At 48.3% G+C, this 109,447-nt stretch carries 147 protein-coding genes (2 of these 147 running past the window's edge); 60 read left to right on the top strand and 87 right to left on the bottom strand.

Annotated elements, in window-relative coordinates; all coding sequences use genetic code 11:
• The 22 genes from P3L40_RS23485 to P3L40_RS23380 all read right to left on the bottom strand — a co-directional run.
• Nucleotides 1-212, bottom strand: the 5' portion of a protein-coding gene (locus P3L40_RS23485; RefSeq protein ID WP_131680412.1) for a hypothetical protein. It extends 112 nt beyond the left edge of the window; 212 of the gene's 324 nt are visible here — the first part of the coding sequence; it begins with the start codon at nt 210-212; the stop codon falls past the left edge of the window.
• Nucleotides 199-630, bottom strand: coding sequence for a hypothetical protein (locus tag P3L40_RS23480; RefSeq protein ID WP_131680411.1), 432 nt, complete (start codon nt 628-630; stop codon nt 199-201). The genes P3L40_RS23485 and P3L40_RS23480 overlap by 14 nt, the downstream gene beginning before the upstream one ends.
• A gap of 6 nt (nt 631-636) precedes the next feature.
• Nucleotides 637-891, bottom strand: coding sequence for a hypothetical protein (locus tag P3L40_RS23475; RefSeq protein WP_131680410.1), 255 nt, complete (start codon nt 889-891; stop codon nt 637-639).
• Nucleotides 888-1,445, bottom strand: a complete 558-nt coding sequence (locus tag P3L40_RS23470; RefSeq protein ID WP_131680409.1) for a morphogenetic protein — start codon at nt 1,443-1,445, stop codon at nt 888-890. The genes P3L40_RS23475 and P3L40_RS23470 overlap by 4 nt, the downstream gene beginning before the upstream one ends.
• A complete protein-coding gene (locus P3L40_RS23465) occupies nt 1,442-1,906 on the bottom strand; it encodes an ASCH domain-containing protein (RefSeq protein ID WP_131680408.1) in 465 nt (154 codons plus the stop codon). Before P3L40_RS23465 ends, P3L40_RS23470 begins: the two co-directional genes overlap by 4 nt.
• A complete protein-coding gene (locus tag P3L40_RS23460; protein WP_131680407.1) occupies nt 1,903-2,205 on the bottom strand; it encodes a hypothetical protein in 303 nt (100 codons plus the stop codon). Before P3L40_RS23460 ends, P3L40_RS23465 begins: the two co-directional genes overlap by 4 nt.
• Nucleotides 2,206-2,358: 153 nt before the next feature.
• Nucleotides 2,359-3,054, bottom strand: a complete 696-nt coding sequence (locus P3L40_RS23455) for a hypothetical protein (RefSeq protein WP_131680406.1) — start codon at nt 3,052-3,054, stop codon at nt 2,359-2,361.
• Nucleotides 3,055-3,278: 224 nt separating this feature from the next.
• Nucleotides 3,279-4,718: an IS1182 family transposase gene (locus P3L40_RS23450; protein WP_136135612.1), complete on the bottom strand. Its 1,440-nt coding sequence runs from the start codon at nt 4,716-4,718 to the stop codon at nt 3,279-3,281.
• 121 nt (nt 4,719-4,839) lie between these two features.
• The gene (locus tag P3L40_RS23445; protein WP_131680405.1) at nt 4,840-5,169 is read right to left on the bottom strand and encodes a hypothetical protein; all 330 of its coding nucleotides are present in this window, start codon (nt 5,167-5,169) and stop codon (nt 4,840-4,842) included.
• Complete coding sequence (locus P3L40_RS23440) at nt 5,166-5,939, bottom strand: hypothetical protein (protein WP_136135401.1); 774 nt, start codon at nt 5,937-5,939, stop codon at nt 5,166-5,168. Before P3L40_RS23440 ends, P3L40_RS23445 begins: the two co-directional genes overlap by 4 nt.
• Nucleotides 5,926-6,504, bottom strand: coding sequence for a hypothetical protein (locus P3L40_RS23435; RefSeq protein ID WP_094962618.1), 579 nt, complete (start codon nt 6,502-6,504; stop codon nt 5,926-5,928). Before P3L40_RS23435 ends, P3L40_RS23440 begins: the two co-directional genes overlap by 14 nt.
• A 117-nt stretch (nt 6,505-6,621) precedes the next feature.
• Nucleotides 6,622-7,149 carry a hypothetical protein gene (locus P3L40_RS23430; protein ID WP_094962617.1) on the bottom strand — a complete coding sequence of 176 codons (528 nt, stop codon included), beginning with the start codon at nt 7,147-7,149 and terminating at the stop codon, nt 6,622-6,624.
• Entirely contained in the window at nt 7,146-7,523 is a 378-nt protein-coding gene (locus P3L40_RS23425) for a hypothetical protein (protein ID WP_136135402.1), read from the bottom strand. The genes P3L40_RS23430 and P3L40_RS23425 overlap by 4 nt, the downstream gene beginning before the upstream one ends.
• A 14-nt stretch (nt 7,524-7,537) precedes the next feature.
• Nucleotides 7,538-8,443, bottom strand: coding sequence for a DNA cytosine methyltransferase (locus tag P3L40_RS23420; RefSeq protein WP_131680401.1), 906 nt, complete (start codon nt 8,441-8,443; stop codon nt 7,538-7,540).
• Nucleotides 8,444-8,485: 42 nt separating this feature from the next.
• Nucleotides 8,486-8,704, bottom strand: a complete 219-nt coding sequence (locus P3L40_RS23415; RefSeq protein WP_131680400.1) for a hypothetical protein — start codon at nt 8,702-8,704, stop codon at nt 8,486-8,488.
• Between the two features lie 10 nt (nt 8,705-8,714).
• Nucleotides 8,715-9,119, bottom strand: coding sequence for a hypothetical protein (locus P3L40_RS23410; RefSeq protein ID WP_094962613.1), 405 nt, complete (start codon nt 9,117-9,119; stop codon nt 8,715-8,717).
• 13 nt (nt 9,120-9,132) lie between these two features.
• Nucleotides 9,133-9,462 carry a glutaredoxin domain-containing protein gene (locus tag P3L40_RS23405; RefSeq protein WP_136135404.1) on the bottom strand — a complete coding sequence of 110 codons (330 nt, stop codon included), beginning with the start codon at nt 9,460-9,462 and terminating at the stop codon, nt 9,133-9,135.
• Between the two features lie 296 nt (nt 9,463-9,758).
• Nucleotides 9,759-10,070, bottom strand: coding sequence for a hypothetical protein (locus tag P3L40_RS23400; RefSeq protein WP_094962611.1), 312 nt, complete (start codon nt 10,068-10,070; stop codon nt 9,759-9,761).
• 59 nt (nt 10,071-10,129) lie between these two features.
• Nucleotides 10,130-10,570, bottom strand: a complete 441-nt coding sequence (locus P3L40_RS23395; protein WP_131680399.1) for a hypothetical protein — start codon at nt 10,568-10,570, stop codon at nt 10,130-10,132.
• A 13-nt stretch (nt 10,571-10,583) separates the two neighbouring features.
• A complete protein-coding gene (locus P3L40_RS23390) occupies nt 10,584-11,264 on the bottom strand; it encodes a hypothetical protein (RefSeq protein ID WP_131680398.1) in 681 nt (226 codons plus the stop codon).
• A gap of 41 nt (nt 11,265-11,305) precedes the next feature.
• Nucleotides 11,306-13,366, bottom strand: coding sequence for an ATP-dependent DNA helicase DinG (gene dinG, locus P3L40_RS23385; RefSeq protein ID WP_131680397.1), 2,061 nt, complete (start codon nt 13,364-13,366; stop codon nt 11,306-11,308).
• Between the two features lie 106 nt (nt 13,367-13,472).
• Nucleotides 13,473-13,781 carry a hypothetical protein gene (locus P3L40_RS23380; protein WP_131680396.1) on the bottom strand — a complete coding sequence of 103 codons (309 nt, stop codon included), beginning with the start codon at nt 13,779-13,781 and terminating at the stop codon, nt 13,473-13,475.
• A gap of 146 nt (nt 13,782-13,927) precedes the next feature.
• On the opposite strand from P3L40_RS23380, the gene P3L40_RS23375 reads away from it, so the two are divergent.
• A complete protein-coding gene (locus P3L40_RS23375) occupies nt 13,928-14,107 on the top strand; it encodes a hypothetical protein (protein WP_136135405.1) in 180 nt (59 codons plus the stop codon).
• 318 nt (nt 14,108-14,425) lie between these two features.
• Here the strand turns inward: P3L40_RS23375 and P3L40_RS23370 are convergent, their stop codons facing one another.
• The 23 genes from P3L40_RS23370 to mobI form a co-directional block, all read right to left on the bottom strand.
• Complete coding sequence (locus P3L40_RS23370; RefSeq protein WP_131680394.1) at nt 14,426-14,710, bottom strand: hypothetical protein; 285 nt, start codon at nt 14,708-14,710, stop codon at nt 14,426-14,428.
• Between the two features lie 56 nt (nt 14,711-14,766).
• Complete coding sequence (locus tag P3L40_RS23365; RefSeq protein WP_131680393.1) at nt 14,767-15,111, bottom strand: hypothetical protein; 345 nt, start codon at nt 15,109-15,111, stop codon at nt 14,767-14,769.
• A gap of 104 nt (nt 15,112-15,215) precedes the next feature.
• Nucleotides 15,216-15,476: a hypothetical protein gene (locus P3L40_RS23360; RefSeq protein WP_131680392.1), complete on the bottom strand. Its 261-nt coding sequence runs from the start codon at nt 15,474-15,476 to the stop codon at nt 15,216-15,218.
• A 46-nt stretch (nt 15,477-15,522) separates the two neighbouring features.
• A complete protein-coding gene (locus P3L40_RS23355) occupies nt 15,523-15,759 on the bottom strand; it encodes a hypothetical protein (protein ID WP_131680391.1) in 237 nt (78 codons plus the stop codon).
• Complete coding sequence (locus P3L40_RS23350) at nt 15,756-16,025, bottom strand: hypothetical protein (protein ID WP_131680390.1); 270 nt, start codon at nt 16,023-16,025, stop codon at nt 15,756-15,758. Before P3L40_RS23350 ends, P3L40_RS23355 begins: the two co-directional genes overlap by 4 nt.
• Nucleotides 16,026-16,076: 51 nt before the next feature.
• The gene (locus P3L40_RS23345) at nt 16,077-16,280 is read right to left on the bottom strand and encodes a hypothetical protein (protein WP_131680389.1); all 204 of its coding nucleotides are present in this window, start codon (nt 16,278-16,280) and stop codon (nt 16,077-16,079) included.
• A 65-nt stretch (nt 16,281-16,345) separates the two neighbouring features.
• The gene (locus tag P3L40_RS23340; RefSeq protein WP_131680388.1) at nt 16,346-16,786 is read right to left on the bottom strand and encodes a hypothetical protein; all 441 of its coding nucleotides are present in this window, start codon (nt 16,784-16,786) and stop codon (nt 16,346-16,348) included.
• A gap of 198 nt (nt 16,787-16,984) precedes the next feature.
• Nucleotides 16,985-17,188, bottom strand: a complete 204-nt coding sequence (locus P3L40_RS23335; RefSeq protein ID WP_131680387.1) for a hypothetical protein — start codon at nt 17,186-17,188, stop codon at nt 16,985-16,987.
• A gap of 9 nt (nt 17,189-17,197) precedes the next feature.
• Nucleotides 17,198-17,536, bottom strand: coding sequence for a hypothetical protein (locus P3L40_RS23330; protein ID WP_131680386.1), 339 nt, complete (start codon nt 17,534-17,536; stop codon nt 17,198-17,200).
• A gap of 43 nt (nt 17,537-17,579) precedes the next feature.
• Nucleotides 17,580-17,807 carry a hypothetical protein gene (locus tag P3L40_RS23325; protein WP_042847181.1) on the bottom strand — a complete coding sequence of 76 codons (228 nt, stop codon included), beginning with the start codon at nt 17,805-17,807 and terminating at the stop codon, nt 17,580-17,582.
• A 23-nt stretch (nt 17,808-17,830) separates the two neighbouring features.
• Nucleotides 17,831-18,064, bottom strand: coding sequence for a hypothetical protein (locus P3L40_RS23320; protein ID WP_136135406.1), 234 nt, complete (start codon nt 18,062-18,064; stop codon nt 17,831-17,833).
• 165 nt (nt 18,065-18,229) lie between these two features.
• The gene (locus tag P3L40_RS23315; RefSeq protein ID WP_131680384.1) at nt 18,230-18,748 is read right to left on the bottom strand and encodes a hypothetical protein; all 519 of its coding nucleotides are present in this window, start codon (nt 18,746-18,748) and stop codon (nt 18,230-18,232) included.
• A 164-nt stretch (nt 18,749-18,912) separates the two neighbouring features.
• Nucleotides 18,913-19,218 (bottom strand): hypothetical protein, encoded by a 306-nt coding sequence (locus P3L40_RS23310; protein ID WP_131680383.1) that lies wholly within the window; start codon nt 19,216-19,218, stop codon nt 18,913-18,915.
• A 75-nt stretch (nt 19,219-19,293) separates the two neighbouring features.
• Nucleotides 19,294-19,959 carry an HD family hydrolase gene (locus tag P3L40_RS23305; protein WP_410482072.1) on the bottom strand — a complete coding sequence of 222 codons (666 nt, stop codon included), beginning with the start codon at nt 19,957-19,959 and terminating at the stop codon, nt 19,294-19,296.
• A complete protein-coding gene (locus tag P3L40_RS23300; protein WP_136135407.1) occupies nt 19,937-20,482 on the bottom strand; it encodes a hypothetical protein in 546 nt (181 codons plus the stop codon). Before P3L40_RS23300 ends, P3L40_RS23305 begins: the two co-directional genes overlap by 23 nt.
• Before the next feature lie 10 nt (nt 20,483-20,492).
• The gene (locus P3L40_RS23295) at nt 20,493-20,819 is read right to left on the bottom strand and encodes a hypothetical protein (protein ID WP_131680381.1); all 327 of its coding nucleotides are present in this window, start codon (nt 20,817-20,819) and stop codon (nt 20,493-20,495) included.
• Nucleotides 20,816-21,178 carry a hypothetical protein gene (locus P3L40_RS23290; RefSeq protein WP_136135408.1) on the bottom strand — a complete coding sequence of 121 codons (363 nt, stop codon included), beginning with the start codon at nt 21,176-21,178 and terminating at the stop codon, nt 20,816-20,818. The genes P3L40_RS23295 and P3L40_RS23290 overlap by 4 nt, the downstream gene beginning before the upstream one ends.
• Nucleotides 21,175-21,543, bottom strand: a complete 369-nt coding sequence (locus P3L40_RS23285; protein WP_131680379.1) for a hypothetical protein — start codon at nt 21,541-21,543, stop codon at nt 21,175-21,177. Before P3L40_RS23285 ends, P3L40_RS23290 begins: the two co-directional genes overlap by 4 nt.
• 280 nt (nt 21,544-21,823) lie before the next feature.
• A complete protein-coding gene (gene yfaE, locus P3L40_RS23280; RefSeq protein ID WP_131680378.1) occupies nt 21,824-22,081 on the bottom strand; it encodes a class I ribonucleotide reductase maintenance protein YfaE in 258 nt (85 codons plus the stop codon).
• A gap of 185 nt (nt 22,082-22,266) precedes the next feature.
• Nucleotides 22,267-22,560: a hypothetical protein gene (locus tag P3L40_RS23275; RefSeq protein ID WP_094962587.1), complete on the bottom strand. Its 294-nt coding sequence runs from the start codon at nt 22,558-22,560 to the stop codon at nt 22,267-22,269.
• Nucleotides 22,561-22,761: 201 nt separating this feature from the next.
• Nucleotides 22,762-23,181 carry a hypothetical protein gene (locus P3L40_RS23270; protein WP_131680377.1) on the bottom strand — a complete coding sequence of 140 codons (420 nt, stop codon included), beginning with the start codon at nt 23,179-23,181 and terminating at the stop codon, nt 22,762-22,764.
• Between the two features lie 998 nt (nt 23,182-24,179).
• Entirely contained in the window at nt 24,180-24,668 is a 489-nt protein-coding gene (locus tag P3L40_RS23265; protein WP_094962584.1) for a hypothetical protein, read from the bottom strand.
• 68 nt (nt 24,669-24,736) lie between these two features.
• Nucleotides 24,737-25,168 carry a conjugative transfer protein MobI(A/C) gene (gene mobI / locus P3L40_RS23260; protein WP_094962583.1) on the bottom strand — a complete coding sequence of 144 codons (432 nt, stop codon included), beginning with the start codon at nt 25,166-25,168 and terminating at the stop codon, nt 24,737-24,739.
• A gap of 1,012 nt (nt 25,169-26,180) precedes the next feature.
• Here mobI and P3L40_RS23255 point away from each other — a divergent pair.
• The 7 genes from P3L40_RS23255 (at nt 26,181) to P3L40_RS23225 (ending at nt 30,695) form a co-directional block, all read left to right on the top strand.
• Complete coding sequence (locus tag P3L40_RS23255; RefSeq protein WP_136135409.1) at nt 26,181-27,206, top strand: ParM/StbA family protein; 1,026 nt, start codon at nt 26,181-26,183, stop codon at nt 27,204-27,206.
• Nucleotides 27,207-27,222: 16 nt separating this feature from the next.
• Nucleotides 27,223-27,753: a hypothetical protein gene (locus tag P3L40_RS23250; protein ID WP_131680375.1), complete on the top strand. Its 531-nt coding sequence runs from the start codon at nt 27,223-27,225 to the stop codon at nt 27,751-27,753.
• A 29-nt stretch (nt 27,754-27,782) separates the two neighbouring features.
• Nucleotides 27,783-28,346, top strand: a complete 564-nt coding sequence (locus P3L40_RS23245) for a transglycosylase SLT domain-containing protein (RefSeq protein WP_131680374.1) — start codon at nt 27,783-27,785, stop codon at nt 28,344-28,346.
• Entirely contained in the window at nt 28,339-28,872 is a 534-nt protein-coding gene (locus P3L40_RS23240; RefSeq protein WP_131680373.1) for a hypothetical protein, read from the top strand. The genes P3L40_RS23245 and P3L40_RS23240 overlap by 8 nt, the downstream gene beginning before the upstream one ends.
• Nucleotides 28,869-29,384 (top strand): FlhC family transcriptional regulator, encoded by a 516-nt coding sequence (locus tag P3L40_RS23235; RefSeq protein WP_094962578.1) that lies wholly within the window; start codon nt 28,869-28,871, stop codon nt 29,382-29,384. Before P3L40_RS23240 ends, P3L40_RS23235 begins: the two co-directional genes overlap by 4 nt.
• A complete protein-coding gene (locus P3L40_RS23230) occupies nt 29,384-29,803 on the top strand; it encodes a hypothetical protein (RefSeq protein WP_094962577.1) in 420 nt (139 codons plus the stop codon). The genes P3L40_RS23235 and P3L40_RS23230 overlap by 1 nt, the downstream gene beginning before the upstream one ends.
• 145 nt (nt 29,804-29,948) lie before the next feature.
• Nucleotides 29,949-30,695 carry a hypothetical protein gene (locus P3L40_RS23225; protein WP_131680371.1) on the top strand — a complete coding sequence of 249 codons (747 nt, stop codon included), beginning with the start codon at nt 29,949-29,951 and terminating at the stop codon, nt 30,693-30,695.
• Nucleotides 30,696-30,766: 71 nt separating this feature from the next.
• On the opposite strand, the gene traN is transcribed toward P3L40_RS23225, so the two are convergent.
• Nucleotides 30,767-33,466: a conjugal transfer mating pair stabilization protein TraN gene (traN, locus tag P3L40_RS23220; RefSeq protein ID WP_136135411.1), complete on the bottom strand. Its 2,700-nt coding sequence runs from the start codon at nt 33,464-33,466 to the stop codon at nt 30,767-30,769.
• A gap of 193 nt (nt 33,467-33,659) precedes the next feature.
• On the opposite strand from traN, the gene P3L40_RS23215 reads away from it, so the two are divergent.
• The gene (locus tag P3L40_RS23215; RefSeq protein WP_163768397.1) at nt 33,660-33,836 is read left to right on the top strand and encodes a hypothetical protein; all 177 of its coding nucleotides are present in this window, start codon (nt 33,660-33,662) and stop codon (nt 33,834-33,836) included.
• Nucleotides 33,837-33,894: 58 nt separating this feature from the next.
• On the opposite strand, the gene P3L40_RS23210 is transcribed toward P3L40_RS23215, so the two are convergent.
• From P3L40_RS23210 to P3L40_RS23125, 18 genes are all read right to left on the bottom strand, one after another.
• Entirely contained in the window at nt 33,895-37,050 is a 3,156-nt protein-coding gene (locus P3L40_RS23210) for a conjugal transfer protein TraG N-terminal domain-containing protein (RefSeq protein ID WP_140172836.1), read from the bottom strand.
• A gap of 14 nt (nt 37,051-37,064) precedes the next feature.
• Nucleotides 37,065-38,501: a conjugal transfer protein TraH gene (locus P3L40_RS23205; RefSeq protein WP_131680368.1), complete on the bottom strand. Its 1,437-nt coding sequence runs from the start codon at nt 38,499-38,501 to the stop codon at nt 37,065-37,067.
• Between the two features lie 3 nt (nt 38,502-38,504).
• Nucleotides 38,505-39,581 (bottom strand): conjugal transfer protein TraF, encoded by a 1,077-nt coding sequence (gene traF / locus P3L40_RS23200; protein ID WP_094962572.1) that lies wholly within the window; start codon nt 39,579-39,581, stop codon nt 38,505-38,507.
• On the bottom strand, nt 39,559-39,897 hold the full coding sequence (locus tag P3L40_RS23195; RefSeq protein WP_165568268.1) for a hypothetical protein: 339 nt from the start codon (nt 39,895-39,897) through the stop codon (nt 39,559-39,561). Before P3L40_RS23195 ends, traF begins: the two co-directional genes overlap by 23 nt.
• A gap of 491 nt (nt 39,898-40,388) precedes the next feature.
• Nucleotides 40,389-40,601: a hypothetical protein gene (locus tag P3L40_RS23190; RefSeq protein ID WP_094962185.1), complete on the bottom strand. Its 213-nt coding sequence runs from the start codon at nt 40,599-40,601 to the stop codon at nt 40,389-40,391.
• Between the two features lie 39 nt (nt 40,602-40,640).
• Complete coding sequence (locus tag P3L40_RS23185; RefSeq protein ID WP_094962186.1) at nt 40,641-41,150, bottom strand: hypothetical protein; 510 nt, start codon at nt 41,148-41,150, stop codon at nt 40,641-40,643.
• Nucleotides 41,151-41,186: 36 nt separating this feature from the next.
• Nucleotides 41,187-41,576 (bottom strand): hypothetical protein, encoded by a 390-nt coding sequence (locus P3L40_RS23180; RefSeq protein WP_094962187.1) that lies wholly within the window; start codon nt 41,574-41,576, stop codon nt 41,187-41,189.
• A gap of 35 nt (nt 41,577-41,611) precedes the next feature.
• Entirely contained in the window at nt 41,612-41,872 is a 261-nt protein-coding gene (locus P3L40_RS23175; protein ID WP_094962188.1) for a hypothetical protein, read from the bottom strand.
• Nucleotides 41,873-41,915: 43 nt separating this feature from the next.
• Complete coding sequence (locus P3L40_RS23170; RefSeq protein ID WP_094962189.1) at nt 41,916-42,143, bottom strand: hypothetical protein; 228 nt, start codon at nt 42,141-42,143, stop codon at nt 41,916-41,918.
• A 3-nt stretch (nt 42,144-42,146) separates the two neighbouring features.
• Nucleotides 42,147-42,461 carry a hypothetical protein gene (locus P3L40_RS23165; RefSeq protein WP_094962190.1) on the bottom strand — a complete coding sequence of 105 codons (315 nt, stop codon included), beginning with the start codon at nt 42,459-42,461 and terminating at the stop codon, nt 42,147-42,149.
• Nucleotides 42,462-42,521: 60 nt separating this feature from the next.
• Nucleotides 42,522-43,007: a hypothetical protein gene (locus tag P3L40_RS23160; protein WP_094962191.1), complete on the bottom strand. Its 486-nt coding sequence runs from the start codon at nt 43,005-43,007 to the stop codon at nt 42,522-42,524.
• A 98-nt stretch (nt 43,008-43,105) separates the two neighbouring features.
• Nucleotides 43,106-44,734: a VWA domain-containing protein gene (locus P3L40_RS23155; protein ID WP_239509708.1), complete on the bottom strand. Its 1,629-nt coding sequence runs from the start codon at nt 44,732-44,734 to the stop codon at nt 43,106-43,108.
• Nucleotides 44,735-44,976: 242 nt separating this feature from the next.
• Entirely contained in the window at nt 44,977-46,248 is a 1,272-nt protein-coding gene (locus P3L40_RS23150; protein WP_094962193.1) for a DUF3150 domain-containing protein, read from the bottom strand.
• 94 nt (nt 46,249-46,342) lie between these two features.
• The gene (locus P3L40_RS23145) at nt 46,343-47,404 is read right to left on the bottom strand and encodes an AAA family ATPase (protein ID WP_136135148.1); all 1,062 of its coding nucleotides are present in this window, start codon (nt 47,402-47,404) and stop codon (nt 46,343-46,345) included.
• 69 nt (nt 47,405-47,473) lie between these two features.
• The gene (locus tag P3L40_RS23140; RefSeq protein ID WP_094962195.1) at nt 47,474-47,848 is read right to left on the bottom strand and encodes a hypothetical protein; all 375 of its coding nucleotides are present in this window, start codon (nt 47,846-47,848) and stop codon (nt 47,474-47,476) included.
• Between the two features lie 367 nt (nt 47,849-48,215).
• On the bottom strand, nt 48,216-49,331 hold the full coding sequence (locus P3L40_RS23135; RefSeq protein ID WP_136135147.1) for a lambda-exonuclease family protein: 1,116 nt from the start codon (nt 49,329-49,331) through the stop codon (nt 48,216-48,218).
• Between the two features lie 58 nt (nt 49,332-49,389).
• Nucleotides 49,390-50,913, bottom strand: a complete 1,524-nt coding sequence (locus tag P3L40_RS23130) for a recombinase RecT (protein WP_094962197.1) — start codon at nt 50,911-50,913, stop codon at nt 49,390-49,392.
• A 66-nt stretch (nt 50,914-50,979) separates the two neighbouring features.
• The gene (locus tag P3L40_RS23125) at nt 50,980-51,666 is read right to left on the bottom strand and encodes a single-stranded DNA-binding protein (RefSeq protein ID WP_094962198.1); all 687 of its coding nucleotides are present in this window, start codon (nt 51,664-51,666) and stop codon (nt 50,980-50,982) included.
• Nucleotides 51,667-51,809: 143 nt separating this feature from the next.
• Here P3L40_RS23125 and P3L40_RS23120 point away from each other — a divergent pair, with 143 nt between their 5' ends.
• Nucleotides 51,810-51,971, top strand: a complete 162-nt coding sequence (locus tag P3L40_RS23120; protein ID WP_165568267.1) for a hypothetical protein — start codon at nt 51,810-51,812, stop codon at nt 51,969-51,971.
• Nucleotides 51,972-52,359: 388 nt separating this feature from the next.
• On the opposite strand, the gene P3L40_RS23115 is transcribed toward P3L40_RS23120, so the two are convergent.
• Entirely contained in the window at nt 52,360-52,566 is a 207-nt protein-coding gene (locus P3L40_RS23115) for a hypothetical protein (RefSeq protein ID WP_136135146.1), read from the bottom strand.
• Nucleotides 52,567-52,669: 103 nt separating this feature from the next.
• Complete coding sequence (locus tag P3L40_RS23110) at nt 52,670-53,266, bottom strand: hypothetical protein (RefSeq protein WP_094962200.1); 597 nt, start codon at nt 53,264-53,266, stop codon at nt 52,670-52,672.
• Nucleotides 53,267-53,787: 521 nt separating this feature from the next.
• Between P3L40_RS23110 and P3L40_RS23105 the strand changes: the two genes are divergently transcribed.
• Nucleotides 53,788-54,534 carry an AcaB family transcriptional regulator gene (locus tag P3L40_RS23105; protein ID WP_131680365.1) on the top strand — a complete coding sequence of 249 codons (747 nt, stop codon included), beginning with the start codon at nt 53,788-53,790 and terminating at the stop codon, nt 54,532-54,534.
• 141 nt (nt 54,535-54,675) lie between these two features.
• On the top strand, nt 54,676-55,209 hold the full coding sequence (locus P3L40_RS23100) for a tetratricopeptide repeat protein (protein ID WP_094962202.1): 534 nt from the start codon (nt 54,676-54,678) through the stop codon (nt 55,207-55,209).
• 49 nt (nt 55,210-55,258) lie between these two features.
• Here P3L40_RS23100 and P3L40_RS23095 read toward each other — a convergent pair whose 3' ends face one another.
• The 17 genes from P3L40_RS23095 to mobH all read right to left on the bottom strand — a co-directional run bounded on the left by P3L40_RS23095 (nt 55,259) and on the right by mobH (nt 73,106).
• A complete protein-coding gene (locus tag P3L40_RS23095; RefSeq protein WP_131680436.1) occupies nt 55,259-56,299 on the bottom strand; it encodes a TraU family protein in 1,041 nt (346 codons plus the stop codon).
• Between the two features lie 41 nt (nt 56,300-56,340).
• Nucleotides 56,341-57,477 carry a TrbC family F-type conjugative pilus assembly protein gene (locus P3L40_RS23090; RefSeq protein ID WP_272690825.1) on the bottom strand — a complete coding sequence of 379 codons (1,137 nt, stop codon included), beginning with the start codon at nt 57,475-57,477 and terminating at the stop codon, nt 56,341-56,343.
• Nucleotides 57,478-57,632: 155 nt separating this feature from the next.
• Nucleotides 57,633-58,085: a signal peptidase I gene (gene lepB / locus P3L40_RS23085; RefSeq protein ID WP_131680434.1), complete on the bottom strand. Its 453-nt coding sequence runs from the start codon at nt 58,083-58,085 to the stop codon at nt 57,633-57,635.
• An 89-nt stretch (nt 58,086-58,174) separates the two neighbouring features.
• Nucleotides 58,175-58,450: a hypothetical protein gene (locus P3L40_RS23080; protein WP_094962204.1), complete on the bottom strand. Its 276-nt coding sequence runs from the start codon at nt 58,448-58,450 to the stop codon at nt 58,175-58,177.
• Entirely contained in the window at nt 58,447-60,936 is a 2,490-nt protein-coding gene (traC, locus tag P3L40_RS23075) for a type IV secretion system protein TraC (RefSeq protein ID WP_094962205.1), read from the bottom strand. The genes P3L40_RS23080 and traC overlap by 4 nt, the downstream gene beginning before the upstream one ends.
• A gap of 23 nt (nt 60,937-60,959) precedes the next feature.
• On the bottom strand, nt 60,960-61,703 hold the full coding sequence (locus P3L40_RS23070) for a DsbC family protein (RefSeq protein WP_094962206.1): 744 nt from the start codon (nt 61,701-61,703) through the stop codon (nt 60,960-60,962).
• 411 nt (nt 61,704-62,114) lie between these two features.
• On the bottom strand, nt 62,115-62,651 hold the full coding sequence (traV, locus tag P3L40_RS23065; RefSeq protein WP_239509712.1) for a type IV conjugative transfer system lipoprotein TraV: 537 nt from the start codon (nt 62,649-62,651) through the stop codon (nt 62,115-62,117).
• A gap of 2 nt (nt 62,652-62,653) precedes the next feature.
• On the bottom strand, nt 62,654-64,033 hold the full coding sequence (locus P3L40_RS23060) for a TrbI/VirB10 family protein (protein WP_316928048.1): 1,380 nt from the start codon (nt 64,031-64,033) through the stop codon (nt 62,654-62,656).
• Between the two features lie 16 nt (nt 64,034-64,049).
• Nucleotides 64,050-65,138, bottom strand: a complete 1,089-nt coding sequence (locus P3L40_RS23055) for a type-F conjugative transfer system secretin TraK (protein ID WP_094962210.1) — start codon at nt 65,136-65,138, stop codon at nt 64,050-64,052.
• A 168-nt stretch (nt 65,139-65,306) separates the two neighbouring features.
• On the bottom strand, nt 65,307-65,897 hold the full coding sequence (locus tag P3L40_RS23050) for a TraE/TraK family type IV conjugative transfer system protein (RefSeq protein ID WP_094962211.1): 591 nt from the start codon (nt 65,895-65,897) through the stop codon (nt 65,307-65,309).
• A complete protein-coding gene (gene traL / locus P3L40_RS23045) occupies nt 65,894-66,181 on the bottom strand; it encodes a type IV conjugative transfer system protein TraL (protein WP_042847251.1) in 288 nt (95 codons plus the stop codon). The genes P3L40_RS23050 and traL overlap by 4 nt, the downstream gene beginning before the upstream one ends.
• Before the next feature lie 69 nt (nt 66,182-66,250).
• Complete coding sequence (locus P3L40_RS23040) at nt 66,251-67,078, bottom strand: DsbA family protein (RefSeq protein WP_094962212.1); 828 nt, start codon at nt 67,076-67,078, stop codon at nt 66,251-66,253.
• Complete coding sequence (locus P3L40_RS23035; protein ID WP_131680361.1) at nt 67,078-67,368, bottom strand: hypothetical protein; 291 nt, start codon at nt 67,366-67,368, stop codon at nt 67,078-67,080. Before P3L40_RS23035 ends, P3L40_RS23040 begins: the two co-directional genes overlap by 1 nt.
• Before the next feature lie 88 nt (nt 67,369-67,456).
• On the bottom strand, nt 67,457-68,107 hold the full coding sequence (locus P3L40_RS23030; protein ID WP_094962214.1) for a DUF4400 domain-containing protein: 651 nt from the start codon (nt 68,105-68,107) through the stop codon (nt 67,457-67,459).
• Entirely contained in the window at nt 68,100-68,477 is a 378-nt protein-coding gene (locus P3L40_RS23025) for a hypothetical protein (protein ID WP_094962215.1), read from the bottom strand. The genes P3L40_RS23030 and P3L40_RS23025 overlap by 8 nt, the downstream gene beginning before the upstream one ends.
• Nucleotides 68,474-70,447: a conjugative transfer system coupling protein TraD gene (gene traD, locus P3L40_RS23020; RefSeq protein WP_131680360.1), complete on the bottom strand. Its 1,974-nt coding sequence runs from the start codon at nt 70,445-70,447 to the stop codon at nt 68,474-68,476. Before traD ends, P3L40_RS23025 begins: the two co-directional genes overlap by 4 nt.
• Entirely contained in the window at nt 70,440-73,106 is a 2,667-nt protein-coding gene (gene mobH / locus P3L40_RS23015; protein WP_131680359.1) for a MobH family relaxase, read from the bottom strand. The genes traD and mobH overlap by 8 nt, the downstream gene beginning before the upstream one ends.
• A 147-nt stretch (nt 73,107-73,253) precedes the next feature.
• Here mobH and P3L40_RS23010 point away from each other — a divergent pair, with 147 nt between their 5' ends.
• Both P3L40_RS23010 and P3L40_RS23005 read left to right on the top strand, forming a co-directional pair.
• Nucleotides 73,254-73,829, top strand: coding sequence for a hypothetical protein (locus P3L40_RS23010; RefSeq protein ID WP_094962218.1), 576 nt, complete (start codon nt 73,254-73,256; stop codon nt 73,827-73,829).
• A gap of 35 nt (nt 73,830-73,864) precedes the next feature.
• A complete protein-coding gene (locus tag P3L40_RS23005; protein ID WP_272693288.1) occupies nt 73,865-74,791 on the top strand; it encodes a DsbA family protein in 927 nt (308 codons plus the stop codon).
• A 190-nt stretch (nt 74,792-74,981) separates the two neighbouring features.
• Here P3L40_RS23005 and P3L40_RS23000 read toward each other — a convergent pair whose 3' ends face one another.
• Nucleotides 74,982-75,809, bottom strand: coding sequence for a hypothetical protein (locus P3L40_RS23000; RefSeq protein ID WP_140172837.1), 828 nt, complete (start codon nt 75,807-75,809; stop codon nt 74,982-74,984).
• Nucleotides 75,810-75,889: 80 nt separating this feature from the next.
• Nucleotides 75,890-77,365, bottom strand: a complete 1,476-nt coding sequence (locus P3L40_RS22995; protein ID WP_131680357.1) for a 3'-5' exonuclease — start codon at nt 77,363-77,365, stop codon at nt 75,890-75,892.
• A 208-nt stretch (nt 77,366-77,573) separates the two neighbouring features.
• Here P3L40_RS22995 and P3L40_RS22990 point away from each other — a divergent pair, with 208 nt between their 5' ends.
• The 3 genes from P3L40_RS22990 (at nt 77,574) to P3L40_RS22980 (ending at nt 79,282) form a co-directional block, all read left to right on the top strand.
• Nucleotides 77,574-77,954 carry a hypothetical protein gene (locus P3L40_RS22990; protein WP_131680356.1) on the top strand — a complete coding sequence of 127 codons (381 nt, stop codon included), beginning with the start codon at nt 77,574-77,576 and terminating at the stop codon, nt 77,952-77,954.
• The gene (locus P3L40_RS22985; protein WP_094962223.1) at nt 77,954-78,241 is read left to right on the top strand and encodes a DUF1294 domain-containing protein; all 288 of its coding nucleotides are present in this window, start codon (nt 77,954-77,956) and stop codon (nt 78,239-78,241) included. Before P3L40_RS22990 ends, P3L40_RS22985 begins: the two co-directional genes overlap by 1 nt.
• Before the next feature lie 123 nt (nt 78,242-78,364).
• Nucleotides 78,365-79,282, top strand: coding sequence for a LysR family transcriptional regulator (locus P3L40_RS22980; RefSeq protein WP_094962224.1), 918 nt, complete (start codon nt 78,365-78,367; stop codon nt 79,280-79,282).
• Between the two features lie 66 nt (nt 79,283-79,348).
• Here P3L40_RS22980 and traA read toward each other — a convergent pair whose 3' ends face one another.
• Nucleotides 79,349-79,684 (bottom strand): TraA family conjugative transfer protein, encoded by a 336-nt coding sequence (traA, locus tag P3L40_RS22975; RefSeq protein WP_094962225.1) that lies wholly within the window; start codon nt 79,682-79,684, stop codon nt 79,349-79,351.
• Between the two features lie 328 nt (nt 79,685-80,012).
• Here traA and P3L40_RS22970 point away from each other — a divergent pair, with 328 nt between their 5' ends.
• From P3L40_RS22970 to P3L40_RS22885, 18 genes are all read left to right on the top strand, one after another.
• Nucleotides 80,013-80,648, top strand: coding sequence for a phospholipase D family protein (locus P3L40_RS22970; RefSeq protein ID WP_094962226.1), 636 nt, complete (start codon nt 80,013-80,015; stop codon nt 80,646-80,648).
• A 129-nt stretch (nt 80,649-80,777) separates the two neighbouring features.
• Nucleotides 80,778-82,217: an IS1182 family transposase gene (locus tag P3L40_RS22965; protein WP_136135612.1), complete on the top strand. Its 1,440-nt coding sequence runs from the start codon at nt 80,778-80,780 to the stop codon at nt 82,215-82,217.
• A 197-nt stretch (nt 82,218-82,414) separates the two neighbouring features.
• Complete coding sequence (locus P3L40_RS22960; RefSeq protein WP_136135303.1) at nt 82,415-82,966, top strand: hypothetical protein; 552 nt, start codon at nt 82,415-82,417, stop codon at nt 82,964-82,966.
• 161 nt (nt 82,967-83,127) lie between these two features.
• Nucleotides 83,128-83,718: a hypothetical protein gene (locus P3L40_RS22955; RefSeq protein ID WP_131680306.1), complete on the top strand. Its 591-nt coding sequence runs from the start codon at nt 83,128-83,130 to the stop codon at nt 83,716-83,718.
• Nucleotides 83,715-84,353 carry a hypothetical protein gene (locus P3L40_RS22950; RefSeq protein WP_136135302.1) on the top strand — a complete coding sequence of 213 codons (639 nt, stop codon included), beginning with the start codon at nt 83,715-83,717 and terminating at the stop codon, nt 84,351-84,353. The genes P3L40_RS22955 and P3L40_RS22950 overlap by 4 nt, the downstream gene beginning before the upstream one ends.
• Before the next feature lies 1 nt (nt 84,354).
• Nucleotides 84,355-84,882, top strand: coding sequence for a hypothetical protein (locus P3L40_RS22945; RefSeq protein ID WP_094962283.1), 528 nt, complete (start codon nt 84,355-84,357; stop codon nt 84,880-84,882).
• Complete coding sequence (locus P3L40_RS22940; protein WP_131680308.1) at nt 84,879-85,784, top strand: hypothetical protein; 906 nt, start codon at nt 84,879-84,881, stop codon at nt 85,782-85,784. The genes P3L40_RS22945 and P3L40_RS22940 overlap by 4 nt, the downstream gene beginning before the upstream one ends.
• Nucleotides 85,785-85,835: 51 nt before the next feature.
• The gene (locus P3L40_RS22935) at nt 85,836-85,997 is read left to right on the top strand and encodes a hypothetical protein (protein WP_163768278.1); all 162 of its coding nucleotides are present in this window, start codon (nt 85,836-85,838) and stop codon (nt 85,995-85,997) included.
• Nucleotides 85,998-86,278: 281 nt separating this feature from the next.
• On the top strand, nt 86,279-86,713 hold the full coding sequence (locus P3L40_RS22930; protein ID WP_094962281.1) for an NfeD family protein: 435 nt from the start codon (nt 86,279-86,281) through the stop codon (nt 86,711-86,713).
• 23 nt (nt 86,714-86,736) lie between these two features.
• Complete coding sequence (locus tag P3L40_RS22925; protein WP_131680309.1) at nt 86,737-87,657, top strand: SPFH domain-containing protein; 921 nt, start codon at nt 86,737-86,739, stop codon at nt 87,655-87,657.
• Nucleotides 87,658-87,767: 110 nt separating this feature from the next.
• Nucleotides 87,768-88,052 (top strand): hypothetical protein, encoded by a 285-nt coding sequence (locus tag P3L40_RS22920; RefSeq protein WP_136135301.1) that lies wholly within the window; start codon nt 87,768-87,770, stop codon nt 88,050-88,052.
• A 9-nt stretch (nt 88,053-88,061) separates the two neighbouring features.
• Nucleotides 88,062-88,493, top strand: coding sequence for a hypothetical protein (locus tag P3L40_RS22915; RefSeq protein WP_131680311.1), 432 nt, complete (start codon nt 88,062-88,064; stop codon nt 88,491-88,493).
• Between the two features lie 251 nt (nt 88,494-88,744).
• Nucleotides 88,745-89,254, top strand: a complete 510-nt coding sequence (gene ssb / locus P3L40_RS22910; protein WP_131680312.1) for a single-stranded DNA-binding protein — start codon at nt 88,745-88,747, stop codon at nt 89,252-89,254.
• 67 nt (nt 89,255-89,321) lie between these two features.
• Complete coding sequence (locus P3L40_RS22905) at nt 89,322-89,672, top strand: hypothetical protein (protein ID WP_094962276.1); 351 nt, start codon at nt 89,322-89,324, stop codon at nt 89,670-89,672.
• Between the two features lie 110 nt (nt 89,673-89,782).
• Complete coding sequence (locus tag P3L40_RS22900) at nt 89,783-89,944, top strand: hypothetical protein (RefSeq protein ID WP_163768281.1); 162 nt, start codon at nt 89,783-89,785, stop codon at nt 89,942-89,944.
• Complete coding sequence (locus tag P3L40_RS22895; protein ID WP_163768283.1) at nt 89,937-90,626, top strand: hypothetical protein; 690 nt, start codon at nt 89,937-89,939, stop codon at nt 90,624-90,626. The genes P3L40_RS22900 and P3L40_RS22895 overlap by 8 nt, the downstream gene beginning before the upstream one ends.
• Before the next feature lie 30 nt (nt 90,627-90,656).
• Nucleotides 90,657-90,983, top strand: a complete 327-nt coding sequence (locus P3L40_RS22890; protein WP_131680315.1) for a hypothetical protein — start codon at nt 90,657-90,659, stop codon at nt 90,981-90,983.
• A 240-nt stretch (nt 90,984-91,223) separates the two neighbouring features.
• Nucleotides 91,224-91,967: a DUF4145 domain-containing protein gene (locus P3L40_RS22885; RefSeq protein WP_131680316.1), complete on the top strand. Its 744-nt coding sequence runs from the start codon at nt 91,224-91,226 to the stop codon at nt 91,965-91,967.
• A 159-nt stretch (nt 91,968-92,126) separates the two neighbouring features.
• On the opposite strand, the gene P3L40_RS22880 is transcribed toward P3L40_RS22885, so the two are convergent.
• Nucleotides 92,127-92,426, bottom strand: coding sequence for a chromosome segregation protein ParM (locus tag P3L40_RS22880; RefSeq protein WP_131680317.1), 300 nt, complete (start codon nt 92,424-92,426; stop codon nt 92,127-92,129).
• A 159-nt stretch (nt 92,427-92,585) separates the two neighbouring features.
• Between P3L40_RS22880 and P3L40_RS22875 the strand changes: the two genes are divergently transcribed.
• From P3L40_RS22875 to P3L40_RS22755, 25 genes are all read left to right on the top strand, one after another.
• Nucleotides 92,586-93,011 carry a hypothetical protein gene (locus P3L40_RS22875; protein ID WP_131680318.1) on the top strand — a complete coding sequence of 142 codons (426 nt, stop codon included), beginning with the start codon at nt 92,586-92,588 and terminating at the stop codon, nt 93,009-93,011.
• Between the two features lie 106 nt (nt 93,012-93,117).
• Nucleotides 93,118-93,636 (top strand): hypothetical protein, encoded by a 519-nt coding sequence (locus P3L40_RS22870; protein ID WP_131680319.1) that lies wholly within the window; start codon nt 93,118-93,120, stop codon nt 93,634-93,636.
• Nucleotides 93,637-93,691: 55 nt separating this feature from the next.
• Nucleotides 93,692-94,153, top strand: coding sequence for a hypothetical protein (locus P3L40_RS22865; protein ID WP_131680320.1), 462 nt, complete (start codon nt 93,692-93,694; stop codon nt 94,151-94,153).
• Nucleotides 94,150-94,482: a hypothetical protein gene (locus P3L40_RS22860; RefSeq protein ID WP_131680321.1), complete on the top strand. Its 333-nt coding sequence runs from the start codon at nt 94,150-94,152 to the stop codon at nt 94,480-94,482. Before P3L40_RS22865 ends, P3L40_RS22860 begins: the two co-directional genes overlap by 4 nt.
• 146 nt (nt 94,483-94,628) lie before the next feature.
• Complete coding sequence (locus tag P3L40_RS22855) at nt 94,629-95,897, top strand: DNA polymerase III subunit beta (RefSeq protein WP_239509701.1); 1,269 nt, start codon at nt 94,629-94,631, stop codon at nt 95,895-95,897.
• A gap of 224 nt (nt 95,898-96,121) precedes the next feature.
• A complete protein-coding gene (locus tag P3L40_RS22850; protein ID WP_094962267.1) occupies nt 96,122-96,763 on the top strand; it encodes a nucleoside triphosphate pyrophosphohydrolase family protein in 642 nt (213 codons plus the stop codon).
• Between the two features lie 54 nt (nt 96,764-96,817).
• A complete protein-coding gene (locus tag P3L40_RS22845; protein ID WP_094962266.1) occupies nt 96,818-97,639 on the top strand; it encodes a DNA adenine methylase in 822 nt (273 codons plus the stop codon).
• A 239-nt stretch (nt 97,640-97,878) separates the two neighbouring features.
• Nucleotides 97,879-98,853 carry a recombination-associated protein RdgC gene (rdgC, locus tag P3L40_RS22840; RefSeq protein ID WP_136135304.1) on the top strand — a complete coding sequence of 325 codons (975 nt, stop codon included), beginning with the start codon at nt 97,879-97,881 and terminating at the stop codon, nt 98,851-98,853.
• Nucleotides 98,854-99,095: 242 nt separating this feature from the next.
• On the top strand, nt 99,096-99,416 hold the full coding sequence (locus P3L40_RS22835) for a DUF1064 domain-containing protein (protein ID WP_131680431.1): 321 nt from the start codon (nt 99,096-99,098) through the stop codon (nt 99,414-99,416).
• Nucleotides 99,413-99,781 (top strand): hypothetical protein, encoded by a 369-nt coding sequence (locus P3L40_RS22830; RefSeq protein WP_094962265.1) that lies wholly within the window; start codon nt 99,413-99,415, stop codon nt 99,779-99,781. Before P3L40_RS22835 ends, P3L40_RS22830 begins: the two co-directional genes overlap by 4 nt.
• 37 nt (nt 99,782-99,818) lie before the next feature.
• Entirely contained in the window at nt 99,819-100,466 is a 648-nt protein-coding gene (locus P3L40_RS22825; protein WP_131680322.1) for a DUF2726 domain-containing protein, read from the top strand.
• An 87-nt stretch (nt 100,467-100,553) separates the two neighbouring features.
• Nucleotides 100,554-101,021 (top strand): hypothetical protein, encoded by a 468-nt coding sequence (locus tag P3L40_RS22820; RefSeq protein WP_094962263.1) that lies wholly within the window; start codon nt 100,554-100,556, stop codon nt 101,019-101,021.
• A 141-nt stretch (nt 101,022-101,162) separates the two neighbouring features.
• On the top strand, nt 101,163-101,486 hold the full coding sequence (locus P3L40_RS22815) for a hypothetical protein (protein WP_163768288.1): 324 nt from the start codon (nt 101,163-101,165) through the stop codon (nt 101,484-101,486).
• A gap of 71 nt (nt 101,487-101,557) precedes the next feature.
• The gene (locus tag P3L40_RS22810) at nt 101,558-102,166 is read left to right on the top strand and encodes a hypothetical protein (protein ID WP_131680324.1); all 609 of its coding nucleotides are present in this window, start codon (nt 101,558-101,560) and stop codon (nt 102,164-102,166) included.
• Between the two features lie 242 nt (nt 102,167-102,408).
• Nucleotides 102,409-104,007: a class I SAM-dependent methyltransferase gene (locus tag P3L40_RS22805; protein ID WP_163768291.1), complete on the top strand. Its 1,599-nt coding sequence runs from the start codon at nt 102,409-102,411 to the stop codon at nt 104,005-104,007.
• Between the two features lie 49 nt (nt 104,008-104,056).
• The gene (locus P3L40_RS22800) at nt 104,057-104,938 is read left to right on the top strand and encodes an AbaSI family restriction endonuclease (protein ID WP_131680326.1); all 882 of its coding nucleotides are present in this window, start codon (nt 104,057-104,059) and stop codon (nt 104,936-104,938) included.
• A gap of 143 nt (nt 104,939-105,081) precedes the next feature.
• Complete coding sequence (locus P3L40_RS22795) at nt 105,082-105,429, top strand: hypothetical protein (RefSeq protein WP_131680327.1); 348 nt, start codon at nt 105,082-105,084, stop codon at nt 105,427-105,429.
• A gap of 122 nt (nt 105,430-105,551) precedes the next feature.
• Nucleotides 105,552-105,914, top strand: coding sequence for a hypothetical protein (locus P3L40_RS22790; protein WP_131680328.1), 363 nt, complete (start codon nt 105,552-105,554; stop codon nt 105,912-105,914).
• A gap of 25 nt (nt 105,915-105,939) precedes the next feature.
• Complete coding sequence (locus P3L40_RS22785; protein WP_140172919.1) at nt 105,940-106,710, top strand: hypothetical protein; 771 nt, start codon at nt 105,940-105,942, stop codon at nt 106,708-106,710.
• Between the two features lie 8 nt (nt 106,711-106,718).
• Nucleotides 106,719-107,138, top strand: a complete 420-nt coding sequence (locus tag P3L40_RS22780; RefSeq protein ID WP_131680330.1) for a hypothetical protein — start codon at nt 106,719-106,721, stop codon at nt 107,136-107,138.
• On the top strand, nt 107,138-107,653 hold the full coding sequence (locus P3L40_RS22775; RefSeq protein ID WP_131680331.1) for a hypothetical protein: 516 nt from the start codon (nt 107,138-107,140) through the stop codon (nt 107,651-107,653). Before P3L40_RS22780 ends, P3L40_RS22775 begins: the two co-directional genes overlap by 1 nt.
• Entirely contained in the window at nt 107,650-108,213 is a 564-nt protein-coding gene (locus P3L40_RS22770; RefSeq protein ID WP_131680332.1) for a hypothetical protein, read from the top strand. The genes P3L40_RS22775 and P3L40_RS22770 overlap by 4 nt, the downstream gene beginning before the upstream one ends.
• Nucleotides 108,213-108,539 (top strand): hypothetical protein, encoded by a 327-nt coding sequence (locus P3L40_RS22765; protein ID WP_131680333.1) that lies wholly within the window; start codon nt 108,213-108,215, stop codon nt 108,537-108,539. The genes P3L40_RS22770 and P3L40_RS22765 overlap by 1 nt, the downstream gene beginning before the upstream one ends.
• The gene (locus tag P3L40_RS22760; protein WP_165568265.1) at nt 108,536-108,889 is read left to right on the top strand and encodes a hypothetical protein; all 354 of its coding nucleotides are present in this window, start codon (nt 108,536-108,538) and stop codon (nt 108,887-108,889) included. Before P3L40_RS22765 ends, P3L40_RS22760 begins: the two co-directional genes overlap by 4 nt.
• A 198-nt stretch (nt 108,890-109,087) precedes the next feature.
• Nucleotides 109,088-109,447, top strand: partial view of a GNAT family N-acetyltransferase gene (locus P3L40_RS22755; protein ID WP_163768294.1) — the 5' end (the start) only. 489 nt of this gene lie beyond the right edge of the window; only the first 360 of its 849 coding nucleotides appear in the window; its start codon is at nt 109,088-109,090; the stop codon falls past the right edge of the window.

Genomic DNA, 109,447 nt, shown 5'->3' with positions numbered 1-109,447 from the left:
CACATACTGCGATCGGACGAGCAATAGCGGTATTGATACTCCGCAACCGGCATAGGTGCAGTTGCCCGGTACAGCTGAGCCTCTACTGCGGCCTTTTCACGGCGTGCAGTGTCCAGGTCTGCCTGAAGCTGTAGAACCCAGCGCGCGAGCTCACCTTTTTCATCCCGAAGGAGGCTCAGTTCCTGAAGCAAGAATTTGTCAATTTTGTCCATCAGCGGCAAACCCTTTCTTAGTAAAGAAGGCCAACCCTTCGGTATACATCTGCTTCAGCTCGACCGAATCAGGCTCTGCGGCGCACTCAGGCGACCATTTCGCCATGTCGGACAGTCCAACCACCAGCTTTTTAACGATCACGCGCTGGATGTATTCGCGGCGCTCTTCCAGCAGCCAGGCTGAGGCCTCAGTCATGTAAAAATGCAGAGTCTTGGCGAAACCCACCAACTCAGTCGTTTCTGCGCGGCCAGCCAGGTAGTCGCATCGCGCGATCGCAATGCTCAGACCATCTTCAGTCAGCGCATAGGAACTATCACCCTCTGAGTGGGTTACGCCGGACTTCATCACGCTGTAAGCGCCTTTATCGCGTAACACCCAGAACTTGCCGTTCTCGTGAACAATGTCTTTTTCCCGCATCGGGTATTACTCCTGTTTTACAGCCGGATCGAAGTCGGTTGACCGGAACGAACGGCAGGTGTTGAATATTGCCCAGCATTTGGGGCAGTTAACTTTTGAGCCACGAGGTGCGGGTTTGGTTTCCATCGCAGTGTCACTCAGGCCACCATCAAGCCCGCACAACGTTGTATATCCACCACCAGCGCCCACGTCACCCGTAGGCAGGTGAACATGCTCCTCTCCGGCGTCTTCCAGTAAAGTCACAACAACCAGACGGCTCATCGGGCATCGTCCACGATTTTAAAGTCGATCACCCAAACCATCGGATTGGCTTTCCAGCTATCAACACCGTGGATTACTGACCACTTGCGCCCGAAAACATCGGCCAGGCAGTCCCCGCTACGTGTATCCCGGATAGAACAGCCTTCTCTCAAGGCGTCTGCATCGCTGATATCACGGAGGCGTTCAATACGCACCTCTGTAATCTCCAGAGTGATACGCGACTCAAACTGTGTCATTTGCTGTGCCGGGAACCAGCGCTTAACTTTATTGGCCGCGCCATCTTCCAGATCTGCCCGATAAACCAGGCGCACACCGCAGTCGCCATAGGTTTCGCGAATCCACAGCCGATCGCCTACATGTCCAAAACGGCAGAAAAACGTCGGCCCAAACTTGGGTGGCAAAACCTTATCCACCAGCGCACGCTGGCGTTTAGTCAGGGATTCCGGGAACGTGTCGAGGCAGATTTCTTTGATCAGTTGGCGGGTTTGAACCTTTTGACCGCTGCGGATAGCCCGGACTTGCTCATCGGTGAAATTGATAGGGAAGAGTTTCATTCTTTTTTATCCTGCGAACATGCTGCTTTGATTTCGGTATCATCCGTGTGGTCATTAGGCACAAGCAGGCTGAAGACCGCATGTGGACGAAGGCCTGTCTCGAAAAAGCTCAGGCGGCCACGGATAGAGACTGGCTTCAGCGTTTTGGCATCCGCCAGCGTGAAGCCTTTCGGCCCGAAGAACCACGGAGATTCGCTTTCTTCGACACAGCCAGTGATAGTCGCTACGCCGATAATCGCGCCGTAAGAAAAATACTTTCTTTCAGGCAACATCAGGGAGTGACCGAATTTGGCGCGTAGGATTTCCTTCGCCTTTTCCATATCGGTCTTGGATGCCAGCTGCGCGCTGGCGTGAATGAGAATCGGCCCGCGCTGGTGGGTGTTCCAGCTGCGGTTTTCGATGTCCTTGTGACCGTGAGTGATCAGCCACGCCCACGGTTGGCGGATGGATAAGGCCTTCATGCTTTGGCATCCTTGGCTTCAGAACGTTCAGCGGCACTCAGAATGGCTTCCACCACGGATTGTGCAATAACTGAGCTACCCAGACCGCCGACATATTTCACGATCTGTTCACGAAACGCTACCGCACCCAGAGCGGTGACCGTTTGGCTTATTTCAGCACGCTGCGCTGCGTCAATCACTTCATCAGCCCAATCGCGGTCGAACCCAGGCATTGCAGGCAGAGATGCCACAACATCAGACGGCAGCGCGTCGATGTAGTCGCGCATTGCGATGACAACTTCCAAAAGTTCGTTTTTCATGTCTGATCCTTATCGCGCTGGTGGCGCATGAATTATTGACGGATTGAGTGGCGGTGCTGCTTGCTGTATAACCAGTATCACCCTAACCCAGAAGCTGACAAAATTTTAGACAAAAAAAAGAGGCTTACGCCTCTGTGGTTTTTATCAGTAAGATCACAAAATATTAAAAGTTTTTAATAACTTATATACAGAATGTGATTCTATTTCTTTTAGTTTATTTTGTAGGAATTCCTTTTGTCTGACCTCTATTTCATATTTCTTCATTATTGATTTAAGATAATCAGGAAAAGCATCTATTCTTTCTATGTTTCCGTCATGCTCTTTTAAAAAATTTTTATTGTCAACAAGACCACTAACAAGCATTTTCTTGGAAAACCCACTTATTTTATTGTCGTCCCTATATTCAAATTCAATTCCAAATTGTTCATAGAAACGGTTTCGCCTATTTTTATTTTCGGACATTCCATTCGTAGCATCGACATCTGATAATCTTATCTTCTTCACAGCAGCTTCTGGCCACTGACGAACCCATTCTATAACACAGCTCATAAGCAAAGACCCTATACGCATCCCTTTAACAGCTTCTAGGTGTACATTTCCATTTGTCAGGCTAACTTCATTTTCGTGTTTGTTATAATGAGCTTCAAATATTCCATCTTTTTTTTCTCCATTAATATTCAAGTATGTATATGACAAATTGAATATTAAAATTCCTTGAGCATGATCTTGTTTAGTGGAGCTTTCAATAAGTAGCCAGCCATTTAACTCTTTTTTCTTATGTGAATTATAAACTTCATATGTTCGAACGTATTGCTCTTGTAGATTAGCTGGCTCTACAAAGGTTTTCATTAGAACTACATCCTGCATGTTAAACACCTATTTAATTAAATTAGCTAATGTTAGTTGGAGTAATTTAAAAACATATTATATTTATCATAACTAAACGCCCACTTTCACAAAGCAATAAATATATAAAAAGGGACCTTAGTCCCTTTCAGATTGATGACGAACCCCATGTTTTTAGCATGGGGTTTATTGTGTTAGCGACCGAAGGTCGCGATCGCGATATTTTTCTAAAATCCCATCATCAATAACTTTCTCAAGCTATATTCCGTTCTATATGCCTTTAATTGGCTTTGTATTAACTTAAAAAAGTAAAAAAGAAGCGCCAGTAGCGCCATCTTCTTCATATTTTGTGCAACAGCTGCTAATAAGCACTGCATTTGCACTTTATTTAACCCACGGAACCGCGCATAACGGTGACCATGATGTTGTTTGGCATCGGCAAAACTTCTTTCTACCGTCTCTTTTCGTCTTGCGTAGATTTTTTTACCCCACTTGCTTAGCCGTAACGTATTTGACCACTCTTTCGCTTCTTCCCATACATGTCGAGTGATTGTTTTTTGTCCTTTTTTGTTTTGAGTACACGATTGTCGATGTTCGCATAATTGGCATTGAGCCATATTGGATTTGTAATGTTTATAACCATTACGGTCAGTTGTACTGTAGGTTAAAAGCGCTTCGGTTGGACACACATACACATCGCGCTGTGCATCATAGTAAAAATGTTTTTTTTGATACGCATTTTGCCCTTTATTGGGACGTCGATAACCAGGAACAAGAGCGATACTCATTTCTTTCGCGAGATGACAAACGGGGGCGGTGAAGTAACCGGCATCCACGCCTGCGGCAATGGGGTTAAGATTAAAACGTTCAATTTGACGCTGTAATCGGCCAATGTAAGGCTGGCTATCGTGCACATTTCCTGCGGTGACATGGGTGTCCATAATGATACCGTGCTTTCCATCAACCGTACGATGGTCAAGATAAAAGAAGCCTTTGGGTTTATTGTCCCGATGCATAAAACCACTTTCAGGGTCAGTGGTACTTACTTTAGTGTTTTTGACGGCGCTGTTTTCGTTGGATTTTTTTGCGTCGGGTAACGGCTTTTTTGCGTGATTTTTCCGGTCTCTTTCGACAGCGACATTGAGTTGTTCAATATATTCACTTGGGGCGATGGGACGCTCTTCATTAATGGCTTTGTGCGGGTTCGCGTTGGCTTTCAAGTGGGTACTGTCAGTATAAAGAACGCGTCCATTCGCCATGCCTCCACTGATGGCTTGTTCAACGACATGGTCAAATATCTGCTGGAAAATATCACTGTCATTAAATCGGCGAATACGATTTTGGCTCAATGTTGAAGCATCGGGCACTTTCTCCGTTAACCCCATGCGTAAAAACCAACGATAAGCCATATTGACTTGGATTTCTTTAACCAGTTTTCGCTCTGATGGGATACCAAACAGATAGCCTAACAGCATCATTTTAATAAGACGAACAGGGTCAATCGCAGGTCGCCCGTTATTGGGACAATAAAGGTGAGCAACGGCATCACGAATAAATTCAAAGTCCATAATCGCATCGACTTTACGAACAAGATGGTCTTCAGGCACCAACTCATCGAGTGTGATAGTTTCGAATTGATATTGCTGAGGAGAAGGTTCTTTTAACATATCGGTTAGCTCATTATTTGTACTAACCTTATTAGATCAAAGTCCTCACTAAAAAGCGAGGACTTTGTCAGCAGTCTGAAAGGGACCTTAGTCCCTTTTTTGATTTCAGTCAGCTATTTGATTATTGCTGAGCACCTTCGGCTTTCAGTTCGGTGATCACCTGCTCCGCCAATACTGCCGCAGAGCGCGCCTGGTTAATCAGTGAGGTACTCATGCCGTCATCCACCAGCTGATTCGCCCGTTGGAACATGCGCGCAACAAACTTCTCCAGCGCGGCGATTTCAGCCCCTGCCAGCAAAGGCGCAACGCCGTCAGCCAGCTGGTTAAGCGCATCGTGCATACCGGCCACAAAGCCTTCGCAGTAGTCGTCGCTTTTGCCGGTACGGTCGCGCACGCAGTCCATGTCATCGCCGTCTAATAATTTGCGCAGCTTTGCCTTAAGGTCGCTCATTGGCCGCTCCCTACACGTTCCGCCAGCACCAGGAGGCGACGACCAACAGCTTTGACCACTTCCTGACTGCTTTCACGCGTCATTTCCTGCGCGATTTCACCAGCATGGTTTGCGGCAGCGACGGTGGCATCCTTTTTGATTTTCCGCAGGCCGCGTTCAATCGCCGGGTAGTCAGTATTGTGCAGAGCGTCGTTGGCGATCATGGCCGCAGTACCGGCCGCGCCTTTATCCGTCACGTCGATGTGCTCAAGGATGGCTGCATGAGCGTCTTTCAGCATTTTGCCTTCCGCAACCAGGTGCTCAACTTCAGACGCAGGGACGTAGCCTTTCGTCGGGCTGTTTTCGAGCGAAGGCATCAGAGCGTAATCACAGACCTGCTTGATGTGACTACCGACGCTATCGTCCGGCCCCACTTCGCGCAGATCGGTCTGAGTGGCACGTTGCACGACGATACCCCAGACTACCTGGTCAGTTTCATCAGACCAGCCGTCACAGGCCTCGCCCCGGTAGTATTCGATGTGCTCTTCAGCGGCTTGCCGGGCTTTGTCGGCGCTGTCGTGCTCATCGTAACCGCCGTCGGTGCTGTACGAGAAGAACTCCAGACCGTCGGTCACGCGTTTGAGCTCTTCCACCAGCTGGATATTCTCAGTACGCAGGCGCTCGCCTTCAGCCAGTTTACGCGCGAGGTAATTGACCAGCGTTTCGTTTACCCGCATGTCGCGCGGGATGCACTTGCCGTCAAGCAGGCCTTGGATTTCAATTGCTGTCATCTTTCTTCTCCTGATATACCAGTTTGCCAGACAAAATGGCGTCGCGGATGGTGTTGAACTCCTTCGCCCAATACTGCGAATCGACGAAGATCTCCAACTTGGTGTAGTCGTGCTTTTTGCGTTGGATGAAGGCATCCGCTGCTTCGCGGGTGAAGTGTGCGTTGACGTACTCCCACTCCCAGACGTACCCGGTTACCGTGTGGTCAGGCAACGCGCCGAGCACATCCCATTGCTGATCGACGCGGATAGCCAGAAAATCAGCCCGGTACTCGGTCTGGCATTTTTGGTTGAGCTCTTCTCGTTCTTCAGAATCCAGGTCATCCCAGTATTCCTGCGGGCTAAACCATTTGGCGTCATCCACTGCCACCAGCCAGTCTTCGATATAATCCATATCCAGACCGGTGATCAGGCGTTTCTTCTGCACGACGAATAGCGGGTCAGCGGTGCAGTGCTCATCAACACCTTTACCAACGCAGTGATATTTAAGGCGGGACACGAAGTCCGCCCAGGTTTCAGCGTTCAGTGGCGCGCCAGTGGCGAGCGATGGTTTCTGTTCAGTTGTCATGGCTTGGTTTTCCGTTAAGGAGTGGTCCGTTTCACTTCATAGCCAGTATCGCCCTACCCTCTCCGCCGACGAAGAGATGACAGATACAAAAAAAGGGGCTTTCGCCCCCAGTTATTTTCAACATGGCCCGAAGTGCCGGGCGTGCTCCCCCGGCAATGTATATTGCTTCAGTGGCGCGATGAACTCAGCCAGTAGCGGCTCTCTCCCCCAAACGCTGAACAGCGTTGTCAACGAGAGCGTTGCATATTTAAAGAACAAACCTTCTGCCAGATCGAGAGCTCGGGCACGGGCTTCAGGAGGTAGCGCTTGCCCCGCTAGCTTTTCCAGATAACCCACCAGGTCTGAAGGGATCAGCTTCAGCGACGATGTAGGTGGCTCATTCAACAGATGGGTGATGATTTTGAGCCAATCATCATTGTTAGTGATCACGATGCTAATATTGCCGGGACGATGATATTCAACGGATACCGCCCCGCCGTCATAGGCTTTAACCATCGCGCAGTCGGACATGACTGGCCGGTTTTTGCCTGTCACGTAATACCCCAGGTGATCGCTGTGCGTGCAGGTGTGAATTATCCGCAGTCCGGCCCCCAGTATCTGCTCGCTAACCGATGTTGCACTGGATTGTTTGTCTGAATGGCTCATTGCTTCACTTCCTTTTTGGCCTGCCGACGATGTAACGCCGTTACGATGAACACAATCAGCGCGGTCATAATGAGTGGGTTTTTAAACGGTGGCTCAAAGGGCCCAAAGCCGATCACAATCGGACCGCCAATAGCACAGGCCACCAGCGAGACCCAGTAGATGGCTTCAGGGAAATTCTCTCGGACAGAAGGCCTGGAAAAAATGAGAACATGAGAAACCAGCGCAATCGCGACTCCCATCCACAGCGAGTTGACATCCAACGCCCCCATAAGGCCCGCGACGCCTGCGCCAAACAGGGCGTATGCCAAGGCGGCGTACTGAACCAGCATGACCAATTCTCGGCGGTCGGCCTTCTGCTCTTCCGTTAATTTCATCTTTTTCTCCAGGGTTAATGAGTGAGGGAAAACTTATCGCTAACCTGCGCCATGTAGCGGATCATCTCAGTGCCCACCCATTCACCGACGTAGGTGCTCACGCCGTTACCGATCTGCTTATACGCTGAGGTTTCGCATACTGGGAACTCAAACCAGTCGGGCACGCCTTGCAAGCGAGCATACTCACGCACCGAATAAGGGCGCGCACCCAGCGGGAAACGCTTATCGACCACGAGTCGCGTTGAACGGTCCTTTGCGTAATGAGCGACACACGTTGGTGCGATATCACCCTTGGCAGGGTCGCTAATGATGGGTAAATCGCGATAGCCGCCCCGTAGCCGCGTTTCTACTGATTTAGGGATACGAACGGACGGGTTATCCTCCAAAATCGCACTGAGAGGGATTGGGCGCGTATTTTCCGGCGGGCGAACATCAAACGGGCGACGCGTGCCGATTATGATTAGACGATGCCGACGTTGCGGTACCCACAGCTCCGATTTCACCGGGCAGAATACCTGAATGAAATACCCGGCCAGTTTGGTCATTGTTTCCATGACAATTGGGAACGCCAACATGCCCGGCACGTTCTCGATAACGTAGAACTCAGGCTGGGCAACCGCCAGGTGACGCAGTGCGTGCAGGAAAAGCTCATCGCCGGTTCGAGTACCGTGGATATCGCCGATCGTGGAATACTTCGTGCAGGGATAGGTGAAAGACATGCCGTGGCAGCTATCCTGTTCCAACACCATTTCCTGCGTGATGTCGCAGTGTTTGATATGGTTCCCCAGATTGTGGCGATAGGTCTTAACGGCGTCTTTGTCCAGCTCGAAAGACTGGGCGATCTGAATACCGGCATTCTTCAGGCCGATATCCATCAGCCCGGCACCGCAAAAATAACTGTTCATTAGAACGGGAGACATTCGACATTCCTTAAAGATGGTCGATGAATTTTATGGCTTTGCTCAACCAGAGAAATATTCAGCGAAGTTAATCCAAACAATGCTCGCCGCTGTGCTAATCAGCACGATACCCGTGACCACGTCGAGGCCGATTGAATCCGCCTGGCTACCACGCGGCAGAATACATAAGACGAGCGAACACACGATCAGGAAAACGGTCAGCATCATGCTAAACAACGACGCCCCACCCTCAGTTGAAAACAAAAGCTCGTAAACAGTCATGGTTTTTCTCTCAGTGATTGTTCTTGCGTTCAGCGGCATACAGACGAGCCAGAATGCCATTCAGCGCGCCATCCAGGACCTTGTAATACGACTCGGTGCCCCCCATGTCGTCACGCATATCCAGCAGCGCCTCCAGCTCGGCATCGTCGATCGGCTGCACCTCATTGGTGGTGGCCGACAACACTTCACCAGCATCAACCGAGATCCCAGCTTTAAACAGCGCGTCGATAGCGTCCTGCCTGTACATCACCGCGCGGCCAGAAGGTGGTGTCCAAGCGATCGGTTCCAGTTTCACGGCAACGTTTATTTCAGCGGCCATCAAGGCTTCAGTCAGTTGCGCCAACAAAATAACGTCTGCACCGCTCGGTGGTTGCAGCCCTAAGGCTGGTGGAATAGCGACGGTTTGATAGCTCACGGCATTCACCTTCTTACTTCGCTTCGCCTGGAGCCGAAAATAGTTCAGGCTCACGCATTTCGATAGAGACACGCATCCGGGCATAACCAGTAATGCCATAACCGTCTGGCTTACCTTCGATCAGTGCCTTGATAAATTCAGGCCGATACCCAGACCAGGAAAGCGCCATCCCTGTATCAGGCTCCACCAGCACGACAGGGGCCGATTTGAAACCCAGGTTGCGGAACAGCTCACGATGCTTTTCGATACTGCCTTCCACGAACTCAATCCCATTTGCGGCAAAACGCTCTTTGGTCATGCGGCAAGGCTGGCAATCCGGCAGACAGAAGACGATGACTTTCATGGTGACCTCTGTTATTGGTTTGTTTGTTTACCTGCAACCAGTATCCGCTGACACCAACAGCTGACGAAGCATTTGACGTAAAAAAAGCACCTCGAAAGATGCTTTTTATTTGGGATTTTGAAACGCCTATTCAGCATGACGTTTTGGCGACTAACAGCAGTGATATCTGTCCGCTAATAGCCTCGTTTAGCTTTTCTTGCATAGAATAGTGCTGCGATAGCGGCGAACCCTTCGGTACGCAATTCCAGATACACAGCCAGATCGTAACTCTTCATCCCTTGGACTCCGCTGTAGGCTTACTGGTAGTTTGACAAAGGCTGGCCGATCATCCCAGTTACCTTCAACAGCTCACCAGCGGTAACCGTCCGCAGCATTTCCGAACGCCCAAACTTAACATAGTCCTCACGAGGCATCGTTTTAAAGTCCGGATGCGGGCGGTCATTGCACAGTTGCCAATCCTGATCTGCGCTATCACGGCGCAAGACGAAGACATCAACAGACATATGCAGGCCAGTGCCGAACATCGCGGTAGCAACGATTTTTGCCTGTGACCCATCTTTACGTTGGATCAACTGTTCTGCTTTGGTGACCAGTTCTTGTTCTTGCATAGTTCGTTCCTCAGCTGGTGGGTTACCAGAGGCAGGGAGATAACCCCCTGCTCTATCGGTTATGGGCGGTCTTCCAACGCCTGGATTTGGTTGTCGATTGCCTGAAGTTGTACAGCGAAACGCTTTTCGATTTCGTTACGCAGAGCTTGATAGGCAAGCAGTTTGGTTGAATACAGAGGTAAGCCACCGTAGAACTCGGTCGGGTTACCAGCTGCACCGTGAGACTTTGGTTTCGACCACGCAGGATAAATTGCGATGGTTTCACCTTTGAACGACCCGATTTTCGACGCGTCGTAAGTAAAGCCGGTGGTTTTACCTGAAGTCGGGATAGCGATATCCGGCTGAACCTGAGCAGTAGAACGCAGAGCAGAAATAAGAGTGTTCATGATGATTCCTTTGTGTTGTTTGTTTTGTTTACCTGCAATCAGTATCACCCCACTCGCACCGCTGACGAAGAGTACAAACAAAAAAAAGCACCCGGAAAGGTGCTTTTTAAACATGATGGGATTTGCCTCACATCGACAGTTCGTTAATCCGCCCCTCAGGCCTCTTACCCAGGGTTGTCATTTCACCGAACTCAAAGAGTCCGCAAATCTCTTCTCCGATCTGCGCCACCAGCACGCGCCATCGACCGGTACCATTCTCACCCCAACACGCCACTCCGGCTGCATCCAGCTCTTCTTCAGTAGCGAAGAATTTTGCGCCCTCCAGTTTATCGACAGAGATCAGCAACTGGTTATCTACTGTGAAGCAAATGCCGTGCTGGTTCATGAAGAACAAACGACGCTGCGCATCACGGGTTGAGATAATGGTTTCCCCGTTGGGTAACGGAGTTGCAGACGTAGTTTTCACATTAATCAAGCGCCCTGCTCTCTCCAGGCAACCGATCATAATGCCAACAGCATTGGTCAGATCGCTGTAGGGTGGCAAGCCGACCAGCTTTTGAAATGCCATGCGTTCATCGTGGGTTTTCAACTCCGCAGTTCGGGTGTGAATTTTATTATTATCAAGGTCAGCAGCGCCCTGCTCTGCCAGAATTTTTTGCAGCATCAGGTTGCCCGCAGTGCCTGGGTCATTCCATAACTTCTCACCCTTCAGCAAGTTTTCGGCAAACAGATTGCTGGTGGAGAAAGGTGCTGGTACTTTGCCAACGAACTGAAATACCACTGTGATGACGCTTTCGTATTTTCCCATAACACACCCATGCATTCGTTTTGTTTACCGAAATGATATCACTATCTGATCACGCGACGGAACGGAGGAAGCGAGTCCAGAATACTTTGGCCGTAGCGCGTATTCTTGATGCGCGAATCCAGTATGGTCACCGCCCCGGTATCGGACTCGGTTCGGATAAGCCGCCCAACCGCCTGGATAAGCTTGATGCATGCCTGCGGCACCGTGATTTCTTCAAAAGTGTTCCGCCCCGCCTTCTCCATCCACTCTGTGAGCGTTTGACTGACCGGGTCGCTCGGTACGCTAAACGGCAGCTTGGCAATAATCACGTTGTCGCAGTAATCTCCAGGCAAGTCTACGCCCTCACTGAAGGAAGCCATCCCGAAGATAATGCTCGCCTCACCACGATCGATACGCAACTTATGGCGGGACACGATTTCCGTTTTAGGCATCGTCGTCTGCATCAGGATGTGTTCCTTCACGTTGTCCGGCATACCGGCACAGACTTCGGTCATCTGCTTACGAGATGAGAAGAGCACCAGGCACCCTTTACGGCGGAGCACCAATTTAGGTAATAGCTCAATCAGCTCGTTAGTGTGCGCCTCGGCATTCTTCGGCGTGCTACGCATCTTTGGCACAAACAGAACACCGTTGTTCTCGTAGTCGAAAGGGCTTTTCGCCAGCAGCGTCGGCGTATCCTTTTTTAAACCCGCTTCATTCAGGTAGGCATCGAAGTTGCCCATCGTCCTCAGTGTTGCTGAGGTGATGATCACCCCATGCGCTTCCTGCCACAGCTCCCTATCCAACTGCTCGCCCGCATGCACCGGGCTGCTATGGATAATGACTTCGCTTTTATTGTCTCGCTTGACGTTTACCCAGCGCGCCACTGGAACAGCAAGCTCACCTTTCTTCGTCGATGCAGTAAATCGACTCATCGCTTCCAGCAAGTTTTCTACACGGTTCTTCAAATCGCCGATCGCCATTTTGTGGCGGGCATTATCCTCCGCGACGATTTTGTCACCGGCCTCATCAATGATGATGGTCATTTTCTCAATCAAAGTCTGCATCTGGTTTGCCAGGTACAGACCGTTTTTAAACAGGGCACGGACATCATTGGGTACGTCACCCTCAGGGAAACGATAGACGTCAATGTTACCGTGATCGTTACGGAAGTTCAGGGAAGATAAAAGGGTGGCGCGAACTGACATCAGCTCGGTTGCCGTGTCCGAAGCCAGCGCCACAAGCTTGTAAACGTGGTCATTCATCTTCTCGCCATAAGGGGTCTGCATGTCCATGACCATGTCACTGACCTCACCCAGCCAGCGCGCCGTATTATCCAACGAGGCATTTGCAGCAAAGTGCTCAATGGCTTTACTGGTCAGGTGATGACCTTCGTCGAAAACATAGATGGTTTCTTTCGGCGGTGGCAGGATGACACCACCTCCCAAAGACAGATCGCTCAAAACGATATCGTGGTTAGCTATCACCACATCGACTTCTTCCAGTCGGCTACGCGCGGCAAAGAAGGGGCAGTTTTTGTAATGAGGGCACTTAATCTTAGGGCACTGGCTGGCGACCGCGTTAACTTTGTTCCAGGACTTGTCAGCCAGCTCCAGCGGGTAGGTATCTCGTTCTCCGTTCCATTCACCGCTGGCGAATTCGTTACCCAGACTTGTCATGTCGTCGCGAACATAGCCATACGCATTATGCTCTGCATCAACGTGCGCATCGTAACGCAGTCGGCAGAAGTAACGGCCACGGCCTTTCGCCATCGCGTAGGTAAATTTAAGTCCGCCCTGGCTTTGGATTTCCGGCAGATCTTTCACGACTACCTGCTCCTGAAGCGCTACGGTTGCTGTAGACAGAATGAGGGTCTTGCCCTTCTCTATCGCCAACGGGATCAGCGGCAGGCAGTACCCCAGCGTTTTACCGGTACCGGTACCCGCTTCCACCACACCAACGACAGGCTTGTCGTTATCCTCTGGGATATCGTTAATCAGCGAAGAGCAAAAGCGGATCATGTCCTGCTGACCGGTACGCGGCTTCAATCCCTTCGACGTCAGGAAGTTGCTGTATGCAATTGCCGTTTGTTGCTCGGCGGTCAGCTTGATATTGTTGCTCATGACGAGATCCCATAGAATTATTATTTACTCATTAAATTTTACCGCACCACCAGCGCTGACAAAGTGACATCCAAAAATAAACCGCCATGTAGGCGGTTCAGTTCGTTCACCCCTCAAACCAGAGAGAGGCAAGATATGCGCACCCGGCAATTTTGCGCTCATGTTTGGGGTCGAAGCTTTTGAGGATGACCATGATATGCGCCAGCGCCCATTTCAATTCAACACCTTCCTTGGCTGCTGGTGGACATTCAAGCCCGTGGTAAAACCAACGCTCAATGAAGGCAACCCAGGAATTCTTTCCCTGTTTGAATTCGTCTGGAATGAGATCCCATTTCGGCAGGAATTTTTCAATGTCCTGAGGCCCAAAGGCGAGCATAACCTGAGTGATGTTTTCGTTCGGCGTCCACGTCTTCATGATTTTCTTTTCCAGAGTCAGGATTTGGTTTTGATTGCATCGGCAATCTTGACGAGTACCGCACGCAGCTCTTTATCATCAGCGATGTTAGTCGGTAGGGTATTCAGGCATTTCTGGGGCAAGTAGATATTACCGAAGAATACCAGTTGCTCTTATACTGGCTGGAAGCTACAGATCCATTCCCAGTCATTATTGGCTTCCCAGATGCAAAGCAGCTCAGTGCCGTCATTGTTCACAGTGGTCAGTTCCAGACCGCGTTGCTTAGCAAAGTTGTGGGTCGTCTTAGTGATCTGCATGATGGTTTCCGCGTTGTTGTTTTTGATTAATGACATTGTCCACCATAACTGACCGCTGACAAAGAGTGGAAGGGTGATTTTCAGTAATTTGTCCCGCAAGAAAAACAGGCTTGTAAGCCGCATTTTGACAGGGTTTCTTTGAAAATTTTCAGCCTGAAAATCCCACGTTTTCAGAGGCAGATGAGAAGGGATAGATAGATATTTCCCTCAGGCAAATACATATGTTAAAAAGGGCGGTTTTCAGTGGTTTGTCCCGCAAGAAAAACAGGCTTGCAAGCCGCATTCTGACAGGGTTTCTTTGAAAATTTCCAGCCTGAAAATCCCACATTTTCATGCACAAGAACAGGGTTATTTCCCCTGTTTTTTCAGTTCGGCAATTTCGGCCTTTGTCGCGAGACGTTGACTACCAAACAGCCCTTTAATCAGAACGGGCTTCTCTTTTTTCCATCCCTTGATGGAGTTCAAACCAAACTGTTTCGGCTTGTTGTGATTCCAGCTTGCTACAACACTGGTCTCATTGACTTCAACGATCTGGACAGGGTGAACGGAAACGGTAGGGATATTAGTGCTTCCCAGTTTATGCCGAGTGATAGACCAAACGGTATCACCGACCTTCAGTTTGCTAATGACCATTGCTCAGTTCTCAGTGAGTGAAGAAGAGCCGCCCGCAGGCGGCTGGTGGAGGGAGGTTATGAGTTGACCCAGCTGGTGGTTTGCTCCAGAGCAAATTTAACGATGTCACACTGGTAAACGTGCCCCTCGTTAGCATCGTTTGCGATCTTGGCCCCTATAACCTCAGCGACTTCGTAATACCAGATGCCCGGCCCTTCTTTGCTGGTGAAGACCTCATCGCATTCCTCAACGATGTCGATAGCCAGTTCACGGATCCAATCCGCACACTCGATTTCACCGCCACCAGCTACGTTGAAGTCGATGCGCTCCTGCGCAGTGTCGTCCTTTACGATGAGCGGGACACGGGTTTCGTTGAAGCTGCTGAAGATGAACATTGCGACCAGAGTTGGGTTCAGAGACATCATATATCCTCGTTTGCGTTATCAGTTGTTGGACTTCCAGTATCCACCAGCCCTGACCGTTGACGAAGGCAAAAGGGCGAAAAAAACATTTTATTTCCCATCTGTCACTTGAGAGTTGCAGCCGTTCCGATATACAGCATACCGCCATTCAGGAGTGGAGAGACCTTAACACCGTAAACCGCATTTGCCTCACCATTTGACGCCTCGGATGCAGCCGCGCTTAATTCCTCCAATGCGATGCGGGCTTGCCTTGACGGTATCACTCCCCGCCTATTGGCATCGAAAGTAGCAATAACTTGAACCATCCCGTAAATCTTTTCTACTGCATAGATATCAGGAATGAGATCGGTCGTTAGAATCAACATAATCCACCCTAAAAGTTATGTGCGGGTTCGATACTGACATCACACCCTATTCCGCTGGTGGAATCTCTTTAACGACCAAGATCTCAACCTCGGCCCCCTGTTCCTGCTGCGTTAACTCGACACAGCGCAGCGCCGCAGATTTTGCAGAACACCACGAATGCGCAAACCAGTCGCGGGATTCAGTTCGGCAAGCAACCGCATGGGTCGCTTTCCATGTCAGCTCAGCTTCTTGCACTTTGCCATTGGGCAGCGTGCAGTAAAACGTACGCAGCCCCTTCTTCATTTGGCACCTACCTGCTGAGGTATCCCCAGCGCTGCGATCTGTTTGCGAACATGGTCAAAGCCAGCCCCAGTATTCACATCATAGTCTTCGACTACCGCAGACAGCACCTGTACCCGCTCGGTCGGCGTAAGGGCGCGTTCCAGGGAAAGGTCAGAAGCAATATCGGAGACGTTATCGAGTGTCAATGTGTCGAGTGCGATCATCTGACCTTCAGAGAAGTTGCTCATCAGGTAATTAATCAGGTATTCACGAGTACCGAAATTCATCATTGTTCCTCAGGGTGGGAAAATCAGCCCCCGTCTCCGGAGGCGAAAGAGTTAGTCTCGACGGCAACGTTGCTGCCGGATTTTAAAAGCTTCTTCAGCAAGGGAAAAGGCAACGTGTGCCACATCACCTTGGGTTGGCCCATTGGAACGGTTTTTATCCCAGAGTGTTGAAGCAACACCTGTCAGCGCACTCGCCAACAGTGAATCAAAAACCGCTTGCTCCTCATCAGAGGTAATTTTCAAATCAGAACTCATTGTCATCTCACTATATCAACAGGGGAGGAATTACCCAGACCACGACAGTGGCCTGAGTTGAATGTTTACGGTGCCAGGAATGTCACTTCAAACGAGCTGAGTTTGTCATCCCGATGCATGCCTTCAGTCAGCGCGGTAATTTCCTGCCACAGCGCTTTAGTCTTTTCGGTAGCGCCTTCAGCCATACCATCAACCTTCAGGTAACGTTCGGGATGGGTGACATTCAATCGGCGCTTCACAGGATCCCAGTCACTGTAATGGCTGATTTGAATACTGATGTCTGCCAGCTTCTCCGGCGCGGTGCGCTTCAGGTTCAAGATAGCTTCAAAGGTGAACACGATACGATCATTGTGGTCTTCGGTATCGAACCAAACACAATAACGAGGGAAGTGACGAACAGCGCGGCCGCTGCGACCCCAATTCACGGTGTGCTCACGAATAGACAGCAGAGTCTTCTTGTGAGTGGTAACGCCAGCATGACGGAGCAGATCGGATAAAGTGTGCATCGTATTTCCTCGTGTTATTTATTTTGTTTACTGAGTAAATTCTCGCACGAGGCCGACCGCCGACGAAACGTATACAGGGGGATAATGCCAGTTATTTTGAAATCCTGACTATCGTTCGCAAAAACCTATCCACCAGCAACAAAGCCCCGCTCGACAAAATTCGAGCAGGGTAGAAGGCAAGATGAAAGGGAGAGGCGATTAACCGAAGGTGTTAACCAATGCCCCACTTTTGCGAGCATGAATCAGCAGCGCATTATGTCGCGCCTGCACATCCTGGAGATCGGCAACTTCACCGTTCGTGATCAACCAGCCGTTAGTGCCAGGGGTACTGTATTGCACCATGCGCTTTCCACCCGCCTGAGTGTAACGGTGCGCTCGTACTTCTATGCCCTGAGGAAACATGCCTACCCCCTAACACCGCTCGAGAAGAAATTTGGACGCCTCATCGTTACTGCTCAGCTTAACGATGTTGTGCTCCACCCACTTGAAGGCACCGTTACTGCATTGGACAGGATCCCTGACGAGCAAGGAGCCATCGGCACCAACCGTATATTCGAAACCGGCCTCGGCAATTGCCAAGCGGTAGGTGGATGCCACCAGCATTAACAGTGCATCAAAGACACCAGAGGCAAGCGCTTTCTTGGCCGCGTTAATTCGTGCGGCAGTTCCGGCATTGGGTTCGATTTGCTGAATACGCTTGGCATCTTCAAGCAGCATTGCGATCAGTTGCTTCAGTTCGTTCTCGCTCATTGCGGTATATCCCAGTAAGGGCACCTCAGTCGGTGCCAGTCAGTTATTCAGGTTTGAAGTCCGAAGGGACGACAACACGGAAGAAGTCGAAGTCCTGCACAGTCGCTTTGCGCATATCATCCGATGGTGTGATCAGCTGCGGCTCCATAGACAGGCAAGCGCCCAATTGCGGTTTGCTTGCCAGAACACCCAAGATGTTTGGTTGCTCAGGGAAGGTATAACCAAAGGTGTGCCCGTTCTTGACCCAATACGTTCCGTTGATAGCGCTCATGGCTTTATCCTTTCGCTGGTGGGTTAGTGAGTCAGATAATGGTTGATGGCACGCTCAACGAACGAGACTGGAAGACCGCAGCCTTGAGCCAGGCGCTGGGTATTAGAACGAACCAGCTCACGCTCATACCCGAAGCTGCTGCTGTAGTGATACCACAGCGTGCGACCTTTTTTGAAAAGGTCAGATTCGTTTGCGATACGCATGAATTGGGCCGGAGCCTGATTCGGACGTTTTGTGATTTGATTAGTGGTGCTCATGGCATTGGCCTCGATTAATATTATTCGTTTTGTTTACCGCTCTTGAAAACAGTATCACCCACGGTTAACCGCTGACGAAGCGAATCGAAGAAAAAAAGATATTTTTTTGAGAGGGGAGGGCGGAACAGAATGGGGGAGTTCCCCCCCCGCAGTTAAGAAGTCATATTACCGTTCGGAAATGCTGGTGGCATTTTGCATGCCGGAGAGTTTCACCCAGGCCATAACCTGATCTTTGTCCAGTTGACCGTTTAAGGTGATATAGGCCGGAGCTGAAACTACCAGCGTATTACCGATCGAGAAATGGACATTCACTTCAACGCTGGACGCCCAAGGCAGTGCAAACCAGAATACAGCATCGAATGGGGAATGGATAGTGATGCCATGAATCAGTTTCACTTCCCAACGAACGCCATAGTTGTCACGGATACCGCGATAGAGATTGCCGCGATCGCAAGCCCAATCATCGCCGTTCTCGTCACGCCAGATTATCAGTTTGTCATCTGCGGCCTTAACGTTGGCCCCATACCGGGATAGCAGATTCAGGACAGCAGCCGGATCGGTGGCGACGATACTCTCGACCACATCGCGTGAATCACCATTCACACGCGTTACCGTCACAGTGTCACTTTCACCAAACCAGACTTGATGACCACTTTCCGCCAGGCGGGCAATGAGATTTAGCATTATTACTCCATGTGTTAATTATTTTTGTATGAATAGTTAACCATGACCTCAACAGCTGACGAAGCCAAAAGGGCGACAAAAATTAGAGTGACATTTTGAATGCGAAATATTGACGGCAAACCTCATCATGTTGAGGTCTGCCGATAATGATGATGTGGCGGGTTTCAGTTCTTGCAGTCGAGTTTTTTGACGAGCCAGCGCTGAGTCGGAAAGGCATCTAATTCCATCTCAATGGTACAGCGCTGGTCTGCAATGATAGCTTCATAGGTTAACGTGTCTTTAGACACCGTACCCTGGGAAATGAAAATCTTTGCGTTCGCAAGATAATCAAATGCAACCTTGCGAGCGATCTGCTCATTCTCTTTGTTCAGGTGCATCTTTGGGAATTCCCCTTCGGTCGCTGGCAACTCAACCTGAGCCAGCGCAGGTAACGCAAAGGCCAGAGACAATAAAACAAGTGATTTTTTCATTGGATATTAACCTCTTGGGATTTTAATAGGCCGAAGTATATCATTTCGGTATACTACGGCTCTATATTTTGGAGGTTATTCTCCAGGGTAAAGCAATTCGAATCGCTGAAGGAAAGCAGCGCGGGCTTCCTCCGCCGGAAGAAGTCGTAACCCCATAATATCCGCTGGTGGATACTTATCGGGATCTGGAACCGCCTGAGCATTATGACGGCCAAACATCCCCATCTCGCTGGCGAGCATCCGCAGATCGGCGACCTTGACTTCCGGCGTCTCCACCAGCGGTAATCCGTACTTTGCTCGGATAGCGCGATCGACACGGCCTTCGATTTCTCGATAATCCGGTAACCGCGCCTTAAGTGGGCTGCTAACGTCACCGCAATACGCTTCGCTGGCATCATGCATCAATGCTTCGAACGCAAGATGCGGTTCAACCAAATGGCTAATGAGCACGCAGTGTTGCGCCACACTGTAATGCTGATCCAGATGACCCGTGAAACGGCAGATATTGGACAGCGCCGTGGCAATGTCCTCAATGTCGATTGTCTCCGGGTCGATATCCTGGAAGGAAAATCGCTTACCGCTATGAGTCAGGATCCAATCAGGAACGAGGCCTTGCTTTACGGGTACGCGCATCGTTGCCAATAGCTGCGCCACCAGCGATCGCTCCAACACGGTCAGATTACCGGACGTGTCAGCCTGAAGGGCTTTGAGTTGCTCTTTAGTGTAATGCGGCAGTGTCATCTTCTCTCCGATTTTGCTTGCGCTTATCGCGCGCTGATTTTAATGCCAGCTTGTAACTGGCCTTGGCCGCTTTCTGGGTAGGGCACCAATCGCCTTCCACATCACGACCCAGATACGAGTAGTATTCGCAATACTTTTCACGGTACATCCGATATTGGTAACTATCGCCGTGGGTTCGACGCTCAACCAGGGGAGCGCGACGACCCAGCAGGAACTCACTGAAGGTGTCACCACAATCCGCATTCAGGTACTGAAGGTAGTGATTATTGCGCTTCACCTTTCTGGGTTTCGGTAACATAGCCAAGGCGATCGCTTTACCTGCCTCAGTTACCGTGAACAAGGTACCGCCACCCATCCATTTCGGTGCAGGTTGGCTGGTAGCGAAACCTGCGCCCACCAGCACAGACCAAATTTCTTCATCGCTACCACTGGCGAGAAAATAGTTCCGGCTGCTAACGCTGTTGTTCACATGGATACCCAGCGCGTGCTGCATAAGTTCGGCCTGCTGTTGCGTTACTTGCATTTCAAATCCCTCACAGATCATCCCAGAACAAATACACCATCCCACAGAACGGTAGCGAGATGATCCCGACCTGCGAACTCCCCGACCAGCTATAAGGCGTAACCAGATAGGCAAGTAACGACTCGGCCACAAGACAGAGCGCTGGAGCCAGTACGAAGGATAGTCCTCGCTTCACCTTCATCACCATGACCGCAATTGCTGGTGGCGCGATCAGCACGAAGGAACCGAACAGCGAACCCACCCAAGGTAATTTTGAACCGATCAGCGCAATGGCGAAGACAACCACCAGTAACAACACGTCACGCCAATCTTCACGAAACGCGTTTAGAAACATCACTGAGAGCCTCCACAGGATTTCCCAGCAAACTTATCGTCCTGGTTTTGGGGTGTCATCACGACGTAGGCCACGATGAGTAAAGCTCCAATCCCCAGCGAGTCCGTCCAGCCCTGCGAGGTAAAACACCACACAATACCTGCGGTAGAAACTTGCACCACACACGGCATAAGCAAAAAGAGCCCTGGCCCCATCCGTGACGGAACCAATACTGAGGCGTTCACCGCTGGCATGGCAGTCAACATGAAAACAGCTGGACGGTTCACCACCTCAAAAGTTGTCGCGCCGATCAGGGTAGCGATGATGAGGGAGACGCTGGCGAGGAATGCCTTATGGTTTTCCAATCTTTTCAGGAAAGTCATAGGGTCACCTTTTGGTTATCCTGCCAATCGGCAATCTCTTTGCGGGTAACGGCATCCATCTTTTTCGCGTTCAACGTGATGAGCTCCGCCGGTACGGATGAGAGATAGTCCCGGTAATTAGCCCGCCGTTTAACCCGTAGTATGTGAAGGGCATAAACCAGAACTCCACTACTGATGAGAGAGAAGGCCAATGCCGGGAAGGACGTTACCGAAAGGTGATCGCTGCCATCATGGATCCAAACCACCAGCGCCAGTTCAATCAACACAACTGCCATCATGATGTATGGACGCAATGCGCCCCGAACGGTACTGAAACAGTCATCGCTAAATGCCAGCAAGACCTGATGAGGTTGATAAAGTGCCATACCGGTAACTCCGTGATTGATTAACATGACCCCAAACTATCACGGGGTATTTGGCTGACGAATAGCAAATGGACACAAAAAAGGTCTTTTTGGGCGAAGGGATAACGGGAAATTCGCATGCAAAATGTCAGAAACAAAAACACCACCGTTGCTGGTGGCGCTTAATCATACCGGATATGAATAGACTGAATTGACAGACCTAATAACCTAATCATACCCAGTATGAATAGCTGATAATGCAGAGTGTCGAATCGGCCCGTCGAGCATAAAACGAAGCCGATCAGATATCCAGCGTCACATCACCCATCGGGCGACAACAGCAAGGCAACACTTCGCCTGGATTAACGAACGCCAAAGGCTTAGCCAGATACTCAACTTCACCAGCCAGTAGCCTAATCCGACACGATCCGCAGTAACCTTCCCGGCACTGATACTCAACTGCGATACCCACCGATTCCAATCGCTCCAGCATTGTGCCCTTAGCGCTGGTGGACTCTATCCTCTTCCCGCTCTGTACTGCATGAATACAACCAGGCATTTCACCACCCTCAGATCCAACCGATACTTCGAATCGCTAAAAACGCCTCAGAAGGCCTCAGAGACGTTTTATTGATTCCCATGTAATCCTACTCCGATTTGAACGTAAAAATCGCCCTGAGAGGCTCAGAGAGACAATGAGAGGGGATCCGGATCCTTTTCCGATCCTGTTAACAACATCAATCCCTATGCTACCGAACGGCCTACCGCATCAATAAATCGCCGCTCACCCACGTTGAACAGGAACGCGTCCAGCGCTTTACGTCCTGCTGACTCGGCCCCCTCCAATGCCGTTGCCAGGAAGTCAATCGGGCAAACCATCCGCCCCGAAGCCTTATGAGTTACAACCAGGTGCTGGTCTTCCATTGACCGGGTTACCAAAAACTCAACCAGCTCACCGTGAACCACACGATTGAAAGCCGCCTCTACCGATGCACTCGCATAACCACTCGCCGTTTTGACTTTACCTACTAATTCCATTCGCTTCTCCAATGTTGAATTTCAACCTGTGGACAATCCTACCACCAGCATTTCCCCGACAAAGAGGGATCGGTTGAACTTGCCAGCGATTCTCTCGGCCAACCCCTCACTGGATAACAACAAGTTCTTTTCCAGTTCACGGTTCCCAAAATAAAAAACCGCCCATTCGAAGGCGGTTTCAATTCCTGAATAGCGTTCGCGTTATTCAGCGGCCGGAGGTGTCAGCGAAAACCGCCCGATCCGCATATAGCGACCCAAGTAAAAACCAACGAACGAACTCAACACAACGCACATCGTTCCAGTAAACCCAATTGGCTCATGCAACACATGTTGCTGGATGTTCATGAACGCCCACATGAAACCTGAGTAAAACAAGAAACCAGGTACGGATACCAACCGGCGCTCTCCGTTCGCCAATGGCTGGAGCCAACCATAAACAGCACAACCAAACAAAGCGAAACAAATAAACAGGCTCGGAAAAGCTCCGTCAGCCAGAGCATTCATACCCGCCACAACCAAAAACAGCAACGAGACGTTAAACCAGTACAGTGACCCAGGGGCCGGGATTGAACTTCCAAACATGCCCGACTCGATCGGTGCCTTCGTCGTTTCGATACTCACACTTACCCCCTTGTTTTGAAATTGCGACCAGCAGATCCGATCGCACCACGCCTAAGCCATCCCCCACGGATAACAAAAGCGATTATCTTGATGACAAACTACACAGGCGATGCATTCACAACAAAAGACTGGATGCCGTTTTATCCAACCTCAGCAGATCACCCAACTGTCGGTTACCTTCCCCCCCTGGTAGCGCTACGTGAAATCTGGGGAGTCAACAGCATGATAGACTCCCGAGAGGTGCGGAGAACCTTCATCCTGTACCCACCCTGAGAGACCTCCCAACCAAAGCTGGCGGATTACACAACGCAAACAGGTGCCGGGAAATTCAAAATGCAGAATATGGCAGCGGAAATATTCAGGCAAAGGTTTTCCACCTCGTTTTGCGCCCGTTTTGGGACGGTCTCAAAACCACATCGCTAAACACCCCCAGAGGGAAAAAACGCAAAAACCGCCAACACCCCCAGAGGAAAAAACCGCCAAAAACACCAACACCCCCAGCGGAAAAACAAAATCCACAAAAACCCCCGGAGGAAATTCCTTCGAGACATCCCGCTCATCTCAACATCATACTGAACCCACCATCCGCGACCCGCGAAGTGTTTGACTCAAGCCCTGTAATCTTTCCCACCCAATCTATCGACCTCAATATCCACACACAAAACAACAAAAACAAAACAACAAATCATGACCGCATTCTCCCTTTGTTTACCCATCACACCCACCATCCGTGATACAAAACCAAAACAAATACGTGCCTTCTCGTTTCGTTTACCTTCCCACCTATCCCGATCGCTAACACTCCCCGCAAAAAACAAACCCTGTTATCCCGAAATCCTTCCTGATACCAAAGTGCCCACTGAAAGCCCGAGGGTCGCCTAAAGGCTCACTAACTGATCGCCTGAAGGCTCACTTAACAGAAGGTGACGTGGTTATATTTGGGTGCAAAAAAACCGGGACGTTGCCCGGTTTCAGATTGACTAAGGCGATGTGTTAAATCAGCTCAGGGAAGCAAGCTCGTGAATTGGCGCACTCATATTGAGAGACCAGCGCGAGACGTTGTACTCAGCATCAACCTGATAACTGACCAGGAACATGTAGATCCCGAAGCACAAGCGTGAAGGCTCAGAGAAACCCAGCATGCATTTCGACTGACGCGCCCCGAATAGTGCCATCACCTTCAAGAGCACATCCTGATCCCAATCATCAGCATGAGGGATATATACCAGAGTGTTGCGCTGTAACCCCTTCGCAAAGACTTCCAGTGCAGCCAGATCGTTATCTGCCTGAGCAAGAACTTTCACTGCCGCGACTTTCTTGTGACCCGCGATAGCATTAACGGTTTCCACAGTACCGGTTAGAATGTCACGAGACGCCTTAACCCCCCAAAGCAACTCTTCGTGCTTAGTGCCCAGGTTACGGGTGAAATTTGCACAGACCTCACCGATTGCTGTTGTTGCATTCTTGTTAACGTTTTCGTGAGACATTCTCAATAGCCCTCTAAAGTTAAATTAAACCATACCGGTCGTTTTGTTTACACAACTAAAGCCCCACGCTAAAGCTGCTTCCTGCTCTCCGTTATCCGTCGAGATAACAGCTGCCTAATTGCTCGGTTCTTTTTCATCTCAGAACGGATCAAACTAAGCTGCGGTTCGTAGGTCACAATGAGGGTCAATTCACGGGGTGTTGCATCCGTGAAAACTTTCGCAGGATAACTTTCCCCCTTGTTCACCTTCAAATATTTCGGAACCACCCTTGCAACTTCCCCACCTGCTTTTCGCAATGGAGTCATCCTTGCCCAGCGGATCCGAACAGATGGCCCCTGCTTAACAACGTTGAATGAGTAATGCGCTTTTTCACCACCAGCGGTCGCCAGCTTCCAAAAATCTTCTCTCAGCGTTGTAGCTTCGGCAGTCAAAACATCCGCCGATCTGTCCAGGGCTTTGACGCTTTCCTCCAGATGCTTGATGTAGCTTTCCACATCCATCGAGTTACCCTCACATTAAAAATTCAAAAAGGTTCAAAAAAACGGAACCCCTATTATTACCCCACATGAGATCTCTTCCGGCTAAAGCAAAAACACCCAAAATCGACTCAAAAAGTCAGTTTTACCAAAAAAGCAGTAATATTATTACGCCGCCTTAGTGATCTCATGGACTCTTTCTCTTTTTTTGCACTCTCATGGCGAAAAGAAAGGCATCAGAGTTGTCGAGTTGACGCATGAAAATACCTTTTTGCAAATAGACGTCATTTCGGGCTCTGAAGAGACCTGTTCACTGCCTTTGAGTCAACCCCGTATATAATATGGCATCAGAGTTATCTTGTGGCATTTCCCGTGATTAGCACTCTCATGGCGAAAAGAAAGGCATCAGAGTTTAAAAGTCGTTCCGTTTTCTAATCACCAGGCACACTAAGCACCAAAACAACACTTCCCATCAAGTTTTTTTGTCCTCAAAATGGGGTGCTTTTCTGATTTGCAACCAAATTAATCCCACCCAGCCCATCCTCTAAATGGTCAGAAAATCGACATAAAAGAGGTGGGATAGTCAGAGTTGGCTGTTAAAAATATTTTGGTCTAATTGGTGAAATTATGACCTTTATTTGGGTTAGGTAATTTCGTCAGCGGAGATGCTCATGATAAAACCAAAGGGTAATGTGCATTAAAAACAAGGTTTCATCATGAATCGACAGCCCTGATTTACGGCTATATCTAGCCACAAATCAGGGACAAATCAGGCCTTAAATGAGGGCTAAATCTAGCCATTAATCACGGCCAAAAATAGCCGTGAATTATGGCCTTTTTTGTCCCCGTTTTGTCGATAAAAAAGGGTGTTTTGTATTTTTTGAATGGCTATGATGTGCTCCGATTGTCTCGGGGCGAACGAATTTTTCGGGGTGACATCACAACTGTTTCACCTTGCCTACAGAATGAAAGGGCAAGGATGAGGGGGGACAGAAGGGTGTCGCAAATTGTTGTTATGTTAATAAAAGGTTAACAAATGAGTAAGAAAAACGCGGTCGTATGTGGTGTGGATATTGGTTACAGCAACGTCAAAATTGCGACTGGCGATGCTTTTGCTTCTGTGCCAGACGTCTCAATTTTCCCGGCATATGCCACCACGGAGGAAGAGGAAGACGTGAATTTGGTGAAGCGCAACCGTGATCATGAAGTCACCGTCTACCCGAACGGGAACATGTGGCGTGCATTCACAGATCGTCCGGACGGGCGTGAACTGCATGACAGTTATCACACCACGGAAATGTACTTGGCGCTGTACTTTGGCGCGCTGGCGAAAATTGCCGAACAAGTTGGGAATACCATTGACCTGTTGGTAACCGGTTTGCCAGTAAGGCTCGCCAGTGATGATAACGAACGCTCCAAGTTGGTCGCCAGATTAACGGGAACGTTCGCGATTAATCCGACCACGAAAGTAACCGTCAAGCAAGTGATGGTGATCCCACAAGGCGTTGGTGTTATTAACGATGTTGCTAATCGCGAAGGCTTTATCAGTGAGGATGAACTGTCTGAGTCCAATATTTTGGTCATCGACCCTGGTTTTTTCTCTATGGATTATGTGGCTTTCAGCAACGGTAGCCGTGTGATGAGCTCCAGTGGTTCTTCACTGAAAGCGACCAGTACGATCATTGAAGGGATTGTGCGCACGCTCAATGAAGAAAACCCGCATGAGCGTCGGGATGACCTGCCGGAAATGGTCGAAATCGCACTGCGTAAAGATGCGCCAACATTCTTTAATGGGGCGCGCCACATTGAAATCAAGCCACTGCTAAGCAAAGTTATTCCGCAGATCGCGGGTGGCGTGGTGAAAGAGCTACGCAAAAATGTCCGCTCGTTGGGCGCAATTCACATCATTGTCACAGCCGGGGGTGGCGCTCCTTATTATGAATTGGCTGTGCGGGAAGCCTTCCAGAATGCCCGCGTTGTTACAAGCCCCAATCCGGTAGCCAGCAACGCAATTGGCTTCTGGAACTACGGCGTTGACACTGTCATTTACGGTGACGAATAAAGGATAAGGATGCGCCATGCAGTTACGGGTGACGATTAATGACATTCTTTGTCCTGAGCTCGCTGCGTACCTTGACTCCTGTCCGCCGGGCAAAAGAAGTAGCGCACTGGTAGCCCTGGCGAACAGGGCTTATCTTGAAGGGTTAGGGCGCGAAGCTGCGCCCAAAATCTACAAGAAAGGAAAGGTTAGCGAGAAGCCGCGCTCACAAAAATTGGAAAAAGGAGAAGAAAAAGGGCAGAATATTTCGTCGCCGGTGGGGACCGGTCTACAATCGTCTTATTCTGAAAACCAACCTGAGTTAGCAAAACAGCAAGTAGCTCAGCCGTTGGTATCACAAGCAGTAAAAGCAGTATCCAATATACCAGGAAGCATTATTGAGTCTTCGGAGCCGTGTGGGGCGGTGCTGATGAAGAGCGAGGCAGGAAGCGAAAATACATTGTCGGTATCAGTGGGCGCTCAATCCACTGTGAGGGATACCGATGTAAACGCTGAAAAATCGATCCAAACAGAGCCCGCGTTACCGCGTAAACGGTTCCGCTTAGGCTAAGCCACTCTGTTGGGTTAGGGGTAAACAAAATGGGTAAATTACTGTTAAGCGCCAGTGTGGCAGCAGTAATCCTCTCATCTCAAATACTTCCAGCACAAGCTGGTGTGGTTGATTTGCGAGGAACGGCATGGGAAAAACATGCCAAGAAAGAATGCGGTCTTGATCCACATCTCTTATACGCCGTTGCTTTATGGGAAAGCAAACAGCGTGCCGGTGGCGGCGGTTATGTCGCCCCAAGTCCGTGGGCACTGAATAATGCAGTTTACGGTGCCTACTATCCAAAAAACTACGAAGATGCGAAACGTGCGCTTAAGCGCTATATGGCCGCATCTAAAGTAACCGATATCGGTATCGCCCAGGTCAACTATCGCTGGAACGGGAAGTACGTCAGCAATCCAGAAGAACTTCTGGATGTAGACACTAACATTCGGGTTGGTGCGAAAGTGTTATGCAACGCTATCAAAAACTCCCCAGATGACATCGTTTTAGCAATAGGTAGTTATCACACTCCGAACCCGGCACTGCGTGAAAAAGCGCGTTGGTACGGTACGAATGTGCTCAGGATCTGGAAGAGGCTGATTGAAAATGGTTAATGAAAATATCTCTTTATTAAGCTGTGCCGCTTCACTGGAAACACGCGCGCAATCTTTTTTCCGCAGTCCGTTTGTCCTGTCTGAAGATGACCGCTCCGTGTTAAAAGACAAAGACCTTTTAGCTCAGCTGACAAAATCTGTTAAATCTTACAACGTACCTGTATTCATCGTTGACTACATGCCTGGTCGTAAACTCACTGAAGTGGATAACTTCGTCCGGCATGACTCCTATATTCTCCGGCTCGCACTTCTCGTGTTCAGCATCCGGGTGAAAATTCTAAACGGCACGCTGGCCGAGTCATTTTATTGGTTAGGCTCCGATGAAGCGTTGAACTTCATTGAGCGGCTCGATGACAGTCAAACAATTGACGCCATCATAAAAGGTGAGCTGTATATCAAACCAGTTCGTTCGCTGCGTGAGCTCGCTTCTGGAGAGTGGAGCTCAGTCTTTGGCAGTGATAACCCGCACATGACTTTGCCAGCCTATTTACAATTACGTTATGAACATTGGAGCACAGATCTATGAAAGCCGCACTCGTAAAAGATGAAGACATTTTTGCTTTGGCACAGCGGATGGTCAAACTGGGATTCCGACGTCGCATCATCACCACGTCGTTGAATGCCAGTGACCGACTCATTGACCATTTGAAAAAACAGTTCGGTCAGGAAGAAGTGGCAATTGGACGCTTGAAACTCTCGGAAACTTTCTTGGCTTCACAGCCTAAAAAATTGGAAGCTACCAACTTTATGAGCATCTATCTTCGTCGCGCCAAAGACCCTAGCAATCAGGATGATATCAGTGAAGTCGTCGATTCATTTGAAGTCTATCGCGAACTGAATATGCGCTTCAGACCGACAATTGCGGCAGATGTTATGCTTCATCCAAATGAGGCCTGGACACTGGCGCGTGACTTCCGTTCTGATGAGATCCGAATGGTGAAATGCGTACATTGCAAAATGTCCTTCATCACTCCTTTTGACGGTGATCGTTCGAATAAAAAGCAGAAGTGCCCGTTCTGCGAAGATAAGGCTCATTAATGCAAATGCGTATTTTAGTTGGGGTATTGGCAGTATTAGCTTTGCAGGGATGTGCTTTTAAAACGTTGCCGGGTAGCCAGTTGGTCGCACCTGGTTATATGCGCGTGAATCTGTGCCAGAAACTGGACTCACCTGAGCTTTGCAAGTCAAAGTTTGGCGAGTTTAAGAAACGGCTGATCGTGAAAGACATTTCCTCCACGGCGGGGTACATCATTCCAGATTCTGTTGGCTGGGGATGGGGGGTAAACAAAGTGTATGCACCTTTTGTTTTCTACGACCCAGAACTGAAGACAGAGATTTACCCTCAATCAGGGGATTTTATTCCGGGCAATTTCGAACCCGCCATTAAAGTACCTTGCACGAAAGATGCGTCATGCAGCCATCAGCAAGTGCTAACCGCTTGGAAAGATTCAATTTAAATCAAATTCATAGCGATAGATCCCTTATTTAAAAATAGGGGATTTTTTTTGCTCAGATTTCTTCGTCAGCGGTTAAGGCGGGGTTACTATGATCTCAACACGAAAAACTACTTACCTGCAATCCTACAAACCAAAGGTACTCGACATGAAAAAGATTTTGACCGCATCACTGATCACCCTGGCGATGGTAATGACCGGTTGCGCATCCAAACCTGAACCGATGCCGGTTGATGTGAATCCGTCTGAAGCATTGCAGTTCGCGCGCTCTATGGAAATGCGTTTGATTAACGATGCTGGTGATAATTACGTTATTTATAATAAGCTGGTTGATGGCGGTAACATTCTCCCTCTCGAAACCCCTGTACGAGCTGGTGAGGTAGCTAAGATCCAACGCTCTGGTGCGGGTACAGCTGAGCTCGTTGGGGGGCTTGCTATTAAGGACCCGTTCATTGCATTAACTGGTTTTTTAACTGCTAAACGACCTCAGCCTTATGTTGATGGGGTTGTTTTATTCGGCTCCTGGGCTGGGGGCGATCGAGAAATTGATCAGGCCGAAATGCATAAAGTCTTTAAATCTTTTGCTCCAAAGATGGAAGGTTTCGAAGATTACGAACTTTGTGGTAAGGATAAAAGCTGGAAATGGTTCTCATTGAGCAAAGCTAAAGACACCGGGTATTTACCCAAACCACCGACGGTAGTGAATCCTAGCGAGTATCGTTCCGGATATGCGTCGTCTTGCTTCTTCTATCTTGCTGCTAAAAAAGAGAACCTGGCGTTAATGAAGGAGATTTCCGTAGCTCTAGGTGCTAAGCGTGCATTGTTTGTGCCGGGCTCGCAAGAGCACGCGCCATACGTATTCCATAATGGCCGGGCATTAGAATTTAAAAAATAAGTTCGTTTCCGCCAAAAAAAGAAACCCCGCGAGGAAAATTCCAGCGGGGTTTTTTATTACCTACAGAGTCCCTACCTTACTTGAATAGAGTCACCTGCTTTCTCCTTCAGATCGTAAACGTCGATACTATCAACACCACTCTGGAATCGTTCGAGACTGTTCTTACGCGTTCCATCAACGTTCAGAATGCTACCTTTTCCCGTAATGCTGTCAAGGTTTACAGACTCTGGAGTGGGGAGCAAATCAGCGGAGTAGAGGGAACCAATCCACTCAGAGAGATCTACTTTGGAGAAGTCGATACGGCCAAACTCTTCTAGGGTCAAACCGCGACAATCAGGATTTTTGTTATCCCCCCATCCGATCCCCAATTGAGCTCGCCCCTGCTCTTGGAAGATGCGGCCAATCTGTGAGTTGAAGGTGCAGTAACTGGACCGTTTTTCAATACATTGACCAAGGAGCTTACTCTGGCACCAACTGTCTATGAAGGTGGCGAGTTTGGTTTCCTTTTTCACTGCCAGTTTGAATTCATCAGCCGTGCATGCCCAGATAATGTTCACGAGGATATTTGCTATCTGGTAAGCCATGTATGCATATCCCACCACTGAAATAGCAGAAGTAATGGTAGATGAAAGTTCAACGGAAGAAGCCAAAACACCATCCGATACAGCGGTTCCACCAGCAGTGCCCCCAGCCTGGAATATAGCATTGGTAACACTTGCCCCAAAAGTATCAAGGGTCCATTGGGCCACTTGCTTAGTCAGTGTGCCTATAGCCTGATCCATTACCTGACCGATACCAAGGTCAGCAACTTTATCTGCAACTGCCGAGCCAGCATTACCAGTTAAGCTATCCAATGCTGACATTGCTGGTTTAGTGATTGCGTCAATTGCACTATTAGCCAATTCAGATCCCATGTCGAACAAGCCTTTACCTTGCTCAAACATACCGGCTTTAACTGCAAGGGCATCGGAAACCTTGAGGGTGTAGTAGGTTAGCTGAAGGTATTCAATCCAGCTAACATCAACCGGTTGATTACAGCAATCGACCCAACCACCTAACGCTGATTTACATGTGGCCGCTTCGCCTTTAAACAACGAACAGGCACGGTCAACGTTGATGGTTTCGTCACCGCAGGTCATTTCGTTCACTGCATAAGTCGCTGCCTGAAGCATTGCCACAGCCGTTTGGAAGTCACCGCTAGGTTCTGATTCAGGCGTTAAGCAGGTGCCGTTAATGCACTGCACTGCGCCTGCACATTGGTACGTCTCGGTTTGTGTAGTGCTTGGCACTGTGACATCTTGGCCGCAGTCCCAAGTTTCTGTGGCTTGCCAGCAGCCACTTTGCCCACCAGCCGCCCCTGTGATACAGGTGGATTTGATGAAGTTACAGGCATTGTTGCTATCAAAATCTTTACAGGAGTTGTTAACCCCGGCGTCGGTACCACAGTTCGAGACAACAGTTGCGCTACGGCAGAACGGCGAAAGCCCTCCGATAGGGGGCGTCTTGAGGTCTTTTTCACAGACGGTAACCCCATTGATATACGCGCAGCCGTTGGCATCCGGCGTGACTGTTTCGTTACAGGTCACCGAGTAGTTTTGGCAATAACCTTGATTTACGGCATCCAAAAAGGTATTAAAACCGTCCTGATTATCAGCAATCCATTCATCTTTGCTGACAGCCTTGGAAGGGTCATAACGTACTTCCAGTTTTGCGTAACCCTCACCATTGCCATACACTGAAACACGGGTTTTGAAGATCAACTCGTCGCCATTTTGGACTTCTTGGAAGTTTTGAGTTACATCTGCTTGCGGATCTACACGCCAACTTGTGTCCAACTCACAAGGTCCATCGGTTTCCGGCGGGAATAGCTCCCCTTTTTTATAGTTCCAAGGACGATATTTTCCATCAGTCCCAGCGTCTTTCATGCCAGCAACGGGTCCAGCAAATACCTTTTTATCACCCAGGTAGATTTGCATGTAGTCATCCCAAGTTGCGTAGGTCAGTTTTGCACTTGAAATAGCTTGCGGGTTATATACTCGAACCCCAGTGTACTCTTCATATATTTTGCAGCGACCATCCCAGTAGTTGTCACCGACACGACCTACCCAGAGAGTGACGCAGGCCTCACCGCAGCCTTCGATGTTTGCAGAGCCTGAGCTATGACTCAGGAACCCTGCGACGTAAGGATGCGTTAGGCGATACGTCCCGCTTACGCTGGTGGTGCGGGTGCATTCTTTCATGTCAGGAATGTGCTGCTTGACACCATCGGTATTGAGCTCAGAGGTCATCGAGCAGTCATCAAGATCCTGCATGTACTTATCTTGGTTCGCCAGAAAGTCCTTGTGCTTGTCGAAGATGGAGTCTGTGATCTTGATTTTAGCCGTGGTCTTCGTTGAGCCTGCAACCGCACGATAGGCTTCACCACGAAGAGATGATTCTGACGCCAGTGCTGAGCCAGTATCAAAACCAAGCTTCTGAGTCTCCCCATCATTCCCGTAAACAGATTTGAGTTGATCGAGTGAGGTGGATGAACCTTCACTGGGATAAACACTATTTAAATTAACAGCTTCGCCGTTTCCGTATTGAACGGTGCCGTTGCTATTCGCAGAAAGGCCCGGTAGAGACTTATAGAATTCAACTGCGGACTGAGCACTGGAAGTTGAGTTCGACGAGTAAGCATAGGGGGCATACATTGCGACACCCAAGTGGCTCATCGTGAACAGCGTGCAGACCGCTTTTGAAAACCAATTTTTCCTAAAAAGGGTTATCATTCGTAATCACCTTGTAGAGATGGCAGGCATTGGTAGTAGGCGCTTCACTGAAAATTTCGTCGCTGGAAAGAAGTGTGAGAGAATCAACACATAGAGACGCCATTGAGCAAGCATAAATCAATGGTGTATACGGGCAAGAAAGAAGGGCAGCAAAACGAGGTGCTTTTCTTTAACTGATATTTTGGAGTTGAAAATGAGTACATTCGGCGCGCACGGCGTAGATTATCTACCTCCCATTGTGATCGATAACACACCAGTAAGAACGAAAAAATCACCACCAAAACCGCCCGGTGTTCAACGAGACATTGCACTTTGTATGTTCTGGCTGGTGCTGAGTATCCCAGCCGCCTACATGTTGATTACCGGCTAACGTGATTCAGACAAAAAAAGCCTCCATTTGGAGGCTTTTGTGTATTGACCTGCTAGCTTTATTTCTTAGTGTGATCTGACATGATTGACTCGACAGATTCTTTAACAACATGAGCATCAGTGCGATGCATGTTGCTTTTCGTGGATTCTACCTTGCCAATAATCGCCATCGCCAACTGCTGGTCGCCGCCTTCAAGTCTGCCGTTCACGTATTCACCACCTGTTGCGAGGGTGACTGCGTGGAAGGCTTGAATGCGAGCGTATTCCATTTGCTCCGGTGTATTGTCTTTGTCTTTGACTGTCCCATACAAGTGAGAAATGGCATTTTTAGCGTTTTCGCCTCTTTCACCGCTAACACCAGTCACTTGAGAGGCCATTTCTTGCGCCTGACCGTAACCTTCCTGATAAGAGAAACCACCCGGCTTAATACCATTTGAGACCTTGTCTAAGGCGCTCTGAACCTTAGGCATTGCATCCCCGGTCATCCCATAGTTTGATTTGTTCACCAACTCGTAACGCGCCGCGTTGCCTCTCATGGTGTTCATCTCTTGAGTTGAACGAGCTTCATGGTTATCCACCATTTTTCTGTTATCGAAGTGTTTATCAATGACGCGCCCTTGAGCCGTACCAGGGGCAGATTCTGCGTAGTTACCGGCGATACCAGCAGCTGCCTGACCTTGGGTCGAACTTGAGCTACCATCAACACCGCCTGCAATGTTGTTAATATGACCTTCTGCTTGCTCGGCCTTACTCGCAATCCCCTGATTTGCCCTGGCTGCTTCTGCACTCACCTCTGGTTGTTGTGAACCTCCACTCACGAAGCCTGATAACTTAGCAACCTCGCCAGCTTGGCCGATTGATGCTGCCGCACTGAACTGGGCGAATGTATGCGCATCTTCCTGCGTCATCCCTAATGAAGAGAGGCGTGCAGTATCCTCATTAATCCGCTGAGATAAGTCTTCGCGACCTGCCAACACTTGAGTCAATGCAGCTTGAGCCTCGTAGTTTCCACCGATAGCTTGAGCTATCTGTGCAGAGTTCATACTCTGGCCCAGTGAGCTACTCATCGAATACTGCTGCGCTTCAGAATAGGATTTTTGAGCCGATTCCTGCTTTTTATAAGCTTCAGCGTATTGTTGTGTTGCCGCAGTGCTTTGCCCAGCCGCTTGCATGCTGCTGTAATAGGCCATTGAAGACTGAGACCTGATTTGGCTAAGTTGAGAACTCATTGCGTCACTGCTTGAGGCGTTATCGCTGCTTGAATAACTGGCGTCGGCAGTGTGGGTTTTACCTTTCGTGGCCGACTCATTACGCTGTAAGGAAGCAGAACCAGAAACGGATGCGCCTGATCCTGCAAACTCCAGACCCGCTTTAGCTTGAGCAGTCCCTTGCACTGAGCCCATATTTAAGGCTGTTAAAGCCTCAGCTTCGGATGTCCCGTTACGCGAAGCAACGTCTTGAACAAATGAACGTTGGGATGAGGTTAGTGAACCTAATGCTGCCTGCATCGCATCTTGACTTTGCTGAGATTGGGTGCCGTTTCTCATACTTGATGCAACTTCTTGGAACATTCTCCCTTCAGATGCTGACCGTTCTACAGAGGCTGATTCAACGTTCTGCTTAGCGCTGGCAAGGTTGGTTGAGGCAGATTGCTTCATGTCAAACTTAGGCAATGCAGAAGATGCCCCACCCATGACAGTACCGCTGGAGCGGTCATAGTTCACATCGGCGCTTCGGTTGCTGATGGCTGGCGCATTTGAAATGTCCGGAGCCATCTGTTTGGTATCTGCCGCATGCGGTGCGGCCGCAGAATTTGCTAATGAGTTAAAGGCCACAGAGCTACCCCAGACGATGAACCCCCCTAAAGCAGGGATCATTGCATAGAGGTTACCTGCCAGACCGATACTCTTTTGCGTTTCATAGAGCATGATATAAAGCTTATCAAACGACACTTGCCCAGGATCTCTGAAGATAACTGACAAGTTAGTCTGGGTATGCACCAGTATGTACATATTGACGATTGCAGCAAGTGGCATCCATGTCTGAGTCCAAATAATCACAAGGAAGTATTTCATGACCAATCGAACTCCCATAATCCCTAACCCGAATAAGAAAGCCATGAAAGGGGTGAGCGCGTAGATTAATCCTTGGAATATAGGCATAAATGCAGCCATCCAGGAGAGGAAAGACGCTCCTGAAGAAGCCCACTGGAAAGCCTGTTGGGTTTGGGTTTGAGCGCGAGTGACCGCTGCCGCACCACGGAAGGCGGCTTCATAGCCGTATTTAGGCACGTCACGAAGGTACGGGTACATGATCATGGTCATTTGGAAATCACGCATGGTTGTACCACTGATGTTATAAAAGTTCATAACCTCTTGTACTTTTGAGTTCTGGGTACAGGCATGACCTGGTTGGCAATCGCGTCCTAATGCGTTGTATGAACGTTGGAAAGCCGCGGAAAGCATTTTACTAGAAGTAGAATGCATCATATTCAACTTGTCATAGGCTTCAGCGCAGGTGTACTGGGACGAAGTGTCTTTGATATCGGGGGTATTAGGGTCCCAACCTACCATCTGCCCATCAAACAAAACAACCCGTTGAAATGCATCATTAGACCGAAGCCCTTGAACGCCCTCCGCGCTACGATAGAGTGTTGAATAGGTCTTTGCCCCGCGCGCAATGTCATTCATAACACAGGTTTTCATGTAGTTCTGAACACTACGCGCAAAATCCACACGCGGTTTTTCGTTTGCCATAAACCAACGCATTGGGTTCTTCATAGAATCATAGTAAGTGGATAAAGCTACCAGAGGATCAAGCGCACCGTACTCCGTCATGGATGGCGTTGAAAATGCCTGTTCCATTTTCTCCGTGATGGAATAACCCACTGTTGAAATAATCGAAGCCGAAGCAGCTAGTCCAGCAGGAACATTATCGACTGCCCGGAAACGACCCGAGGTCACATCCTCAATATTGACGCGGGCAGAGACCTGGAAAAACACCATATACATGACGATACAAACTGCCATGTTCTGGAATGAAATTGTTTTCCCCGCTGAAATAGCTGAGGAAATAACAATTCCGATCACGCCCAACAACGCTGCGATACGGAACAAATCAGAAAACATGCCGCTGTTCATGAGCATAGCGATGGCATTGAATACATTATGCATGAATTCGATATCACCGACGGTATAGACGTTCCACTCAGTCATTTGTTCCTATCCCCTTAGAGAGCGCCATCAACCGAACCTTCACTCTGGAACTCAGTGAGCGGCAGCGATTGCATGTAATGTTGGAAGTATTCTTGGATCTTCACTTCACCACCATACCGTGAGGCCATCGTGGAATATGACATGTCCAGATTTTTGCGTGCGTCCTCAATCATTTTCAAAACATCTTCATAATATGCCGAAGCTGAATTGTCATTTGACTGAGCATAACGAGCGCCCGTCGCTGCTGCGGTTAGCAAATCATTAAGGTATTGATACGCAGCTGAATATGAAAGTACCGGGGCAATATCACGTACATACGAATAACTTGCGTTCAGATCACGGCGCGCAAGGGTAGTCGCCTTGTTTGCAGCCCCTCCCACGTTATAGTAAACCGCTTGGCGAAGACGCTCTTCGCTGACCGCCCCCCCTTCATTTGCCGATAACAGATACCCACCGTAAACGAAGAAATTATTGATCGTATTTGCCACGCCATTCAGGCCAATAGTCTGTTGGACAGGACCCTCACAGGTTTCAGTTTGACCTACACAACTCCACATTTGGAATTCAGGATCACCATTAATCACTGAATTGAGTACGGTTGAGGTAGCTAGAGGGGCCAGTCGAATAACAGATTTAGTCGCAGAACCATCTTTATCTCTGCCCAGACCTTGACCTATGATGATAGTACCGGTCAGCGACATCACGAGTTCTTTTTGCTGTTGCTCTGAGCCCTCAAACTGAGATGAAAATTGTCCATTTTGAAGTAGACACCACATCAAATTACCATAGTCCCCGCAAGGCTTGCGCTTTCCAGCGTCATCCTGCGTTCTTTCTGGAGCTTCGCCACCACCAGCGCTACCCCACATGGCTTTGAACTGGTCTGTGATACCGTCTGAAGACAATTGCGAAGAAACGGACATTTTCGCGCTTTCACCAAACGCTGAAGCAGTATCAACCAATAATCCTTTAGCGAGCTGACAAGAGTTAACAGTCAGATCATTCATCTGTTGGATTACCGCCTGCATTTTTGAAATAGCGTTATCCAGAACGGCGTCCATCGCGTTCAGTGCCAGTTGGAAAGCCAGCCCCGCCGCGTTAGCAGCGATGTTACGCAGCATCTGAACAAACTGCTCGGCGTTAATAAATGAAAAAGAACCACCGAAAAGGTCGATACCACCACAACCACCTGAAGCAGAAGGAAGATCAATCGCTACAGGCGTAAGTGTTCGCAGTTTGTTGCGTAGCACAAATCCCCCCCCTGTATAGCCATCGCGCGTGATGCTGTGATAGTCACCAGCACTGGTTGTGTTTGACATAGAGCCAAACATACTGTCCAGCTGAGAGCTAATATCCGCAGCGTTTGCTGATGATGCGAACAGCCCTGAAAGTGCCACCGAAACGGCCAGAATAGTGCGTTTAAATCCCGTAGCTTTCGCTTTCGTTGTACCCATAATTTACTTACCCCCGCTACCGTTGTTCGGCTTGGTTGACACTGCGTACCCAGATTTTTTCTGAATGTATTTGATGAAGTCGTCCGAGTTTTCCAGGTACTCTTCCGGCATGTCTTTAAGGATGTTTGAGTCGATATACCCATTGTCGTTGTACGGAAGCGTGCTTTTGTACTGCTCGTCGGTGATAAGCCCCGAGTCATGCGCAATCATAATAGTGCGGGATATCAACTGATCGGCACTGAGAGGGCCGAATGAAAGAATGCGTGTCGCTTCTGGTGGAATAGCCAGTGCAAGAGCGGGTGTATTGGTGATCTGCAACTTAGCAGCTTGACCAGTATCCGCACGCCAGTTTTCCATGATGTTTCCAGGCATTGGCTTGCCATCAATCGAGATAGGAATGACTTTCATGCCTGTCATGTAAGTGAACGTATTCATGACCGCTGCTTGTTTCACACAGATGGAGCAATCATCGCCTCGGAAGAAGAAGAAAACACCCGCACGGGTGGCAATGTCCTTGATGACCAGCCGCGAGTTTTTCTCAGCCTCAGCAGACTGATCCATAGCGCCGAAGGTTGACGTGGAGCGACGACTGCTTTCATCAATCAGCGGGTCTGTAGACGTCACTAAGCGCGCCATATCAGTAAACCTGCTAGCCTTGTCCAACATGATGCGCTGAGCAAGATAATAGGCGCGAACATTTTCCTGAGTTGGGTCGTCGATCGCGCGGTCACGCAGTTTTTGTACATTTTCCCGGTACCAGGCCACGGTGAAGGCTTCCGGTCCCTCTTCAGCAGCAACCGTAACGGAAGGTTCGGGAACAGGCATTTGCTTGTCCTGATCTTCGGCTTTGTCCGTTTTAGCAACCGTAGGCTCTGGTTCCATTTCTTCCGGCGGTTCAGGAGGCGTCTTTTTCCAGAACCAACCTTCCTCTTTCCCATCCAGAAACGAGGTGCCACCAGCAGTTACCTGTCCGCTGGTGGCCTTTTGTTTATCTTTGCCACTTTCTGCTACCGCATGAGCAGAGAGCACCCCAAATACCAGGGTAGCGATGACTGTTTTACTGAAACTTTGGAATTTCATCTTCATTACCTTTGGTAAGAATTGCCGCTATCCTGTCAGTCCAGAAAAAAGAGTTTTTCCCCTTGAAAACCCTGGCTTTTTCCAGCTGTTGGCACAGTTGATAGTGTCGATACCTTTGTTGCCCGATCTTTTTAATGATGCTTTCGGGCTTAATGCCAATTTCTCTACAAGCCTCATCGAGTGTCATGCGTCCACCGTACTTTCGTTCAAGTTCACGTTGCAAGCTGAGTCGATTGGAATCAGTGCAAAGTAGGGCTGGCAGCTTAAAAACAGGCATGAGCATCGAGCGGCTGTGAGCACATACGAGAAGTTTCATCAAATCCCTCATCTGATGAATCAATGAGCGGTCATTTTGTCATAGACAGATAAGGAAAACGGCAAAAAAGGGCAGCAAAACGAGGCCAAAAACGGCATGGGTACTGGGTTTGATTGAAATTGACTGATATGTTCGTTTTGTTTACTTAGCTTGCATTGTCCATTAATGCAACACAGGTTATAGAGGGTAAAAAAAAGCAAAAAAAAACCCTGTCCGAAGACAGGGTTTTAGGGTAGTTACCCTAGGCTGAGATTACGTTTTGCTCTTGTCGCGTGTAAACGCGATAGGCATCGAGACAATCAGAAGAACTTTGATAACAAAGTCCTCTGTTATCTTGAGTCCAAAATGTCCACCGAAGACAATCACAATAACGGCAATTGCAACAGTGAAAACAAGAGAGAAGAAGCGAAGGGTATTAAGTTTCATTTTAAGGCTCACTGAGGGAAGTTAAGCACAGCCAGGAGACTGCGCGGAGGGGAAGTTAAATAAAGTTATACAGCCTGACGCTGTTTCATGATTTTACCGTAAACATCTTGAAGGATGAGAACGATGAAATATACGGCCAGAGCAACACAACCAGCAGCAATGACAGACAAGGTGACAAGAACAACCACCATTGTCATAACATCAAAACCGAAAAACACAGTTGCAGCAGCAATGATAAACGCAGGAATCAGCGGAAGGAATTTAAGTAAATTTTTCATACATCACCAAGAAGGGAGTTTGAGGGCATAAAAAAGCAATCACTGAAACAGGCGTGCTTTTAATCCATTACTGAAACGAGAGTAGACACCACCAAAGAGCGTGTCTTTGAAAACGTTCTGCTCTTCATCATCAGATAAAACAGCTTCAGCCATCTCCACAATACTCACCAACATCTGTGCGCAGAATATGTTTTTCTTAAACAATTCCAGGTACAGGCTAGTATGTATGACACCGTTCAAATCCAACGCCAGGTTAATCAATAATGCTTGATTAATACTCAGAGACGGACAGTCAGGGTCATTGTAAGATTGCGTACCCACACCAATTCGGTTCATCGCAAGCAACGTCCGAACTTCGCCTTCTAAATCAGCAAAGCGATGATTGATGTCGATATAGGTTTCTTCATTAATAACCACTCCTTGATAATCGCGCAAATCAGAACCGCGCGAATAATCTTCTTCATCAACGGGCACAATTTCCAGCAGGATGTTGCGAACAGCGATTGGGAAGGTAGTGGTGTAGCGATTATCAGAGGTAACGTAACGCATGAGTAATACTCCTGTAGATAAAAATGATAGTTATGATCACCAAACACTTTGTTCTTTCATGAACTCGGGCTCATGTGCCACGAAACGAATAGCCTCAGCCATCGTTGAGTCGAAGAACTTGGAACACAATTCTCGGCCAAGCATGACTATCTCTTTTTTGAGAAGGTCAAGGCTTTGGTCGGAGAAACGGCCACATGCACAACAATACGCAAAACGCGTCGCCAGCTTTAACACCTGGGATTCGTTTTGGTTAACACCAAACGCAGTATTGGCAATGCCAAGTCCACGATCATTAAGCAGCTTCACAGTCAGCATATCGGAATGAATTAACGCCAAATCAGCTTGTTCTTGAACATCAGAAGTAGGCCAAAGGGGCATATTCTCAGATACGAAACCGTAAATGCTCAATTCAACAGAATGAGACATACGTACCTCTTTAATAGATTTATGAATTTAGGAAGTTAAAAAATACCGGGTTTGCAACGGGCCAAAGCGGCCAAGATGCGTTCGCGAGCAGGGGAAGGGCTAACAGTTGCCTGAATACCTTCAATCCAATCCTCAACCGGTATGCGGGTGAATTTGTCGTCTGTATTGCGGATACGAAATGCAATCACAGCCCAACGTGATAAAGCATATTTAACACAAGCCTCATCACCGGGAACGACAACGCCACGCAGTTTTGCGGAGGCGTTATTGTATTCAATCAATGCACAAGCACTCATACAGTTCACCAAAACGAAAGACCCACGAAGGGGCCTTTGCTTTTCAGAAGTTAATATTATCGTTTACTGCGACGGGAATAGGTTCCTCATGTGCAGCGATATCTATGAAGTTAAAACGTTTAATGTCGGTGGCGCGAAGCACTTTGCCAGTAGAGAGCACAAATGTCTCAACGTCAGCGTGGCGACTATCAGGCCAGGACTGAGCTATTGAGGTTTCACGGATTAAAAATGACCGTTTGTTTGACGTGAAAGACACGTAAGGTATCAGCATGGCTTAACCCTCGGAGTCCATCAAACTATAGCCGTAATTTGTTAACGTATTTACTAAACACAGTGCGTCAACGGTCATGTACGGCCACCAATTACCCGCTTCATCACGGAAAAAGTGTATTTCCAATGAATCTGGGGCCATTGGATGGTACGTATTGATCACGAAAGACTCTTCAAAAACAGGCAGGGTTTCAAACAGACTAACACTACGCCTTGGTGAATTGTCATGCACGTAACCAATGAGGTCATCAATCATTTTAACGGTAAAGCCGTTTTGTGGCTCCACGACAGAAGTATCAAAATTAATATATTTAGCCATGATGAATATCTCCAAGAGAAAGTAAAACGCTGACAAATGTCAGCGTTATTCTTTAAGCAGTTATGCACACTTCCGAGCAGCTTCAGCAGGGTAGTAGTGATAGAACGCTTTCTTGTATTTTTCGAAACCGCGACGCTGTGAATCAACGAAATCCATATTGGATGGCGCATCGTAATGGTTGGACTGAATCAAACGATCTTGTTCAGCCAAATCATGCTTCCAGCGGTGCAGAACACTCATACGAGTCTCATAGGGATCCAGTTTGGCAAAGAAACAGCAGCTTGTGAAAGAGCAAAGGTCTGACTGATTTTTATCAGAAAAGAACCAGAGAATTTCATCAATACGCTGTTCGATGTTACTTCTGGGAGCAGTCATTATGTACAGAGAATCACGGATAATTTCGTAAGCCATCTGTTGCGAATAACGCAGTTGATAACTGTCATCTTTGGCAGCGCAAATAGCTTCATAAGTCCGGTCGTCAGCTTCAAACAGGTCGTTGAAGGACAACTGATTTTCATGAGCAATTGCTTTTTTGGACATAGTCATTTCGATCACCTTTAATAGATTTAAAATAAATTTAGGAATTAAAAACCCGGCCCCATGCAAGGCAGGAGGCTTAGGGTTGGTTTAGGAAAGTTATAAAATTAACGAGTTAAAGCTTTGCGGGAGACCTCAAGAAGTTTTCCGCGAAGGGCAGAGACAGAACCAACAGCAACACCAGTGTCATCGAATAGAGAAGTCATAACGTTTTCATTGGCACCGCCGAAGCCAATACCAATTACAATCACACCTTCTTTTTTCGCGTCCTTGACCATCTGAACAACAGGTCCCGAGTTATCGGGCTTGCCATCAGTGACCACAACCATGACATGGCGATCAGCACGCGCGTTTAGCAAATCACTGAACGCAGGCCATAAAGCTTGTTCCAGTGGCGTGCAACCATTTGCGCTAATACCGAATTGTTTTGCGTTAACCGCAGCCCGGAAGCTTTGTTCACGCGCTTTTAGCAAGCCAACATTGTTTGTGGTTGCATGCGGGAAATGATAGGCCGAAGTCGAAACACCTTTGATGCCATCCAATGCAAAGAGCAAGGAGACAACAGCAGCTTCCGCTTCAACCATGTCAGAACCCAAGGAACTACTTGAATCAAGCAGAACAGTAAAGGCAGAGTTGAACTCAACAGCTTTGGATTTATGACGGAATAACTTGTTTTCTCCTAGAAGAGCCGAAGTCAGCCGACGCGTATCCAAAACACGACCAGTTTCTTTATGTGTACGACGAATTTGCTGCATACCCTGAAGAAGCCCATGCATTGACTGACGAAGGCCAGACGCAGCCTGAACACCTCGGAGAACCGAAGCTTCAGACGTTGCATGACGCTTAGCAGGAGCAATGCCGAACGGGGTGGCGGCAGGAGTGCGCTCACTTGGAGGAACAGTATCTTCAACACAGTCATTCAAACGCTCACCAGCACCTTTAATAACCACTTGGAGGTCATCGTCAGTGATATTGGCAAAAGGGTCTGAGTTGGCTGTTTTAGAAGATGAAGAGCTGGTTGAATCACCTGAGGAATCATCTCCGCCAGAAGCCGAGTTGTCATCATTATCAGGTTCATCACCAGGCTGATCAGCTGATCCTTGAGACGATTGGTCGCCTGAAGAATTACCGTCAGCATCAGCTTCGGAATCTGGACTCCCATTGTCATCGCCAGGCTGTGAGTTATCACTGCTTGGTTCAGACGAAGAGTCGTCATCAGTTCCAGAAGGCTGATCTTGTTGGTCTTGTTGATTTTCGTTAAAAGCATCTACTGCGAGATCGTACAGACGACAGGAAATATCCAGACAGTCAGCAATTGATGGCGCGTTAATCGCCAAACCGAGAAGGTCCATCGCGGTGTCAAACATGTTTTGTCCGAACAAGCGAATGAAGTCTGCTTGGGCTTGCTCAACAGGAATGTTCAGCGCGTGATAACGTTTGAAACCACATAGCAGCAAACCGTTGAGAAACGCTACAGCAGGATCATCAGTTGGTTGCGCATCTTCATTAAAAACAAAGTGATTTAACGCTTTGAGATATGAAGGTACACCAGGGAAACGACGTCCAATCGCACGTTCAATACGAAGGTCTTCGGTTATGTTTACCAGCTGATGAAGCACACTTGGGTTGTAGCCTTGTTTGGCGCGAGCAGGAATGCCTTCTACCAGAATAGGAAACTCTGTGTATTTGACATGAGCTGCTTCGTGAACCAAATAACCCAGAAGGACGTCAGACAACTCTTCAGCATCTTTATAAAAAGGAATGTTGATAGTGAATGAAGTACCTTGCTGAGAGGCATAAGCCGTAGAACCACCAACCGTAACTTTTACACCAAACTGATCACTCAGGGCGCGTGCAACGATAGGCAGCGAGTTATAAATACCCATACTTACCTCACAATAGATTTAATAGATTTAAAGGGACTAGAAACTGTCCAGAATTAAGGAATTAAAAAAGGCCCTCGAAGGGGCCTTAGAATTTAGAACAACATAATACCGTCATCATCTGAATCGACATCAGCAAACACCACAGTATCGAGTGTTTCGGAAGCCGGAGCGTTCAGATTTACAGGCTCAGCAGTTGGGTCGATAAACGAGCCAAGCATCGCGCTGTCATCAACAACTTCGATTGACTCAGCAGCCGGGGCAACTTCAACAGAAGCCGGTGTATTAGCCTCTGAAACAATAGGATCAGCAACAGGGCCAGCCGGTGGCAGGTCAGTTGGCAGATCAGCCAGGAAGTTATCATCAATCGTTTCAGCGACTGCAAATGCGTTAGTGTGTGTAACCACTTCAGCAGGAGCAGGGGCTTGTTCCAAAACCGTTTGCGCTGGTGGAGAAACCAAATCGGTAGATGGCAATTCAAAAGAATCGACAGCAACCAATGAGGCATCCAAACCAGAAGCAGCTTGCGGATTTGAAAACAACGAAACGAAGGACTTAGCAGCATGCGGGTCACGCAGGTTATTAAGAAGAGACAATGCATCGTTGTAGTCTTTACCGGTAATTTTACCTGTCAAAGGTAAGTTATCGAGGACTTGAGACATGTACTCACACAAACCTTCAACACTGGAGTCTATAAAGGATAACGTGCGAAACTTTCCTACAGCAACACGAAGAGGATTCAACGTGTGTTGCGAAATTGCATTGGGATTCAAATTCTTCAAATACCCTTCTGCAATAGACGAAACTTCTTCGTAGATTTCGTCCGCTAAACTTTTCACTTGGCCTGCAAAACCATCTTCAATGATGGCATTGCCGTAAGGGGTGATATGAATCGCAGTAAACCCAAATTGAATTTGAGCTTCCATATAGCCGATATCAATCGCCGCATCACGCAATAAGATTGCACGATACTTTTCCTCGAAAGAGTTGATCCAGCCATTAAAATCGGCTTTCAAAAACTCTTTTTTGTAGGCATAAAACTCTTGCTTAACGTCATTCAAACTACTGATAAGTTCATTAACCTTGTCGGTAGGGATAGCATAGCCACCCATAAAGCGAATCCCGACACCCTGACATAAGCTATGAGCTTTAGTCTTTAAACGTTCAAACGGGTTAATGAGTTTCGGGTCAATGACTTTTTTGGAACCGAGAGACACCATAACATCCGGTGGCAAATCGGCACCAACACCAAAATCTTCTTTCTTCAGTTTCTTACGACCGCTAATACCCGAAATATCAGAAAGAGAGACCAGGATCAGTTGTTCAAGGACTTGGTTGTTAGCTTGAGTTGGAGTGTTGATAGACATAATAATTACCTTATTTAATAGATTTAAGAAATTAAAAAGGCCCGAAGATGGGCCGATATTTAGAGAGTTATATTCAGAGAGGCTTTAGCGAGGCTTAACCGAAAATGGCTTTGAGGATGGCGTGCAGAGCACGTTTATCATCAGCACCAGCGCGGTTACCGATTTGCAGGTCGAAAGAAAATTGCAGAGCATTAGGCATTTTAGCCTGCTGCATCAGCGAGAAACGTTCAACCCAAGCAATCAGAGAGCGTGTAGAGCAAGTAACAGACAAACGCGTGTCTGGCGAAACAGTGGGGACGTTGATAGCAGAGCCATCAGCGGGCTGGTTAAAATCACCAGCGATATCACTGCCGACAAACAACTTACGAATGGTGTTAGCCACGTCAACTAACTTAGCGGCAAGAACCTTTTCAGAAATAAACTTTTGAATTAACGAGGTTTCAACGTCTTTCGGCATGTAGTTGGCGTTGATGAACATGTAGCGATCAAGGTTCGCTACGTTCAATACCTTTACACCACCGTAGACACCCGTTAAGTCACCCTGGCCGATAGAGTTGGCAGTAGCGACAAATCGGAAGTTAGGATGCTTTTTGATCACTTCATTGGTTTCAGGAATAACAAGATTCCCACCCTCCAAAATAGCGTTAAAAGCGTTAGCACAGCTTGGGTCTAGTTGGTCATATTCGTCTAAAAGAAAAATAAGGCCAAACTTGTAAGCCAGTGCCAGAGGACCATAAAGGAAGTCTGTACGGGTATCACCGGTCATTTTGTCACAAACGAGACGAAGACCACCGACAAGACTATTAATGTCCAAATCCTGTGAAGCCGTTGTTTTCATCAAAGGCCAGTTCAGTCGTGCAGCAACTTGCTCGACAATACTGGTTTTACCGCAACCTGTTGGACCAGAAATCCAAAGCGACTGACCTTGGGGGTAGTTAATCCACATCAAGACAGAAGCACGCAGGGAGGGCTCAAACACGTAGTTATTGTTTCGGGTAGGAATGGCCGCACTGAATGCGTTATCCGGAGCGAAACCTGCATACGGTTTAACTTTTACTGTCGAATCCTTTGGAATGACAACGCCGAATAGCTCCGGAGAGATAGCAACGTTACGAACCAGGGCATCAGCAGATAAAGTAGTGTTAAAAGTAGTCATGAAAGTAACCTCATTAATTTAGATAGATTTAAAAAATTTAGGGAGTTTAAAAAGTGAAGAGTCGTTGTATTAAGCGGCAGGAGAACAGCAAACCAGATTGGAATGCGTGTACCGGCTACTCATTTGTCCTTGTTCACAGACAATCGACTTAGGTGCATAGGTGGCATACGCCTTGATTCCACGCTCAGAAAGCGAAGAGATCAGGGTAGGCATAAAGTAGGTTTTGGCATAAACCAAAACACCTTCAGCTTGGTGACGAGAACAAAGCAGCAAAGCGATATCCGCAAGGTCGTCGGCACGTTGTTGCATTAACGAAACAGTAGGGCAGTCATTGAACGAGAGCTTTTCACGAATAACTTGTGAAATGTTACGTTCAACATCAATCACACCCATTTCGCGTTGTGCGTCGGATGCTTTATATGCAGTCAGATTAACGATAAACATGGAGAGACTCCTGAAATTAATAGATTTAAAAGGTTTAAGGCCTCAGGAAAGAGGCGAGATTTAATGTATTGCAAAGTTCCAGTAGAGTGACTGGAGGCACTTGTAGTTCTCAGCATGAGAACGAAACACCGTTTTCGACGCATAAAAAAACCCGCAGCTTAAAAAGCAACGGGCTATCGAATTTGGTACAGATATGCGTGTGCCGTGTGAATGAGATTAAACGCATTCAGAAGGGCGATATGGCCGAAATTAGGTGTTTAGGGGCGAGATGCCAGAAGTTAGGCGGTGTGTACCGCACCGCTACAATAATCAATTGCGCGCACAAGGTCAACAAGAAAAAACCCGACCGAAGTCGGGTGTGTATGAGTTAAAACAACAACAAGGCGGTATCAGCAACATCAGGCAGTGCATCACCTTCAGCAACAATAGGTTTGAAGGCTTCAGGTGGAACATAAACGCTATCCTCAGGGGAGGCGTCATATTCATACACTGACAAAGTGGAGCGTAACGATTCCTGGGTGACACAATCAGGATACTGTTCAGCAGTAGCATTAAGACGCTCTGAGATCATTTTCCAGTTTGTACGACCTTTGACTTTACTTTCCAGATAGCGAAAACCAAATCCGTCAATGCGAATAGGGTCATTACTATTAAACCCAAGACCTATTGCCAGACCTTGAATAGACGCCTTAAGCGTTTCTTCGAGATCAGACAGCTGGGCTTTTACGGCCTCAAACTCAACTTCTTTGGCGCGGACATTCGCAACTTGACGGCGGATATCAGCAATACGAGCAGAGAGGTCATCGGGAGCAGTAAATTCACTGGTCTGAGCCAAAATTTCAGCATCAGAAATCAGCAGGATGTCTTGCTGTTTATCAAAAGCCGGAGCGACCTTTTCCTCTAAACGTTCCCAAAATTCTTTGCATGCAGCAAATAAGCGGTTGAAAGCAGTTTGGTTTGGTTTGATGAGGAAAATCTTCGGCTGATCTTTAGCGGACCAAAAAACGAGATAAGCTTGTGGGGCACCTGTTACGAATAGTTGGTGCTGAACCTGCCAGAAGTAATATTTAAATTCCGGCGAAGCTGAACCTTGTTCAAGGATGGCTAAATGTTTTTTCTCAGAGAGATTCTTGATTTCCAGTACGGAACGGTCATCGAGCTGTCCATCAAGCGAAGCTATCATGAACGGATACTTGGCATGTCGAACGCAAAAAGGTGAAGCAATTTGCCCCAACTCATTTTCACAGTATGACCGCGCAAGCGCTTCGAGTTTGTTACCGGCATCTACCTGCTTGATAGCAGATAAATCTTCAGATGCAAGCAAGCCTGCATACTGAAGGTACAACTGATAGGGCGTTTTCATTGCACCAGGCGCACCCATAAGAATAGGGGAGCATGTTGCGGTAACACCGGTTCTACGCCATTTGTGCCACTCAGGAGTTCCTTGTTCAATATCGACAATTTCACAGATTGAATCAGACATACGATCACCATAAAAATTTATAAAATTAAAAAAACCGGCAAAAAATGCCGGTTATGTTTTATGCCGCTTTAGCCGTAGAAATCAGTTCGCACAGCATCTCTTTGAGACCCTTGTGTTTGACTGAATTTAAGGCTGACTCAAGTTCGTCGAATTGACCGGACTGAAGAGCTTGGGAGTAAAGCACTTGCATTGAGTTAGTTTCGACCTCAACAGAAGAAACCCACTGTGTTGCACTGGCTTTAAACTCACCGTCAGCGAGACGATTAACAAAGTCATTTGCGATCCCAAAATCACACTGGTGAATGGACTCAGAAACTTTTGCACTGAGCAGATCACGGCGCGATTGTTCCAGTTGACGTTTTGCGTAAACCAATTCGCTGTCATTGAAGGAAAAAGCATCTTTCAGTTCTGCGATCATGGTTTCGTAAGCCAGCGTTTTTTCAGCGCGAGTCACGAGTTTTGCAATACGTTTGAAACTGCTTTGACGAACACCAGGAATATCAGACATCGGAACTTGAAGTTCTTCTGGCTGAGAATCACCAGCAGTTGATTCCGTTTGAACATCAACGGAAGCAGACTGAGGTTCCTGCATAACAGGCTGTGACTCCTGTTCAGGAGTAGTGACGTCATTATGAGCAACAACTTCACCCTCAATAACACTGTCATCGGCAGCATTAGCCTGAGATGAAGCAACGTCATTGTTAGCAGCCTGAGCAGCTTGACGTTGAGCCATTTCAGCAGCAGCAGCTTCAACAGGGACATGAGCGGAAGATTTGAACCCTTCTTCACCGTAGGTATTGAGATAATCAATCACTGCGCTGATCCGAGTTCGATTGCCTGGGATTAAATGAACGGTTTGTTTAAGGGCGGATTTAAGAACCATTTTCCACGGGAAGGTTGTCCACGGGGAAGACGCTCTTTTATCCACTTTTTTCCAGGATTCAGACACTGCACGAGCAGCAGCTAAATCTTCTACAGTTACGAAGTAAACGAGGTTGCGGCCATCACGCATGAGAAAATCCACATAGACACCACGGAAGTTACCACGAGCGCCTAAGGTGCCTTTATCCGTTACCGTCAGAATTAAATCTCCTTTGCTAGCAAAGGGGTCAAACTCATGAATCGGACTTTGACGACGACCTTGTGGTTTAAATACTGCATCTTTCTCAAACACCAATTCAGCAACAATATCCTGGCAGAGCCCTTCATCTGTAGCCATTTTAATGAGGCCGAGATAAGAAACATCCAAGATCACTCGATTATTTCGCGGAACCAGATAAGCCAGTTTCTGCGAAGGGTCGAGCGTCAAACCGGAACTCGCTAACTGTAAAAACGCGGTCTCGAAAGAACGCGGGTTAGTCAACGCAATTCCAGTGAGGTAGTCACTGTTGTTAATGATGTGCTTAGCAAACACACACTCTCTCTGGAAGGAGATATTTGGGTGCATTGCAGCCTTTTCAAACTGACTACCTAGAGTCATCATGTGACGGGTCACAGTATCAACCCTGACAGTGATGTCAGTGTTGGCTCTTTTCGCGTTATTGTTGTCATAAACGCGACGGCTGTTGTTCGAATAAGACATGGTAATACCTCTTTAATAGATTTAAATAGAATGTTTTCCGTAAGGCAGATATGAAAATGCCACCGATTAACCACGCATATCGGTATAGCTACCATTTACGACCGCAGCTCTTGCAGCAAGAATGTGATGCGTAGGACTTGCAGGAGAGACAAACGAACGTGGTTTAGGTGCAGTAGTCGTTTCTTTCGAAACGGTAGCTGCAACATCCACAGGTCGGCTATTTACGGCTCTTTTAGCATTGGCTGATGCAATTGCAGCTTGATAGACTTCGCGGAATTTATTACCAACAGATTTAACCTCTTCATCGGTCATTTTCTGCCAAATCAACTCAGCTTCTTCACGTTTCTTCATTTCTGGAGAACGAGTCGGTTGCTGAGGCTGCGTTGCGGGTGTTACTGGCTCAATGTAGGACTGAGGTTTAGCTTCATTGACACGAGTATCGACAACCAAATTAGTGGCAATATCGTGGACATAGAAAACATGAAACTCAGTACGGTGAGTATCAACGCCATCTTTTACAAAGCGAACAGAGCGAGCAATGGCTTCGATAGAGATCTCAGAGTCTTTCTTGATGGTATTGTTGAGGAAGTCCGCAACGTTACCGAAAGCCTTCATAGAGTAGAACTCAGTAACTTTCTGTTTATTGATCGTCATTTCACAGCCTAAGCGGAAAAAGATAACTGAATCTTTACCGTTACGGGCAGGAGTGTAACGAGGGTCAATAGCAACAGTACCTTTAGCTTTAGAGAACATAATTAATACCTCATTAATAGATTTAAAATATTTAAAAAATTAAGAATATTTTTGGCAAAAAAATGCCAACCACCTTGATTGGAAAACCAATAGGCAGGTAGAAGTTAGAAAGTTTGAGATACAAGGAAGTTAAGGGTAAAGCATTGACCAGTAGGATGACTGGCCGCATTGATATTCCTCAGCGTGAGGAAAAACACCGGTTCGACGCACAGCAAAAAGCCCGAAGCCAAAGGGCACCGGGCCGTCGAATTCTGTTTTGTAGGCAAGGGAAAGCCGTGAGAATGAATACAGGATCCATTCGTTGAGGCGCTGGTGGCCGAAATTAGGTGTTTTGGTTAAGGGCTATTGCCGGAAGTTATGCGAGTAAATCGCCAGAACAGAGTAAGCGATAGTAGCCACTGGGTCAATCAATAGGCAAAAAAAAACCCAGCATAGGCTGGGTTTCTTGGGAAGTTAAGATGATAAATGGCGAAAGGCCGCACGAAAATCAATGATAAGCAGCAGCTAACTGCATGTATCGACGATAAATGAAATCCAGAGAGGCTCGGTACGTAAAACCTTTGCAATAGCTCGTACCATCGAGGTGGACACAGACCATAAACGCGTCTTCAAGACGGTTTCGGTCTTTTTTCCTCAATCGGTTCTTATCAATGTTGCATGCAACGGAAGACAGCATTTGTTTAACTTTAGCCATCAACTTGAAGGCCTCAGCCCTGTTTTTAACACCGTATTCGCGAAGCGCAATGTCATCGTTTTGACTGATGCAAAGCGGACAATCATCAGCACCTTCATGGTTGCAGCAATGCCAACCACAATCTCTGCAATTGAGGGTATAGGTACAGCGGGAAGCATCAAAACCTTCCAACTGACAACGACTGCCGCAACGAATACAGGTTTCAAACGTAGAAGCTTTAACGATATTCATAAATCACCTTGAAATTAATAGATTTAAAAGAGTTAAAAGCCCAGAGAACTGGGCTTGTTTAGGAGAGATAAGTGAATATTAGCTAACAACTTCCATGATCCAGAGCCCACGACGCTTGTCTGTTTCAAGGTCGCGATAACCAGTCACATTACCTTTACGATCAAGAACCTGAGCTTTATTGGTACGCACTTCGGAGTCTTTCCAGAAAACAACCGTGTCACCAATTTTAGCACCAGAATTCTCAACGGCTTTTTTAAGCCCAATAGCCCAAACTTTATTTTGCCCTTCAAGTTCAACATAGAAGGACATATCGTTTGAGCGGTCATTTTTCCAATGAGCCATACCAAAAGAAACCAACTTACCCTCGTGCTCTGTGATAACAGTACGAGAAGGGCGTTTGGCGTTTGAAGCAGAGGAATCATCAGAATCGTCAGACTCATCAAGTTCGTCATCTTTAGAAGAGAAACGAGACATGATTTGAACAGCCAGAACAACAGCTGACAGAGTCAGACAGCCACAGGCAATGATTAAAGGAATAGTGGATTGCACAAATCCGGTTGTGTAAATATAAAAAGCAATACCAGCTGGCACTACGAACGATGCGTTTTTAGGACGCCAGAACAACGAGAGGAACATGCTAATATAAACAAAACCTTGCAATTCGAAAGAAGTCATAATATTCACCATAAATTTATATGCGAAGTCCGGCCACAGAGAAACACCCTGAAACGTGAAGATTCAATAGATGTAAACAAAGCGGAAGACGTCGTTAAAAACGACGTCTGAGCACAGACAAAACGCGGGATTTAAAAAAAGAGGAAGTTAACAATTTTTTTGGTTTGGATTGAGATCCAAAAATACCCTTTGGTAGGGCGGCAAGGTGACATGTTTTGTTCGAAGAACAAGAACACGTCAGAGATGCTCTGGCCTGATTGAGGCGTGCGAAACCCGTGAGGAAAGCCTTTTCGGCTACCAGGAGGTGGCGGTGTCTTCGCGCCAAAGTTACGGGTTCACGTTGGAAGTTATGCTGAGAAGGAGTTAGCCATCAGCTAGGCTGTTACAAAAGCCTACTTCAGATAATCGCCCAAATCAAGAACTGTTTTTCTTCCGCGAAACGCTGGCCTTTTCCCATGACTTGGCCGTTTTCATATGACTAAATAGCCAGGCTTAAATGCGACTAAATGTGAGGACAAATCATGGCAACGACAGAGAAGGCTAAAGTGACTGATAACGTTAAGCAGGATCAAAACAAACGTAACAACCGTGGCAACCGCCCCCGTAACACCGAGACCGGACAGAGCAAAGGGCAAGGGGCTGCGCGCGAACGCCGCGAATACTCCAACCCAGAGATCACGGTACCGTTCCAGCTGCAAACGCAAGAAGGCATTCGCATGCAGCAACGCCACTACAATCCAATGTCAAAGGCGCTGTTTAACCTGACCATCAACAGCACCAGCCTGGAGCGTCTAGGCGTAAAAGGCGCGATTGAACGCACCAAAAAGGCCGTAGGCGAAGTGTTGGCGGGACCTGAGAAAGAGATTAGCTCTGGCATTGCGGCGCTTAACAAAGTGCTAGACCAAGCCAAATCTTCAGGTAAGTCCCGTATCGAAGAAGTTTCCTATACAGCCCCGCGCGACTATAACATCCGCGTGCGCACGCCGGACGCCATGCGTGTCGTCCGAATGTTCCGTGGTTTTGACGAGCTGATCACTTTGCTCGACCGCCTGTGGCTGAACAACCTGTTCAACCAGGATGAAGTGGACGACTACAAAACCCGTCTGCGCGACAGTATTCGCGATATGGTTAACCTCCTTGACCGACACGCATCGGCCACTGTTAAAGAGCTGAACGACAACAATGGCAAAAATGCAGTAGCGGAGGACGGTGCAACTAGCGAACAAGCCGAAGTCATCGAACAAAAAGACGATAGTCCGACCCAGTAGTAACTCCCTCTCTGTTCGACCCCCTCACAAAGGCAGGCCACCCACCTGCCTTTTTCAATGGCTAATTGCAATTTGATAAAAATTTGTTAACGTTTAACCTATTCGTTGTTTGATTTTATTAAAAATAATAAATAGGTTTCTATGAAGAAGATAGCCATTGCTTATCTTACTGTCTCTCTGTGCCTTCCAGCCTTTGGGGCAAATACACAGCAAAAAAACACAAATCATCCGGCCTCTAATCAACTCATTAACGACCCGGAATATCTGTTTAAGGCAGGTTGGCGGTATTCTAATGAGGGGAAATTCGACCTTGCAGAGCAATCGTTTCTTAAAGCAGCCAAGCAAAACCATCTTAAATCCCAAGAGTCTCTAGCGTTACACTATTACTTCGGTAAAAGTGGTAAGGTCAATTACCGCTTAGCGGGGTATTGGTTTCACCAGGCTGCAAGTCAGGGATCCGCCCGCGCGGAATTCACATTAGGGGCTATGTATATAGACGGTGATGGATTTCCAAAAGATGTCGATTTCGGTATTTATCTGATTAATAAAGCTAGGATTAAAGGGTATAAACCGGCAGAAGAATACATAATAGCTTTTGAAAAACTGAAAGAATCATGCAGGCAGAGTCATTCTAAAGCATGTGAAAGGACGGAATCCCCTCTAATAACATGGTAATAAAAAACCCTTGTAGTGATACAAGGGTCTGATTCAATAAAACAATGTGTTAAATCGTCCGACAGCAATCCATCCATTGGAAGATCATGTACGTCGAATCCTGACCTTTCCCCGTTGGGTACCTGTACATGCCACCTTGCCACTGATAGGGGGATTCACCGACTTCGTGGCCTTCTTTGGTTTCCGGTGTCGGGCTGAACATATTCAGTTTGTATTGTTGCTTCGGTAGAGTTGGGTAGATCTTCGAGCGGCAAACAGTGTCATTCCCCATCGTTCGATACGCCAAACCACGACGATGCTCAACTGCAAGTTCGCGAATACCAGCCAGGCTGGTTGTCCGTGGCGTGTCCATGCTTCGTACCGATCCCGTTAATGGATATTGTCCACCCCAAGAGCCCGCACACCACCACAACGAATCCATTGGCTGCTTACCTGCAAATTGAGCCGCAGCCTCAAGGGCGCAAGCTTGCTGTGCGACAACGTTAGCCACCGCAGCCGATTCTGGATTCTGGAAGAAGGCTAAGGCTGTATTGTTCCAGGTTGGGTCTATCTCGGAGAAACTGACCACGTCAAAGTCACTGTATGGGTCGGCAGTACATTGCCCTGGCAAATACAGGTCAAGCATGCGCAGAAGTGGCAGGGCATACATGTGTGCGTTATAGAAACTGATCGAAAATTTATTACGGCGTTCTTCATCAGCGCCATCGGTTTGGATCCCGTACTGAAGGTTGTTTCCGAGGTTTAAGTTAACCCCACCCAACGATGACATGCAGCCCGGCGTGCGCGTCAGTTCGATGACTTTTCGGGGTTCCCACATTGCTGTCAGCACACCGGGGTGATATACCCCAAGCCCGTCTTGGCAGGCACAGGCCATGCCACCAGCCGCATTATCCGGCACTTTACCAGAGGGGCCCATTGTAATTCCGGCCACCTTGATTGGGAAGATACACCCCCAGCATACGTCGGTAAAAAGCTTGAAAGAAAGAAGCTGGTTATCACGACAAACTTCGTTGACCGCAGGTGCTGTCTCCGCCGTTTTGTCAGCCAGTGCATTGCCCGCAAAACATAAGGAAACTGCGGTGGCCGCCATCAGGTGCAAGCTGAATAATTTCAATTTCGTGTGTAGGGATTTCATTTTGCCACCTTTTGTGCGTAGTTGGCTTCAGGGTATTCGTTGATAATGAAGACCTTTCTGTCAGCAGTTACGACACTGGGCACCGCTTCAATCCCAAAGCGTTCAGACATACCAGGCTGGATCATGTAAAGGCGGGCTTTTTTACCATAATGTTGTGCAGCATCTTTGAAGGTATCCCAGCCATCACCGTAAACGTTGGTTGTGATCAGTATAGGGTTGATGCCCGGCTCCGTGTTTTCATATTCCTGGCGAGCAAAGTCACGTTGCCACGGCACGCTGGCATCAAACACAATCAGCTTTTGGCCGAAAGGTATCACATCCAATGGGTTGACCTTCCCTTTTTTCGCGACGACAACCCCTTCCGGCGTGACAATGTCCTGCGGAATGATCACCGTCGGGTCAATCGTGTGGGTCGCACGCCTCATAACGGTTGGGAAAGCTTCAAGCTCTTGGCGTTGGCGAGGCCAATAATTATTTAAAGCATCTTTTTTCATCTGATCAAAATCGAGGTTTTTCACGCCTTCCTCAATCATATCCAGTAGACTGCGCTCTACGACCTCTTTGGTTGGACCTGCGGTACCCAGCTTACCGGTTTTACCCTTTAGGAAGTCGATATTCGAGATACCGGAAACACTGGCAACAAATTCGCCGTCTTTCTCATGGATGATGGTCGGCACCGCCGTAACGGCATTATCTTTGAAAATGACCGGATCCAGATTAACTGTTACTTCTGCCCCTGAGTCGAGCACCAGTTGTTGCCAGCGAGTAAGCTCGTCCATTAATTTTGCTTTATCTGTAACGCCACGAATGACCAATGCAATATCTCTGCGGCCATTGTAGTCGGTCATCATGTCTTTAATTTCTTTATCAGACAGAGAGGCAGAAACCAACACATAGTAAAAATCGCCCGCCATTTTATTTTGTTTACCATCAGCGATATCCGCATCAGCAATCGCACCTGTGACAGCGTCACTTATCATTTCGTTATCTGAACGCGTTTCAGGCATTTTACGCAGCATTTCACGGTTATTTTCACGCGCCAACTTTGCATTTGCTTCTTCTTGTTTTTGTTGCTCTCTTGCCACGCGGATAAGGTTTTCAATATCGGCCTTTTCATTATTCGTAACTTCCACTGGGCGAGAGGGCAGATCTTTTCCCTGGAATCCGCTGGCTGGCCGAGAGGGCAAATCTGTCACAGACTGCGGCGCGGCATTGACAGAAAAGGCCATGCTACTAAGCACAGCCAATGAGATAAGCGTTTTGTGAAACGTCGCGATTTTTTGTTGAATTACCATATTGGGTAGGCCCTTCCTATGATTTGTGTTTCCGGCACCGTCCCCCAATAGCGAGAGTCGAAGCTGAGTTTTGTTCGGCCCATCAACCAGACCCGACCTTCTGGGATAACACCTTTACGAGTGAGTTCCTGAGGGGTGTGACCTGATTCATTGGCAAGCGCGAGGCCTTCACCGACCATTGAGCCGTTAACAGTGGTTTCCTCATCATTCACAGTGATGGCATCCCCAGCCACCCCATCCACCATTTTGATACCTTTCCCTGTCTTACCCATGTATTTCGAACTGAAAGCAAAGGTAGTGCCTTTGACGGGCTTGGTATCGCCCTTATCGACCAGATAAATTCGATAAGGTGGTAAACATTGGTTGTTCTGAGGATCAATACCAATTTCGAAGCGATGCAACACGTAATAACTGGATGGGGCGGAGACCGCCCCCACCAGCAACATCAGCAAAGCATGTTTTTTCCACGGGCGCTTCTGCTTATAAATCTTCTTCCAAAGCGAATTCACTGTGTCCTTAACCACGATACCCCCGGTTAGTTGCCTGACGAAGAAACGGTTTGCGGGATCTGCATGTAGGCAGGGTATTTGTATAACGCGGACTCATTAAGGATCATGTAACCTGCCTTCGCCATTGCTTCGGCGCGCGCATGAACCAGTTTGATTTGAGGGTCGCTGAGAACCTTTCCATTTGCCCCGGTATAACTGACAACGGCAATGTAGTCAGTCGGTGCAGCGGGAGGAACAAACCGCCCATACAGGGCGGCTCCCAGAAACCCGCAGAGTAATGAAACAACTGCGGTCTTAATCATGCGGCTTTACCTCGTTGTCGCTCTTCAAGAATGGAGTTGATGGCATCCTGAGTTGACATGCCTTGTGCTTTACGTTTTCGGATAGCGGCTACGTCGTCCGGTGCCGTCGAGTACAACAGCATGGAGAACGGATCCACTATAAGCCGACTAATTCCTTGGCCGGATTTGGAAATCACGTAAATTTCTGAGTAAACCCCTCGGCTCGAACGTACCGTCTTCAAGAAGCGATACCCCGCGTCATCCAGAGCCAGACGCTGGTGGTGTTGCGCTTCATTGACCGCAGATTCACTCTGACCCAGTAACAGCATAAACGCAGAGTTATCGGCGATAGATTTTCCGACGCTGTCTTTGTAAATATCGTTAATGGACTGAGTGATCGTAATGGCCGCGCCGTTGTATTTACGGAAGCGGCGATAACCTTTCTCAATGAACGCGCCGATGTTCCCTTTGAGCAATGCCCAAGCTTCGTCGATAACCACGATTTTCATCTGGCCGCGATCGCCCATGAACATGTCTTGCTGGATTTGGTAAATAAGTTGCAACAGTACAACCTGCTTCAGGTGCTCAGAACTTTCCAGGCGTGACAGTTCCAGAACCGTAAACGGGTTACGGAAGTCGATGTTGTTTTTGCCCACGAAGAATTTGCCGTACTGACCCCGGCTGGTGAATGGGTACAACTGGTGGCCCAAACGCTTGATATCGTTCTCTTCATCCGACAGCAGCGATTCCGCGACCATATCCACGGTAGTTTCTTTGCCATGTTTGCGGACGAGGTTGGCAACGTGCTCTTTCATACGGGCTTCTTCGAAGTCGTTCAGGCCAGCCTTAGGCGCAGCCATCACAGACAGAAGCCCGATGATCAAGTCTTCTTCACCGCCGTCTTCGTTATCGGGGTTTTCGCCGAAGTAGTCTTCAATCAGTTCAAAGAAGTTGAGGCACGGTTTCTTATCGGGATGGAAATCCAGATAGTCTCCGTTATAGGTCTCACAAATATTTTTGTAAGAATCACCGACGTCGATACACCAGACCTTCGCCCCCAAGCTGCGATAAGCGGTAATGATGTAGTTGGTTAAGAACGACTTACCAGAACCGGACTCTGCCGCAATACAGGCGTTGTAGTTGGTATCTGAGTCGAACAAGTCAAGCATCTGCACCTGGCCCGACCGGGAAGTCAGCATTAACGCCGGATTACTGGTCCCTTGCCAGTCAGCATAAAGCGGGGAAATAACCAATGCTTCACTCAGTGCCAGCGTGCGGTAACGACCCATCGACTTCTCTGCGCCAGCCTCGTTGAACATTGGCAGGGACGAAAGGAAAATCGGCGCAACAAAGTAGCTGTCCGGAATCATTTTGAACTGATAGGTGTTGAGGTAGCTGGCCGCTTCTTGGCTCGCTCGGAATACTCCGTCTTTAGAGTTGGAGAAGATAGTCACCGTGAATTTGGCTTTGCAGATCGGTTCGCCGTTGTCCAGCTTGTCGCTCAGCAGGTCGTAACCTTCACGAATGGTCTTCAAAGATGGGATCCACTTCACCATCGGCCCGTCGGTTTGCTGCACAATCCAGTTACGCTTTTGCGTGAACTTGGTCTTTGCGTTTTGCTGGTCAAAGAAGATCATGCTCATGGAGATAATGCAGGACGACTTAATGCCGGTTGCACCACTCATCATATCGCCGAGGAAGTATTGCGCCTGCCCTGGGAAGAACCGCTTAGGCAGTTTTTTGGCGCTCAGTGTGCGCACAAACGTCGTACCAGTGTGACGTTCACCACGCTGGTTTTCGTCTTCAGGACTGCCGAAAGCACAGTATTTATTGCGAATGAAAAACTCGCGATCAGGGTCAACCAGCTGTTCCGAGATCATCAAATCGTCTTGCACTTGCAGCGGATTACGGTCACGCCACGACGCCGTTTCCCCCTGATTCAAAATGGCAGACAGCACGTCGATGTAACGGTCTCGCGTCAGTGTAGCAGGGCACAACCCCATGATCCCCAACGTAGTGTCGAACGTGTTACGGAACTCAGAAATCAAGTTGAATTCTTCTTCCCGCATATCGTATTCGTTTTTCACTGGCACCTTCACCGTGATCAGCAACAAACAGTTGCGCACACGGGTACCTGTCCCCTTCATTGGATAGTCGGTGCTGTGAAGCAGGAACTTAGAACGGTTGTAAATGGCATCCCGCAATACTTCGTCATCGCAGTCCATGCGCAGAACGTCCATCTGATTAATTTTGCCAACGATGTTCGGGCTGGCAACCAGATCGAACTGCACAATGGTCTTCGCTGGGAAGTTGGACGACAGCAATGTTTGTAATTGCTGCATTTCTTTCCCACTGGTACCGGACAGCGGACGGCAAAGGAAGCCGAATCCGATATATTTATTGTCGCAGAGGAAAATATGGTTTTTCTCATCGTATGCCCGGACAGGGCACACATCCGAGAAGCGTTTGATAGACTTCAAACGCTGTATGATGATTGATTCGCTCATTCTAACCCCACAGAAAGAAGAACTTATTGACCAGCCAGGAAAGCTTTCAGACCCTGCTTAGGTGCGCCAATACTGAAGACACCGTCATCACGAATGATGAATGGCACCATACTGACACCTAATACCTGAGCTGTGATCGTGCGGCGGGCCAATGCCTGTAAGTCACAGTCTTTGACCTGGTCAAATTTGGTTTTTTCATGCGCGATGATGGCGCGGTCGGCACGATAGCGATCGGATGCACAGAACAATTCTTTATTGCGGATTTGGCTTGGTTCGCCGAGGGCTCCCAGAGACAGTACGTTAACGGTATATTCGTGCGGATCGAGATCAGCCAGCTGATTCAGGGCTGCGGCACAATACGCACAGTTCGGATCAGTGAATAAAATGGCTTTTTTCGGTCCGTCGCCCCAGACGGCAGGTTGTAAGTCAGCGATGTTCAGCTTCAACTCTTTGATCGGAATGATGCTTGCGTATTTGGTGATATCGTCAAGCGTGGTCAAGTCTTTCTTCGCCCAGGTATCGTACATCGTGCCTTTGAACAGGTACCGGCCATTTGACGACAACAGGTTGACTTTGCCGTCAACTTCCAGCGCAATTATGCCGTTGGTTGGCACAACGAAACGCTTAACGTCTTTGCTGTCCTTCGGTGCGTTCATAAAGGCTTTGTTGTTAAACACAGTATCCGCGTTCACATCTACACTGGCAAAAGCGGATGTGGCGAAGCTGGCGGAAAAAATCAGGGATAATACTTTTTTGCGTAGCGTCATTGGAGTGCTCCTGTGAATGAGGCTACATTTTCAATGGTGCAAAGACGGATTGACAGCGAAAAGGGCAGCAAAACGAGGCCGAAAACGGGTGGTTGTTTTGTTTCTTTTGGGAGGGAGTGTCAAAGAAAAGGGTAAGGCCGTTCGAGGGAGAACGGCCTTGCGCATGAATCCATTTACCAAATTGTCTGAGTGGGGTTTATCCAACGCGAGGGGTAAGTCACACATTGAATGTCAGCATTGGTAAAATTGCGGTATGGTTGCCATGCATTGATAATTTTAGTCTCATTTAATATAAATAGCAACGACACCCAGAATGAAAGAAAGCCGCGCTAGGCGGCTTTTATAATGCAACTGATTGTTTTTGAGGGGGAATGTCAAATCATTCAGTTTGCATTAATTTCAATTGAGGCATTATTTGGCCGGTGTTTGCGGGTTCGGTGCCGCCGCCACTGGAGCCGAATTCATTGGGCGAATCACGGCGCTGCGGGTCGCCGCATGTGAAGCTCCCACTTCCCAGCGACGTGGTTCAATCTCGGTGTACACATAGCCAGGAACGTTCAGGTCACCGTCTGCGGATTCGTAGGGGTCAACCAGCACTCGCATTACTTGTGCCTGAGTACGGATCGGCTGAGGGTTGGCCGTTGCGGCAGGAACAGGCACATATCGGCCACCGGTTGCGACACCACCAGCACCAGCGTTACTTGCAATATTACCGCGCTTAAGATCTACAGGCTTTCCCGATAACTGTTGCTCAGAGACAGCATCAATACGCTCTTGGTAGTCGTCCCCATCGGTCAGCTGGTGGATATCACGGATGTTCATACAGGTTACGGCATTGGGCATCCCTTTACAGCCATATTCTGAATTACCATCCACCAGCGTACAGCCGGACAATGCAGCCAGACCAGCCGCCGCGACACAGATTGTTAAAAGACGTTTTTTCCACATAATTAGTGAGTCCCGTTGGAATTAAAAGTGGTAGGCGTTGTTTTGCCATTCGGTTTAACGCGGGTAAATTTCAGCGTCACACCTTTTTGAACGATAAAATCGACACTACGACCCGGATCAATTTCGATAACAGGGAACAAGTCACCGGCCATGTTCATGTAGAAGTCAGCCAGGCGATCTAATGCCCCACCCACGCCCGCGATGGCAGCCCCTTGAAGTGCCTCACTGCTCATCACCTGCTCATAAGGTGTGTTGTTTTTCTTGCTGCCGTTGTTATCACGGGTAACGTTGATGGTCGGAATACTTTGGACACTGAACAATGATGAAGCAGCCTGTAAGAAACCTGCGGTCAGTGCCTTAGCCAGGTATTGACCTTGTTTGGTCACCAGGCGACCACGGACACCTGCTTTACCATCCTCACCTACGGCATACGCATCCAGTGGAGATTCAAATACGGCACCGTCATCACGAATACAGGTGATCACCTCAGAGCGGAAGTAGCCACGTTCAGACGATAGCTCGCCAAAACCCGCAGCCAACAGGCCACACTCACGCACGTCAGCACGGAAGCGGTTTGGCAAGATGGCATCTTTCTTGATGCGAATAAGCGCCGGGTAAGGGTCTTTGCGCGCGTTTTGTGATGTGGGTGCATCCATACCTGAAATAAAGACACCACTCAGGATTGAAGTCGCTGGGAGGTAGGTTTGGAAGGCAGGGTCATCATCCGGGTCGGCGGCAGCGATCTCTTTAACGTCCTCATGTACAGAGATGATATCTGGCGTTGAGGGAGCTACCGCCTTGCCGTCTTTGCCTTTGGCGTTTTTATCTAACGCGAAGTCCGCTGGGTTAGGCTGCTGGGTATTTTCATACACACGCTGGAGCGTATCGTCGTTATTCAGGTTTTCGTGAACACTGTCGGACGTTAACTTTTCAACGCCTTGTTTTGCTTTATTATCCCCACTGTAGACGTCTTTCGAACGCACTGATTTGGAGTAAGGCAACACGGTAGTGCCTTCAGCAACACGTTTTTTCAGCTTCTCCTGTTCAATGCGATCGGTGCGCTGCTGTTGCTCAATAGCGACCAGGCGCTTGTTGATTTCATCTACGTTCAGGGACTTTTTCAAATCCGTGATGTTGCTGTTTTGTTTTTCAATCGCTTCGCCCAAAGAGCGCAGGCGTGCGGCGATTGCGTTCTGGCTAACTCCTTGGGTGTCGGTGTCAGTTAACACGCTGGAAATGACTTGCTCGGATGGCCCGCGCAACGCAGGTTTGCGCGATTCAGGCATAAGCAAAAGGATAATCGGGATCAATACGACAAATGTCCCCCCTAAGACAAAAATACGTTTTTTCTTAGCGTCCAGGGTGTCCCAGCGTTCTTTCAATATACTCATCTTTGTATTACTCCGCTAATTTAGGACGGACAGAATCATCGACTTGCGCCTGCTGAGACTGATTGCGAATGACAAAGTAGGCTTCAGTCTTCTGGCCCGGCTGGAGGGTATTCCGGCTCCATAGGGCGCGAGCTGCGAGATTTGGGTGAGTGCAAAGCGACTCGTCTACCGTGATAGTCGAAGCGCCGGTATTTTGTGCAACCCCAACGATGACACTGAACTGACTGCCTTGAATATACTGACCGCCAGCAAAGCTGTATTTGATATTATCTTGTGCAGTGCCTGTACTGAAATTACAGTTCGGGATGCTATGACCACGGCCTAAACTGCCCATTGCATAGCCTGGTGGAATATCGCCCAGCGCAACGGCGCGTAAGATGTTACGGATCGTTTCGACGTAGCTGTCTTTCTGCTCCCATTTACGGGCTTTGGCTTCGCTACCGCCGTACATCACATTCTGCGCATAACCTGACGCAGTCGGAGCGTTACCCACCTTGCGAGAAAGCATTAACGAGGCCTGGACTGGTGCAATCTTTTGCGGAACCAGAGACAAAGACAGGGCGACACTTTCGTCGCCTTTTTCGCTGACATACAGCGCGACCGGGTTGGTGGAGCTCGTGGACACATAGATCACATTACCTTGCACGCTGACTTTGACATCAGACAGTTGCAAACGCTGAACGGTAGGGCGTTCGAACGGCGTGACGATGCGGTTAAGCTGGCCGATTGAAATCGGGATCAGGGTATTCACGCCGGGCTCAACGACCAGATCCTGACGAGAAGGGATGACATCATCGGTTAAACGCACTGGCTGAACGATGGCGTTAGGGACGGGTTGGACGTTAATACCGTCTACGGCAGGGTTATCACTGGAACTGGCGTTGACTGATGCACCTGCTGTTGCAGTGTGATTACCTTTTTTAGATGCAACGACAACAGGCTCTTCAGATGCTGAATCTCCAGAGCGTTGAAGCACAACGCCGTTATCGACCGACAGTGTATTGCTATTAACGTTAAGGCCATTCGCAATGGCTGGCCCGGCAGTGATCGACGCAATCAAAAGCGCCAATATTTTAACGTGTTTACTATTCAACATTTGTTCCCCCGAACAGTGACAGACGCAATACACAGGAAGTTACCGCGACAGTTTTGTTAATGCTGTTCACTTTGTTTACCTAGCTTTTACACCATCGTAAAAGCGCTCAATGTGTTTATAACCCGCACGAGGCGGGTGACGAAATTTACGGGATAGTGTTCCCAGGATTTATTTGTCGCCTTTTTTATCGCTCGGCAATTCAGCTTTACCTTGCTTGATGTTGATGAAGGTAAGTACCGGGCGATAACCTTTCACATCAATCGACATTTGGAACGTAACGGACTTAACGATAGGGTTACCGGCGATCCCTTCAAGGCCTTGGCTACCCTCTACAAAGTAAGTGCCTGGCGCTTTTGGGTCGTGGTATACGCGGGTCGGTGTAAAGCTCAGGCTGATACGGTCACGTTTGATCTGGTCAATCTGGTCGTCAATACGCTTCATAACCTGCGTGTAAATGCCCGCGTCCAGGAATGGCCCGATAGACTTTTTCAGCATGTCCACTGACTCAGGTGTAGCGTTACCCATAGAGTTAGCCAAATAGATGGCCCACGCCTGCATGTAAGGCTGCCCGGCCGTCTTTTCGTCTAACCAGGTGGTCTCAGTCAGGTTCGGTGGCACGATGGTGACTATTTGTGAACGGTTCATCAGCGTGGTGGACAGAATGCCGATACAGATAATCGAAACAACCAACACCAGCTTCAGGGTGGTGTTTTCGCCCTTCATGTTCAGCAAACCCTTTTTAAAGTCTTGGCTTCTCATACAATAAATTCCCGGTCAAATGCGTTAGGTACAATGGTGCTTTTCCCGAATGAAACACCGAACTTCCAGTAACATAGGTGCAGAAAATATTTTTCTGACGCCTTTTGCAGGAAGCTGCCGTAGAACCGTGTGATCACGATGCCGATAAGCGACATCGTAAAGATTCGGCCAGTGAAGACCCCGATACCCAGAAAAACAAAAAATGGCATCGCTTCATCAACGCTCCAGAAGAAAAACTTCGGCGGATCATCGACAGAATGCGAAATGTGGACTGGTTCACTCATGCTTACCCCCAATTAAGAAACTAAATACCCGAACCCCTTCGGGCGCTTTAATACAACGCGCGGACTCTTTTACTTTCCTCCCTCCTGGGCTAATTGCGCCATCATCTGCATCAGACCTGTCCCGTTGACGGAGCCCTGCACCATTGCCGATTTATCGCCGTACACCACGATGTTTGCAGGCGTTTGCTGAATATTGAGACGTGCGGCTTCTTTCACGTCTTCCGCAATTTTGGCGCTAGGGCGAGCGGCGTTGACGCACTCAATAATGCGCTGCCCATCTAGGCCGTTGTTCTCCGCCAATTTATCCAATGGAGTTGCCATACCGTGGCCGTCGGAGCGAGTATCCGCAAAAATAGCCCGTGCCATCTTATAAAACGCAGGATTACCACCTTGCTCAGCTGCACATTCAGCAGCGAGAGATTCAGTGCGCGATGCCTGTCCGTGAACAGGGACGTGCTTGAACACCATCGCAATATTGCCGGACGAAGAATCCACCAGATCCATCATTTGCGGGAAATGGGTTTTGCAATACGGGCATTCAAAATCGGAATACTCAATGACGTAAAACTGTGCGTCAGGGTTACCATAGATACGTTCACTATCCGTGGAGGGCACATAGGACTCAGAGGGTTTATCTCCGGTGCTAAAGCCGACTTTGTTTTGCGCTTTTGGCTGCGTGCTGACTTTCAGCCCTGAGGCTGCAATATAGCGATCGAACGCTATTTCCAAATCACCACGATTGCTGATGACATTGCGTTGCATGTCGGCAACCACGGCCAAGTCGTTAAGCAGGCGTGTTTGTTTATCCAGCGTGTAAGCGGCGAAACCCGATGCAGCGATCATGACAGCCAATGGAATGCCGTAAATGACCCCTTTCAAAACTGTACGCTTAGCCATTAATACCCTCGGGATTGCTGTAATTGTTCGGGGACAAAAACCATGTCAGGCTTCTTAATTGCCCCGCGTTTTTTTATTTCTTCGTGCTGAGCTTGCAGCCGTGGCAACAAGATCTCAGCCATTTCATGGTCCATATTGTCTCGGGAAGTTAAATAGTTGGACTTGCGGAGCAACGTATTTAACTCACTGATCTGCTCAGATTTGTCAGTCAGTAGGACACCTGCACCCAGACAGGCCGAAAAGGCAATGCACAAGAGCCCGGACAAATAAACGTGCTTAAGTTCATTCATAGTTCACCTCGGGGGATAATTTACCATTCCGGTTTTGGTGCGGATAATGAAAAGCACCGCAAAACGCGGCGCTTTTCGGGGGGGAGATTTAGATGCGTTTAGGCAGGTTACTGATGAGAAGCGAACTGCCTATTGGGATCATTACAATCATGATGAGAGCCCCAATCATAGGCGGTACAGGAAGAGGGACGAACAGTGACAACAAAATACTGTAAACCCCCCAACCAATCAGCACCATACTGCGGCGGTTAAGAAACGGTGATGAATAGGCAAACGTGTAACGCTTGGCGTTCCATCGCATGATCCCCGCAAAGAGGGACGGCAGCGTGACCACCAGCATGTAGGGCAGCCAATATACGTTCAGGGTCAAACGATACACGATCATATAAAACCAGTAATTCAGGTTCTCAGCCATGTTCCGGAAGATAGAGGCGAGCAGGAAAAGAGGTCCGCCCTGATTCGCCATGTCGGATGCATCAAGCTCATAGAAGTCACGTAAAAAACCATCCACTCCGGTATTGACAAATAATGAACGGTAGTTCTTGTTGACGTCCGAGATCACAGGTGTGAAATCCGCATCACCGATCAATCGCTGGCCCCAGGCGACTTCCTTCTTCACGTTCTCGTAAAAATACGAGGCTGGGAAAAACATGGAAATGACGAAAAGCACAGCGGTGCTGAAGATGATGATCATCTTTATCGTCTGGGGCCACTTCTCTTCAGTTAATTGGTCAAGCATATGAAATCCTTAATGCGAGTTTTTCCGCCACCGCATTAATGAGCTCGCTATTCAGCCTGCGGGGTAGCTGGCTGATGGTTGCCAGTTCGGTGAAATCCATTTCCCTATCAACATGTTCGCTGACGAAATTTGCCAACGTAATGAAGTAAACCGCTAAGCGCTCCCAGTCATTCAGAGAGCAATCTGCCTGCTGGTTATAGGCCATCACCGAGGATTGCACAGCATCGGCCACCAGCCCTTTTGTCAGAGTGGTCGGCAGCAATGAGATGAGTGACTGCGTGATAGGTTCAACACACGGCCACACCAGCGTTAGGCTGTCATATGCATTGCAATCTTCTTTACGTAAAAAATAGTTTTTCATTTTGATCATGATTTTTTGCCCCCAACACGAATACGCGACTTCTCACCCCGAACTTTCTTCTCGTACAGCTTGAGGAATTTCAAGGCCTTCTTGCTGGCTTGGTTGAACGCCTTATCCCCCTTCGGAGACATAATGATGGGTACCTTACCTTTGACGATTTTGTTCGCTTGGTTGATTGCCATGAACTCCAGATTCGGTAGCCAGCCCAACAACGGAGAAGGGAACAATTCGCCTTCTTCTTCCATGATGCGCTCACTGACTGAACCGGAGATCATTTCAGGGTCAGCGCCTGCACTGGAGCCATGACCACGCATCACGTATTTGAACTTTGTCATTGGCACACGTTTCATCACCGCCTCTTGCGCATCGGGATCCGGGGTGCGCAACGCAGTAAAATGGTTGGTGTTGGTGATGATTTGTTTCATCTTAGCCTCAGAGCCCAGGCGTGCTTCAAAGTCGCTGGTTGACTGTGAAGAAATGAACAGGCGGAAGCCTGCGCCACGGGTTTTGTTCAGCATCTTGATCACCTGGTCGTTAATGACCTCAGCGGCTTCGTCGATCAGAACCATGACAGGAGCCAGATCATCCCCGCGTGGCTTCATGAAGTTATACACGTCCGCCGACACGCTGGTGATGTCAGACAAGAAGATAGACCCAACAGCCGAACCAGTTTCACCGTCAGCCAATGAGTCTAGTCCCATGTACAGCATGCCACCCGTTGTGATGATATCGCGCACGTTAGAAATAGGGCGGAAGTCATTCAGCTGCGATTCATCGTCGCTGTCAGGGGATAGCAGTTCAGCCATAAAGCCTTGAGTCAGCTGGCTGAGGATTGGCATCACGTTTAAGATCATCTTCTGGAAGTGTTCACGCTGATGGCCGAGCATATCCAGACCGGCTTCAATACTTGGGAAGCTACGGTTTGCTTTGATGTCGTTGCGATAGATTTCTGCGCAGATATCTGCGATCTCTTTTGGGCCTTTAGCCTTGTTAGCGTAGCGATCCATGCGCATGGCGAAGATACGGTCAAAGTCATCCTCACCCAGCACTTGACGACCAATTTTGGTCACTGACTTGATAATGAGCTCAGCAAGAGACGTAACGTCAGAACCCAGCTGGGTTTTCACGTTTTTGAGGGTCGGCTTCAATTCGCAGACTTTCATGAGCTCAACAACCGTGGTTAAGGACATGATCCCGAACGAAACGAACGGGTCACTGGTTGCATCTGCGCGCTGAATAACAGAAGTAATTCGGTTAGCTACCTCTCCGGCCCGTGTGTAGTTGGTGATCGGTGAAATTCGAGCGGACTTCTCTGGGTGTGCCAGCGACATGTAGTTGAACTTATCTTCACGGTTCACCAGCCGCAGGCACATGTTCATCCAGTCGGCTAGCTCTTCATCATTTTTAGGGTCGATGAGGATGAGAGGCTGCTTCTTGAGTGCAGCCTGAAGGATGAGCAGTTTGTAGTAAGTCGTTTTTCCCGAACCGGTTGTCCCCGTAACCAGTGTATGTAGCGACAGCAGGTCTTCAGCAACGCGTATCCATTCTTGTTTTTCACCCAACGCATGGATCCAACCCAGACCCATGAAGTTTTCCGGCACTTTACTGATGAACTTTTTGATGTCGCGCTTGATGAGTTCAGACGCTAATTGACCTTCCGGCTGCCCCCACTCATAACCATACCCCAGCAGGTAGCTGTCGGGATATTTCATCATGATGTCGATGACGGATTCCAACTCCATTTTCAGGACGCTGGGCTTACGTTTCAACCTGCTTTTGTGCTTGTAAATGTCCCATGCAGAAGGAACAGAGCGAGCCGCATAGGCCGCCTGTACAGCAACAGCCAGGTAGCACGGCACCGCAGGCATGTTGAATGCGGCGTTGACCGCAAGTGAGGCCGCAATCCCCACACCCCAACCCGCGATTTCAAGCGCCTCAAAGTTGGGACGCCAGCGCATGTTATAACTCCATTCACTCATTATCGTTCACCATGAAGTTCTGAATATTGCTGTTAACAAGGATGTAATCGACACCGGTACGGGTTACATAGTCGAAGTTGTCAATCAGCACTTGTTGGAACTGATTGGCGTTAATATTTAGGTCCTGTGCGATACGGCGCTTTTGCAGTGAAGACAGTGCAATCACTGGGTCACCATTGAACGCGGTTTTGCTGGCCCCTTTGGTTGCAATGGCGCGATAAACTTCGGTCATATCCACACTGACGTCAGTCAGGTCAAACGGGCTCAGGCTGGCACGATAACGGTGACCGGAAAGCTGATCGATGTCATCGTTGAGCTCTTTTCGCAGGTAAAAACACATTTGCGAACGATGGGTGTAATACTCGCAAGGGGCTTCCATAAACGGATACCAAATCCAATCCGCATCCCGCATCGGTTCAAAGAGTGAATCTTCAACCCCATTTTCAAGGATGATGCAGCAGTGGCCGCTCTCGTGGAAAAGGCCAGACTGGTTTGCAGCAACGTAAGATGCTAATTTTTCTTTAGCAAGGTCTGAGGCGTTGCGAAATAGAGGGCTCTGATCTTGGTGCAACGCGGTCAGTTGTTCACCACCGAAAGCGGCCATGTTGTTTTTGTTGTAACCAAAATCGTTATCCTGTGTCACCGGTTCAAAATTACCGTTATCCACTTCATCTTGCACACGCTGGATTTGGGCTCGCGCTTCAGTCATCGGGTCGGTGACGGGCTTTGCCTCAACCAGATTGCGCTCGTCATTTTGATATTCATCAGCGACAGCGCTCTGCTTCAGCGTCTCCCAAAGTGACAGTGTTTCGCGGTCAAACTCGGGCTCCTGATAATGGTCCATCGACGTGATTGGGAGAGGCATTTCGTCATCAGAGCCTTGTTTACTCAATACGTCTTTGAGGCTCAACTGTTGCGGCGCAATGGTGGTTTTTTTCTGCTCGCGTGCAGACACTTTAACAGGATGACTCTCTTCAACCTGTGGTGGAAGCGACTGGAAGGCTTCACCAGGCTTTTGATTAGCCAACTCAGCCTGGGCTTTCGCTTTCGCTTCCTGACGGGCATTTACCTTTTCGTAGTCGGCATCAGACAGCAGATTCAGGTGATGCAGCAGTTGGTGGGCGTTATCCGGCGTTACTGGATTCGAGGCACCAAACATATTTTCCAGCGGACTGTCATTCTCATCCGGCAGCAGCGTGCCACCCTTGAGAATTTCCGGATCGACATCAGCCGGAATGCTGTTTTCACGGGGTTCTTTATTGCCTACATAAGGACGACTTTCTTTCAGCACGGGGATATTCTTCCCTTTACTGGTTTTGAATTCACGCCATTCACTCTCAATTCGGATGCGAGAGGAAATAGGTAGCGGCTCCATTGTATCTACAAACAGGACGTCCGGAGAGATAAGACGCAGGCAGCTTAGAGCCACTTTGGGCTCTTTGCTGTTGCGTGAATCCTTATCATTCATGATGTGCGGGGCTATGCGCCAATATGCGGTATCTTCGTTTTTGTTTACATTTGGAATGCACAATTTATAGCTCATCATCAGATCCGCCAGGCTGTTGGCCGATTGCGGGATCACTGCGCCCGATTTTTTCACTGTGTTGGTGATATCTTTGACTGCCGTGCCCCAAACGATAAACACGCCATAAGTAGTGACCCAAATCGGGTTGCCGGGTTTGTTGGGTTGCCATACTCCTTTCTTTAGCAGGTGGCGCATGGCATCGACAATGCGTTGAACCGCAGGCACGCCAGATTGCGTTGCACGAACAGCATCACCGCCATAGCGTTGTAGGTCATGGCGGACAGAAATGACGTCAGACTCCTTCACAATCTTCAGGATCTTGTTTTTCATTTCAGGTGCGTTTTCTTCGGTGGCATCCAGGCGAACGGTGCTTACGGCCATTGCACGAGTCAGTTCGTTATAGATGTCGTTACCTTCGCTCAGCAGGAACTCATGCAGGATTTGCGGCATGATCATCATCATCATGGCGGTAGTGCTGGAGTGGTGCTGTTGGTGGCGTGAACTCTTCCAGACCAGATAATAACGTTCAATATTATTGGCTTTTGCCCATTCATGGATAGGGGTGCGCCCCGGAGGCCAGTGATGGGTACCGGACTTGTCCCAGACTTCGTAATCGGTAAACGGCTTGCCAATGTCATGCAGAAGGCCAGCAGTCGCAATCGCAAGACGCCAGGCCAACATGCGGCTGGATTTCACCACGGGCATTTCCATCGAATCGAATTCAATGTTTTTGGCTTTACGAATGCACTGGAAACACACTTCAAGCGAATGACGCATCAGGCCACTCTGCGCTCGATGGTGGTGGTGTTCGGATGCGGGGAACAGTTGCACGAAGTTCGCAAAGCTATCAAGCATCGGCATCATCAGCTGTTCGAATTCACTATCCCGAATATTCAGTTCGCGCTTTATGGCCTGGATCATGTCGGTCTGCTTTTCACGCAATATGTAGCTCCCCGGAATCAACGCAGGGAAACCGATTTCGGCAGGCGGGTAACGCAAAATATCACCGCGCACAACCATTGAATCCACACCGTCGCGCATAGAGTCGATTTCTTCGAGGGTCTCCAGGGGAATGTTAATCTCTTCCTGTACCTCATTTTTTTTGCCAAACAGCGTTTTGATGATCTTCAGCATTTAAAACTCTCCGTTGTAGTGCAAGTACGATAACCCATGACCGGGTGCGGGCAGGAATGAAAAGGCCCTCGTTTTGTCGGCTAAAACGGTAACTGGCAATTTTAAAAAAAAGGATAATGACAGTGCTTTCTAACCGGAGAAGAAGTGATGAAAACCCGTAAACGTTTCGCATTGCCTTTGCTGGCAACCCTAATCATTGCCACCTTGACTGGGTGTGCAGCGGAAAAACCAAAGGCCCCAGAGCGTACCTACGTTGATGAAACGCAGGTGACGGTGGTCAAGGCAACTTACCCTGAGGGCTATGAGTTTTCAGAGTCCTACTACAGCACTGAGCGCGGCGGTGCCGCACTTCGCCATCCAGGCTACGAGCACACGCTTGTGAGCCCGTATGCCGTTCATGACCAAACGGGCAAGCGTTATGTTGCTCGTGATCTCGATACCCAGATCTTGCTGACCAGCATATCTAACACTGCCTATGCCAACGGTCCGCGCGGGACGTTTACTCAGTCACCCAGATTCTGCGATGAAAATTCATTCATGCTGCCGAACAGTAAGCAGACCGCCAAACGTGGTGAGTACCTGCAAATTAAAGAGCGTTATTGCTCAACGCCAGGTTACCGCCTGAGCCAGCATGAAATTGACGTGCTGACCCGAGGTGAGCCAGAAGATCTGCGTCAGTATCGACTGAAGATGTATGTCGATAACCAATTCACCAAATTTTAAGTGACAGATTAATTCTTAAGTGGGGTAAGAAAACGATGTCCAAGCAAATCAATAAAATTCAAGTCATCGGGCCAATCGCTATTGGCGTGATGATCGCCGTTTCAATGGGCGCGAGCCTTTACACCGCCGTACAAACGAGCGGTATCAAGACCAAACTTAACGCGCTTCAAGCGCAGGTGGTTGAGGTCGAAAACAACGGTAAAAGCCTGTACGGAAGTGTTGAGGGGCACTTTGCGCAGCTGGCTAAATCCTGCGGTGGCATTGCGGGTACAGACGGTGATGTGAAGTCAGCGGTACAAGCCGCATTGGCTGGCTTGGAAGAAGACAAACTGGCTGAGAAACGCGCTGAGTTGTACAAAGGCTGGGAGCAGGTTAGCGTCAACAAAGACGGGCGCTACATCTACGGTAATCCGGACGCTCGCTTTACGCTGGTGAACTACGAAGATCTGGAATGCCCGTTCTGTAAGCAGTTCCATAAGACGCCGAAATATCTGGTTGATACGGCCAACAACGGCGCGGTGAACTGGGAATGGCGTCACTTCAACCTGGCTTTTCATGAGCCAATGGCAACAAAAGCGGCAATGACAGCGGAATGTGTGGCCGAGCAAAAAGGACCGAAGGGCTTCTGGGGGGCGACCAACTACTGGTTTGAGCACACGCAGGGCAATGGCAAAGGCTTCGAAGACATCGCCAGTATTCCGGCATTGTTTGAACTCGACAAAACAGCATTTGATACCTGCATGCAGGATCCGAACATCATCCAGCGTATCAAGCGGGATATGGATGCCGGTACCAAAGACGGTGTCAACGGGACGCCAACGACCATCGTGATTGACAACAAAACCGGTGAGCGTGAAAGCATTGTCGGCGCACGACCGTTCGCGGGCTTCGTTGAAGTTATTGAGCGAATGGTGAAAGGCGAGTCTGAGAAAGCTCCTGCTGCGGCACCGGCTAAAAAATAAATTCGGGTGCCCGGTTCGTCCGGGCTCTCCAACTATATTGAACAAAGGCTTTCATGTTTAAAAATATATTATTAATCCCGGTATTATTGTTTGTTCTTAGCATTTTCTCGATCACTCAGGCTACTGTGGAGAACACAGATTCGGAACAAATTCAGGTATTGAATAGCCTGGCGAGCGATGCGCTGTTTTTTTAAGATAATATCCCATGCCTTATTATTTCTGTTTTCCAACCAGGGAAACCTGAGACCTTCTGATAAAGCAGCTCCATTAATGGATCGTTGTTAATGTTAATTATGTGAAGTGAAGCTGGCGTACCTCTATGATAAGCGATAATTCCATTAATGCTACTCGATATAATACCATCCAACAAATCATCATGTTTTATAGGCACTAACTTTTCACCTTCATCAGTATTTTTCTTTTTTTTCATTTCGTTTCGAGCTATAGGGAGGCCACCACCGATTTGCCTCCCTGTTTTTTTATCAAACACTAATTCTAATTCTTCTTTGAAGAAGGCATAGGCTGCGAATAGCAATGGACCAGATACCGTTCCCGGGAATAAATCTCCCATGTCTATCGCAATAATTTTTGAATCGTTCGAGTCCACAATCCCTTTGGCTAACCATTTCCCATACTGCTTTGATTTATCGGTAATTTTTGAGGTTATGTGAAGTTTGGGTTCATCTTGTATAAGTACATCTTCAGGAACAAGGGAACAGTAATGCTCATCCCTGAACCTATTTTCTGGTTTTGTTATCTTAGTGATCTCTACGTGTGCCATTAACCCATCAATGGTTAATTTAAGGTCTGGATGATTTTCGCCTGACTGGCATATCAACTTCACTATCGAAGGCTCTATTTCTTGTAGCGTTTTAAATATATACGCAAAAAGTAGTTCGGACTTAAAGCTATCAAGTTTGTTCTTATCTCGTGATCTGGATGAATAATCCGAGAAGGTATTATCTTTTATTCCAAAAAGAGATTTTGTTAGATTAAATATTTCATCCCAGTCAGCCATACACCGCATCCTTTCATAAGTTATTTAGACAATAATATCATTGAATCGAATATAGAAAAGGCCCGCTTCGGGCCTTTTATTTACACAATGACGATAGATTCGTTCCGTTCACGTAGATGGTTATATTGTTCCAGCAATTCCATCATTGAGCTGTTGATGTTGATGCGACTTTGTGTCCGCGTGATCGCAACGTACAGCAAGTTCATCTCATCAATAATACTTTGCTTCGATTTTTTCATCATCAGTGCTTCAATAATACTGGGAAAATCATCGTTTAAAATAACGTTATCCCACTCCATGCCTTTGGATGTATGAGCGGTAGTGATGATGAGATCTGCATCTTTGTGGGTGCGAGCCTCATTCAGACGCATCGTATCGACCATGCCAGGGATATCAACATAGTTATCCATCAACCTGATGGCTCGGGTCATGTTCGTGTCTTTGGTCGTTTCCGCGATCTCTTGGAAGTTGGCCCAGTTGCCATAGTCTGTCAGTATTCGTGGATTTTTAATAGCCTCGTAATTGCTGGTTTTCATGGCATGTAAGTCAAGTAACTCCCCCAGATTGTACTTACCAATGCCACCATTCCACATGACGCGCTTACCCATCAGGATAGCCTCATAGGCGGAAGAAATGACCCCCATATATGTTCGTGAGATAACAGCATGAAAACCCCGCTGGGCTATCTCATGAGGCTGACAAACCTCATCCAATTTCCCCAGCCCTACAAGTGGGTGGGTTTCACCAATCATGGACAGCACCACATTAGCAAGTGCCGCAACCATCGGACCAAAGCGAAAAGATTTTGTCAGTCTGAGAACGGACGCGCCTTTCTCTTCCACAACGCCCAGGGCATTCTCGGCACCACGCCAACGGTTAATCATTTGGTGCTTATCGCCGACAAACAACTTCGCACACTTGTTATTGAGGACGATATCAAGCGTCACGGGGTTAGCATCCTGCGCTTCATCAAACAGGATAATGTCATAGACTGAATCCAGTGCCGGGTTAGACATCTGATACAGCTTCAGCAACGTGTTATTCGTGCAGGGCACATCAGATTCCGGATCGATTTGCAGCTTCCAAATTCGGCGCGCGGCACGTAACGCAGAGTCCACGCGGGAAGGCGGAATTTTATCTATGTTACCGATGTCTTTTAAAACGTGGGACGTGTTAATTTCATAGTCAGCTGAGTTCATGAAATGTGTAAGCCCATTAATAGCCAGCTTGACCACACGCCAATCCTCTTCACCCATCAGATCTCGGTACTCTTTCACCTGAATGTTCAGTTTTGTCTTATGACGATAATGTTTAAAGCGTGCCGCTGCCAGCGCATGCGAGGTTTTGCATTCCACGTTTTTGGGAAATTTTTTCTCTGCTTCTTCACGAATAGACTTATTGAAAACCAAATAAAGCATCTTTTTGTCTTTATGGGTTTCTGCATAGACCTTCAGTGTGAAAGTCTTGCCAGATCCCGCATAGGCTTGCACACAAACCATCGATCCAGGCTCAGCCTTATAGTCGATAATCCTCTGTTGCTCGTCAGTTGCGGCCATGAGCTTTCCTATCGGTTGAAATAGGCATAAATGGTACGATTTTTACAACCGAGTTGGCACAAAAAAGGGGGGCGGAACGGGGACAAAAAAGGCTGACTATTGGGCTTATTCGGTGTTTCATAAAGAAGATAAATTTGGGGGTGTTTTATCGTAAAGCGCGGTAGTGGTTACCGGTTTGGAATTCCCCATAACAACAGGCCATAAACTCATGAAAAATCCCGACGAAGAACCCTTAAGTACAGAGCCTATTAGCCCTGACAGTCTCGTCAAATCGTTACGCACGTTGTATATGAAGAGTACCCGCGCCCTTCGTGAAGCAGGCAGGCAGATCCAAAAGAAAAAACAACTGCAAAAGGCCGTGCAGGATGCCACAATGCAGCTGAACGAACTGACCATTCAAAGCCTTGATGGGCAACATAGCGCAGAATTTTTGGCACAGCAGGACAGGGCAACAAAAGCCCTAAGAAAGGCCAACCGCAAACTGGCGAAGTTCTTTGATACGGCTGAAGACGTGGAAGATCGCACAACGCAGGCACTGACAAACCTTCGGGATTATCTCACCACCAATATTGATGAGAGGAATAAATGATGTTTTACGCATACACGGTGCTGTGGATGATTGCCTGGAGCCTCATTTCGATTTACGTGTATCGTAAGGATAAGCAACAAGCCATCGACAGAGGCCCGCGAGTAGAGGAATTAACGCTTGATGCGCTGGCTTTTCTCGGTGGCTGGCCGGGCTGTATTATTGCCCAGCAGATGTTCAAGCATAAAACGCGTAGTGCATATCAGCGACGCTTTCGTGCTTTGGTTGGTGCCTGGGTACTTGGCTACGCTTCTTTGTGGTATTTTTTGTGGGTAGGCCAAATCATCTAAACCCCAACATTTTTCCCCAAAAGGGAGGTTGCATTTTTAATGCACCTCCCTTTTTGTTTACATTAAAAAGGGAAATTGCAAAAATACGACCCTAGGCTGCAATTTTGCAGAGGGGGAGGACTTATGTATTTAAACGGGTGGGACGATGTTAAAGTTTTTCTTGCTGCGTATCGGACTAATTCCTTACGGGGAGCATCGGTCCGTTTATCTATGGATCAGTCCACAGTAAGCAGAAGGCTGGCAAATTTAGAAAAACAGCTCAACGCCAAACTGTTTTATCGTACACCAGATGGATTAATTCCCACTGAAGTGGCTGAAAGGGTACTGGGTGCCGCCCAGGAAATGGAGCGTAACTCAGTTTCATTTTATAGGTTGAGCGAGGGAACTAATGGTGAATTATCCGGTGATGTTTCGATTGCGACCACTGACAGGCTAGCTGTCGAGTTCCTAATGTCAGCAGTGAAGATACTGAGAGATCGCCACCCCAATATTAATGTCAGCATGAAGATTAGCGCACAATTAGCAGATATGTCTCGTGGTGAAGCGGATATTGCAGTAAGAATCAAAAGACCTGAGGCCCCAGAACTTATTGCAAAAAGGCTTGGTTGTTGGGATGTCGGCCTATTTGCAACTCAGGTATATCTTGATAAGTTTGGAATGCCAGAACCTGGTCAGCATTTAGCCAACCATGATATTGCCTTATACGGCAATGTTTTCAGCTCCCCTGTACCTGAAACGATGGTCGGTGAATCACGAAGAGATGCACGGGTCGTCGCGAAGCTAACATCCAGTTTCTTACTCACCACGTTTGTGCGTTCAGGATTAGCGTTAGGGGAATTGCCGTGCTACCAAGGGTTACGTTATCCAGAGTTAATTCGAATTTGGCCGGATAAGGCAAGAAAGAAAAAATACGAAGTCTGGAAGGTTATCCATAAGGATGCTTCTGAGCTCGCCAGAGTAAAAGCAGTATCTGAAGTAATTTCAGAAGTGTTTGAGGCTGAAATAAAACCATATCATGCTGACCTTCACAGCTCCCTATAGCCCGAACCTCAGAAATACAAAAACCCGACCGAAGTCGGGTTTTTGGACGCTTGCCGAAATGGCCGATTAAATGCCGACTGGCAGGGCGGTAGCAACAGCGCTGGTGGAGGTCATCATGCCGTCGATGATGTCCGGCGCGTAGTACAGGCCAATCGCAGCGCCGACCGCAACGGCGAAGGTCATCAGAGACTGGCGGACAACCGCAGCAGCAACACCGACGATGACGATCAGACCTACCAGCACGCGACCCAGGGAACCCTGCATGTAGGAAGTAATGGTGGTCCACACTTCGCTAAAACCAGTTTGCTCAGTACCCTTCGCATAAACGGCGGTCACGCCCAGAGCCAGAACAGCAGAAGCGGCCAGAACAGATTTCAGGTTGCGGGCGGAGATAGTTTTCATCGTTTACATCCTTTCTTGAGTTAAAGTTCAGTTTTTGGATGTTCGCCTGACTATTTAACGGTTTTCAGCAGGGAACGCAGATAAATATACAGATACCGAATGGCTGAATCATTAAAAAAGCCGGACATAAACACCCTCAAACATACAAAATAAGGTGACTTTTTGATGCAAAAATGAAAATAGTTGTATGTAATGGCTAAAAGTCGAATTTATTGGGTTTATATTAAAGAAAAAAAGGTTAACAAATCGCATGGCTATACGTTTTGTCGCCTGTTTCCCATGTGTTGTAATGGTTAGTGCAATTACAAACTTCTAAAATGGTGACTTAATGGATCTCAAAAAAAGGCTTTTGGTCAGTTCTTTGGTTTTCTCTCTCTCGCTATCAGCACCGAACGCATTCGCGTTTAAGATTGATGATCTACTTAATGGCCTGGGTAGCAGCCAAGAACAAAGCCAGCAAACTCCACCGCGTGCAGAGAAGGGCGGGCAGATCAATAACCAGACGCAAATCGTTATTGGTTTCTCACCAGAAGGCTCCGCCCAAAAGGCAATCATTAATGCTATCCGTTCGGCAAAGTCAGAGATTCGCCTGGCTGCCTACTCCTTTACATCGCGAGATATCGTGAAAGAGCTGGTGGCAGCAAAGAAGCGCGGCATTGATGTTAAGATTGTGGTGGATGAGAAAGGCAATAAGAGCAAGCACTCGATATCAGCGATGAATACGGTGAAACTGGCTAAGATCCCAATCCGAACCAATGGCCGATACGCCATCATGCATGACAAGTTCATCGTGGTAGACCGCCAAACGGTTGAAACTGGATCTTTCAACTATAGTGATAGCGCGCACAAGCGAAACAGTGAAAATGCGATCGTGTTATACAATCTGCCGGAAGTCGCTGAGGTTTACCTGGAACACTGGGAACGTCGTTGGGCTGGCGGAATTGAGCCGGATATGCGGTATTAAATTAGAAGTTACAAATTAGAGCACTGAAAACCACTCAATATTTTGAGTGGTCAGACTGCTGACAAAGTCCTCGCTTTTTAGTGAGGACTTTGATCTAATAAGGTTAGTACAAATAATGAGCTAACCGATATGTTAAAAGAACCTTCTCCTCAGCAATATCAATTCGAAACTATCACACTCGATGAGTTGGTGCCTGAAGACCATCTTGTTCGTAAAGTCGATGCGATTATGGACTTTGAATTTATTCGTGATGCCGTTGCTCACCTTTATTGTCCCAATAACGGGCGACCTGCGATTGACCCTGTTCGTCTTATTAAAATGATGCTGTTAGGCTATCTGTTTGGTATCCCATCAGAGCGAAAACTGGTTAAAGAAATCCAAGTCAATATGGCTTATCGTTGGTTTTTACGCATGGGGTTAACGGAGAAAGTGCCCGATGCTTCAACATTGAGCCAAAATCGTATTCGCCGATTTAATGACAGTGATATTTTCCAGCAGATATTTGACCATGTCGTTGAACAAGCCATCAGTGGAGGCATGGCGAATGGACGCGTTCTTTATACTGACAGTACCCACTTGAAAGCCAACGCGAACCCGCACAAAGCCATTAATGAAGAGCGTCCCATCGCCCCAAGTGAATATATTGAACAACTCAATGTCGCTGTCGAAAGAGACCGGAAAAATCACGCAAAAAAGCCGTTACCCGACGCAAAAAAATCCAACGAAAACAGCGCCGTCAAAAACACTAAAGTAAGTACCACTGACCCTGAAAGTGGTTTTATGCATCGGGACAATAAACCCAAAGGCTTCTTTTATCTTGACCATCGTACGGTTGATGGAAAGCACGGTATCATTATGGACACCCATGTCACCGCAGGAAATGTGCACGATAGCCAGCCTTACATTGGCCGATTACAGCGTCAAATTGAACGTTTTAATCTTAACCCCATTGCCGCAGGCGTGGATGCCGGTTACTTCACCGCCCCCGTTTGTCATCTCGCGAAAGAAATGAGTATCGCTCTTGTTCCTGGTTATCGACGTCCCAATAAAGGGCAAAATGCGTATCAAAAAAAACATTTTTACTATGATGCACAGCGCGATGTGTATGTGTGTCCAACCGAAGCGCTTTTAACCTACAGTACAACTGACCGTAATGGTTATAAACATTACAAATCCAATATGGCTCAATGCCAATTATGCGAACATCGACAATCGTGTACTCAAAACAAAAAAGGACAAAAAACAATCACTCGACATGTATGGGAAGAAGCGAAAGAGTGGTCAAATACGTTACGGCTAAGCAAGTGGGGTAAAAAAATCTACGCAAGACGAAAAGAGACGGTAGAAAGAAGTTTTGCCGATGCCAAACAACATCATGGTCACCGTTATGCGCGGTTCCGTGGGTTAAATAAAGTGCAAATGCAGTGCTTATTAGCAGCTGTTGCACAAAATATGAAGAAGATGGCGCTACTGGCGCTTCTTTTTTACTTTTTTAAGTTAATACAAAGCCAATTAAAGGCATATAGAACGGAATATAGCTTGAGAAAGTTATTGATGATGGGATTTTAGAAAAATATCGCGATCGCGACCTTCGGTCGCTAACACAATAAACCCCATGCTAAAAACATGGGGTTCGTCATCAATCTGAGAGCCTTTATCAAAGGCTCTTTTTTTTGCCTTAAAACGCCCTCAATCTGCTGGCCTTTTAATTTCGTCAGTCAGTACCCCAGGGTTAACCTGTTTGCAATACAAGCACAGGGGGCACCATGTCCAAATTTAGAGGCAACATTACACCCGGCACCGAGTACAGCGAGTCACTCTCACGTTTCCTTGAGCAGGAAGCGAGGTCGGGTCATATCTCGCTTGAGGGTATGCGCCGTGTCACCATAAAACGTAATCTGGCAGCCACGACTGCATTGATGACGGGAATGGCGATGGTCAGCGCTGGGGCCAGTTTTATGGCTACGGGTGGCGCAATGCCATTGTTAACCCTAATAGGCGCAGCATCTGCCATGATGGTCTCTATGTCAGCATTGGCGCGTTGTCCTGGCGGGCTGTTTTACCAGATTTCCGCGATTGAAACGCCGTTCACGCACGCTGCCTTGCTTCGATTCGCCGCCTGTGGTGCGCCAGAAGATGTCACGCGTGAGCTCATTTCTCTGCTGAACAAGCAAGAACGCGTCTCTTATGCGCAAGTTCATGATGTGGCCTGGTTCTGTGGTCGCCAAGCCAGTGGAATTGCAGAAAGTCATCTTTTCCAGGACCGGTACACACTGATCCGCAATCGCCTGGCATTGGAAACGCGGAGGGTAGGGTGATGCGGAACTTGTTCATTCTCCCGTTTACGGAGCTTCAGCACATTGCGTTATGCGCGCTGCGTTATCCGCTTATCTCTCGACGCAGTCTTTTCTGTTGCCTGGGTGTGATGGCCGTTTTCTGTCTCTGCTGGTTCTCTTTGACCGGGTTTGAGGAAGCCTCGGTGACACAGTCATCACTATTGGGTGTCGGCTATATCTGTGGGGCAACATCCGCGATCGGCTGGGGTCTGAAAACCTCAGAGATGTCACGCAATGCACTGCGCATTGGCTTTGGCATTTTCGCGCTCGTTATCCTCTCGCTGAACATTTCGGATAACGGGTTTATTCGCGCCGTGCAGCTGCTTGCGGAAGGCCAGTTTCATACAGAGACCAACCGAGTTTCGATGATGATGTCGCTGCGGGATATGTTGCTGATTAACGCCGTTGCCAGCCTGTGCCCGTATGTATTCTGGATTGGGTTGATGTGGATTGAGTTTCGCAACTTTCGCCATAACCCGACCTTTCGCAAAAATGCGCTTTTTCGCATGGTTGCCAACGTTAAATTGGTGCTTTATCAGATTTTCATTGTGGCAGGGGCGTCGTTAAGTCTGCTCCTGCTGACCGCCTGGACGGCACTGCCGTTCATACTCTCGCCACTCATGACGGTCTGGGTTGCGCTGTTTGTCTTCTTATCCATCTATCGCATTGAAAACGGATCGCCTCCCGAGTTTATCTTGCACGGCATTGCCACTGTAGGGCGGGTGAACCGATGAAGCTGTCTTCGCCGTTCTGCGCGCGCCTGCGTGTTTTCCTTCAACTCGGTGAAACGATCTGCACGAAAGGAGTGCTGAATATCATGTTTGATTCTCATTCATTTTTACCAATGGCGGATGACGCCAATCCTAATCCAATTCCTGCTATAAGCGATCACTGGCATCCCGTGGGAACCCGAGGAGAAGGGTTACCTACAACCCCCGGTGTGTACCGCTTTCGTGTTCCGATGGAATCCCGACCGGAGGAAACCGTTGAATTTCTGGCACAGTTACGCTGGCGTAAACACGGTGTGCATCAGGTTTTGATGCCAACCTTTGAATACGTGCTGGACGATGAATTCATCACGTTGCCAGAAGGTACCTATTGGCGTGAGCGCGTGCCGGGTGATCCTGAAACGTTAGGTGCAACACAATTCCCGATAGCGCCGGAAATGGCACACGGCGCGACAGAGTGTCCGTTTTGCCACCAGCAACCTGTCATTAACGGAGAGAAAATCAAAGAGGATGATGGCGATCGGTATTACACCCACATTCCCTACAAATTTAACCGTTTTTGGTTCAGCTGCTGCGAGTGGATAGGTAAAGCCCCGCGACCAAGCATTTCTGCCCTAAAGCACGACTGGAGCCAACGCTAAGATGAAGTACGCCAACCTGTACCTGGATAAGCGCGTGCGCCCTCACTGGGATTCCGCCTCGCTCTCACAAAAAGCCTATCTGGCGCTTTTCATTCTATGGTTCAAAATCATGATGGCGCGCAATGGGGCGAAGCAGAAATACAAAAAACGTGCGTTCCTTCCGGTGGTACTCTGGGTCAGTGCCGTGGGATGTATTGTCCGGATCATCACCACGGATGTTGGCAGTTGGCACTCACTAGCCGCGCTGTTCCTGTCGTGCATGATGTTAAGCCTGATTGCATTCGCCACGCTCTGGACGCTGTTCACCGCTTTTATTGTTCTTTTCAATTACGCGCTCAGCTGGTGGGCAGATCAGGTTTATCCCACCAGCCATACCGAAGCCTTCACCACGGTTGCTTTGGTGGAAGACGATATCGCTCGCGCCGCTGCTCAGGCTTACATCATGGCGTTTAGCCACCGTACAGTCACCCAGGTTACGATCGCGTTATCCATGATGTTTGCGGCAGATCAGGAGACGAAAGCGCAATGAGTCACTATGCTGACCACATGATTGAACACAACCGACGTTTCGGCACGCATGATGGTGTGGAAGGTAGCTTCACCACGTACCTGCCTCACCAGCCTGAGTTCGCTTCGCCAGATAGCAACGATATGACGGAGGCGGAAATTGCCGCTTGCGTTGAGGCCTGGCTGAAGTGGTTACATTGGGAGGTCTATCCCGAAGTGCAGCTAAAACACCACAGCAAGCGTCCTGATTTTGTTGCCACTAAAGGTGCGTTAGTGCAGGTAATCGAGTGCAAAAAAGCGATTGGCTTACCGGTGCTGGAACAGGCCATGTCCTGGTTCTATCCATACCGCAGTAAAAAAGCAGGCCTTCCACATCTCATTTATGTGGCCTGTAAGAAGTCATCTGCCCGCCGTGACTTTCCGTTATTACTCATGCGTCAGTGGGGGATCGGCTTGCTGGAAGTTGAGAAGTCACCTTCACGAAAACTGCGTTATGACGGTGTCACCGAAAAGGTCAGTGAAGCCCATTACACCCTCAGGGTTCAACTCGAACCTCGCTTGGTCCCTGGATCTCGTCATCAAGGGAAGGTCTTGCGGGCTCAGCTTAACGCCGATATGCGGATCGCCGTTGCTGGTACCACAGGCACGGGGCAATTCATGACCGACTGGAAACGCACTATGATCCGCATTGAAACGTTGATGGGGGACGGTAAACAAAGGCATGTTGCTGAAATTGTTGACTGGTTAAATGTTAACGGTGGATATCACTGGGCGAGCCGGAGCAGTGCTATCAGCGGCATCAACACGTCTTTGACGCGTCAAGGCTACGAATGTGAAGCCTATGGTTTTGAAGGCCGAGGTCATCGTTGGAAATACGTCGAGGGTGTGACGAAAAAGGTTTTGAAAATTTCGTCAGCCGAATGACCCGTGGTTAACTTTACGCATACAAACAGAAACTACCGATGAGGGTATCTCATGAAATTTTGGCTGCTTACCATTGTCACGCTGCTGGTGCAATTTAGCTGGATCGGCATCTTTCCAGAGAGTTACCGTGAGTGGGCATATATTCCCTGGTGCGTGGCAGATTTTGGCATTGTGGCGGTATACTTTTTTCTTCCCCGTTCTGTGGACGTTTAATACTGAGCATCCCTCTTAATTTTTGTATTCTTCGTCCGGCTATCTGAGAGGTTTCTGTTTTGCTTACGTTCATTGCCGCATTGCTGTCCATTACTTGTTTGGTGTTTTTGGGGCTGTCTCTTATGCCTTATTTTTGCTGCCGTGCGGATGGCGCTGTCATGCTAAAGAGCGAAAAAGGATGGTCAGTTGTCTGCGGTTTGGTTGCGTTGCTATTAGGAACAGGGGCCTACAAGTTGGCTACTTGCGTCTTGATGATCGGTTAGTTCTTTTTTAAGGGGGTTATGGTGGTTTGGATTTGGGTAGGGCTGGGCGCGCTGTTCGGCATTATTGAGTTGTTCACCTCGACATTTTTTGGGTTATGGATGGCAATCGCGGCAATTATCCCTGCGGCCATCGTGCTGGTGGCACCTGGCATTGATTTGTTGTGGCAGATCGGCATCTGGTGCATCGCAACAGTGTGCTGCGCAATTCTCTGGGTGAAATACTCGCGTAACAAACCTACGCGTTACGTGGAAGAGCCGCTGATCGGTGAAGTAGGCCATCTGGCGTTTGCTTTGCCGGAAGGTGGGGAAAGTGTGATTTTGCTGTCCAAGCCGGTTCAGGGTAACCAGCAGTGGCCGTGCAAATCGCAAGAGGTGCTGCCACGCGATGCGCGCGTCAAGATCGTGAGTGTTGCTAGTGGTGTAGTTTTAGTCTCCGCAGTGACTGCGGAATAACGTGGATTGAATAGGAAAAAAACATGATTGGACTTATCGGGCTTGCTGTTGTTGTGGTCTTTCTCGGTATCACGTTGTACCAGTGCGTGCGCATCGTTCCGCAGGCTGATCAGTGGGTGGTGGAGCGTCTGGGTAAATACCACACGACGTTAAATCCCGGCCTGAACATCCTGATCCCATTTTTGGACAACATCGCCTACCGAATGTCGGCTAAAGATCAGATGATCGAAGTGAAGGGCATTGAAGCCATCACGAAAGACAACGCCATGACGCAGGTTAATGCGATTTGTTTTATTCGTGTCGCGGATCCGAAGAAAGCCGCCTACGGGGTTGATAATTTCAACACTGCCGTGCGCAACCTGGTTATGACCACGATCCGTAACGCCGTTGGCGGGATGGAGCTCGATGAGACGCTGACCAACCGCGACGAACTGGCTGCGCGCTTACGCCAAAGCATGGACGTGCAAATGGTGGATTGGGGCTTGAGCCTGCGTACTGTTGATATTCAGGACATTACGCCATCCGACTCAATGCTCAAGTCGATGGAGAAGCAGGCCGCTGCGGTTCGTGAGCGTAAAGCCACGGAAGAACTCGCTGCCGGTAATAAAAATGCAGCCATCATGGAAGCGCAAGGCAAGAAGGAAGCCATGATCCTGGATGCAGAAGCCAAGCAAGAGTCTGCTATCCGCGAAGCGACGGCGCTGGAAACGCTGGCAAATGGACAGTTCAAAGCCTCGTCCAAGCTGGCTGAAGCACTCAGCATTGAGGGTGGGCGTGAGGCCATGAGCTTCCAGTTGGCGAACAACTATATTCAGACGCTCTCTGACTTGGCGACCAGCCCTAACGCAAAAGTGGTGGCTATGCCTGCCGATCTGGCGCAAAGCGTTGGCGGTCTCATCAATGCCGGTTCCCTGATGTCGGTCGGTTCTGCTGTGTCCAAATAATCGCAATCGGCCATCGTTACGGTGGCCTTTTGTAAAATGAGAACCAGATCCGGGCTCTGAAAATTGGCAAAACGAAATCCATACTCTGGCTGTGAAAATGGCATAACCATATGAATAAATTAATTATTTTACCTCTGACGTTTTTTCTGGCAGGATGTTCGTCCTCGCTCGGGTTATTGTTGGATGAACGCTACCAAGCAGCCTATCAAGAGGTGGTTACGGATCCCAGCGCTGACAACATGACCCGTTATATGCAGCTGAGCAAAGAGGTCGCCGAGCGCGACATGCGCAAAGCAACAGAGGCTGCTGAATCAGCAACGCGTGAAAGCGATAAAGGCTTCACTGAATATTTCAAACAATACGGAAGCGAAAGCTTCAAACGACAAAAAAGATAAGGACTCCCTATGACTACACTAACCTCAACTGAATTCGCTGCTGGCGCACTGTGGGCTGCTAATATTCTGATGTCCACGACCCGCGATACCGCCAGTGCGGCGGAAATCTTATGTCGCATTCCAAACCTGCATTCCCTGGCAATGCAAACCGCCGAGAAAGATCTTGCTGCGTTGCGTGAATTTGTCCTCAACGAATTGCCTCTGGGCACAGATCACGGCTTTACTCGCATCGCATACGGTGCCGAAGGTGTCGGTAACGAAATCATTGAGCTTCCGGCGAGTGGGGATGTCGATGAGTTGGTTGCAGCGCCTGGCGATACACTGTTATGGGTGGTGTACGGTGTTAACGCTGACGGCGATAAGCATCCGCTCATTGCATCCATCGACAATCCCGATATTGCAGCAAAATATGCGACGGAATTGGCATCCCAACTAGCCTAACGATTGCGTCTCACCAGGGATTGCAATAAAGTGTGACTGATCCACTTTTAATGATAAAAAAGGTGTTTTACTTCGTTAGTCATAACGATCACCATGCCCGGTTTCCGGGCTTTTTTTTGCGTTTTCTTCCCCCGAGAATCTTTTTGGAAAAAGCACCCCATTTTGTCCACCTTAAAGGTTTGTCATCTGCCACTCATCCGTAAAATAAAGGTGGTAAGTCAATCAACCATCAATATCAAAAGGATAGTCGTATGGCGCAACGTGGCGTTAACAAAGTCATTATTGTCGGAAATCTCGGGCAAGACCCCGAAGTCCGAGCAATGCCAAACGGTGGCTCCGTTGCCACTATTTCCATCGCAACGTCTGAAACCTGGCGTGACAAGCAGACAGGTGAACAACGTGAGAAAACAGAGTGGCATCGCGTTGTCTTCTTTGGCAAATTAGCCGACGTTGTCGGTGAATACCTGCATAAAGGCTCACAAATCTATATCGAAGGACAACTCTCAACGCGTAAATGGCAAGACCAAAGCGGCGCGGATCGCCACACAACTGAAATCGTGGTCAATCCGGCCTCCGGTGGCACCATGCAAATGCTTGGTTCCGCACCCAATAACGGGCAGCAAAACTCGCGACAAGCCAACAGCCAGCAAAACAATGCATCCAGCAGCCAACAAGGCGGTTGGGGTGCTCCGCAACAAAGTTCTCAACAGCACAGCCAAGGCGGCTGGGGAGCACCCAATCACGATGATCCACCATTCTAACACCTGCTATCGTTCCGCCATGCAGCCTTAATGGCTGCATTAATGTTTCTATCTCTCGGAGTCTGACATGAACGAAATACAGGCATCATTGAATGCCATTCTCAATAACGGCAGTATCGGCCAGGCGCTCAGCTATGCAGGGATCGCGGTGGCTGGTTTCGCGGTTGCGTCATTATTGTTTCGTAGCTTGATGATGGTCATGCTGGGTGCGGTAGCGACATTTTATGTGTTTTTCCTGAATACACCTGAGACCGCACTGGATAAAGCCACTACCGCTTCCACGCAGTTGGTCACTCAGCTATCACAGGCAAGCGAATGTGCGGCCGCGAAGGTTGAACATATTCGCAACATTGGTGTGGTGATCCGTAACGGTGACGTGCTGACTATCGCCGAAGAATGTGGACTATTGCCTAAGTAACGCATTTCGTGAGCGGTAAACTCGGTGGTAGCATTCTTGTGTTACCACTTTTCACATGCAGATATCACTGATTAAGAACAAAATTCTGCCGTAAATCGGAGAGGCCAAAATTGAAAGCGTTCTTCAAAAAATTAATTTCTTCGTTTTCCTGGGGAAATAAAAACAACAACACGATGGATGCCAAGCAGCACCGCGATACCCTGTACCATATGCGTCATGGTCGCGCACCGGTGCATACACATCCCGCTGAAATGGAAAACCAGCATGATTGATCCCAAAATAACAAAAGCCTTAAACGAACTCGCAATGGGCGCACAGCACCACGAGCATACCCTCCTGTCTGAAAACAGTCATTTAATGGAGGTGTTTACCTATCTTACTCACTTGAAATCAACTTCAGATGGTATCTATTTAGGTGAGCAGCGGATCCCCTGGAGAGAGGCTTTACCAAGCTCGTTTGGTATCCCAAGTTTGGAGGCGACCAAACGAGAAGGGGAGCGCTTCTTGGCTTGCGTGAGTGAGACTTGGGCAACACGGTATAACGCCAAAGCCCAAGAAACGCTGGCAAAAAAAATCGCCGACAACAGCACGACTGAGAATGACAACCTTTATTTGCTAACAATGTTCTATGCGCTGCGTAGTCTGCTGGATAACCTTTTGCCGTTCATTGACTTACAAAACTACCAACAATTTGAGCCAGAAGGCGCATTGGCACTTAACGAAATCGTTAATGGATTTGAGGCCGTCACTAATGGTGTTATCACCACAGAAAAGGTGAAGGAAGATGTGTTCTGTGCAGGTGTTGAAAATGCCATTATGGCGTTGAATGAGCAAAAGCATATCCTTGCCAGTAAAGGGCAGGACACCAGTGGCATTGAGCAATCCATAGCGATTATCAGAGCATCACAGCGTGAGGATAGCCCGGCCATAACGCCAGGCCAGCGCATCAACTAGCCCTCAGGGCTCAATAGGTGGAGAAACGACATGAAAAACGGACAGTCTACGCACTCAATGACGACTAAAAAACTACGCCGGAAGCTGTCCGGATATGGTCTTCGTGGTCAATTACTGAACCAACGGGTTCGCGATATCGTGGCTGGGCCGCAAACTGGCCGCAATGGTGAGCGTGAGTATGCGTTTGGATGGCAGCGCGATCAAATGGACAGATACATGCGTCGGGCACTGATAGGGAAGGGTGATCGCGTAGAAGGTCAAACCGGTCCTGAAGGCCGAGTAATTACCCCGCAAGGTACTACCCATCCAGTTCGCCGCCGTAGTGTTATTTCCATTAGCCGTCGTTACTTGGGGTAACTTACATTAACACGAACGTTTCCTGAAATTATTGGTCATCTAATTATATCCGGCGGTTCTGTGCCTAAGGCGAATCTGTATAGGTTCAGAAACAACTCAATATAGCGATCAATTTACGACGACTATTTAATTAGTAATTTATAGATGTAGTTTTGAAAAATCATGGAATATATTAATTTATATACATGTTTATTTGATATAATTATCTGTATCACACAGCAACAATCGAGGGAGTTGTAAATGGCAGTACATAAAATATCTGAGCAATTTCATTGCGACCTGAATATCGACTGGCCTTGCCCCCGCTGCCATCAAAAGACTCTACAAATTATAAAAGATAGTTTTATCGTGGAAAAATCGGCCGAGACTCGCAAGTACGAAAACGAAGACTGGTTCGAGGTGGAAATGAACAGATTAGTATTCACCTGCATGGCTGAATGCACAAAACCACAGTGTAATGAAGTTGTGGCTTGCTCTGGTATTGGTGGTGCAAATACTTTCTGGGATACTGAATACGGAGAACATCAAAAAAAATGGTATCGCCCAAAATCATTCACACCAGCACTTCATCCTTTCAGGATACCTGAGCAATGTATGGAAGAGATAAGTAAACCTCTGACTGCTTCCTTCTATATTTACCTCAGCCAGCCAGGGTCCGCAGCTAATCTGATCAGAATTACCGTTGAAAGGATGCTTACGGCCATTGGCATTCCTGAGTTAAATAACAAAAGAAGAATCCCGCTTCATAATCGCATCAACGGTCTTGAAGGACAATATGTGTCCTATAAAGATTACCTGATGGCCATTAAATTCTTGGGCAATGCCGGTAGTCATACCTATGACGAAGTAGAAATTGGTGATATAGAAGTTGCATTCGAGATTATGGAATTTGTACTGAATGACCTTTTCTCTGCAAAGAAAGCGTCTATTGATGAACTCTCTAAGCATCTCCAAGAAAAGTTTGAAAAAAAGAAAATTGAATAGCTTCTTCTTTATAAATCACCACCCATTGTAAGTAATTTCTATCTTCTATTTTTCGCGGCAGATCGTGAAAGTTGGTTTTGTACTATTCACAAAACCTATAAGCTTTAGTTCGAGAAGATACAGCCGGGTTAGTATCCGGCATGATTGTTCCGGTTTTCTTTACTCTTCCTCTCGCTCTTTGCGGATGCTCTCAGCCAATTCAATTCCAGTTTCGCTTAACGTGTACGCGACTTTCAGCGTGCGTGGATCACGGTATTTAAGCAACAGCCTACGGTCCACCAGCGTGCGACATGAAATGCGCAGATTAGGGCGCTCAACCTCACGGGAGCGACCTTTGTTTAAGATCGTGAAAATGGCGGTGAAAGGAATGGGATTGCTGTTTCGGGCCCTGATCTTAAGCAACACGTACAGGACGTCTTGTTGTAACGATGAATTCCGATGTTGAGTGATGTTTTCCATGTTTGAGCCTATTCATATGCGATATGAATAAGCTATCGTTGGCCTGATTGTATGTCATCGTTTTTAGTCCTCGTTTTGTAGCCCTTTTCGGGGGAGCAGAAATCCTGTCCGTAGTAGGATCGAGTTACCCGTCGAGGTGAACATTAACAAGGTGAAAACATGTTTAAACGTATCCGTAGCGTACCATTACTGGCTGGGGCCATTGCCGCATTGTGCCTGACCAGTGCCTATGCCGAAATCCCTACCAATGCCAGTGGCCGACCCGTTGCCGGGAAGTCGGTGGCAGAATTCGAATCCTACAAAGCCAACTGCCCTGAGTGCTTACAGGTCGCTCAGGACATTATCAAAATGCGCACCCAGTATTGCCAGCAAGCCGGTAATTTGGATCAGACCATCTTGCAGGACCCGATCTATCCCTACCTCAACGGCATCCGCGTCATGCTTGCTAACCGTGGAGGCTACAACAGCCCCATGTACACCTCGGCACGCCAGGTATTCGAAGCTAACGTGAACTGTGAAAACAGCAGCGATTGGGTCGAACGCAGCCAAAAGGTTATAGAAAACACCTTTACCGGTCCTCAGTAATCCTGCCTGACCTTCAACCCGCTATACCGGCGGGTTTTCTTTGCCAAAATTTCGTGGGCAGCATCACCCACGTTACGCTACATGAAATCTTCCAGAAGGACACACCATGAAAGACCCATGCTTATTGAACCTACGGCAGTTGTTCATACAGGATTTGCAATCACGCTTAAACATCAATCACGCCACGGCCACTGAGCTAGTTGCCGCAGGCTTTGTTGATGATGATGACTCTGAGCGCATCGACCTGAACGTGGAATGGAATGCCTGGGTCCGCTGCCACCATGCGCGCCTGAAACAACCGGCATCGCAATTGCTGACACCCGAAACGCATTCTGCTATCGCCACGATGCGTGCGCTGGCTGACGAGTTTCGTGAGCACTTCGAAGAGCATGGCGAGCATCACCATACCGTCATCGCCCTGTATGACAGGGCAGACAGTGATTTCGGCTATGAGAATGTCACGCACCTAATTGCGGCGCTGGATCGTCTGGTGGAGCACATCAACCAGCCCGTCGATTTGTCTTCTGGCAGGGTCTATACCGCCCAGGTCGCGGGGGCAATCGCAGCCTATCGTCAAACCGTTATCGCCGCATTGGAAGCCGTGGGTAAACCCTGGAAAGCATAATGCTCGCGTAAATGCGTGTTCTTTAATTCAACATCAACAACCGGAGAGGTGCATCATGAACCTGAAGTCGTTATTGAACCAAACAGTAGAAACGCTGAAAGAAAAAGGGATCTGTGCTGACAATTTGCGAAAAGTTACGGCACCCTCCGAGCTCATCACTCAGCTGATCTCGGCGCTGGCTAACCTGTCCGGGGATTACAAGGGCAGCTATTCCCCGGCTTCTGACTATCAAGGCTTATTGCGTCAGTTCAATGCGCTCCAACAACTGAATGTCTCGTTCGGCAAGCAGCTGGCTATCTACCGCGAAAAAGCCAAGCAAACCGGTGACGGTCCAGCGGAAATCAAGCGCCTTCAAAATGAAGTCAACTCTGAGCGTGGGGCCAACGAGCAGCTGACCGTTGAAAACGAACGCCTTCGTGCTGAACGGCTGGAAGTGGATGCAGAAACAGAAAGGCTCAAGGCGTTGGTGCTGACACTTGGGGGTAACCCTGAGGTATGGGAAGGGAAAGCGCCATGACCGTTAACTCTGTGGCCGATCTGGCGGTCGCATTGGGTATTAATGAAGCTGAAGCAACGCAGTTTGCGGTTACAACCTGCAATTTGATGTTGCAGCACCCAGAATTGCTGGCCGGGGATATCCAGCATTTTGCGCAGCATGGAACCTGGCCGGAGATTACCGATAAGCCCCTGGTCAAAGGTGACCCCGGCACGGAAAGTGTGCTGATGGGAATGCGCGTCCTGATCTACAAATTGGGTAAGCACGAAGGGCCTAACGGTAAAGCCCGCCAGATGTACGACATGATGCGGCGGCTTGGTTATTTTACTATGACGGATTGTTTGCGTTAACTGCAATTTCTGGGGCGAACAGCCCCTTTTTTTTCATCCCCCATAAAACATAACTTATCCTAAATATTTTGCCGTTTAGCTATTCGTCAGCAGTTTGGGTCGGGGTAGTCTAATTATGACTACTTACTCAACTTTAGGGGCACGACATGACCACGACTCTGAATCAGCAAGCGGTACCGAAGAAGCGCACCTTTAAAGATCTGCCAGGCTTCGACATCTCTGCAACTGACATGCTGCGCATCATTGATGCCCCGTGCATGATCATCAAACGTGGTAACGTCCAGTTCAAGGTTTTGGAAATGCTGACCTTGACGCTGGTGGGTGACAACCTGAGCGCGCTCGGTGTTGACTACAATACTGGACAAGTGATCTCCCGTGGTGTGGTTCAAAAGTCAAACGGTGACATGGTCGCCTCTGTGCCAGCAACCCACATCAGCACCTTATTCCGTAATATGAAAGGCGAAGAAATCGTGAATGTGCGATGCGACCAAGAGCGCAATCGTCTCATCATTCGTACCGGCAAGAACGCCTACAACATCCCGCTGTGCATGGAAACCATCCCAGTCGTGGACGAGTCCGACCTGACGGCCAAATACAGCATAACATTCCCGGCAAACATGCTTAACCGTACCTTGCAACGTGTCATGCACTCTGCGGGCAAGAACGACGTGCGTCATTACATGAACGGTGTCTTCCTGAGCCTAGACAAGAATGCATTCAACGCAGTCGCCACCGATGGGCACCGGATGTCGGTTATGACTGAAGACGTCCTGTTTACGGATGAGTTACAGGACGATATCACAGCACCAGTCGCCCCCGCGTCTCTGTCTGGTACTTCATCCGGGGTTATTCTGCCTATAGAGGTGTGTCCTATTCTCATGAAGTTGCTGGCCGCAAACAAAGGCAGCTTCCGGATGGACTACAGCGAAAGCTACCTGACCTTTAACCTGGGTGATGTCACCGTTATCTCGAATCTGTTGAGCGGCAATTATCCCGATTGGCGTCGTGTGGCGGGTGTTGTTAAGCACAACACGGAGAAGTTCAGCATTAATGCCTTGATGCTTCGCGACGCATTAAGCCGCGCGCTGCCGCTCATCAATGCAGGCGCAGTCAATAAAAATGCGAACAGTACCGGCCTATTCGTATTCAAAAACAATGCGCTGATGATTAAGTCCCCAAACCAGAACCTTATCGAGTGCAAGGAAGTGCTGGAGATTGAAAAGGTGGCCGGAGAGCTGGAAGACAAGATTGAAATCGGTTTGAACTGCGAATACCTGCTGCGTTCGCTGAACAGTTTAATCGCGCATTCCGGTGAAGAAACTGACATCACTTTCGCCCTGAAAGATACTGTCACTGGGCTGGAAATTGGATTCGGTGATGACTGTTGCGACATCATCATGCCGGTACGTTTTTAATAATTCATTGTAACTGTCTGTTTTGTTGACCAAAGGCAATGGAGTGCCGAGCGTGCTCCGTCGATGATACCTCCCACTGAAAAACATCGACAAATTGCCCGCCTTTTCAAAGGGAATACGACACGTCAACAGGTATTATGGATTCACTTTCCCTGCACAGTAATGCTTGGTTTCGGCTGAAAATTTCTGTGCTCCACCAGCAATATCGAACATAAGGATTTTACGTGGAACTGAAACAATACCATGAAGAAGCCCTGCGCACCGAATCGGTGATCCCGCACGTCAGCGGCGTAAGTGCGCCTCACCTTTATCTGCTGCTGTCAGCGGCTCACTCGTTGGGTGAAATGTTGGATCAGTTTAAAAAAGGTATTTTTTACCGTAAGCCGATCGATATTAATCGCTTTAAAAAAGGCCTGGCCGACCTGCAAGACCTGGTGGGCACGCTTTCGCCTGAGTCCATCACCGCAGAAGAGCTGCACGATGATACCAAAACCATGCTGATGAACGGTTATGACGGTCAAACGCACAATATCGGACTGGCGTCCTTGGACGCTATCGACACGCGCATTCTGCACGCCTCGCTGGGCGTGTTCACTGAATCCGCTGAAATCTGTAAAGCGTTGGTGAACACGATTGAAGGTCAACCTCTGGATCTGGTGAACCTGTCTGAAGAGTTCGGCGATCTGAGCTGGTATGGCCTGGGCATTTTCCCGTCTGCCTCCGGAATCCATTATGGCCGTATTCTGGAAACCAATATCGTCAAGCTGGCCGTCCGCTACCCGGAAAAGTTTGAAGCGTTCCTGGCCCACGATGATAACCGTAATCTCGTGGAAGAGCGCAAGGCATTGGCAAACGGCATCAAGTAAGCCTTATCCATTCATGCGGGCAACGTGGGGTTGTCCGCTTTCTATGGTGCAATTATGAATACTGTTCTGAAGTGGGTTGGGGGTAAGCAGGGTGTCATGGCTCAGCTGAAGTTGGCACTGCCAAAGGGTACCCGCCTGATCGAGCCTTTCTGTGGTTCGGGTGCGGTGATGATGAACACAGCGTATTCAAGCTACGTGCTGGCCGACATCAACGCCGACGTCATCAACACCTACGACACCATCCGTAACGCGGCTGAAAACGTCATTGCTGCACTGACTGAGCTCTACGAAACGTGCCGTACTCGCGAACACTACGACGCGATCCGTAAAGAATTTAATGCCCGCACCGCTGACTCTGTCCGCATGGCTGCGATGTTCATTTACATGAACCGACACGGATATCGCGGCCTATGCCGATACAACAAGCGTAAAGGGGAATTTAACGTTCCCTGGGGGGATTACCGCAAACCGTACCTGCCTGAGAAAGAGATCCGCTACATGGCAGACCGCCTTGTGCATGCGGATTTGCTGTGTGCAGGCTTTGAAGAAACGCTGAAGCTGGCGGGTGAGGGCGATGTGGTCTACTGCGATCCGCCTTATGTCAATCCTGGTAAGTTTACGGGTTATCACGCCAGTGGTTTCACTGAAGCTCAGCAACGCGCGCTGGTGGACATTCTGAATACCCTGCCAGAGAAAGGGGTGCATGTAGTGGCCTCCAGCCACGATGCTGAAAACATCCGCCAGATGTATACCGGCTTTACGGTTAAGGGCTTCTCTGCTCCGCGTAGCGTGTACAACGGGACTGGTGAAGGGAAGCAGGCGAAAGAAATCATCGCTATCCGTCAAGCGGTCTCTTCAGGCAAGACCTCAGCATGACCGTGCCGGTGTTTGAAGTTCTACCGCTGAAGGATCCGCTAACTGAGCGATTCTGCGACGAGATTGCCGTCATTCACCGCTATGACCCAGCTGAAGCCAGTCGCCAGTACCTGGAATTTATCAAAGAGAACAATGTGGTGTATTGGGTGCAATTGGCTATTCGCGACCGCATCCAGTACCTGTCAAAACAAAAATCAAAGGGCAAGCCCCTTCTGATTAAAAATCATAGTGAGGGAGCTATGCCTCTTTTTCGTCCTAAAAGTGTCGTGGTGTACCGCATCACCCGACAAATTGACTTCAGTAACATTGAAGAGCAGATGAAGGCCTTTACGTTTAAACCCTGCGGCCCTCAAGACATGGCGCGCACCGGATGGATCAGCCCTCTTGGGGAAGAGTACGAAGAGCTGACTCACCAGGCAAATGGTCTCATCCTGCTGACGCAGCGTAACGAAAGCAAAATTATTCCTCCGGCTACGGTGAAAGAGCTCGTTCGCCAGCGCGTAACCAAGCTGGAAAAAGAGCAGAGTCGTCGCCTGAAGCGAACAGAAATTTCAGCCATTAACGATCTGGTGTTGGGGGAGTTGCTGCCTAAAGCCCTAAGTAAGTACGCCAACATGAACATGTGGATTGACCCAAAATCCCGTCTGATCATTGTGGACACCACCAGCTTTAAAAGGGCAGAAGACGCGACGGCTCTTCTGCGTAAGACGCTTGGTTCGCTGCCAATTATTCCGTTCACGCTGGAAACGCCAGTTGAGCTCAAGCTAACGGAATGGGTACGCTCTTCCGAGCTACCTCCTGGCCTGGCATTGTGCGACGAAGCGACACTTGAGGCCATTTTGGAAGACGGTGGCGTGGTGACAACCAAACGCCAAGATTTAGTTTGCGATGAAATTGCCAATCACATCGAAGCGGGCAAGTTAGTCACTAAGCTTTCGATGAACTGGATGGAGCAACTCAACTTCGTCATTAACGATAGCTTTGTCATTTCCCGATTGAACTTTGCCGACGCGCTGATTGAGCAGAACGACGATATCGATCGCGAAGATGAAGTGCAGCGGTTTGATGCGGACTTCGTTTTGTTTACCGGCGTCATTATGGAACTGTTGGATCAGTTAATTGCAGCTTTCGGCGGGGAAGCGAAATCATCTTCTGAGAGCAAAGAGGAAGGTGGGGACGCGACTGATAATGGCGGTCAGGGTGACGACGAGTAACGCGTAACCATAGCGGGTATGAATTAGGTAACCAAAAGCGAGGGTTTGGCTTAATGCTTCGTTGGACTGAAGAGCAGCAACGCGAATATGAGCAACGAATGGGGCGAAGCGCGGGGGGCAAATCAGCACCGAAAAATGACACTCAGCCTGTCACCCCCCTCCAACCAGCCATTGAGTCAGCACCTGCTGAGCTGACGGCAAAGCAACGTACCCAAGCGCTGGGGCGGTTACGAACGGGCACGATGAATAAAACCGAAGCACGCTACGCCGAACACCTGAAATGGCGTATGCATGCTGGTGAAGTCGCCTGGTTTAAGTTTGAATCCATCAAACTACGACTTGCTGACAAAACAACGTATACAGCGGACTTCTTCGTCATGCTGACCTCGGGTGATCTGGAGGTGCATGAAGTGAAGGGGCATTGGGAAGAGGATGCGCGAGTCAAAATAAAGCTTGCCGCTGAACTCTATCCCTTCCGTTTTCTGGCCGTGAAATGGCTCAAAGATGAGGGGGAGTGGAACTTTGAAGACTTCTCCCCGTGGTACAACAAGGAAAATCCATGAGCGTGACTGACAGCCTGGTAAAGCAATTTTTTGACACCTGGTTCTTATCAACGGAGCGCAAAAAGCGTAATGACGATACTTGGCGTCCCCCAGTTGAGGGGCAAGATGATCCTACGCTATATCACGTTCGTAGAGATGCAGCCTATGAAGCTTGGTTTGCCCGCAGCGATTACCCGTTGTTGAGTGCCAAAGCTATGACAATGCACGATGAGATGTACCGCTATTTGCATAACGTTCGCAAAGCGCGTGAAGCTGAAATTAACAAAGAGCGGCCGCCTGCGGTACTGCGGGATTTGGGCGTTTCTTCACTCAGGGACCTGGCAGACTATCTGATCCGTAACGATATTGCGGGCAGGCTGGTATAACAGGGGTAACTCACCAAGACAGGCACGGGGGTGCGTCATGTCTTTCAAGATGATTGGATTGGCCGTATTTATTGCGGGTGTATTGGGGCTGGCCTACTTACTGTTTTATTCTGGGAAACCGGTGAAAAAATCAAACGGCGAAAAGGTAGCGCGGAAGCCGACTCTCGACGAATTGTTTCCCATTGATGAAGAAACAGGGGAGAAAATTTATCAAAGGGAAGAGCACGATGGTGTGATAACCAGTGATAATGAACTGACTCCGGCCATTTATGTTGGGTACAAGCGGCATAAATTTATTCTCCCACGCGATGCCAGCAATCTATACTCGCGCCTGATTGAAATATTTGCCGATCAGTATGCTGTAGCACCTCAGGTCAGAGTGACTGACATCATTCAGGCAGAAGAAAAGGATATTGACAACCAGAGTCTGGACGTCAAAAGTGCCATGCAGTTTATGTCCCGAATGAACTTTAACTTTGTCCTCAGCGACATACACAGCGGTGAAATTGTGCTGGTGATGCTGACTGAAGAACGACTGGCCGACTCCGGTAACAGTGCGTTTCTGATTGGCCTGCTCAGCCACCTGAATATCCCGTTATATCGTTACGAGCGCCTGGCCGATATCAGCGATAACGATCTGGCGATTGATATTGCAGAGACGATCTCTGGCGGTCAATTCGAGTAAACAAAATGAAAGCCCGACATCGTTCGGGCTTTGTCGATTCTTAACAGCTGTTATGATGAATTTGTGAGATCACTTACAGGGGGCAAAATGTCTCATTCCAACGGGTATTGGACAGGTGATTTGTATGCGGGCTCTACGGTGTTCATCAGGCGCCAGGATGGTCACCTTTCAAAATGCAAGGTCATCAACGTTGCCAATCACTGGTTCAATGTCGCTGGCATTTCTTCTTCCTTTGATAAATTCACGGCGACCAGCCAGGAAGGCGTTGTTGCGCTACCTGATGCATATGATGTTCGGGAGCGTTATAGCATTCAGCAGCAGCGGGATTATCTGGCGCGTCTGGATATCTCGGCGCTTTCATCTCTCCAGATCAATCATCTTTATGCGGGCTTGCATCTCGCTAAACGTGCTGGTGGAGGTGCATTGCCAGGGATGCCGATCGCTGAAACCCCAGAAGGGATACGCAGCTATATACAGGAAATGAACCTGAGCACCTTGAGTGAAATTCAGGTTATGTATATGTTAACTGGCTTAAAAATTGCCACGAAAAATTAAATAGAGGTTTTTATGTCTACTACTGAGCGGTCTCCAAAAAAGGCTCCGCGCCGTAAAAAAAGCACACGCAAAAAGCAAAAACACTGGTCTTACACCATAACGTCCAGGGAATACCTGATTGCTTTTCTTTTAGTGTTACTGGTGGCCGTATTATCCGTGATTTATTACTGGCGTTCGACAACCTTGGTCACTACCTGGGATGTTGGTGCGGTTACCCAGCCGGGTATTCGATCCTCTGACGAAACCGGCGCTGACTGGAAAACGGATTTCCAAACCACGAAAGGGCAATTTACCGTTCATCTACAAATTTTCCCTAATCCTGGGCTGCCACTTGAGTTGCGCCAGTACCATCGTGGAAATTACAAGCTTTGCTACTTGATGGGGGATTACGAATATCAGACTGGAAATGCTCTGTGCTTTGACATTCCGACAAGCGATGGCCTAGCCATCAGCAGCAAATTGTAGATCTTGAAAATTCGGTCGGCGGACTAGAGCAAAGTAAAATCGGCATAACCTACATTCCTGAGGAAGTGAAAATGAGCCAACCATCAATAGGGCAACGCATTCATACCCAATTACCACCAAGCTCGGTTGAGGGGGCTATTCAGGCGCTTGAGAATACGGCTTTACTATCAGGTTCTGACGTGTTGTCGGTGAGTATCATGCGCAACACGATTTACGCGAAGCTGGAAGAATACAGCGATGTGCTATCCATTTCGCCGGAGCGGGTTCTTCAGTCTCTGGAGGACATTCGAGGTCATGAGTCGCCTGTACAGTTCTACAGCGAACAGCGCCTGCCGGAAATTTGCGATGCTTACACCTGGCCGACCGCTGAAGAATTTCGCAAGTGCCTCAATGAAGGCGGTTCAGCCCCAACGTACCTTTGCCCAAACTGCAATCAGGAGTCAGACCACGAAAGTAAATGCACCGCGCAAATCACAGATCGGCACGGTGTAAAGAAAAATTGCGGCTGGATTTTAAACCCGACCTCGGATATTCTACGTAATAGTATAAAAATACTCATTCAAGCTGAGTTTTTGAACAATCTCCAGATCCATCATCTGTTTCGCCCTAAGGGAGTCGCTCTCCCACAGCGGGTTTGTTTTGATGAGTTTGGTGAAGACCTTGAAGATGACGGTTGTTGAGAGATAAGAAAGTAGTACCTCATTTAATAGATGCCTCGTTTAGGACGGGGCTTTTTTTTTGCCTTTCTCCCTTCGTCAGCGGTTAGACCCACCGGATAATAATTCTATTTTCCAGTGAGGTACCCATGATCAATTTAGCAATCTACGAGCCCAATCGCGCAGCTGAGTTTCAACCAATACTTCCTCTGTATCAAGCTGAGGATAGTAATCATGCTGGCCTAACCCCACACGAGGGGTTTCGTATGTTCAACGCACTTACGCAGCTTCTCGCTGAATACCGTGATGCACGTAGCGAAATTGACTCATTACACCTCGCCGTTATGGGCAAGCGCCATAGTCAGGCATTTCACTATTTCACTGACGGATGCAACAATTCGATAGGGACAACACTGGCCGTTGATTGCCTGTTTGATCTCCAGCGCGCCACCTGTTCACTTGACGAGTCCTTCTGGCAAAAGGTGCTTGACCTTACAGGCGTGCGTAATTTTATGCCCACTGCGCGTAAAGACGAGTGGTACAACACACTTCGGCAGTGGCGCAAAGCTTCTCCCGATCGACTTGCCACGGTGCGGCCCGTCGCCTTCACGGAAGAGAACGTATTCGCCACGGCTAAAAGCCTAACGACCGAGAAAAAAGATTATTTCGCAGAAATGGTCGAAGGCGTATTCAAAAATCTGTCAGTGTTTCACAAAACCAACAAAGCACAGGGATTTAGTCCGAAGATGGTGATCACCAACTGCCTACCATGTCGTGACTACAAGCGAGGTTATGACAATATGGATTACCTCAGCGACCTACGTAAAATTATCGGCCTAATGCAAGGCCGTCCCGGCGCAGAGATCGTCAATAAATGGGCGCTAGAGCAATCCCTCAGTAACAATACGGGGGAGTGGATATCGGTAGACGGTGGCGCGCTGACCTGCAAAGGCTTCCTGAATGGCAATGTACATATTCAGGTATCAGAGGCTGTGTGCGATGACCTCAATACAGTATTGGCTTACCGGATGCCAGGCCTCATCCCTCAGTTCAAAGAGCGAGGGAAAAGTAGCAAAGCGACGCGCAACACGCAGTACACGGGCGATTTAATTGACTACCGGATTGCATTCCCAACCTGCACTGAACTCGCTGAAATGGCGCGCAACAACCAACATAGCGCGAAGCAATATGGTGCGGGACCATTTACTATCGTGATGCCTCGGAGATACCATTACGCTGAACTGGTGAAACAGGAGCTTGATAGCATCTTCCGTATCCTGGGCGCGGTAGAGGTTAAGCCAGAGGTCTACGAATTTGAATTCTGGCCGATGGAAGCGTTTAAAGCGATCGCCATCAGTGGCACCTTACCTGACCAAAAAACACACCAGTTCTACCCGACAACCGGCGACCTCCAAAAAGCGGCGATGGACGAATGTGACCCGAGTGAGGGCGATACCTTGCTTGAACCTAGCATCGGTTTTGGTGCGCTTCTGCGTAACTTGCCTGAGGGGGTCAAAGTGACGGGAGTCGAGACAAATCATGTTGCAGCCATCTGTTCACGCTTGCGTTGGGATACTCACCAGCAAGATTTCCTTACCACTACGGTAAAACAACTCGGTCAGTACGATCGCGTGTTAATGAACCCGCCATACTCAGACGGTCGCTGGAAGCATCACCTACAGCATGCTCGTCAATTCGTGAAACCTGGCGGCCGTATCGTTGCAGTTCTTCCCGGCAGTGCGACAGAAGAGAGTGTGCAATCTCTAATGAACGATGATTGTAGTGTCCACCAATGCGGACAATATGAAAACGCCTTTGATAAGACAAGCGTTAACGTTAAACTATTCGTCATTGATTTTTATTAATATTCTTGCCGTAGCATACTCGATATGCTACGGCGTTAACGGTAATTTCATGGGCAAAACAGACTACATACTCCGTGCGTTATCAAAAATTTCGCATAAACGCTGGGAGCACTACATTATCAATCGTGTCATCCATACGCTAGATGACCCAGATATTGAGTTCGTTTGCCAACAGTGCATTCGAAAAGAAGACAGCTTGGGGAAAATATATCTCGCTGATCTCCTGTTTCCACAGCTGAGCCTCTATCTTGAGATTGATGAGGCTCATCATGATAGTGATGACGCTAGAAAAGCTGACGCCGTGCGCCGATTAGATATCGTTGAAGCAACCGGATTCCAGGAGGAACGGATCCCTGCTAGTAACATAACCCTCAGCGAAGTAAATAAACTGGTTGATGAATTTGTCCGTTTAGTGAAAAACAAAAAAGAAGATCTCGAAAAGCAAGGCCTATTTTTTCGCTGGGACTATGACGAACGATACTCAGCAAAAAAACATATACATACTGGCTACATGGCAGTGGGCCCTAACTCGGTTTTCCGCTATCACAGAGATGCTTTGCAATGTTTTGGGTACCGCAGAGAGGGGCATCATCAATCAGGTGGCTGGACCCTGCCTGCTGAGGTCGTTCGGTCCATCGGATTAACAGGCCGCGTAATGGTTTGGTTTCCTCGTTTGTATGAGGCTGGAGAGTGGAAAAATGGACTCTCGGAAGACGGCAAGCAGATAATCGAAGAAAGCCTTAATGCAACAAGAAACTATCAGGAAACGTGGGATTACCGCATTGTTATGGCACATTCCCGTGATGAACTAAACCGCACGCTGTATCGCTTTCTAGGTGTTTTTGCTATCGACAGCAACCAATCATCCGATGAAGTCAAAGTGTTCAAGCGTACTCACACCCAAGTCAACGTTTACCCCCCTAAAATTTAGCCGACGTTTTGTCGGCTATTATCCTTCGTCACCGTATCCCGTCAGCGTAAAATAGCGACCTCAAAAAGTTTGCTAACCCTATAGCAGGTTTCATTCTGCTGTGGTTTGCATTATCAGCGAATTTATAAATTCAGGACAACAGAGTGACTCAGTTTGTTAATTTGCGCGGTAAGCGACTGGCATTTTCCGCCAAAGAATCATCCTCTATCCCCCCTGGCGCTTCAGGCCTCATCTATCCCAAAGATGCTGGATTTATCATTACCGATGAGCAAAGTGTGGAAAGACTCTTCATAGAGCATGACAAGGCCACTGGCATTTCCTGGTTTTTGAAAGTCGGTCGTCGCGGTCTCCGGCGATGGTTCGAGCCAACTAACGATGAAACGCTAAAAGCATTCGGATTAGACATCCTCGACTACAACGCCTCAATCTTACTGGCTGGGCGTATCCACCAGCAATGTAGAAAGTACCTTTCATCTGCTTCCGGACATTAAATCGTTAGTCGGGAGCCTCAGACTCACCACAAAAAAGGAGGTCATTTCGATCTCCTTTGCGTTCTTTGTCAGCAGTAGTTGCATGAGACAATTAACCCATTCGAAACCGTTTGGGAAGAGTCATGAACAACTTTAAATACTGGTTAAAGCTGATGGTTTACCGTTTTACATTGAGCAACGACGATCTGGAAAAGTGCCTGGCAGATCGTCGGAGCATGGACGAGTTTCGCCGAAAGGCCGCAGATATTAAGCAGCGTATGAAACTGCATGAGCTCGCCGGTGGCTGTTGTAATGAAGATGGCGGGGAAGGGATCCCGTTAACATTCCAGGGGGTTAGCCTGAAGGCCTATCGTCCTGCTGAAGTGGTAGATTCACTTTCCAAATCTTCTGTTTCCAATGTTGTTGACCTTTGCTCCCGTCGAAAGCGCCGTGACCTGGTCAATGTCATTTCACATCCGTCGCCCCAAAAGCATTGCGGCCAATAACCAACATTTAAATTAGGGATTTTCAATGTCTACCATGCGACATGCAAAAGTTAGCACCCATTCGATTAAGTCCATTTTCACCGAAACGTGCAAGTCATTTGTGAGCATTTATGGGGTGCTCATGCTGATAGTCCCAATCTTGGTTGGCGGAGGATTGCTTGCGTTACTGATGCAACGTCTTTCTATGGCCGATATCGGTTTTTTCATCCTGCAACCTGTTTTCATCGCCTCGCTGGTCATGATGACAATGACTCAGCAAAAAATCACAGGCAAAAGACTCCCCATAAAAAACCACATCCGAAACCTGCTTGTGGTTTTGTTTACCGGTGTTATTGCCACATTCTTGCTGGTATTTGCGCTATGGTGCTTCAGCCTTTATATGCCAACAGCCAGTGCAGCCACTGGTGCCACGCAGGTTCCCGCTCCATTAATAATGGAACCTTCTACTCAGCCGCAAGAGTTCCTGTCATTGCTCCCAATCTATTTCAACATGTACAGCCTGGTGACGTTCACTGTTTTGCTCGTTCTGCCAATGATGATCATGTTCATCGGAGCGATAGTGTGCTGTGAAGGGGCGTTATTCCGTAACTTCAAATCAGTCATCCTGGCCGTGTTCCGCAACGTCAGCATCATGATTGTCATCGCAATGCTATCCCTGGCCGTGTTTGCATTGTGGTCATACACATCACTCAATAGTGACTGGCTGGTTTATACCGCTGTCGTACCCATCGCACTGATCACCGCTGTTATCCACCGTATCGCAGTGCTGTCTTTGCCTGTCGAAATCAAACCATGAGGTTAACCATGAAACCCCTTATCGCTCTATTCATCATAGCGCTATCTCTGGGCTGCGCCTCCGCACAATCCGCGCCTTTGCCTAACGAAGCTATCGGCGAAATCGCCGGTTCCCACGGTGCTGTTATGGCCTCAGTTGCTCAATGCAGAGCGTACATAGAAAGTCCCAGTTCGCGCAGCAAAGAAGTTGCCCGCCAAATGCAAAAGGCATTACATAATGCGATCGGTGCTGAAGATGGCTCCGATGACAGAGCTCAGGCCATGACAGAGAAAATGCAGGAAACCGTTGAGCAATATACCGAACAGCTGACAGCGCAGTTTAACGATGTCGGGGCTGACCCCGATTTTCGACGTGAGAAATGTGAGCAGCTGATTGCAGGGAGTATTGCGCGAGCGAAACAAGTAGACAGCAAGTACGGGGTGGAATAATGGTGTACGCGCTGCTCGCGGTTATCTTGTTATTGGTCCGTTTTCTGTATGTTCAGGACAACAATAATCGTGCATACCAACGGAAAGTGACCAATGAAATGCTTATCATTAATGACTCTCTTCATATCGTGACATCACCAAATCATATTGGTGCGATGCCAGTATTGCTCAGAGCATTACTAAGAAGCCTTGAACATAACCGTTCAGCTGTCACCGCACTGCTACAACTCAACATTCCAAACAGTCCTGAAGCAAATACCGTCGCATCCGAACTCCGATACGCACAGGCCAGTGCCAAGCAAGCCCTGTGCCGCGTGGTGCTATTACTGGTTGAGTTGGAACAGAAAGGGCAAAAGATTCGTCGGCTGGTGGATGATTTTCGTCTCACGGATATGGATGCCGATGAAGTATTCACCGCTTTGAACGAACGTTATCCCTCAGATGGAGCGCACGCACCACTTTTACGTGTCAGCGATGTGATCCCAGGACACTGGAAAATAGGTAGACAACAATGAACAAGTTTCGCATTACCCATACTTACGCCATTCGAAAAGATGATTTTTACGCAATAGAAACGACGATGAACTTGCGCCAGGTGAATATGGCCGTTGCTTACCTTCAATTCATGTACTTCAATTTGCCGACCTTCAACTTCCTCAATGACGGATTGTGTGAACTGGACGTCGTCGTGTTAATGCACCGGATCTACGGCGCGCATATCATTACCGACCGCACAGCAATCGAGGCGGAGGTTGACCTTTATGTGAACTGGGAATATCAGTTAAGCCGCATTCAAAGAATACTCCCTGAGATACATGCGATAGCAAGGCCTGGCGTAAATGAAAGTATCCTGTTCCACCTGTGGGAAATGGGTAATCGGATCCTACCGATGCTTAAGCAGACTAACCCCGCACAGCATGACGAAGCTCAGCTTCAACTGCCACGCATTGAGAGGGTGCTCAAAGGTGCTCCAGTAGACTCCGCCTGGGGATGGGAATCATTCGATGGTGAACCTTGCTATGGTAATATCTATACCAAACAATCAACCCCTGATTTTCTCGTGAGGATTTTCTGATGAATCGACTCGGTGATCTACCCGAAGGTACTATTTGGCCGCATTTGCTTGACGCTATTCGAAATGATGTTTATGCCCAATTCGGTGCTGTATTGTCCGCGCGACGGGATGAAATCGCACGCGGTGTTTCAACGCCTGAGCTGGCCGCTACGCTATTAAGTGAGTACGCCTCAGGTCTTTGTATGTCGCTCAATATTGTCGGCGTACCACACGATTTACAGCGCATGGCGGATGAGGCTGTGCGTGGTATCGACCCAAACTTTATTATCAATATGGCTAACCGCTGGAAAGGGGCGTCCATCATTTACACGGAAAAAGAAGCGTGAACATTCAAAAACTGTTTGCCGTTAAAAAACCCTGTGCGAATTGCCCATTCAAAAAGGCGGGAGGGATCCCGCTAGCAGAAGGGCGTTTGGACAACATTAAACGGACGTTGCTTTCTTCCGATCAGGAAGTCTTCTTCTGCCACAAGACAACTTACCAGGGCGGAGCTGAAGACAAAGAGGAAGGCCAGTACCAGTCCTCTGGTCGCGAATCCTATTGCATGGGGGCAATGGCCTGGCTCTATGCGAATGGCCGACTCAATCTGGCAACCCGATTAGGCATTCTTCTAGACGGTATTGCCATTGAGGAACTAAACATAGCGACAAAGGCCATCAATACCACCGCACCATAAAAGAGTGTTGCAAAAGAAAACTACCCTGTTGTGTAGGTTAAACCTGTAAGAATAGGCTATATGCTTTGAGCGTCCTAGCCTAAACAACATCTCACAGGTTTAACGATGAATTTTTTGCATCACGCATCTTCCTCACTGCTATGTAACAGCATTCAGCATGTCTTAGACTCTCTAAATATGCATCACCGGGTTGTTCATATGAATGATTCCAACGGTGTTTCATCATTATTTAGTGGGCACCCCATATCGAAAAATATCATTTACCACTCCCTTGGGGAGTGTTCTAACCCCGAGTCTGCATACTTAAAACTTGCTGCTCAATTTCTTGAGCTTGAACGGGCTGGGAAAACCGTTCTGAGCCTTATTAAGTCGGACAATCTACCAACTGTGGCCGCAGCGCTGAAGTTAGGGCTTGTCCCCTGCGGATTGATCACGTCTAAAGATCCCGGCGGCACTGATGTAGATGTTGTTGTGCTGAATTATTCCAGCACAGAGCCTGGTCCCGTGTCGTTCACTCCATTCCCACAAAAAGGCCTCTCCGATGGTATGTTAACGCTG

It is taken from the genome of Providencia sp. PROV040 (genome assembly GCF_032706145.1).
In the GTDB taxonomy this organism is placed as follows: Bacteria; Pseudomonadota; Gammaproteobacteria; order Enterobacterales; family Enterobacteriaceae; genus Providencia; species Providencia hangzhouensis.
This window is presented reverse-complemented; position numbering and strand designations above follow the sequence as displayed.

Coding starts and splice junctions, on each gene's coding strand:
- P3L40_RS23480 (WP_131680411.1), bottom strand. CDS start 630: ATGCGGGAAAAAGACATTGTTCACGAGAACGGCAAGTTCTGGGTGTTA.
- P3L40_RS23475 (WP_131680410.1), bottom strand. CDS start 891: ATGAGCCGTCTGGTTGTTGTGACTTTACTGGAAGACGCCGGAGAGGAG.
- P3L40_RS23470 (WP_131680409.1), bottom strand. CDS start 1,445: ATGAAACTCTTCCCTATCAATTTCACCGATGAGCAAGTCCGGGCTATC.
- P3L40_RS23465 (WP_131680408.1), bottom strand. CDS start 1,906: ATGAAGGCCTTATCCATCCGCCAACCGTGGGCGTGGCTGATCACTCAC.
- P3L40_RS23460 (WP_131680407.1), bottom strand. CDS start 2,205: ATGAAAAACGAACTTTTGGAAGTTGTCATCGCAATGCGCGACTACATC.
- P3L40_RS23455 (WP_131680406.1), bottom strand. CDS start 3,054: ATGAAAACCTTTGTAGAGCCAGCTAATCTACAAGAGCAATACGTTCGA.
- P3L40_RS23450 (WP_136135612.1), bottom strand. CDS start 4,718: ATGTTAAAAGAACCTTCTCCTCAGCAATATCAATTCGAAACTATCACA.
- P3L40_RS23445 (WP_131680405.1), bottom strand. CDS start 5,169: ATGAGCGACCTTAAGGCAAAGCTGCGCAAATTATTAGACGGCGATGAC.
- P3L40_RS23440 (WP_136135401.1), bottom strand. CDS start 5,939: ATGACAGCAATTGAAATCCAAGGCCTGCTTGACGGCAAGTGCATCCCG.
- P3L40_RS23435 (WP_094962618.1), bottom strand. CDS start 6,504: ATGACAACTGAACAGAAACCATCGCTCGCCACTGGCGCGCCACTGAAC.
- P3L40_RS23430 (WP_094962617.1), bottom strand. CDS start 7,149: ATGAGCCATTCAGACAAACAATCCAGTGCAACATCGGTTAGCGAGCAG.
- P3L40_RS23425 (WP_136135402.1), bottom strand. CDS start 7,523: ATGAAATTAACGGAAGAGCAGAAGGCCGACCGCCGAGAATTGGTCATG.
- P3L40_RS23420 (WP_131680401.1), bottom strand. CDS start 8,443: ATGTCTCCCGTTCTAATGAACAGTTATTTTTGCGGTGCCGGGCTGATG.
- P3L40_RS23415 (WP_131680400.1), bottom strand. CDS start 8,704: ATGACTGTTTACGAGCTTTTGTTTTCAACTGAGGGTGGGGCGTCGTTG.
- P3L40_RS23405 (WP_136135404.1), bottom strand. CDS start 9,462: ATGAAAGTCATCGTCTTCTGTCTGCCGGATTGCCAGCCTTGCCGCATG.
- P3L40_RS23400 (WP_094962611.1), bottom strand. CDS start 10,070: ATGCAAGAACAAGAACTGGTCACCAAAGCAGAACAGTTGATCCAACGT.
- P3L40_RS23395 (WP_131680399.1), bottom strand. CDS start 10,570: ATGTTTAAAAAGCACCTTTCCGGGTGCTTTTTTTTGTTTGTACTCTTC.
- P3L40_RS23390 (WP_131680398.1), bottom strand. CDS start 11,264: ATGGGAAAATACGAAAGCGTCATCACAGTGGTATTTCAGTTCGTTGGC.
- dinG (WP_131680397.1), bottom strand. CDS start 13,366: ATGAGCAACAATATCAAGCTGACCGCCGAGCAACAAACGGCAATTGCA.
- P3L40_RS23380 (WP_131680396.1), bottom strand. CDS start 13,781: ATGAAGACGTGGACGCCGAACGAAAACATCACTCAGGTTATGCTCGCC.
- P3L40_RS23370 (WP_131680394.1), bottom strand. CDS start 14,710: ATGGTCATTAGCAAACTGAAGGTCGGTGATACCGTTTGGTCTATCACT.
- P3L40_RS23365 (WP_131680393.1), bottom strand. CDS start 15,111: ATGTCTCTGAACCCAACTCTGGTCGCAATGTTCATCTTCAGCAGCTTC.
- P3L40_RS23360 (WP_131680392.1), bottom strand. CDS start 15,476: ATGTTGATTCTAACGACCGATCTCATTCCTGATATCTATGCAGTAGAA.
- P3L40_RS23355 (WP_131680391.1), bottom strand. CDS start 15,759: ATGAAGAAGGGGCTGCGTACGTTTTACTGCACGCTGCCCAATGGCAAA.
- P3L40_RS23350 (WP_131680390.1), bottom strand. CDS start 16,025: ATGAATTTCGGTACTCGTGAATACCTGATTAATTACCTGATGAGCAAC.
- P3L40_RS23345 (WP_131680389.1), bottom strand. CDS start 16,280: ATGAGTTCTGATTTGAAAATTACCTCTGATGAGGAGCAAGCGGTTTTT.
- P3L40_RS23340 (WP_131680388.1), bottom strand. CDS start 16,786: ATGCACACTTTATCCGATCTGCTCCGTCATGCTGGCGTTACCACTCAC.
- P3L40_RS23335 (WP_131680387.1), bottom strand. CDS start 17,188: ATGTTTCCTCAGGGCATAGAAGTACGAGCGCACCGTTACACTCAGGCG.
- P3L40_RS23330 (WP_131680386.1), bottom strand. CDS start 17,536: ATGAGCGAGAACGAACTGAAGCAACTGATCGCAATGCTGCTTGAAGAT.
- P3L40_RS23325 (WP_042847181.1), bottom strand. CDS start 17,807: ATGAGCGCTATCAACGGAACGTATTGGGTCAAGAACGGGCACACCTTT.
- P3L40_RS23320 (WP_136135406.1), bottom strand. CDS start 18,064: ATGAGCACCACTAATCAAATCACAAAACGTCCGAATCAGGCTCCGGCC.
- P3L40_RS23315 (WP_131680384.1), bottom strand. CDS start 18,748: ATGCTAAATCTCATTGCCCGCCTGGCGGAAAGTGGTCATCAAGTCTGG.
- P3L40_RS23310 (WP_131680383.1), bottom strand. CDS start 19,218: ATGAAAAAATCACTTGTTTTATTGTCTCTGGCCTTTGCGTTACCTGCG.
- P3L40_RS23305 (WP_410482072.1), bottom strand. CDS start 19,959: ATGACACTGCCGCATTACACTAAAGAGCAACTCAAAGCCCTTCAGGCT.
- P3L40_RS23300 (WP_136135407.1), bottom strand. CDS start 20,482: ATGCAAGTAACGCAACAGCAGGCCGAACTTATGCAGCACGCGCTGGGT.
- P3L40_RS23290 (WP_136135408.1), bottom strand. CDS start 21,178: ATGACTTTCCTGAAAAGATTGGAAAACCATAAGGCATTCCTCGCCAGC.
- P3L40_RS23285 (WP_131680379.1), bottom strand. CDS start 21,543: ATGGCACTTTATCAACCTCATCAGGTCTTGCTGGCATTTAGCGATGAC.
- yfaE (WP_131680378.1), bottom strand. CDS start 22,081: ATGCCTGGTTGTATTCATGCAGTACAGAGCGGGAAGAGGATAGAGTCC.
- P3L40_RS23275 (WP_094962587.1), bottom strand. CDS start 22,560: ATGGAATTAGTAGGTAAAGTCAAAACGGCGAGTGGTTATGCGAGTGCA.
- P3L40_RS23265 (WP_094962584.1), bottom strand. CDS start 24,668: ATGTCTCACGAAAACGTTAACAAGAATGCAACAACAGCAATCGGTGAG.
- mobI (WP_094962583.1), bottom strand. CDS start 25,168: ATGGATGTGGAAAGCTACATCAAGCATCTGGAGGAAAGCGTCAAAGCC.
- P3L40_RS23255 (WP_136135409.1), top strand. CDS start 26,181: ATGAGTAAGAAAAACGCGGTCGTATGTGGTGTGGATATTGGTTACAGC.
- P3L40_RS23250 (WP_131680375.1), top strand. CDS start 27,223: ATGCAGTTACGGGTGACGATTAATGACATTCTTTGTCCTGAGCTCGCT.
- P3L40_RS23245 (WP_131680374.1), top strand. CDS start 27,783: ATGGGTAAATTACTGTTAAGCGCCAGTGTGGCAGCAGTAATCCTCTCA.
- P3L40_RS23240 (WP_131680373.1), top strand. CDS start 28,339: ATGGTTAATGAAAATATCTCTTTATTAAGCTGTGCCGCTTCACTGGAA.
- P3L40_RS23235 (WP_094962578.1), top strand. CDS start 28,869: ATGAAAGCCGCACTCGTAAAAGATGAAGACATTTTTGCTTTGGCACAG.
- P3L40_RS23230 (WP_094962577.1), top strand. CDS start 29,384: ATGCAAATGCGTATTTTAGTTGGGGTATTGGCAGTATTAGCTTTGCAG.
- P3L40_RS23225 (WP_131680371.1), top strand. CDS start 29,949: ATGAAAAAGATTTTGACCGCATCACTGATCACCCTGGCGATGGTAATG.
- traN (WP_136135411.1), bottom strand. CDS start 33,466: ATGATAACCCTTTTTAGGAAAAATTGGTTTTCAAAAGCGGTCTGCACG.
- P3L40_RS23215 (WP_163768397.1), top strand. CDS start 33,660: ATGAGTACATTCGGCGCGCACGGCGTAGATTATCTACCTCCCATTGTG.
- P3L40_RS23210 (WP_140172836.1), bottom strand. CDS start 37,050: ATGACTGAGTGGAACGTCTATACCGTCGGTGATATCGAATTCATGCAT.
- P3L40_RS23205 (WP_131680368.1), bottom strand. CDS start 38,501: ATGGGTACAACGAAAGCGAAAGCTACGGGATTTAAACGCACTATTCTG.
- traF (WP_094962572.1), bottom strand. CDS start 39,581: ATGAAATTCCAAAGTTTCAGTAAAACAGTCATCGCTACCCTGGTATTT.
- P3L40_RS23195 (WP_165568268.1), bottom strand. CDS start 39,897: ATGAAACTTCTCGTATGTGCTCACAGCCGCTCGATGCTCATGCCTGTT.
- P3L40_RS23190 (WP_094962185.1), bottom strand. CDS start 40,601: ATGAAAAATTTACTTAAATTCCTTCCGCTGATTCCTGCGTTTATCATT.
- P3L40_RS23185 (WP_094962186.1), bottom strand. CDS start 41,150: ATGCGTTACGTTACCTCTGATAATCGCTACACCACTACCTTCCCAATC.
- P3L40_RS23180 (WP_094962187.1), bottom strand. CDS start 41,576: ATGTCTCATTCTGTTGAATTGAGCATTTACGGTTTCGTATCTGAGAAT.
- P3L40_RS23175 (WP_094962188.1), bottom strand. CDS start 41,872: ATGAGTGCTTGTGCATTGATTGAATACAATAACGCCTCCGCAAAACTG.
- P3L40_RS23170 (WP_094962189.1), bottom strand. CDS start 42,143: ATGCTGATACCTTACGTGTCTTTCACGTCAAACAAACGGTCATTTTTA.
- P3L40_RS23165 (WP_094962190.1), bottom strand. CDS start 42,461: ATGGCTAAATATATTAATTTTGATACTTCTGTCGTGGAGCCACAAAAC.
- P3L40_RS23160 (WP_094962191.1), bottom strand. CDS start 43,007: ATGACTATGTCCAAAAAAGCAATTGCTCATGAAAATCAGTTGTCCTTC.
- P3L40_RS23150 (WP_094962193.1), bottom strand. CDS start 46,248: ATGTCTATCAACACTCCAACTCAAGCTAACAACCAAGTCCTTGAACAA.
- P3L40_RS23145 (WP_136135148.1), bottom strand. CDS start 47,404: ATGACTACTTTTAACACTACTTTATCTGCTGATGCCCTGGTTCGTAAC.
- P3L40_RS23140 (WP_094962195.1), bottom strand. CDS start 47,848: ATGTTTATCGTTAATCTGACTGCATATAAAGCATCCGACGCACAACGC.
- P3L40_RS23135 (WP_136135147.1), bottom strand. CDS start 49,331: ATGTCTGATTCAATCTGTGAAATTGTCGATATTGAACAAGGAACTCCT.
- P3L40_RS23130 (WP_094962197.1), bottom strand. CDS start 50,913: ATGTCTTATTCGAACAACAGCCGTCGCGTTTATGACAACAATAACGCG.
- P3L40_RS23125 (WP_094962198.1), bottom strand. CDS start 51,666: ATGTTCTCTAAAGCTAAAGGTACTGTTGCTATTGACCCTCGTTACACT.
- P3L40_RS23110 (WP_094962200.1), bottom strand. CDS start 53,266: ATGACTTCTTTCGAATTGCAAGGTTTTGTTTATATTAGCATGTTCCTC.
- P3L40_RS23105 (WP_131680365.1), top strand. CDS start 53,788: ATGGCAACGACAGAGAAGGCTAAAGTGACTGATAACGTTAAGCAGGAT.
- P3L40_RS23100 (WP_094962202.1), top strand. CDS start 54,676: ATGAAGAAGATAGCCATTGCTTATCTTACTGTCTCTCTGTGCCTTCCA.
- P3L40_RS23095 (WP_131680436.1), bottom strand. CDS start 56,299: ATGGCGGCCACCGCAGTTTCCTTATGTTTTGCGGGCAATGCACTGGCT.
- lepB (WP_131680434.1), bottom strand. CDS start 58,085: ATGTTGCTGGTGGGGGCGGTCTCCGCCCCATCCAGTTATTACGTGTTG.
- P3L40_RS23080 (WP_094962204.1), bottom strand. CDS start 58,450: ATGATTAAGACCGCAGTTGTTTCATTACTCTGCGGGTTTCTGGGAGCC.
- traC (WP_094962205.1), bottom strand. CDS start 60,936: ATGAGCGAATCAATCATCATACAGCGTTTGAAGTCTATCAAACGCTTC.
- P3L40_RS23070 (WP_094962206.1), bottom strand. CDS start 61,703: ATGACGCTACGCAAAAAAGTATTATCCCTGATTTTTTCCGCCAGCTTC.
- traV (WP_239509712.1), bottom strand. CDS start 62,651: ATGTGGAAAAAACGTCTTTTAACAATCTGTGTCGCGGCGGCTGGTCTG.
- P3L40_RS23055 (WP_094962210.1), bottom strand. CDS start 65,138: ATGTTGAATAGTAAACACGTTAAAATATTGGCGCTTTTGATTGCGTCG.
- P3L40_RS23050 (WP_094962211.1), bottom strand. CDS start 65,897: ATGAGAAGCCAAGACTTTAAAAAGGGTTTGCTGAACATGAAGGGCGAA.
- traL (WP_042847251.1), bottom strand. CDS start 66,181: ATGAGTGAACCAGTCCACATTTCGCATTCTGTCGATGATCCGCCGAAG.
- P3L40_RS23040 (WP_094962212.1), bottom strand. CDS start 67,078: ATGGCTAAGCGTACAGTTTTGAAAGGGGTCATTTACGGCATTCCATTG.
- P3L40_RS23035 (WP_131680361.1), bottom strand. CDS start 67,368: ATGAATGAACTTAAGCACGTTTATTTGTCCGGGCTCTTGTGCATTGCC.
- P3L40_RS23030 (WP_094962214.1), bottom strand. CDS start 68,107: ATGCTTGACCAATTAACTGAAGAGAAGTGGCCCCAGACGATAAAGATG.
- P3L40_RS23025 (WP_094962215.1), bottom strand. CDS start 68,477: ATGATCAAAATGAAAAACTATTTTTTACGTAAAGAAGATTGCAATGCA.
- traD (WP_131680360.1), bottom strand. CDS start 70,447: ATGAGTGAATGGAGTTATAACATGCGCTGGCGTCCCAACTTTGAGGCG.
- mobH (WP_131680359.1), bottom strand. CDS start 73,106: ATGCTGAAGATCATCAAAACGCTGTTTGGCAAAAAAAATGAGGTACAG.
- P3L40_RS23010 (WP_094962218.1), top strand. CDS start 73,254: ATGAAAACCCGTAAACGTTTCGCATTGCCTTTGCTGGCAACCCTAATC.
- P3L40_RS23005 (WP_272693288.1), top strand. CDS start 73,865: ATGTCCAAGCAAATCAATAAAATTCAAGTCATCGGGCCAATCGCTATT.
- P3L40_RS23000 (WP_140172837.1), bottom strand. CDS start 75,809: ATGGCTGACTGGGATGAAATATTTAATCTAACAAAATCTCTTTTTGGA.
- P3L40_RS22995 (WP_131680357.1), bottom strand. CDS start 77,365: ATGGCCGCAACTGACGAGCAACAGAGGATTATCGACTATAAGGCTGAG.
- P3L40_RS22990 (WP_131680356.1), top strand. CDS start 77,574: ATGAAAAATCCCGACGAAGAACCCTTAAGTACAGAGCCTATTAGCCCT.
- P3L40_RS22985 (WP_094962223.1), top strand. CDS start 77,954: ATGTTTTACGCATACACGGTGCTGTGGATGATTGCCTGGAGCCTCATT.
- P3L40_RS22980 (WP_094962224.1), top strand. CDS start 78,365: ATGTATTTAAACGGGTGGGACGATGTTAAAGTTTTTCTTGCTGCGTAT.
- traA (WP_094962225.1), bottom strand. CDS start 79,684: ATGAAAACTATCTCCGCCCGCAACCTGAAATCTGTTCTGGCCGCTTCT.
- P3L40_RS22970 (WP_094962226.1), top strand. CDS start 80,013: ATGGATCTCAAAAAAAGGCTTTTGGTCAGTTCTTTGGTTTTCTCTCTC.
- P3L40_RS22965 (WP_136135612.1), top strand. CDS start 80,778: ATGTTAAAAGAACCTTCTCCTCAGCAATATCAATTCGAAACTATCACA.
- P3L40_RS22960 (WP_136135303.1), top strand. CDS start 82,415: ATGTCCAAATTTAGAGGCAACATTACACCCGGCACCGAGTACAGCGAG.
- P3L40_RS22950 (WP_136135302.1), top strand. CDS start 83,715: ATGAAGCTGTCTTCGCCGTTCTGCGCGCGCCTGCGTGTTTTCCTTCAA.
- P3L40_RS22945 (WP_094962283.1), top strand. CDS start 84,355: ATGAAGTACGCCAACCTGTACCTGGATAAGCGCGTGCGCCCTCACTGG.
- P3L40_RS22940 (WP_131680308.1), top strand. CDS start 84,879: ATGAGTCACTATGCTGACCACATGATTGAACACAACCGACGTTTCGGC.
- P3L40_RS22935 (WP_163768278.1), top strand. CDS start 85,836: ATGAAATTTTGGCTGCTTACCATTGTCACGCTGCTGGTGCAATTTAGC.
- P3L40_RS22930 (WP_094962281.1), top strand. CDS start 86,279: ATGGTGGTTTGGATTTGGGTAGGGCTGGGCGCGCTGTTCGGCATTATT.
- P3L40_RS22925 (WP_131680309.1), top strand. CDS start 86,737: ATGATTGGACTTATCGGGCTTGCTGTTGTTGTGGTCTTTCTCGGTATC.
- P3L40_RS22920 (WP_136135301.1), top strand. CDS start 87,768: ATGAATAAATTAATTATTTTACCTCTGACGTTTTTTCTGGCAGGATGT.
- P3L40_RS22915 (WP_131680311.1), top strand. CDS start 88,062: ATGACTACACTAACCTCAACTGAATTCGCTGCTGGCGCACTGTGGGCT.
- ssb (WP_131680312.1), top strand. CDS start 88,745: ATGGCGCAACGTGGCGTTAACAAAGTCATTATTGTCGGAAATCTCGGG.
- P3L40_RS22905 (WP_094962276.1), top strand. CDS start 89,322: ATGAACGAAATACAGGCATCATTGAATGCCATTCTCAATAACGGCAGT.
- P3L40_RS22895 (WP_163768283.1), top strand. CDS start 89,937: ATGATTGATCCCAAAATAACAAAAGCCTTAAACGAACTCGCAATGGGC.
- P3L40_RS22890 (WP_131680315.1), top strand. CDS start 90,657: ATGAAAAACGGACAGTCTACGCACTCAATGACGACTAAAAAACTACGC.
- P3L40_RS22885 (WP_131680316.1), top strand. CDS start 91,224: ATGGCAGTACATAAAATATCTGAGCAATTTCATTGCGACCTGAATATC.
- P3L40_RS22880 (WP_131680317.1), bottom strand. CDS start 92,426: ATGGAAAACATCACTCAACATCGGAATTCATCGTTACAACAAGACGTC.
- P3L40_RS22875 (WP_131680318.1), top strand. CDS start 92,586: ATGTTTAAACGTATCCGTAGCGTACCATTACTGGCTGGGGCCATTGCC.
- P3L40_RS22870 (WP_131680319.1), top strand. CDS start 93,118: ATGAAAGACCCATGCTTATTGAACCTACGGCAGTTGTTCATACAGGAT.
- P3L40_RS22865 (WP_131680320.1), top strand. CDS start 93,692: ATGAACCTGAAGTCGTTATTGAACCAAACAGTAGAAACGCTGAAAGAA.
- P3L40_RS22860 (WP_131680321.1), top strand. CDS start 94,150: ATGACCGTTAACTCTGTGGCCGATCTGGCGGTCGCATTGGGTATTAAT.
- P3L40_RS22855 (WP_239509701.1), top strand. CDS start 94,629: ATGACCACGACTCTGAATCAGCAAGCGGTACCGAAGAAGCGCACCTTT.
- P3L40_RS22845 (WP_094962266.1), top strand. CDS start 96,818: ATGAATACTGTTCTGAAGTGGGTTGGGGGTAAGCAGGGTGTCATGGCT.
- rdgC (WP_136135304.1), top strand. CDS start 97,879: ATGCCTCTTTTTCGTCCTAAAAGTGTCGTGGTGTACCGCATCACCCGA.
- P3L40_RS22835 (WP_131680431.1), top strand. CDS start 99,096: ATGAATAAAACCGAAGCACGCTACGCCGAACACCTGAAATGGCGTATG.
- P3L40_RS22830 (WP_094962265.1), top strand. CDS start 99,413: ATGAGCGTGACTGACAGCCTGGTAAAGCAATTTTTTGACACCTGGTTC.
- P3L40_RS22825 (WP_131680322.1), top strand. CDS start 99,819: ATGTCTTTCAAGATGATTGGATTGGCCGTATTTATTGCGGGTGTATTG.
- P3L40_RS22820 (WP_094962263.1), top strand. CDS start 100,554: ATGTCTCATTCCAACGGGTATTGGACAGGTGATTTGTATGCGGGCTCT.
- P3L40_RS22810 (WP_131680324.1), top strand. CDS start 101,558: ATGAGCCAACCATCAATAGGGCAACGCATTCATACCCAATTACCACCA.
- P3L40_RS22805 (WP_163768291.1), top strand. CDS start 102,409: ATGTTCAACGCACTTACGCAGCTTCTCGCTGAATACCGTGATGCACGT.
- P3L40_RS22800 (WP_131680326.1), top strand. CDS start 104,057: ATGGGCAAAACAGACTACATACTCCGTGCGTTATCAAAAATTTCGCAT.
- P3L40_RS22790 (WP_131680328.1), top strand. CDS start 105,552: ATGAACAACTTTAAATACTGGTTAAAGCTGATGGTTTACCGTTTTACA.
- P3L40_RS22785 (WP_140172919.1), top strand. CDS start 105,940: ATGTCTACCATGCGACATGCAAAAGTTAGCACCCATTCGATTAAGTCC.
- P3L40_RS22780 (WP_131680330.1), top strand. CDS start 106,719: ATGAAACCCCTTATCGCTCTATTCATCATAGCGCTATCTCTGGGCTGC.
- P3L40_RS22775 (WP_131680331.1), top strand. CDS start 107,138: ATGGTGTACGCGCTGCTCGCGGTTATCTTGTTATTGGTCCGTTTTCTG.
- P3L40_RS22770 (WP_131680332.1), top strand. CDS start 107,650: ATGAACAAGTTTCGCATTACCCATACTTACGCCATTCGAAAAGATGAT.
- P3L40_RS22765 (WP_131680333.1), top strand. CDS start 108,213: ATGAATCGACTCGGTGATCTACCCGAAGGTACTATTTGGCCGCATTTG.